Source organism: Ectopseudomonas chengduensis (genome assembly GCF_900102635.1).
Lineage (GTDB): Bacteria > Pseudomonadota > Gammaproteobacteria > Pseudomonadales > Pseudomonadaceae > Aquipseudomonas > Aquipseudomonas chengduensis.
In genome coordinates, this window is the sequence record NZ_FMZQ01000004.1 from 110,973 (window position 1) to 226,315 (window position 115,343).

At 63.0% G+C, this 115,343-nt stretch carries 102 protein-coding genes, 1 tRNA gene, 1 other RNA gene and 1 pseudogene (2 of these 105 cut by a window edge); 50 read left to right on the forward strand and 55 right to left on the reverse strand.

Annotation, left to right across the window (positions count from 1 at the left end; all coding sequences use genetic code 11):
- From BLS08_RS08815 to BLS08_RS08845, 7 genes are all read right to left on the reverse strand, one after another.
- Window positions 1-458 carry the 5' end (the start) of an OprO/OprP family phosphate-selective porin gene (locus BLS08_RS08815; protein ID WP_017677980.1) on the reverse strand. The gene continues 847 nt to the left of window position 1, outside the view, so 458 of the gene's 1,305 nt are visible here — the first part of the coding sequence; it begins with the start codon at window positions 456-458; its stop codon lies beyond the left edge, outside the window.
- A 158-nt stretch (window positions 459-616) separates the two neighbouring features.
- Complete coding sequence (locus tag BLS08_RS08820; protein WP_017677981.1) at window positions 617-949, reverse strand: YnfA family protein; 333 nt, start codon at window positions 947-949, stop codon at window positions 617-619.
- Window positions 950-958: 9 nt separating this feature from the next.
- Window positions 959-1,387: a hypothetical protein gene (locus BLS08_RS08825; protein WP_017677982.1), complete on the reverse strand. Its 429-nt coding sequence runs from the start codon at window positions 1,385-1,387 to the stop codon at window positions 959-961.
- Between the two features lie 74 nt (window positions 1,388-1,461).
- Window positions 1,462-2,625: an MFS transporter gene (locus tag BLS08_RS08830; RefSeq protein WP_026088670.1), complete on the reverse strand. Its 1,164-nt coding sequence runs from the start codon at window positions 2,623-2,625 to the stop codon at window positions 1,462-1,464.
- 100 nt (window positions 2,626-2,725) lie between these two features.
- Window positions 2,726-3,538 (reverse strand): SDR family oxidoreductase, encoded by an 813-nt coding sequence (locus BLS08_RS08835; RefSeq protein WP_017677984.1) that lies wholly within the window; start codon window positions 3,536-3,538, stop codon window positions 2,726-2,728.
- 105 nt (window positions 3,539-3,643) lie between these two features.
- Window positions 3,644-4,012, reverse strand: a complete 369-nt coding sequence (locus BLS08_RS08840) for a DUF2784 domain-containing protein (protein WP_017677985.1) — start codon at window positions 4,010-4,012, stop codon at window positions 3,644-3,646.
- 6 nt (window positions 4,013-4,018) lie between these two features.
- Window positions 4,019-4,348, reverse strand: coding sequence for a DHCW motif cupin fold protein (locus tag BLS08_RS08845; protein WP_017677986.1), 330 nt, complete (start codon window positions 4,346-4,348; stop codon window positions 4,019-4,021).
- 192 nt (window positions 4,349-4,540) lie between these two features.
- On the opposite strand from BLS08_RS08845, the gene BLS08_RS08850 reads away from it, so the two are divergent.
- The 4 genes from BLS08_RS08850 (at window position 4,541) to BLS08_RS08865 (ending at window position 7,945) form a co-directional block, all read left to right on the forward strand.
- On the forward strand, window positions 4,541-4,765 hold the full coding sequence (locus BLS08_RS08850; protein WP_017677987.1) for a DUF2061 domain-containing protein: 225 nt from the start codon (window positions 4,541-4,543) through the stop codon (window positions 4,763-4,765).
- Window positions 4,766-4,919: 154 nt separating this feature from the next.
- On the forward strand, window positions 4,920-6,218 hold the full coding sequence (locus tag BLS08_RS08855) for an alpha/beta fold hydrolase family protein (protein WP_017677988.1): 1,299 nt from the start codon (window positions 4,920-4,922) through the stop codon (window positions 6,216-6,218).
- A gap of 13 nt (window positions 6,219-6,231) precedes the next feature.
- Window positions 6,232-6,981 carry an MlaA family lipoprotein gene (locus BLS08_RS08860; protein ID WP_231976629.1) on the forward strand — a complete coding sequence of 250 codons (750 nt, stop codon included), beginning with the start codon at window positions 6,232-6,234 and terminating at the stop codon, window positions 6,979-6,981.
- 109 nt (window positions 6,982-7,090) lie between these two features.
- Window positions 7,091-7,945, forward strand: a complete 855-nt coding sequence (locus BLS08_RS08865; protein WP_017677990.1) for a pirin family protein — start codon at window positions 7,091-7,093, stop codon at window positions 7,943-7,945.
- 6 nt (window positions 7,946-7,951) lie between these two features.
- On the opposite strand, the gene BLS08_RS08870 is transcribed toward BLS08_RS08865, so the two are convergent.
- Both BLS08_RS08870 and BLS08_RS08875 read right to left on the reverse strand, forming a co-directional pair.
- Window positions 7,952-9,133, reverse strand: a complete 1,182-nt coding sequence (locus tag BLS08_RS08870; protein WP_017677991.1) for a patatin-like phospholipase family protein — start codon at window positions 9,131-9,133, stop codon at window positions 7,952-7,954.
- 35 nt (window positions 9,134-9,168) lie between these two features.
- Window positions 9,169-10,101 (reverse strand): lipid A biosynthesis lauroyl acyltransferase, encoded by a 933-nt coding sequence (locus tag BLS08_RS08875; RefSeq protein ID WP_017677992.1) that lies wholly within the window; start codon window positions 10,099-10,101, stop codon window positions 9,169-9,171.
- A gap of 215 nt (window positions 10,102-10,316) precedes the next feature.
- On the opposite strand from BLS08_RS08875, the gene minC reads away from it, so the two are divergent.
- The 12 genes from minC (at window position 10,317) to lpcA (ending at window position 22,719) form a co-directional block, all read left to right on the forward strand.
- A complete protein-coding gene (gene minC / locus BLS08_RS08880; RefSeq protein ID WP_017677993.1) occupies window positions 10,317-11,045 on the forward strand; it encodes a septum site-determining protein MinC in 729 nt (242 codons plus the stop codon).
- A 100-nt stretch (window positions 11,046-11,145) separates the two neighbouring features.
- On the forward strand, window positions 11,146-11,961 hold the full coding sequence (minD, locus tag BLS08_RS08885; protein WP_017677994.1) for a septum site-determining protein MinD: 816 nt from the start codon (window positions 11,146-11,148) through the stop codon (window positions 11,959-11,961).
- Window positions 11,958-12,212 carry a cell division topological specificity factor MinE gene (gene minE / locus BLS08_RS08890; RefSeq protein ID WP_003241592.1) on the forward strand — a complete coding sequence of 85 codons (255 nt, stop codon included), beginning with the start codon at window positions 11,958-11,960 and terminating at the stop codon, window positions 12,210-12,212. The genes minD and minE overlap by 4 nt, the downstream gene beginning before the upstream one ends.
- Before the next feature lie 149 nt (window positions 12,213-12,361).
- Window positions 12,362-12,997 (forward strand): RluA family pseudouridine synthase, encoded by a 636-nt coding sequence (locus BLS08_RS08895; RefSeq protein ID WP_017677995.1) that lies wholly within the window; start codon window positions 12,362-12,364, stop codon window positions 12,995-12,997.
- A 309-nt stretch (window positions 12,998-13,306) separates the two neighbouring features.
- A complete protein-coding gene (locus tag BLS08_RS08900; RefSeq protein WP_026088671.1) occupies window positions 13,307-14,011 on the forward strand; it encodes an ABC transporter ATP-binding protein in 705 nt (234 codons plus the stop codon).
- An 8-nt stretch (window positions 14,012-14,019) separates the two neighbouring features.
- Window positions 14,020-15,222 (forward strand): ABC transporter permease, encoded by a 1,203-nt coding sequence (locus BLS08_RS08905; protein ID WP_017677997.1) that lies wholly within the window; start codon window positions 14,020-14,022, stop codon window positions 15,220-15,222.
- Entirely contained in the window at window positions 15,215-16,702 is a 1,488-nt protein-coding gene (locus tag BLS08_RS08910) for a TolC family protein (protein ID WP_026088673.1), read from the forward strand. Before BLS08_RS08905 ends, BLS08_RS08910 begins: the two co-directional genes overlap by 8 nt.
- Window positions 16,692-17,957, forward strand: coding sequence for an efflux RND transporter periplasmic adaptor subunit (locus BLS08_RS08915; RefSeq protein WP_017677999.1), 1,266 nt, complete (start codon window positions 16,692-16,694; stop codon window positions 17,955-17,957). Before BLS08_RS08910 ends, BLS08_RS08915 begins: the two co-directional genes overlap by 11 nt.
- A 579-nt stretch (window positions 17,958-18,536) precedes the next feature.
- Entirely contained in the window at window positions 18,537-19,058 is a 522-nt protein-coding gene (gene praB / locus BLS08_RS08920; protein WP_017678000.1) for an alkane oxidation protein activator PraB, read from the forward strand.
- A gap of 158 nt (window positions 19,059-19,216) precedes the next feature.
- Complete coding sequence (locus tag BLS08_RS08925) at window positions 19,217-20,641, forward strand: outer membrane protein transport protein (RefSeq protein WP_236699033.1); 1,425 nt, start codon at window positions 19,217-19,219, stop codon at window positions 20,639-20,641.
- Window positions 20,642-20,827: 186 nt separating this feature from the next.
- Window positions 20,828-22,117, forward strand: a complete 1,290-nt coding sequence (locus tag BLS08_RS08930) for a M18 family aminopeptidase (RefSeq protein WP_017678002.1) — start codon at window positions 20,828-20,830, stop codon at window positions 22,115-22,117.
- A gap of 14 nt (window positions 22,118-22,131) precedes the next feature.
- The gene (lpcA, locus tag BLS08_RS08935) at window positions 22,132-22,719 is read left to right on the forward strand and encodes a D-sedoheptulose 7-phosphate isomerase (RefSeq protein WP_017678003.1); all 588 of its coding nucleotides are present in this window, start codon (window positions 22,132-22,134) and stop codon (window positions 22,717-22,719) included.
- Between the two features lie 9 nt (window positions 22,720-22,728).
- Here the strand turns inward: lpcA and BLS08_RS08940 are convergent, their stop codons facing one another.
- The 5 genes from BLS08_RS08940 to BLS08_RS08960 form a co-directional block, all read right to left on the reverse strand.
- Complete coding sequence (locus BLS08_RS08940; RefSeq protein WP_186351437.1) at window positions 22,729-23,136, reverse strand: group I truncated hemoglobin; 408 nt, start codon at window positions 23,134-23,136, stop codon at window positions 22,729-22,731.
- Between the two features lie 14 nt (window positions 23,137-23,150).
- Window positions 23,151-24,002 carry a DUF3034 family protein gene (locus BLS08_RS08945; protein ID WP_017678005.1) on the reverse strand — a complete coding sequence of 284 codons (852 nt, stop codon included), beginning with the start codon at window positions 24,000-24,002 and terminating at the stop codon, window positions 23,151-23,153.
- Between the two features lie 3 nt (window positions 24,003-24,005).
- On the reverse strand, window positions 24,006-26,345 hold the full coding sequence (locus BLS08_RS08950; RefSeq protein WP_017678006.1) for a putative bifunctional diguanylate cyclase/phosphodiesterase: 2,340 nt from the start codon (window positions 26,343-26,345) through the stop codon (window positions 24,006-24,008).
- Window positions 26,332-27,018 (reverse strand): methylamine utilization protein, encoded by a 687-nt coding sequence (locus BLS08_RS08955; protein WP_017678007.1) that lies wholly within the window; start codon window positions 27,016-27,018, stop codon window positions 26,332-26,334. Before BLS08_RS08955 ends, BLS08_RS08950 begins: the two co-directional genes overlap by 14 nt.
- 137 nt (window positions 27,019-27,155) lie before the next feature.
- The gene (locus tag BLS08_RS08960; protein ID WP_017678008.1) at window positions 27,156-27,905 is read right to left on the reverse strand and encodes a helix-turn-helix domain-containing protein; all 750 of its coding nucleotides are present in this window, start codon (window positions 27,903-27,905) and stop codon (window positions 27,156-27,158) included.
- Between the two features lie 245 nt (window positions 27,906-28,150).
- Here BLS08_RS08960 and BLS08_RS08965 point away from each other — a divergent pair, with 245 nt between their 5' ends.
- The 3 genes from BLS08_RS08965 (at window position 28,151) to BLS08_RS08975 (ending at window position 31,865) form a co-directional block, all read left to right on the forward strand.
- Complete coding sequence (locus BLS08_RS08965) at window positions 28,151-28,855, forward strand: hypothetical protein (protein ID WP_017678009.1); 705 nt, start codon at window positions 28,151-28,153, stop codon at window positions 28,853-28,855.
- Window positions 28,856-28,916: 61 nt separating this feature from the next.
- Window positions 28,917-31,313: an endopeptidase La gene (gene lon / locus BLS08_RS08970; protein ID WP_017678010.1), complete on the forward strand. Its 2,397-nt coding sequence runs from the start codon at window positions 28,917-28,919 to the stop codon at window positions 31,311-31,313.
- Window positions 31,314-31,472: 159 nt separating this feature from the next.
- A complete protein-coding gene (locus BLS08_RS08975; protein ID WP_017678011.1) occupies window positions 31,473-31,865 on the forward strand; it encodes a protease inhibitor I42 family protein in 393 nt (130 codons plus the stop codon).
- Between the two features lie 162 nt (window positions 31,866-32,027).
- Here the strand turns inward: BLS08_RS08975 and BLS08_RS08980 are convergent, their stop codons facing one another.
- From BLS08_RS08980 to kdgD, 8 genes are all read right to left on the reverse strand, one after another.
- Entirely contained in the window at window positions 32,028-32,789 is a 762-nt protein-coding gene (locus BLS08_RS08980; RefSeq protein WP_017678012.1) for an ABC transporter permease, read from the reverse strand.
- Between the two features lie 145 nt (window positions 32,790-32,934).
- The gene (locus BLS08_RS08985; RefSeq protein ID WP_017678013.1) at window positions 32,935-33,858 is read right to left on the reverse strand and encodes an ABC transporter ATP-binding protein; all 924 of its coding nucleotides are present in this window, start codon (window positions 33,856-33,858) and stop codon (window positions 32,935-32,937) included.
- Window positions 33,859-34,119: 261 nt separating this feature from the next.
- Window positions 34,120-35,061: a 2-hydroxyacid dehydrogenase gene (locus tag BLS08_RS08990; RefSeq protein WP_017678014.1), complete on the reverse strand. Its 942-nt coding sequence runs from the start codon at window positions 35,059-35,061 to the stop codon at window positions 34,120-34,122.
- Window positions 35,062-35,262: 201 nt separating this feature from the next.
- Window positions 35,263-36,681, reverse strand: a complete 1,419-nt coding sequence (locus BLS08_RS08995) for an FAD-binding oxidoreductase (RefSeq protein ID WP_017678015.1) — start codon at window positions 36,679-36,681, stop codon at window positions 35,263-35,265.
- Between the two features lies 1 nt (window position 36,682).
- Window positions 36,683-38,239 carry a galactarate dehydratase gene (garD, locus tag BLS08_RS09000; RefSeq protein WP_017678016.1) on the reverse strand — a complete coding sequence of 519 codons (1,557 nt, stop codon included), beginning with the start codon at window positions 38,237-38,239 and terminating at the stop codon, window positions 36,683-36,685.
- A 22-nt stretch (window positions 38,240-38,261) separates the two neighbouring features.
- Complete coding sequence (locus BLS08_RS09005; RefSeq protein WP_017678017.1) at window positions 38,262-39,587, reverse strand: MFS transporter; 1,326 nt, start codon at window positions 39,585-39,587, stop codon at window positions 38,262-38,264.
- 150 nt (window positions 39,588-39,737) lie between these two features.
- Complete coding sequence (gene gudD / locus BLS08_RS09010) at window positions 39,738-41,087, reverse strand: glucarate dehydratase (RefSeq protein ID WP_017678018.1); 1,350 nt, start codon at window positions 41,085-41,087, stop codon at window positions 39,738-39,740.
- 111 nt (window positions 41,088-41,198) lie between these two features.
- Window positions 41,199-42,110 (reverse strand): 5-dehydro-4-deoxyglucarate dehydratase, encoded by a 912-nt coding sequence (gene kdgD / locus BLS08_RS09015; RefSeq protein ID WP_017678019.1) that lies wholly within the window; start codon window positions 42,108-42,110, stop codon window positions 41,199-41,201.
- 548 nt (window positions 42,111-42,658) lie between these two features.
- Here kdgD and BLS08_RS09020 point away from each other — a divergent pair.
- The 5 genes from BLS08_RS09020 (at window position 42,659) to BLS08_RS09040 (ending at window position 48,437) form a co-directional block, all read left to right on the forward strand.
- Window positions 42,659-44,053: an enolase C-terminal domain-like protein gene (locus BLS08_RS09020; RefSeq protein WP_017678021.1), complete on the forward strand. Its 1,395-nt coding sequence runs from the start codon at window positions 42,659-42,661 to the stop codon at window positions 44,051-44,053.
- Window positions 44,054-44,088: 35 nt separating this feature from the next.
- The gene (locus BLS08_RS09025; RefSeq protein WP_017678022.1) at window positions 44,089-45,066 is read left to right on the forward strand and encodes a tripartite tricarboxylate transporter substrate binding protein; all 978 of its coding nucleotides are present in this window, start codon (window positions 44,089-44,091) and stop codon (window positions 45,064-45,066) included.
- Between the two features lie 66 nt (window positions 45,067-45,132).
- Window positions 45,133-45,639: a tripartite tricarboxylate transporter TctB family protein gene (locus BLS08_RS09030; RefSeq protein ID WP_017678023.1), complete on the forward strand. Its 507-nt coding sequence runs from the start codon at window positions 45,133-45,135 to the stop codon at window positions 45,637-45,639.
- 9 nt (window positions 45,640-45,648) lie between these two features.
- Window positions 45,649-47,169, forward strand: a complete 1,521-nt coding sequence (locus BLS08_RS09035) for a tripartite tricarboxylate transporter permease (protein ID WP_017678024.1) — start codon at window positions 45,649-45,651, stop codon at window positions 47,167-47,169.
- A gap of 362 nt (window positions 47,170-47,531) precedes the next feature.
- On the forward strand, window positions 47,532-48,437 hold the full coding sequence (locus BLS08_RS09040; RefSeq protein ID WP_017678025.1) for a LysR substrate-binding domain-containing protein: 906 nt from the start codon (window positions 47,532-47,534) through the stop codon (window positions 48,435-48,437).
- Window positions 48,438-48,441: 4 nt separating this feature from the next.
- Here the strand turns inward: BLS08_RS09040 and BLS08_RS09045 are convergent, their stop codons facing one another.
- On the reverse strand, window positions 48,442-49,596 hold the full coding sequence (locus BLS08_RS09045) for an L-talarate/galactarate dehydratase (protein WP_017678026.1): 1,155 nt from the start codon (window positions 49,594-49,596) through the stop codon (window positions 48,442-48,444).
- A 227-nt stretch (window positions 49,597-49,823) separates the two neighbouring features.
- Between BLS08_RS09045 and BLS08_RS09050 the strand changes: the two genes are divergently transcribed.
- Window positions 49,824-51,449, forward strand: coding sequence for a methyl-accepting chemotaxis protein (locus BLS08_RS09050; RefSeq protein ID WP_017678027.1), 1,626 nt, complete (start codon window positions 49,824-49,826; stop codon window positions 51,447-51,449).
- 254 nt (window positions 51,450-51,703) lie between these two features.
- Window positions 51,704-51,934: a PA4570 family protein gene (locus BLS08_RS09055; protein ID WP_004423370.1), complete on the forward strand. Its 231-nt coding sequence runs from the start codon at window positions 51,704-51,706 to the stop codon at window positions 51,932-51,934.
- Window positions 51,935-52,039: 105 nt separating this feature from the next.
- Here the strand turns inward: BLS08_RS09055 and BLS08_RS09060 are convergent, their stop codons facing one another.
- A complete protein-coding gene (locus tag BLS08_RS09060; RefSeq protein WP_017678028.1) occupies window positions 52,040-52,669 on the reverse strand; it encodes a BamJ family beta-barrel-assembly machinery protein in 630 nt (209 codons plus the stop codon).
- A gap of 213 nt (window positions 52,670-52,882) precedes the next feature.
- Here BLS08_RS09060 and BLS08_RS09065 point away from each other — a divergent pair, with 213 nt between their 5' ends.
- From BLS08_RS09065 to BLS08_RS09075, 3 genes are all read left to right on the forward strand, one after another.
- Window positions 52,883-55,372, forward strand: a complete 2,490-nt coding sequence (locus BLS08_RS09065; RefSeq protein WP_026088677.1) for a hybrid sensor histidine kinase/response regulator — start codon at window positions 52,883-52,885, stop codon at window positions 55,370-55,372.
- A complete protein-coding gene (locus BLS08_RS09070; RefSeq protein ID WP_017678030.1) occupies window positions 55,362-56,432 on the forward strand; it encodes an HD domain-containing phosphohydrolase in 1,071 nt (356 codons plus the stop codon). Before BLS08_RS09065 ends, BLS08_RS09070 begins: the two co-directional genes overlap by 11 nt.
- Before the next feature lie 69 nt (window positions 56,433-56,501).
- Window positions 56,502-58,127: a methyl-accepting chemotaxis protein gene (locus tag BLS08_RS09075; protein ID WP_055983711.1), complete on the forward strand. Its 1,626-nt coding sequence runs from the start codon at window positions 56,502-56,504 to the stop codon at window positions 58,125-58,127.
- 41 nt (window positions 58,128-58,168) lie between these two features.
- Here BLS08_RS09075 and BLS08_RS09080 read toward each other — a convergent pair whose 3' ends face one another.
- The 7 genes from BLS08_RS09080 to BLS08_RS09110 form a co-directional block, all read right to left on the reverse strand.
- Window positions 58,169-58,297, reverse strand: a complete 129-nt coding sequence (locus BLS08_RS09080) for a DUF2256 domain-containing protein (RefSeq protein ID WP_017678032.1) — start codon at window positions 58,295-58,297, stop codon at window positions 58,169-58,171.
- Window positions 58,294-59,829 (reverse strand): cryptochrome/photolyase family protein, encoded by a 1,536-nt coding sequence (locus tag BLS08_RS09085; RefSeq protein ID WP_017678033.1) that lies wholly within the window; start codon window positions 59,827-59,829, stop codon window positions 58,294-58,296. Before BLS08_RS09085 ends, BLS08_RS09080 begins: the two co-directional genes overlap by 4 nt.
- Window positions 59,826-61,166 (reverse strand): 3'-5' exonuclease family protein, encoded by a 1,341-nt coding sequence (locus BLS08_RS09090; RefSeq protein WP_244155369.1) that lies wholly within the window; start codon window positions 61,164-61,166, stop codon window positions 59,826-59,828. The genes BLS08_RS09085 and BLS08_RS09090 overlap by 4 nt, the downstream gene beginning before the upstream one ends.
- 56 nt (window positions 61,167-61,222) lie before the next feature.
- Window positions 61,223-61,525, reverse strand: coding sequence for a DUF6482 family protein (locus tag BLS08_RS09095; RefSeq protein ID WP_004423363.1), 303 nt, complete (start codon window positions 61,523-61,525; stop codon window positions 61,223-61,225).
- A 132-nt stretch (window positions 61,526-61,657) separates the two neighbouring features.
- On the reverse strand, window positions 61,658-62,149 hold the full coding sequence (locus BLS08_RS09100; RefSeq protein WP_004423362.1) for a TIGR00645 family protein: 492 nt from the start codon (window positions 62,147-62,149) through the stop codon (window positions 61,658-61,660).
- 139 nt (window positions 62,150-62,288) lie between these two features.
- A complete protein-coding gene (locus BLS08_RS09105; RefSeq protein ID WP_017678035.1) occupies window positions 62,289-62,642 on the reverse strand; it encodes a PA4575 family protein in 354 nt (117 codons plus the stop codon).
- Between the two features lie 165 nt (window positions 62,643-62,807).
- Complete coding sequence (locus BLS08_RS09110) at window positions 62,808-65,297, reverse strand: Lon protease family protein (protein ID WP_017678036.1); 2,490 nt, start codon at window positions 65,295-65,297, stop codon at window positions 62,808-62,810.
- Between the two features lie 151 nt (window positions 65,298-65,448).
- Between BLS08_RS09110 and BLS08_RS09115 the strand changes: the two genes are divergently transcribed.
- The gene (locus tag BLS08_RS09115; RefSeq protein ID WP_017678037.1) at window positions 65,449-66,429 is read left to right on the forward strand and encodes a magnesium transporter; all 981 of its coding nucleotides are present in this window, start codon (window positions 65,449-65,451) and stop codon (window positions 66,427-66,429) included.
- Here the strand turns inward: BLS08_RS09115 and BLS08_RS09120 are convergent.
- Window positions 66,399-66,743: a TraR/DksA family transcriptional regulator gene (locus BLS08_RS09120; protein WP_017678038.1), complete on the reverse strand. Its 345-nt coding sequence runs from the start codon at window positions 66,741-66,743 to the stop codon at window positions 66,399-66,401. The genes BLS08_RS09115 and BLS08_RS09120 overlap by 31 nt on opposite strands.
- 142 nt (window positions 66,744-66,885) lie before the next feature.
- Here BLS08_RS09120 and BLS08_RS09125 point away from each other — a divergent pair, with 142 nt between their 5' ends.
- Entirely contained in the window at window positions 66,886-68,739 is a 1,854-nt protein-coding gene (locus BLS08_RS09125) for an Lnb N-terminal periplasmic domain-containing protein (protein WP_090336448.1), read from the forward strand.
- 68 nt (window positions 68,740-68,807) lie between these two features.
- Here the strand turns inward: BLS08_RS09125 and BLS08_RS09130 are convergent, their stop codons facing one another.
- A complete protein-coding gene (locus tag BLS08_RS09130) occupies window positions 68,808-69,389 on the reverse strand; it encodes an NADAR family protein (RefSeq protein ID WP_026088681.1) in 582 nt (193 codons plus the stop codon).
- Between the two features lie 58 nt (window positions 69,390-69,447).
- A complete protein-coding gene (gene rtcR, locus BLS08_RS09135; protein ID WP_017678041.1) occupies window positions 69,448-71,052 on the reverse strand; it encodes an RNA repair transcriptional activator RtcR in 1,605 nt (534 codons plus the stop codon).
- A gap of 230 nt (window positions 71,053-71,282) precedes the next feature.
- Between rtcR and BLS08_RS09140 the strand changes: the two genes are divergently transcribed.
- The 8 genes from BLS08_RS09140 to BLS08_RS09170 all read left to right on the forward strand — a co-directional run bounded on the left by BLS08_RS09140 (window position 71,283) and on the right by BLS08_RS09170 (window position 78,921).
- Entirely contained in the window at window positions 71,283-72,833 is a 1,551-nt protein-coding gene (locus BLS08_RS09140; protein WP_017678042.1) for a vWA domain-containing protein, read from the forward strand.
- A gap of 228 nt (window positions 72,834-73,061) precedes the next feature.
- A tRNA-OTHER gene (locus BLS08_RS26310) sits at window positions 73,062-73,120 on the forward strand.
- A gap of 370 nt (window positions 73,121-73,490) precedes the next feature.
- Complete coding sequence (locus BLS08_RS09145; protein ID WP_026088682.1) at window positions 73,491-74,717, forward strand: RtcB family protein; 1,227 nt, start codon at window positions 73,491-73,493, stop codon at window positions 74,715-74,717.
- Window positions 74,718-74,722: 5 nt separating this feature from the next.
- Window positions 74,723-76,075: a hypothetical protein gene (locus tag BLS08_RS09150; protein ID WP_017678044.1), complete on the forward strand. Its 1,353-nt coding sequence runs from the start codon at window positions 74,723-74,725 to the stop codon at window positions 76,073-76,075.
- A 48-nt stretch (window positions 76,076-76,123) separates the two neighbouring features.
- The gene (locus tag BLS08_RS09155; protein WP_017678045.1) at window positions 76,124-76,702 is read left to right on the forward strand and encodes a hypothetical protein; all 579 of its coding nucleotides are present in this window, start codon (window positions 76,124-76,126) and stop codon (window positions 76,700-76,702) included.
- Between the two features lie 14 nt (window positions 76,703-76,716).
- On the forward strand, window positions 76,717-77,505 hold the full coding sequence (locus BLS08_RS09160) for a nucleotidyltransferase domain-containing protein (RefSeq protein WP_017678046.1): 789 nt from the start codon (window positions 76,717-76,719) through the stop codon (window positions 77,503-77,505).
- A 72-nt stretch (window positions 77,506-77,577) separates the two neighbouring features.
- Window positions 77,578-78,603, forward strand: a complete 1,026-nt coding sequence (gene rtcA / locus BLS08_RS09165) for an RNA 3'-terminal phosphate cyclase (RefSeq protein WP_017678047.1) — start codon at window positions 77,578-77,580, stop codon at window positions 78,601-78,603.
- A 72-nt stretch (window positions 78,604-78,675) separates the two neighbouring features.
- On the forward strand, window positions 78,676-78,921 hold the full coding sequence (locus BLS08_RS09170) for a hypothetical protein (protein WP_017678048.1): 246 nt from the start codon (window positions 78,676-78,678) through the stop codon (window positions 78,919-78,921).
- A gap of 16 nt (window positions 78,922-78,937) precedes the next feature.
- Here the strand turns inward: BLS08_RS09170 and BLS08_RS09175 are convergent, their stop codons facing one another.
- Window positions 78,938-81,853 (reverse strand): hybrid sensor histidine kinase/response regulator, encoded by a 2,916-nt coding sequence (locus BLS08_RS09175; RefSeq protein ID WP_017678049.1) that lies wholly within the window; start codon window positions 81,851-81,853, stop codon window positions 78,938-78,940.
- 128 nt (window positions 81,854-81,981) lie between these two features.
- Here BLS08_RS09175 and ssrA point away from each other — a divergent pair.
- The 3 genes from ssrA (at window position 81,982) to BLS08_RS09190 (ending at window position 83,111) form a co-directional block, all read left to right on the forward strand.
- Window positions 81,982-82,373: a transfer-messenger RNA gene (gene ssrA, locus BLS08_RS09180) on the forward strand.
- Between the two features lie 160 nt (window positions 82,374-82,533).
- On the forward strand, window positions 82,534-82,815 hold the full coding sequence (locus tag BLS08_RS09185) for a hypothetical protein (RefSeq protein WP_017678050.1): 282 nt from the start codon (window positions 82,534-82,536) through the stop codon (window positions 82,813-82,815).
- 20 nt (window positions 82,816-82,835) lie between these two features.
- Window positions 82,836-83,111 carry a hypothetical protein gene (locus tag BLS08_RS09190; RefSeq protein WP_017678051.1) on the forward strand — a complete coding sequence of 92 codons (276 nt, stop codon included), beginning with the start codon at window positions 82,836-82,838 and terminating at the stop codon, window positions 83,109-83,111.
- Window positions 83,112-83,887: 776 nt separating this feature from the next.
- Here the strand turns inward: BLS08_RS09190 and BLS08_RS09195 are convergent.
- Together BLS08_RS09195 and BLS08_RS26490 are read right to left on the reverse strand one after the other, a co-directional pair.
- On the reverse strand, window positions 83,888-84,562 hold the full coding sequence (locus tag BLS08_RS09195) for an NYN domain-containing protein (protein ID WP_017678052.1): 675 nt from the start codon (window positions 84,560-84,562) through the stop codon (window positions 83,888-83,890).
- Between the two features lie 149 nt (window positions 84,563-84,711).
- A pseudogene (locus tag BLS08_RS26490) lies at window positions 84,712-84,929 on the reverse strand (tyrosine-type recombinase/integrase); the annotation flags it as partial.
- Window positions 84,930-85,054: 125 nt separating this feature from the next.
- Between BLS08_RS26490 and BLS08_RS09205 the strand changes: the two are divergent.
- Window positions 85,055-86,263, forward strand: coding sequence for an MFS transporter (locus tag BLS08_RS09205; RefSeq protein ID WP_017678053.1), 1,209 nt, complete (start codon window positions 85,055-85,057; stop codon window positions 86,261-86,263).
- 41 nt (window positions 86,264-86,304) lie between these two features.
- Here the strand turns inward: BLS08_RS09205 and BLS08_RS09210 are convergent, their stop codons facing one another.
- The 7 genes from BLS08_RS09210 to BLS08_RS09240 form a co-directional block, all read right to left on the reverse strand.
- Entirely contained in the window at window positions 86,305-87,249 is a 945-nt protein-coding gene (locus BLS08_RS09210) for a LysR family transcriptional regulator (protein WP_017678054.1), read from the reverse strand.
- Between the two features lie 186 nt (window positions 87,250-87,435).
- On the reverse strand, window positions 87,436-88,365 hold the full coding sequence (locus BLS08_RS09215) for a D-2-hydroxyacid dehydrogenase family protein (RefSeq protein ID WP_090336381.1): 930 nt from the start codon (window positions 88,363-88,365) through the stop codon (window positions 87,436-87,438).
- Between the two features lie 14 nt (window positions 88,366-88,379).
- Window positions 88,380-89,894, reverse strand: a complete 1,515-nt coding sequence (locus BLS08_RS09220) for a tripartite tricarboxylate transporter permease (protein WP_024307185.1) — start codon at window positions 89,892-89,894, stop codon at window positions 88,380-88,382.
- A 4-nt stretch (window positions 89,895-89,898) separates the two neighbouring features.
- The gene (locus BLS08_RS09225) at window positions 89,899-90,351 is read right to left on the reverse strand and encodes a tripartite tricarboxylate transporter TctB family protein (RefSeq protein WP_036988643.1); all 453 of its coding nucleotides are present in this window, start codon (window positions 90,349-90,351) and stop codon (window positions 89,899-89,901) included.
- A 48-nt stretch (window positions 90,352-90,399) separates the two neighbouring features.
- Window positions 90,400-91,380, reverse strand: coding sequence for a Bug family tripartite tricarboxylate transporter substrate binding protein (locus BLS08_RS09230; protein ID WP_090336383.1), 981 nt, complete (start codon window positions 91,378-91,380; stop codon window positions 90,400-90,402).
- Window positions 91,381-91,421: 41 nt separating this feature from the next.
- Window positions 91,422-92,672 carry an OprD family porin gene (locus tag BLS08_RS09235; protein WP_090336385.1) on the reverse strand — a complete coding sequence of 417 codons (1,251 nt, stop codon included), beginning with the start codon at window positions 92,670-92,672 and terminating at the stop codon, window positions 91,422-91,424.
- A 39-nt stretch (window positions 92,673-92,711) separates the two neighbouring features.
- A complete protein-coding gene (locus BLS08_RS09240; protein WP_090336387.1) occupies window positions 92,712-93,788 on the reverse strand; it encodes a 4-oxalomesaconate tautomerase in 1,077 nt (358 codons plus the stop codon).
- Window positions 93,789-94,000: 212 nt separating this feature from the next.
- On the opposite strand from BLS08_RS09240, the gene BLS08_RS09245 reads away from it, so the two are divergent.
- From BLS08_RS09245 to BLS08_RS09255, 3 genes are all read left to right on the forward strand, one after another.
- Window positions 94,001-94,933: a LysR family transcriptional regulator gene (locus tag BLS08_RS09245; protein WP_090336389.1), complete on the forward strand. Its 933-nt coding sequence runs from the start codon at window positions 94,001-94,003 to the stop codon at window positions 94,931-94,933.
- 129 nt (window positions 94,934-95,062) lie between these two features.
- Entirely contained in the window at window positions 95,063-97,261 is a 2,199-nt protein-coding gene (locus tag BLS08_RS09250) for an OsmC domain/YcaO domain-containing protein (RefSeq protein WP_090336391.1), read from the forward strand.
- Window positions 97,262-97,263: 2 nt separating this feature from the next.
- Window positions 97,264-97,857 carry a nucleotidyltransferase family protein gene (locus BLS08_RS09255; RefSeq protein WP_026088685.1) on the forward strand — a complete coding sequence of 198 codons (594 nt, stop codon included), beginning with the start codon at window positions 97,264-97,266 and terminating at the stop codon, window positions 97,855-97,857.
- A 51-nt stretch (window positions 97,858-97,908) separates the two neighbouring features.
- On the opposite strand, the gene BLS08_RS09260 is transcribed toward BLS08_RS09255, so the two are convergent.
- Entirely contained in the window at window positions 97,909-98,793 is an 885-nt protein-coding gene (locus BLS08_RS09260; RefSeq protein ID WP_090336393.1) for a LysR family transcriptional regulator, read from the reverse strand.
- A gap of 123 nt (window positions 98,794-98,916) precedes the next feature.
- On the opposite strand from BLS08_RS09260, the gene BLS08_RS09265 reads away from it, so the two are divergent.
- The 4 genes from BLS08_RS09265 to BLS08_RS09280 all read left to right on the forward strand — a co-directional run bounded on the left by BLS08_RS09265 (window position 98,917) and on the right by BLS08_RS09280 (window position 103,130).
- The gene (locus BLS08_RS09265; protein WP_017678065.1) at window positions 98,917-99,615 is read left to right on the forward strand and encodes a CoA transferase subunit A; all 699 of its coding nucleotides are present in this window, start codon (window positions 98,917-98,919) and stop codon (window positions 99,613-99,615) included.
- 11 nt (window positions 99,616-99,626) lie between these two features.
- Window positions 99,627-100,283 carry a CoA transferase subunit B gene (locus BLS08_RS09270; RefSeq protein ID WP_021488233.1) on the forward strand — a complete coding sequence of 219 codons (657 nt, stop codon included), beginning with the start codon at window positions 99,627-99,629 and terminating at the stop codon, window positions 100,281-100,283.
- A gap of 131 nt (window positions 100,284-100,414) precedes the next feature.
- Window positions 100,415-101,596 carry an acetyl-CoA C-acetyltransferase gene (locus BLS08_RS09275; RefSeq protein WP_017678067.1) on the forward strand — a complete coding sequence of 394 codons (1,182 nt, stop codon included), beginning with the start codon at window positions 100,415-100,417 and terminating at the stop codon, window positions 101,594-101,596.
- 190 nt (window positions 101,597-101,786) lie between these two features.
- A complete protein-coding gene (locus BLS08_RS09280; protein WP_017678068.1) occupies window positions 101,787-103,130 on the forward strand; it encodes a short-chain fatty acid transporter in 1,344 nt (447 codons plus the stop codon).
- Between the two features lie 272 nt (window positions 103,131-103,402).
- Here the strand turns inward: BLS08_RS09280 and BLS08_RS09285 are convergent, their stop codons facing one another.
- The 10 genes from BLS08_RS09285 to BLS08_RS09330 form a co-directional block, all read right to left on the reverse strand.
- Window positions 103,403-106,009, reverse strand: a complete 2,607-nt coding sequence (locus BLS08_RS09285; RefSeq protein ID WP_090336395.1) for a LuxR C-terminal-related transcriptional regulator — start codon at window positions 106,007-106,009, stop codon at window positions 103,403-103,405.
- A 170-nt stretch (window positions 106,010-106,179) separates the two neighbouring features.
- Entirely contained in the window at window positions 106,180-107,547 is a 1,368-nt protein-coding gene (locus BLS08_RS09290) for a DUF1329 domain-containing protein (protein WP_031306422.1), read from the reverse strand.
- Between the two features lie 27 nt (window positions 107,548-107,574).
- Window positions 107,575-109,371: a DUF1302 domain-containing protein gene (locus BLS08_RS09295; protein WP_090336397.1), complete on the reverse strand. Its 1,797-nt coding sequence runs from the start codon at window positions 109,369-109,371 to the stop codon at window positions 107,575-107,577.
- Between the two features lie 357 nt (window positions 109,372-109,728).
- Entirely contained in the window at window positions 109,729-110,745 is a 1,017-nt protein-coding gene (locus BLS08_RS09300; protein ID WP_090336399.1) for an alpha/beta fold hydrolase, read from the reverse strand.
- Between the two features lie 164 nt (window positions 110,746-110,909).
- Entirely contained in the window at window positions 110,910-112,064 is a 1,155-nt protein-coding gene (locus BLS08_RS09305; protein ID WP_017678073.1) for a phospholipase D-like domain-containing protein, read from the reverse strand.
- A 2-nt stretch (window positions 112,065-112,066) separates the two neighbouring features.
- Window positions 112,067-112,639, reverse strand: coding sequence for a YceI family protein (locus tag BLS08_RS09310; RefSeq protein ID WP_017678074.1), 573 nt, complete (start codon window positions 112,637-112,639; stop codon window positions 112,067-112,069).
- 128 nt (window positions 112,640-112,767) lie between these two features.
- Complete coding sequence (locus BLS08_RS09315; RefSeq protein WP_017678075.1) at window positions 112,768-113,088, reverse strand: hypothetical protein; 321 nt, start codon at window positions 113,086-113,088, stop codon at window positions 112,768-112,770.
- Window positions 113,085-114,203, reverse strand: a complete 1,119-nt coding sequence (locus BLS08_RS09320) for a serine hydrolase domain-containing protein (protein ID WP_017678076.1) — start codon at window positions 114,201-114,203, stop codon at window positions 113,085-113,087. The genes BLS08_RS09315 and BLS08_RS09320 overlap by 4 nt, the downstream gene beginning before the upstream one ends.
- A gap of 83 nt (window positions 114,204-114,286) precedes the next feature.
- Window positions 114,287-115,072 (reverse strand): oxygen-binding di-iron domain-containing protein, encoded by a 786-nt coding sequence (locus BLS08_RS09325; protein WP_017678077.1) that lies wholly within the window; start codon window positions 115,070-115,072, stop codon window positions 114,287-114,289.
- A 66-nt stretch (window positions 115,073-115,138) separates the two neighbouring features.
- A protein-coding gene (locus BLS08_RS09330) for an acyl-CoA dehydrogenase family protein (protein WP_021488223.1) crosses the window boundary here: on the reverse strand, window positions 115,139-115,343 show its end. Its footprint extends 686 nt past the window's final position; 205 of the gene's 891 nt are visible here — the last part of the coding sequence; its start codon lies off the right edge, out of view — the gene reads right to left on this strand; it ends in the stop codon at window positions 115,139-115,141.

Below are 115,343 nucleotides of genomic sequence, written 5' to 3' on the forward strand. Positions count from 1 at the left end.
GTGATCCAGGAAGAGCTGGTGGTGTTTTCCAGGCCGTAGTCAACGCCGAAACGGCCGACGGTGAAGGTACCGATGTCCAGGCCGGTGTAGGCGATGAAAGCGCGGTCGACACTGGTGTCATCGGCTTCGTCGTAGCTCAGGCGAAGACCCCAGTCCCAATCGCTGTAGGCGGTGCCTTCGAGGCCGAACTCACCACGACGGATGAAGGTGTTGAAGGTATCGTCGAACGGCTTGTTCTGATCGGCAGCCATCAGACCATCGAATTGAGTAGCGTCCCACTGCAGCTTGCCGCTCAGCTTGAAGCTGAACGCCTTGTCGGTGGTAGCGACTTCCAGGCCGCCTTTGGTCTTGATCACGAGATCGGCGCCGTCAGTGGTGACGGTACCGGCGAAAGCCTGGGCGGAGACGGCCAGAGCCAGGGCGCTGGCTGCGAAACCGGCGAAGTGCTTACGGATCATCGAGGATTCCCCTGTTGGACTTTAAGTGTTGAAAACACCCGAGCAATGGGCTCGTTCGTGTTGGGGGGAATCTTGGCGAGGGGTTATTTCAGCTCAGTTGCCGATATATAAAGATTTGATGACAGCGGAACTTTTTACTTCCTATGCTTATAAGCAGATCAGGAGGAATGTAGCCGCGGTCCCAGCAGGATGATCAAAGCCCCCGCCAGACACAGCGCAGCACCCAACCAGTCGCTGAGCATTGGCCGGGTCTTTTCAATCAAGGCCAGCCACACCAGCGAAGCGACGATATAGACACCGCCATAGGCGGCATACGCGCGACCAGCGAAGGAGGCTTCGACGCGGGTCAGAATCAGTGCGAACAGCGCCAGGCTGAGCAGCCCGGGCGCGATCCACCAGGCGCTGCGATCAAGCCGCAGCCACATCCAGAAGGCATAACAGCCGGCGATCTCGAACAGGGCCGCCAACAGAAACCATAGATAGTTGATCATCCTCGCCTCCTAACCGCGCAAAGCGCCTTCGCGCTCCCAGGCGCAACGCACGCGTAGCCCACCTTCCTGCGGACTATGAAAGCCGCTATCGGACTCCCAGCGAAAGGTATGCATGCCGTTGAGTTCGGTTTCCAGATGCACCACCGCGCTGGCCCAGTACAGACGCTTGAGCAGCGCCTCGAAGGCTTCGATCCACAGGTTCCATTCGTACTCGATCGCGCCATAGCTGGCGCCGAAGTGGATCACCTGGGTCTGGTACAAGCCGGCACCGGGTAGATCGCAGAAGGAGAACATTTCACGACCAAGAAACGGCCAGAGCTCACCGGCCGGCAATTCGGCCAGCACGCCATGATTGGTTTCACGGCGCAGGCGACGTTGCTCGGGGTCATCCGAGGGCCAGTCGCGGATGCAGCCATAGACGATGGATTCGGACTCCACACCGGCACTCCTGAAAAAGCAGAACGCCTTCTAACACAGCACGCCTGGGCAAGAAAGGAACTGCTGCCAATTCTTCAGCGAGGCTGACGTCTGCTACACCCCAGCAACCACGCCACCAGCGTCATCACCAGCGCCAACGCAGTGAGCACTGCAAACGGCAGACGGTAGCTGCCGGACAGGTCGCGCGCCAAGCCGGTGAGAATGGGCGTCAGGCAACCCAGGCTGTAACCGGTGAACAGCATCATCGCCGTCCAGCGGCTGACAGCCATCGGCGAGCCGGCTTCGTAGAGCGGTAGCACCAGCGACAGGGCGAAGGAGCCGCCCAGCGAAAAACCCAGGATCACCGCCCACAGTTCCGGAACGAAACGCGGCATAAAGGTGACCATCGCCAGGCAACCGCAGGTGACCGCACCGCAAGCCAACAGTAGCGGATAACGCGCGTTGTAGCGCTGCGCCAGCCAGGGCAGCAGGAACGAGCTGGGCAGCCCCATGAGCATGGCCAGACTAAGCAGCGAGTTGCTGCGCAGCATGCTCAGCCCCGCTTCGTGATAACGCGCCACGGCCCAGGTCGCGATGGCATAGAACAAGCCCGCTTGAATGGCGAAGAAGCAACTGATCAGCCACGCGCGCGGCTGCCGCCAGGGCAGGCCACCGCTTTCCTGCTCATTGGCAGCACCCGCCTGGTTGGGCAGCCACAGCCAGAGCATGACCCCGAACAGCGCAGGTGCCGCCCATACCGCCAGGCCCAGGTGCCAGGCGTCACCGAACAACGCGGTGGCCGGCGCGGTGAGCACTGCGCCACCAGCCCCACCAATGGCCATACCCAGTGAATACCAGCCCACCACGCGCCCCATCTGGCTGGCGAAGTGACGCCTGATGAATCCCGACAACAACGGCCCGGCGACCGCGATGCCAGCGCCCAGGGCAATGGCGCTGCCGATCAACACCGCACTCTGGTGCGCGGCCAGACGTGCCAGCAGCGCCAGGCCGATCAGCCCAAGGCAGAGCACGATGGTGCGTTCGAGCCCCCAGCGCATGGCCAGGCGCGGCGCCAGCGGTGCGAGCAGGCCCATGCACAACACCGGCAAGGCCGTGGTCAGGCTGATGAAGCTGCGACTCAGCGACAGCTCTGCAGCGATGCGTTCGATCAGCGGTGCAAGGGAGGTGATGCCGGGGCGCAAATTGATCGCCGCCAGCACCAGGGCCACTAGCAGTAGGGCCCGAGGGACTGGTTTCACGAGGTATCCGAAGTCATTACGGCAGGCAGGCCGGGGCGGCCACCCTACCCCCGGAGGTCACACCAGGCAAGCCTGCCGGCGAAAATAGCTGACTCCATGGTCAGCTGATCGATTTGACCTTGCCGCGCATTTTTTCGGCCATGCTGGCCATCTCGTCGTACAGCGCCTGCGGATTCTTCTGCTTCAGTGCCCAGGCCATACGGCCCATCTCATGCGGCAGAATCAGGAAGCTGCCCTTGGCCACTTCGTCATGAATGTAAGTAGCGATATCTGCTGCGCTGATCGGCGAGCTTTCCAGCAGCTTGCCGACCTGGGCCTTCATCGCCGGAGTAGGGCCACGGAAGGAGTCCAGCAGGTTGGTCTGGAAGAAGGATGGGCAGACCACGTGCACGCCGATCTCCAGTTGACGCAGCTCTACCAGCAGACTTTCCGACAGCGCCACCACACCGGCCTTGGCGACGTTGTAGTTGCTCATGCCCGGCCCCTGCATCAGGGCCGCCATCGAGGCGATGTTGACGATCTTGCCCTTACTCTTTTCCAGCAGCGGCAGGAATGCCTTGCAACCCTTGACCACGCCCATCAGATTGATCGAGATCTGCCAGTCCCAGTCCTCCAGCGACAGCTCGCTGAAAAAGCCGCCAGAGGCGACACCGGCGTTGTTGACGATGATGTCGATACCACCGAACTGCTCCTCGCAGGCCTGCGCCAGAGCGGTCAGCTGGCTGTAGTCACGCACGTCGCAGCGTCGGGTGAAGCCATCACCGCCAGCCTCACGGACCAGTTTCAATGTTTCCGCCAGGCCGGCCTCGTTGACGTCGGCCAGCGCCAGTCGCCAGCCCTCGCGTGCCCAACGCAGGGCAATTTCGCGTCCCAGGCCGGAGCCCGCGCCAGTGATCATCATGCGGTTTTGCATAGCAGCCCTGCCTTCAATGTTTGGTTGCAATGATTGGCAGTGTAGCGAAGGCAATAAAGCACCCGCGCCTTCATCAGACTTATGAATAGGCAGGGCAAATCGCGATCAAGCCTTGTTGCGCCAGCGCCAGATCAGCCAGCCGTATACGCTCAGGTTGACCAACACCACGATCGCGCCCAGATAGAGCTGGATCTTTGGCGTGAGCCCGGCCGGATAGATCAGCGGTATCAGGTAATGCTCGATAAAGCCGCCGTCATAGCCAGCCTGCCCGGCCGCGCGGCGTAACTGGTTTTCCCAGGGCGTCAGCGGACAACCCAGATGCAAACACTCCACCACGATGCCCCAGACCACTGCAGGTATATGCAGCCAGATCAGACGCGGCCAGCGCAGCAGCAACAAGCCACCCAGTAGCACGAACAGGATGAAACCCAGGTGCACCAGCACCAGGGCATCGGCAGCCATGCGCCAAAGCATTGCGGCTCAGTCCACCACGAACAGGCGTGCGCCAGACATCGTCGATGAACGATGAGCCTCGGCCCCATCCGCCACCTGATAACTCATACCAGGCTTGAGCACGAATACCCGGCCATCCTCAAGCTCGGTGGTCAGCTCTCCCTCCAGACACAACAGCACATGCCCTTTTCGGCACCAGTGGTCGGCCAGGTAGCCCGGCGAATACTCGACCATGCGCACACGCAGCGCACCGAACTGGCAAGTACGCCAACGTGCCACGCCTCGCTCACCCGGATGCTCGGTCGCTGGTATAGCAGCCCAGTCCGTTACGCCGAAGGGAATATCACTAATCTGCATCGCCCAACTCCACCGAAAGAGAGCGCCACCTTAACGCAGACACCCCGAGGCAAAATAAATAGAAAGAGACTCTCTAAGAACAGAAATCAATTGACCAACACTATCGAGACCATGCAAAGGCCACATTTCCCGACACTGACGAACAGGACTAGCCTCTCTTACATGACGAAATGATTCTCAACGAGGTGCATCATGCTCAAGACCCTGACCTTCACCATCATGCACTTCTGCATCGCCTTCGGCGTCACCTACGCCCTGACTGGCAGTGTCGCAGCCAGCGGCATGGTGGCGGCCATCGAGCCCCTGTGCAACTCGGTGGGCTTCTACTTTCACGAGAAGGTCTGGCAGCGTTTCGAACGCCGTCGTCAGCCTGCGGCAGAGCGCCCAAAGCATGCCTGGCTGCACCACCACGCCTGATTGAAAAAGCCTGGAGTCAGTCGGCGCGCCTCTTGTTGCGGCTACGCATGTTTCCTTGAGATAAGGCAGGATAGTCTGGCACTTTGCCCCGCTTGCTGCTGTCATAAGCCAGCTGCTCAACCCAGACGTTCTCTTATTCAAAGGGACTTAATACATGCCCAGCCTTGCCCGACTCGCCGCCTTGCTCGGCGGCCTGGTCTTCTGTGCCTCCGCGATGGCCGCCGACGTGGATGCCGAAAGCTACGGCTACCCACTGGCCAACCCTTTCGAGGCGACCATCGCCACCACGCCGCCGGAGCTGCGCCCGACGCTGCCGGCCGATGGCGACATCCGGCAACGCGACTACTCGGTACGCCTGCGCCCGGATCGTGAGTTTGAATTGCTGGACAACTTCTGGCCGGTGACCAAGCTGCGTTACCGCCTGGCCCAGCAGAACGGTCGTGCGCCGCTGATTTTCATCATCTCCGGCACCGGCGCGCACTATGCCAGCGGCACCACCGAATACCTGAAGAAGCTGTTCTACGGCGCTGGCTTCCATGTCGTACAGCTGTCGTCACCGACCAGCTACGACTTCATGGCCGCTGCCTCGCGCTCGGCCACGCCAGGCTACAGCCCGGATGATGCCGACGATCTGTACCGCGCCATGCAGGCCGTGCGTGCCCAGCATCCAAAGCTGGAGGTCAGCGAGTTCCTGCTGACCGGCTACAGCCTGGGGGCGCTGCATGCCGCCTTCGTCAGCCAGTTGGACGAAACCCGGCGTGCCTTCGATTTCAAACGCGTGCTGCTGCTCAACCCGCCGGTCAACCTCTACACCTCTGTCAGCAACCTGGACAAGCTGGTGCAGACCAAGGTGCAAGGCATCGACAACAGCACCAATTTCTATGATTTGGTGCTGGGCAAGCTGACTCGCTACTTCAACGACAAGGGCTACCTCGATATCAACGAGGCCATGCTCTACGACTTCCAGCAATCCAAGGAAAAACTCTCCGACGAGCAGATGGCAATGCTGATCGGCACCTCGTTCCGCTTCTCGTCTGCCGATATCGTCTTCACTTCGGACCTGCTCAACCGCCGCGGCCTGATCACTCCGCGCGACTACCGCATCACCGAGAGCACCAGCCTCACGCCATTCTTCCAGATGGCCCTGCGCTGCGACTTCGACTGCTACATCGCCGAACAGTTGATGCCCATGTGGCGTGCGCGTTATGACGGCGGCAGCCTCAACCAGTTGATCGACAAGAGCAGCCTCTACGCCCTGGAGGACTACCTCAAAGGCAGCGACAAGGTCTCGGTGATGCACAATGCCGACGACCTGATCCTCGGCCCGGGCGACATCGGCTTCCTGCGCCGCACTTTCGGCGACCGCCTGACCCTTTACCCGCGTGGCGGGCACTGCGGCAACCTCAACTATCGCGTCAACAGTGACGCCATGCTGGAGTTCTTCCGTGGTTAAGCACAGCACTCTCATCTTTGCCCTGCTGCTGGCCAGCGGGCAGACACTGGCCGAAAGCCAGGTCGACGCAGACGGTTTCACCAACCCGCTGCAGAACCTGCAGTTCAACCCAGGACTGGATCAGCAGGAGTTCGAACGCGCCTCCAGTGACGCCCTGCAGGTCTATGACCCGCTGGAGTCGTGGAACCGCCGCGTCTACCACTTCAACTACCGCTTCGATCAATGGGTATTCCTGCCCGTGGTCGACGGCTATCGCTACGTCACACCGAACCTGGTGCAAACCGGCGTGCACAACTTCTTCAACAACCTCGGCGAGATTCCCACGCTGGCCAACAGCGTGCTGCAGCTCAAGGGCAAGCGGGCGATGAACAGCACCGCGCGGTTGCTGTTCAATACCATCCTCGGTGTCGGCGGTATCTGGGACCCGGCGACGAAGATGGGCCTACCCCGATTGAGCGAAGACTTCGGCCAAACCCTGGGCTACTACGGCGTACCCGCAGGGCCTTACCTGATGCTGCCACTGCTCGGACCATCGAACCTGCGCGACACCGGCGGGCTGGTGGCGGACTACAGCCTGGAGAACGCGGTCAATTACCTCGATGTGGCCGACGCCAGTCGCAGCAATCCCGGCATCACCGCACTGCGCATCGTCGACACCCGCGCCAATACCGGCTTCCGCTATGGCCAACTCAACTCGCCGTTCGAGTACGAGAAGATCCGCTACTTCTACAACGAGTCGCGCAAGCTGAAGATTGCCGACTGAGCCCTCGGCCATGCATCGAATTTATCGATGCATGGCCCGCAAATTTTCCACACAAACATCGATTAAATGCGACTAGCATGGCGTCATTCCTACCTTTCAAGGAGCCGCCATGACCTCGCAACGCCGCGTCATCAGCATCCAGCCTGGCCAACCCGCCTCGGACGGCGCCGGTGTGCGCCTCAACCGCGTGATCGGCGGACCGGGCCTGGAACGCTTCGACCCCTTCCTGATGCTCGACGAGTTTTCCACCGACAACCCCGACGACTACATCGCCGGCTTCCCGCCGCACCCGCATCGTGGTTTCGAAACCATCACCTACATGCTCGAAGGGCGCATGCGCCATGAAGACCATCTGGGCAACGTCGGCCTGCTCGGCAGCGGCGGCGTGCAATGGATGACGGCTGCGCGCGGCATCATCCACAGCGAGATGCCCGAGCAGGAGTCCGGCGCCATGCGCGGCTTCCAACTGTGGCTCAACCTGCCAGCCAAGGACAAGTTGGGTGAAGCGGGCTACCGCGATATTCCAGCCACCGACATCCCGCGCATCAACACGGCGTCCGGCGCCGAGGTGGTGGTGATCGCTGGTGAATTCGATGACGGCGAGATCCGCCAGGCCGGCGCCGTGCAGCGGCCACATACCCAGCCTCAGCTGTTCGACCTGAACCTGCCGGCCGGCAGTCAGGTTTCACCGCGCCTGGCCGATGGTCAGCGGGTCATGCTGTACGTTTACCAAGGCCTGCTCGAGCTGCCCGAGGCCAGTACACAACCGGTCAGCGCCGGGCGTCTGGTGCGGCTATCCGACGAGGGTGAGCTGCACCTGGCCAGCACCCATGGTGCGCGGGTATTGCTGATCGCCGGCACACCACTGAACGAACCCATCGTCCAGTACGGACCGTTCGTGATGAACAGCCGCGAGGAAATCGAGCAGGCCATGCGCGATTTTCGTGATGGTGTGCTGGCCTGACGTGCATCAAGCGGAATGGGCGACCTCGGCCAACCCGAGAAAACGGCAGAGGTCGGCCTTGCGCGTCATCGCATCCTGATAACCCAACTCGATCAGTTCACTGCAGTAGCCGGGCTCGAACAACAGGTAACTGAGCACGCCCGCTCCACCGGCCTTGGTCGCCCCCGGGCCGCGCAGAAACAGGCGCAGCGCCTTGGGCAGCTCACGCTGATGGCGCGCGGCGATCTGATCCAGCGGCTGGCTCGGCGCGATCACCAGCACGTCCACCGGGTTCAAACCCAAGCCACGCGGACGCCGCTCCGGCGGCACCAGTGCGCTCATCTGGTTGAGCCGCTCGAGCAGCTCGATGTCCGTCTCCAGATTGTCGATAAAGGTACTGTTGAGCATATGCCCGCCGATCTGCGCCAGGCTCGGCGGTCGAGTGCTGATCACGCGCGGCAGCTCGGCATTGGGTTCGAGCTGGGCATTGCCGCTGACACCGATCACCAGCACGCGGCTGGCCCCGAGATGCAGTGCCGGGCTGATCGGCGCCGCCTGGCGCACTGCGCCGTCGCCAAAATACTCACGGTTGATCTTCACCGGCGGAAAGATCAGCGGGATCGACGCGCTGGCCAGCAAATGGTCGAGCTGCAGACGCGTCGGTACACCGACGCGACGATGGCGGAACCAGGGATCGATAGTGGCGCGGCCCTGATAGAAGGTCACCGCCTGGCCACTTTCGTAGCCGAAGGCAGTCACTGCTACCGCTCGCAGCTGGCGATGGCGCACGGCCGCAGCGATGCCGGAGAAGTCCAGCTCGCGCTCCAGCAACTCACGCAACGGCGAACTGTCGAGCAAGGCCACAGGAACATCGCGCCCCAGGCCAAGCAGGCTGTGGCCAATGAAGCGCGCCGCCTGACGCAGCACGCCGGGCCAGTCGCTGCGGTACACCATATGGGTATGAAAGCCTTGCCAGACCGAGGTCAGGCGCCGTACGGCTTCGCCGAACTGCAGCGCGCCACAGGCCAGGCCAACGGCATTGATCGCCCCGGCCGAGGTCCCGACTATCACCGGAAAGGGATTGTGCGAGGCGTCCGGCAGTAGATCGGCGATGGCTGCCAACACCCCGACCTGATAGGCCGCCCGCGCCCCGCCACCAGAGAGGATCAGCCCGGTAACGGGCGCATCGGGGCGGGCAATCACGGTCATCGAGCGGTCCTGTTTTTCGTTGCAGTATAGATGCGCTACTTGCGCTTACCGTACAGCTTCGGCTCCCCCTCGGGACGCGTCTTGAAACGCCGATGCGCCCACAGGTACTGCTCCGGGCAGGCACTGACCACCTGTTCGATCCACTGGTTGAGACGCAGGCAATCGGCCTCCTCGCTCTCGCCGGGGAAGCCTTCGAGCGGCGGATGGATCACCAGACGATAACCGCTGCCATCGGCCAGACGCTGCTGGGTAAAAGGCACCACGCGCGCCTTGCCCAGGCGGGCGAACTTGGTGGTGGCGGTAACCGTGGCCGCCTGAATACCGAACAGCGGCACGAAGATGCTCTGCTTGCGGCCGTAATCCTGATCCGGCGCGTACCAGATCGCACGGCCGGCACGCAGCACCTTGAGCATGGCGCGAATGTCCTCGCGCTCGATGGCGCTGGCATCGAGGTTGTGGCGTTCGCGGCCACGACGCTGGATGTAGTCGAACAGCGGGTTGTCGTGCTCGCGGTACATGCCGTCGATGGTGTGCAACTGACCGAGCAGCGCGGCGCCGATCTCCAGGGTGGTGAAGTGCACCGCCATGAGGATCACGCCCTGCCCCTCGGTTTGCGCCTGCTGCAGATGCTCGAGGCCTTCGACATGCGCCAATCGCGCCAGACGCTCCTTGGGCCACCACCAGCTCATGGCCATCTCGAAGAAGGCGATACCGGTGGAGGCGAAATTCTCCTTGAGCAGGCGCTCGCGCTCGGCAGCGCTCTTGTCGGGGAAGCAAAGTTCCAGATTGCGCGCAGCGATCTGCCGGCGCGAGATTGCCGTGCGGTACATCAGCCAGCCCAGTGCCCGCCCCAGTTTCAGCTGCAGGCCATAAGGCAGTTGCACCACCAGCCACAGCAATCCGAAGCCCAGCCACAGCGGCCAGAAGCGCGGATGAAGAAAATAGGCGCGAAAGCGGGGGCGATCCATTAGACGTTTCCGATCACTTACAAAGCCGCGCATTCTAACGCAGTTTTCCCGACCAGCTCGCTGGCATCACTGCCGTCAGAGCAGGTCACGACAGCGAATCGACAGCCAAGCCTTGCCTCTTCCCAGCCTCGCTGACGCGCGCGGCTTGCGGCATGCGGGCTATCTCGTTATAAGTCCGGCATCTTTCGACTCGCCAGAAGGCCCATCGCACCACCATGAGCCAAGCCGACCTCCTCGCCCAAGACCCCGTATTCCAGCTCAAGGGCAGCATGCTCGCCATCACCGTGATGGAACTGGCGCACAACGATCTCGAACGCCTCGACGCGCAACTCACGGAAAAAGTCGCCCAGGCCCCGGCCTTCTTCAGCAACACGCCGCTGGTGCTGGCCCTGGACAAACTGCCGGAAGGCGAAGGTGAACTGGACCTGGCCGAGCTGATGGCCGTCTGCCGCCGCCATGGCCTGCGCACCCTGGCCATCCGCGCCTCGCGGGAAAGCGACGTCGCCGCTGCCGAAGCCATGGATCTGCCGGTACTGCCGCCGTCCGGTGCACGCGAACGCCTCCTCGATCCAGCGCCAAAGAAAATCGAAGAAAAACCGGCCGAACCCGAGCACAAACCCAGTCGCATCATCACCAGCCCGGTGCGCGGCGGCCAGCAGATCTATGCCCAGGGTGGCGATCTGATCGTGCTGGCACCGGTCAGCGCCGGGGCGGAACTTCTCGCCGATGGCAACATCCATGTTTACGCGCCCATGCGTGGCCGCGCCCTGGCGGGCATCAAGGGCAACACCAAGGCACGGATTTTCTGTCAGCAAATGGGCGCCGAAATGTTGTCGATCGCCGGCCATTACAAGGTTGCCGAAGACCTGCGCCGCGACCCGCTGTGGGGCGATGCAGTGCACGTCAGCCTGTCGGGTGACGTGTTGAACATCACCCGCCTTTAACGGATACTGCGGCCACTTTTTACGGACACAAAAAGGGCATCTGGAAGCCTTTAACGGCCTCAGATTCCCGCGTTTTATTCATTTTTTGGGGTGAATCACCTTGGCCAAGATCCTCGTAGTCACTTCCGGCAAAGGTGGCGTCGGTAAAACCACCACCAGCGCTGCCATCGGTACCGGCCTCGCCCTGCGCGGGCACAAGACCGTCATCGTCGACTTCGACGTCGGCCTGCGTAACCTCGACCTGATCATGGGCTGCGAACGCCGCGTGGTGTACGACTTCGTCAACGTCGTCAACGGCGAAGCGACCCTGACCCAGGCCCTGATCAAGGACAAGCGTCTCGAGAACCTCTATGTGCTGGCCGCCAGCCAGACCCGTGACAAGGACGCGCTGACCCAGGAAGGCGTCGAGAAGGTCATCAGCGAGCTGTCGCAGAATTTCGAGTACGTGGTCTGCGACTCGCCAGCCGGCATCGAGAAAGGCGCGCACCTGGCGATGTACTTCGCCGACGAAGCCATTGTCGTGACCAACCCGGAAGTATCCTCGGTACGTGACTCCGACCGCATGCTCGGCCTGTTGGCGAGCAAATCGCGCCGCGCCGAGAAAGGCGAAGAACCGATCAAGGAACACCTGCTGCTCACCCGCTACAACCCCGAGCGCGTCACCAAGGGCGAGATGCTTGGCGTCGAAGACGTCGAGGAAATCCTCGCCATTCGCCTGCTCGGCGTGATCCCCGAATCCCAGGCCGTGCTCAAGGCATCCAACCAGGGTATCCCGGTCATCCTCGATGACCAGAGCGATGCCGGCCAGGCCTACAGCGACGCAGTCGATCGCCTGCTCGGCAAGGACGTGGCGCACCGCTTCCTGGATGTGAAGAAGCAGGGCTTCCTGCAGCGCCTGTTTGGAGGTCGAGAATGAATATTTTTGACTTCTTGCGTTCGCGCAAGAAGGAAACCACCGCATCCATCGCCAAAGAGCGCCTGCAGATCATCGTTGCCCACGAACGTGGTCAGCGCAGCCAGCCGGACTACCTGCCTGCCCTGCAGCAGGAGCTGGTGGAAGTGATCCGCAAGTACGTCAACATCGAATCGGATCAGGTCCAGGTCGCCCTGGAAAACCAGGGCAGTTGCTCGATCCTGGAGTTGAACATTACCCTGCCGGATCGTTAATCGAGACCGGTTGCGTTCACGGCGGCTTCGGCCGCCGTGTTCGTTTGTAGCCATCGATAGCCTGTAGGAGCGAGCTCTGCTCGCGAATATCGGTAACCTGCATTTTTCGCGAGCAGAGCTCGCTCCTACCAGACCGTTGCGAACGCCCCATGCCGCTAAGCCAGATCGAAATTCTCCACCAGGACGCTGCCCTGCTGGTGATCAACAAGCCCACCCTGCTGCTGTCGGTGCCCGGCCGCGCCGATGACAACAAGGATTGCCTGGTCACCCGCCTGCAGGAAAACGGCTACCCGGAAGCGCGCATCGTGCATCGGCTGGACTGGGAAACCTCCGGCATCATCGTCCTCGCTCGCGACGCCGACAGCCACCGCGAGCTGTCCCGGCAGTTCCACGACCGTGAAACCGAGAAGGCCTATACCGCCCTGTGCTGGGGCCAGCCGCAGGCCGACAGCGGCAGCATCGATCTGCCGCTGCGCTACGACCCGCCGACCAAACCACGTCATGTGGTCGATCACGAACTGGGCAAACACGCCCTGACCCACTGGCGCGTCATCGAGCGCTGCGGCGACTGGTGCCGGGTCGAGCTCACGCCCATCACCGGGCGCTCGCACCAGTTGCGCGTGCATATGCTGTCCATCGGCCATCCACTGCTGGGCGACCGCCTCTACGCTCACGAACAGGCCCTGGCCGCCCATGAGCGCCTGTGCCTGCACGCCAGCATGCTCGCCCTCACCCACCCGCAAACCGGTGAGCGCATGCGTTTCGAGTGCCCCGCTCCGTTCTGATCTGTCGCCTGCGCCGAGGGCAGCCCGATGCCTGCCCTCATCCATCTCCCGTTTCGGCACGCTCAGCCACCCGACATGGAAGGTGTGAGCATCGGTAACACTGCCTGCGCGAACCAGAAGAAAGTTGGCTTTACAGACAAGCCAGCGCTGCCAATCCTGCTATCGGGCATGGTCCTGTTGCGACCGCTTTCAGAAAGACGACCGCCCTCTGATTTCCCGGAACAGAGCCCTATGGCGTCGGCTCCGTGAAGTGCCTGACAAGGCGATGCTCAGTGGTTCATCGACATGGACGCAGGCAGTGGCATCGGGATGCTCGAAAACAATAACGAAGAACAGCTCATCCAGTTGCAGCACATTGGCAAGCACTACCGGCTTGCCGACAAAACGCTGCATATCCTCGACGACGTCTGCCTGCGGATCGCCAGCGGGGAGAGCTGCGCCGTCCTCGGCAGCTCCGGTTCGGGCAAGAGCACCCTGCTCAACGTGCTCGGCCTGCTCGACCTGCCCGATACCGGCAACTACCACCTCAATGGTATCGACGTCGCCCAGGCCAGCCCGGACCAGTTGGCCGCCCTGCGTAACCAGCTGATCGGTTTCGTCTTCCAGAGCTTCAACCTGCTTCCCCGCCTCAGCGCACTGGACAACGTCGCCTTGCCCCTGACCTATCGCGGCATCGCGCCCGGCCAGGCGCGCGAACAGGCGCACGCCATGCTCGCCAGGGTCGGCCTGGGCGAACGCAGCGAGCATCGCCCCGCCAGCCTGTCCGGTGGGCAGCGCCAACGCGTCGCCATCGCCCGCGCGCTGGTCGGCAAGCCTGCACTGATTCTCGCCGACGAACCGACCGGCAATCTCGATGCCAGCACAGCCCAGGAGATCATGGCGTTGCTGCTCGAGCTCAACCGCGAGCAAGGCGTGACGCTGATCGTGGTCACCCATGACCCGCTGATCGCCAACCGCCTGGCGCGCCAGGTCGAGGTGCACCAGGGGCTGCTGCGCGAGGCCGGCGCAGCATGAGCCCGGCCATGCCGTTGAGTACCGGGCCGAGCGCCGCACAGATACTGGTCGAGGCGCTGAACAGCCTACGCATGCTCGGTCGGCGCTCCTTGCTGGCCCTGCTGGGCATCGTCATGGGCAGTTGCTCGGTGGTGGCCCTGCTCAACATCGGCGGCAATGCCGCCGCGCAATCGATAGCGATCTTCCGCAACCTGGGCAGCGATACCCTGGTGCTGCAGCTGCCACCACAACCCACCGGGCGCGACGGCCTGCCCCTGCGTCTGAGCGTGGAAGCGCTGGCTCGACAAACCCAGGCCATCGCCAGCCTGTCTCCGGTGATGACCTATGGCGCACCGGCGATCTTCCACGGACGGATCGGCAACGCCAACATCATCGGCGCCGACCCGGCACTGTTCGAGGCCGCGCGTCTGGATATCGCCAGCGGCCGGTCGCTGTCGGGGTTCGACCGCAAGGAAGCCTATGCGGTCATAGGCGCCTCGCTGGCACAGACCCTGAGCCTGCCGGACGATCCGCTGCAACCGGGTGATCAGTTACGCCTGCAGTCCTATCAATTCAGGGTCGTTGGCATTCTCCAGGAAGGTGCCCCCGGCATGCTCCTGCCGTTCAATGCCAACGAAACGCTGTTCATCCCCATGGAGGGCATGACGCGCATCAATCCCGTGCCACAGATCAGCCACGTTGTGGCCCGCGCCAACAGCGCCGAAGAAGTCATCCAGGCCGGCGAGCAATTGCGCCAGGCTCTCACCCAGCGCATCGCTGGGGATGCTCCGGTTACCCTGATCTTCGCGCAGCAGATCCTCGAGGGCATGCAACAGCAGACCCGAACCTTCACCTACCTGCTGGCAGCGCTCGGCGTCGTCTCGCTGATAGGTGGCGGCGTAGGCGTGATGAACGTGATGCTGATGAACGTCAGCGAACGCCGCCGGGAGATCGGCGTGCGCCTGGCCCTGGGCGCACGGCGCAGAGATATCCGCAACCTGTTCCTGGTCGAGGCCGTGGCCTTGACCAGCGTTGGCGCACTGCTGGGCGCCGTTCTCGGCATGCTGGGAGGCTGGGGCTATGCGCAGCTGTCTGGCTGGGCATTTTTTCTGGCCCCCGGCGCGCTGCCCCTGGGCATCGGCAGTACGGTGCTGGTCGGCCTGTTCTTCGGTCTGCATCCGGCCATCGCCGCGTCGCGCCTGCAACCGGTAGAGGCGCTGCGCGATGAATAGGCGACTGGCGCTCGGCGCGTTCCTCATCGTTACCCTCAGCGCACCAGCACAGGCGTGGCGGGAAGAGCCCTTGCGCCCTTCGGCACCCAGCATGCCCGACCCGGCGCCAGCTGAACTGCTCAGTGAACAGATGGCCGACCTGTCGCTGGTCGACGCGGTGTTTCTCGGGCTGCGCAACAACCGCTCGATCAAGAGCGCCTACCTCTGGCGCATCGCCGACAAGTTCGACCTGCGGGTATCGGAGGACGCGTTCAACCCCAAACTGTATCTCTCCAACAGCTACCGAGCCTCGCGGGGGCATGCCGATAGCCAGCGTGCGGGTCAGTTCGGCGCCACAGCGACCTTGCTGGGAGAATACGGCACCGTGGTCAGCCTCGGCTGGAGCAAGTACCACACGCAAGCCAACCAGGCGGGCTGGCGCCGCAACGACGGCGTCGACTTCAGCATCATCCAGCCGCTGCTGCGTGGCGGCGGGCGCGACGTCACCACCGCGCCACTGCGACTCGCGCAACTGACCGAAGAGGCCAACAGGCTCGGCCTCAAGGCCGGCATCTCGCAGACCGTCGCGGCGATCATCTTCGCTTACCGCGAGCTGCTGCGCGCCCAGGAGCAGCTGGACATCGCCAGGGCCGCCCTACAGCGTTCGCAGGAGCTGTTGAGCGTCAACCAGGCGATGATCGAGGCTGGGCGGATGGCGGAGTTCGAGGTGGTGCAGACCGAAGCCAGCCTGGCCAGCCAGGAGCTTGGCGTCGAGGAAGCGGCCAATCTGGTCGACCGCAGCCGCCTGGAGCTGCTGCGCCTGCTCGCGCTGGATCTCTCTTCGCCAGTGCGGGCAACCGATGCCCTGCACGCTGAAGCGATCGAGATCGATCCCGGCCAGGCCATCAGTCTGGCCGAGCGACAGCAACCCGACTTTCTGCGCCAGTTGATCATGCGCCAGCAAGCGGACATCAACCTGCTGGTCGCCAAGAACCAGAGCCTCTGGGATCTGTCGCTCGAAGTCGGCGCCAATCAGGCCAGAGATCGCTACGGCTCGACCTATGGCAATGGCGCAGATCGCAGCTGGGACAGCTATGCCGGCATACGGCTCGACATCCCCATCGGCGATCTGAGCAGACGCCAGGGGGAAGTACATGCCCGGATCAACGTCGAAGATCAGCAACTGCAGTTGGCCGATGCCCGGCAGGCACTGATCCGCAACGTCAAGGATGTCATACGGGATGTAAGCACCCGCTGGCGCCAGTACGAAATCGCCCAGCGTGGTGTGGAACTGTCCAAGCGCAAGCTGGCGATCGAACGGGACAAGCTGGCCGCCGGGCGCTCCAGCAACTTTCAGGTGCTGAGCTTCGAGAGCGACCTGCAGAACGCCGAGAACGCTCGTCTCAACACCGTGATCGCCTACCTCAACGCGCAGACGCAGCTGGACCTGACCCTGGGCATGACGCTGGAAAGCTGGGACATCATCCTCAATGACCACTAAGCGCAAACACTGGCGCCTACCGCGCCTGATGATCACCGGACTCGCACTGCTGGCGGGCATCGCAGCGCTGTCGTTCCAGATCCAGCCACGCGCCACTGCCGAACCGCCATCCGGGCAGTGGCTGGCCGTGCAGCCGAGCAACCTGGAGCATCGCATCGGCCTGGTCGGCCGCATCGAACCAGCGCGCACCATCAGCATCAGCGCTCCGTTTGGCGGCAACATCGCCAACAACTTCGTCGAACCCGGGCAACGGGTCATCAAGGGCGAGCGTTTGCTCAGCATGGATGCCAGCGAGCTGGAGGTGCAGGTACGTGATGCCCTCTCCACGCTGCTCAAGGCCCGTCGTACGGTGCGCGAACTTCAGGACTGGGAGGCGGGACAGGAGGTAAGCCGGGCACGGCGCGCCTTGCGCAGCGTGCAGATGGGCCTGGACGGCAACGAACAGAAACTCAAGGACACACGCTCCCTGCATGAGCGAGGCATCGTTGCCCGCAACGAACTGGAAGAGCTGGAACGACAGACGCAGCTGCAGCGCCTCGACCTGCAGGCCGCGGAGGCGGAGCTGCAAGCCGTGCTCGAACGCGGCCGCGGCGAGTACCGGCAGATCGCCGAGATGGAGCTGGCCAATGCCGAGGTCAAGCACGCGGCGCTGAGCCGACAGTTGGCCTCAGGAGATATCCTCGCGCCGTTCTCCGGCATCGTCGTGCAGGCCCCCGGCATAAGCGCCGAAGAGGCAGCCAAAGGCCCAGTGCAGACAGGCAGCCGGGTCAGCCAGGGCCAGCCCCTGTTCGGCCTCGCCAGTATCGAGGGGCTGCGCGTCATTGCCCGAGTCGCCGAACTGGACGTCAACCAGTTGAAAGAAGGCCAGCCGGTCGACGTTACCGGCGACGGTTTCGATGGCCAGCACCTGCAAGGCAAGGTCATGGTGGTGGGCGGCCAGGCCCTCGGCGGTAGCGTGCCCGGCGGCAGCTCTCAGTTCGAAGTCGTGGTGAGCATCCCGGAACTGGATGAAGCGCAGATGCGCCAGGTCAGGCTGGGCATGAGCGCCAAGCTGAGCATCCTCACCTATCACAATCCCGACGCGCTCGTGGTGCCCAGCGCCGCAATGCGTCGAGCCGGAGACAAGTGGCTGCTCGACTACCGCAGCGCCCCCGAGCATCCCGTCAGCGTGGTCGAAGTCGAGGCCGGACGCTCGATGCCTGATGGGCTGGAAGTCTTCGGGCTCGAGCCCGGTTACGTACGAGTCGCAAACTGAGCACACCGCCCCCATCCATTGGTATGGATCGGCGACAGGCGGTGTGTAGCTTCTTCCCGGTTACTCACAGCTGATCGATCGGTCAGCAGTCCTACCCATCCTTGGCTGGGGTTTTCTTTCGCCACAGAAGATTACCTTAGAGGCAGACAACGAGCCCGCCGATTGCACCGCCCGGTCTGCATATCGCTCAACTCGAATGGTCCTGCCAACACATAACGGGGAGCTTGAACCAGATGGAACTGCTCGCTAGGCAACTCTTCATCCGCTCCTGCTTTCTGTCTGGGCGCAATCACATCACGCCTCGGCATGTTGTGGCCTCCCACTCTATTTCTTCAGCCATTACACCCGGCAAGAAATAAGGACGTTTCACCGCGATTCGGCGAACTTTTGCTTCGCCTGCAAAACAGTCAACTGCATGCATATGACGACACTTGCATGAAGTTAGCTGTATCCCGAGCGCCTGCCTGAAAAAACACTCGGGACTGTTCGGGAAGTTCGGGCTGGAAGAGATAGGTCTGTGTTTTGTTGTGCATCTCGTAACAGCCATACATACAACAACAATCTGTTAGTGAGGAAACAATGAAAAACAACAAACTGGTTAGTGTCATCGGTGCCCTGGCAATCGGCCTGGGTATTTCCGGTATGGCCTCGGCGGCCACCATCACGGGTAGCTCTCCGTTCACCGCAACTGGCACCATCGGCGTTTCGGGGCCCTCGTCCTTTGGCGCAACGGTGAACTGCAGCGTCGTCTTCAACGGCACCATCAACGCCGGCGGGGCTAGCGCCAACATCAACACCGTGACCGTCAGTGGTAGCGGCCTGTGTGCGCTGCCGACCATCACCGGCCTGCCATGGACACTGACTCCAAGCACCACCACCGACAGTGGCGAAACCTGGCTCGGTACCGTATCCGGCGTCGGCTTCACCATCGCCGGTGCCCCGCCCCTGATCCCGGCCTCCAACTGCGCAGGCCCGACCACCATCAACGTGCAATGGACCAACTCCAATAGCACCCTGCGCGTTACCTCCGCACAGGCACTGGCAGGCAACTGCAACATTCGTTCTCTGAACGTTCAGGCGCCGGCCATTTCGGTCAACTGAATAGTTGCACGTAGTAATAACCCGCGTCCGCATTGAATCGTTCAATAACGACGCGGGTTATTGGAAGTAATGAAGTTCTCAGACAAAAGAGATCAGCCATGCGCAATAAAAATAATATTCTCTCTGCCAAAACACACCGAACTATCTGGATTGCCGCCATGGCAGGTTCCATGTTGGCCGCTTCTCAGGTTCAGGCGGGCGCATTCGGTGTTCCGACCTACGGCACACCAGGCTGGGGCCGTGCATTTGCTGGCGGTTCTATGTGGAAGAACGATCCCAGCGCTGCGTTCAACAACCCTGCCGCCATGGCATTCATCGACCATAACGTCGCTCAGGTGTCCGTGCACCATGCACGGGTCAGCCTGAAGTACAAAGGCAACGTCTACGACCATCAGGGCGACCCGCGCTCGGATCGCGACCTGGAATTTGACCCGGCCGGTAACCCGACCGGCAACATCATCGATAACGGTCCCATCACCAACGATGGCGGTCAGGGTGGTTTCGGCAAGGCACTGCCCACCAGCTTTCTGGTCATGCCGATCAACGACCGATTGAGCTTCGGCCTGAGCCAGGTGGTGCCCATGGGTGCGCAAACCACCTGGGATGGTGACTGGAAAGGTCAGGACTTCGCGGTGGATACCAAGATCGAGACCGTCGGCCTCACCGGCTCCCTGTCCTTCAAGGTCAACGATGCCTTTGCCGTCGGCGGTGGCGTCATCGTCCAGCACACCAAGGGCTTCATCAGCCAGAACCTCGATCTGCTGGCTGCTGCCGGCACGCCATCGTCCCAGCTACCGCTGGGCCTGCCACCAGGTATCAGCGATGCGCTGATCCGGGTGAAGGTGGACAACACCTCCTTCGGCTGGTTTGCCGGTGTCGCATGGAAACCTACCGAGCGCGACACGCTGGGCCTCAACTATCACGCCCGCATTCGCAACAAGCTCAAAGGGGACTACAACATCCATGCGGATCAATATTCCTATGATCTGATGACCAACCCGCTGTTTCCTCCGGTCTTCGGCGATGCGACCGCCATCGAACTGGCCTTCCCCGGCCTGAACCTGAACCCGGACGGCGCCGATGCCAAGTCCCGTCTGGATGTACCTGCCAGCGCCACGCTGGACTGGGTCCATGAGTTCAACGACCGCTTCTCGTTGGGTGCCAGCGTTACTTGGACGCAATGGTCATCGTTCAAGGAACTCAAGCTCGAATCCAACGGCAACACCCTGGTAGTCATTCCCTACGACTACAAGGACACCTGGATGTACTCGATCGGCGGCGATTATCGCGTCACCGAGCAGCTCACCTTGCGTGCCGGCGTGGCCTTGGATCAGACGCCAACCCGCAACTCCACCCGTGACGCGCGGATTCCCGATGGCGATCGCACCTTTGTCTCTTTCGGTGGCAGCTACCGCTTCGCCACCGAGCCGAACCTGAGCATCGACGCGGCCTACTCCCACCAGTTCGTCGACAAGGCGCGGCTGCGCACCGTCAACCAGGATCGCCTGGGCGGCGCCAGCATGGATGGTGAAGTGAAAGCCAAGGGTGACGTGTTCAGCCTCTCGGCCACCTACAAATTCTGATTTGCAGCGTACGGATACCGGCAGATCGGGGCTCTGTCGGTATCCGTTTTTTTGTTCCGGGCACTCGTCATCTGATACTGCCGTCCCTCACGCAATATTGCCGTTCTCTATCCGGGCCATGCATGCGCCGCTCTGCCAAGAACAGGCAAAACGGTTACACTGCGCCATCGCTGTCCGGAGTGATACATGCGCGAAGAACTGATTCAAGGCCTGCTCGATTTTCTCAACGCCTCGCCGACCCCTTTCCATGCCACCACCAGCCTGGCCATGCGCCTGGAAGCCGCCGGTTATCGTCACCTGGACGAGCGCGCGACCTGGCACACCGAAGCTGGCGGCCGCTATTACGTGACCCGCAACGACTCCTCGATCATCGCCTTCAAGCTGGGTAAGCGTCCGGCCGTAGATGGCGGCATTCGCCTGGTAGGCGCGCATACCGACAGCCCATGCCTGCGCGTCAAGCCAAACCCGGAGCTGCAGCGCCAGGGCTTCTTCCAGCTCGGCGTGGAAGTCTACGGCGGCGCCCTGCTCGCCCCCTGGTTCGACCGCGACCTGTCGCTGGCCGGCCGCGTGACCTACCGCCGCGACGGCAAGGTCGAGAGCCAGTTGATCGATTTCTACCAGCCCATCGCCGTGATCCCAAGCCTGGCCATTCACCTCAACCGTGAGGCCAACCAGGGCTGGGCGATCAACCCGCAGAACGAGCTGCCGCCGATCCTGGCCCAGCTCGCCAGCAGCGAAACCGCCGATTTCCGCGCCCTGCTCGCCGAGCAACTGGCCATGGAGCACGACTTCAACCCGGACGCGGTGCTGGATTACGAGCTGAGCTTCTATGATACCCAGAGCGCTGCCATCGTCGGCCTCAACCAGGACTTCATCGCCAGCGCCCGCCTGGACAATCTGCTGTCCTGCTACGCCGGCCTGCAGGCGCTGATCGACGCGGACGACGAGGAAACCTGTGTGCTGGTCTGCACCGACCATGAAGAAGTCGGCTCCTGCTCGGCCTGCGGCGCCGACGGTCCCTTCCTCGAGCAGGTGCTGCGCCGCGTGCTGCCAGACGGCGACGCCTTCGTCCGCACCATCCAGCGCTCGCTGCTGGTGTCGGCCGACAATGCCCACGGCGTACACCCGAACTATGCCGACAAGCACGATGGCAACCACGGCCCCAAGCTCAACGCCGGCCCGGTGATCAAGATCAACAGCAACCAGCGCTACGCCACCAACAGCGAGACCGCCGGTTTCTTCCGCCACCTGTGCCTGGAAAACGAAGTACCGGTGCAAAGCTTCGTGGTGCGCAGCGACATGGCCTGCGGCTCCACCATCGGCCCGATCACCGCCAGCCAGCTGGGCGTGCGCACGGTCGACATCGGCCTGCCCACCTTCGCCATGCATTCGATTCGCGAACTGGCCGGCAGCCACGACCTGGAGCACTTGGTGAAAGTGCTGACAGCCTTCTATTCCAGCCCTGAACTCCCTTGAGGTTCTGAGACGCGATGATCGAACATATCCGCAACAGCCTGCAGGAAGCCCAGCGCGCGCTGGAGGCCTTCCTCGCCAACGAACAGACCCTGAGCAATATCCAGAAGGCCGCCGAGTTGCTGGTCGAGAGCTTCGAGAACAAGGGCAAGGCCTTTTCCTGCGGCAATGGCGGCTCGATGTGCGACGCCATGCACTTTGCCGAGGAGCTGACCGGGCGCTACCGCAAGAACCGTCCCGGCATCGCCGCCGTGTCGATCAGCGACCCAAGCCACATCAGCTGTGTGGCCAACGACTTCGGCTACGACTTCATCTTCTCGCGCTACATCGAGTCGCATGGTCGCGAAGGTGACGTGCTGATCGCCATCAGCACCAGCGGCAAGAGCCCCAACGTGGTCAAGGCCGCCGAAGCCGCCAAGACGCTGGGTGTGAAGGTGATCGCCCTGACCGGCAAACCCGGCTCGCTGCTGGAAAGCCTGGCCGACGTCTGCATCTGCGCCCCGGGCGGCGACTTCGCAGACCGCGTGCAGGAACTGCACATCAAGACCCTGCACATCCTCATCGAGCTGATCGAGCGCAAGCTGAGCCCGCAGAATTACACCTGAGCCCAGGCACTAGCGGTCGATCACCTGCCCGCGCATCGGCGCCAGGCGCGCCAGCAGGCGGTTCTGCGCCGGCGTCGGCACGCCCTCGGCCTCCATCGCGTCCTGCAGGTGCTCGACCAGGGCGTTGAAATCGCTGGGGGTCAGGCGCAGGCCCTTGTGACTCTCCTCCATGCTGTCGCCGGTGTAGACGCAGGGGCCGCCGCTCTCGAAGCACAGCTGTTCGATCAGCTTCTCACGCAGGCGCTCGATATCGATGTCGAGAAAGTGCCGGGCGATGCGCGGATCGCGCGCGCTGCCCAGCAGCATGCCTTCGACGATCCGCACGATACCGGGCTCCTCGCCCAGGGCGCGGTACAGGCCGTCGTCGCGCGGCGCCTGCTGGGCGCAGGCTGCCAGCAGCAGCGGCAGGCAGAGCATGGCCAGGCGCACGTTCAGAAACTCCCCTGCACGGACAGGTAGACACCGTCCTGGTTATCCAGCGTGGCGATCTCGCCGAGTCGCGCGTAGGCCAGCACCAGGGCCAGGTTCTTGTTCGGGAAGTAGCCGACGAACAGATCGGCCCAGTCGCTCTCGCCGGCAAAGCTCAGGTTGTCGGGTTTTTCCCGGTACTCGATGCCCACCGCCCAGTGCCGATCCAGCAACACCGCAACCGAGCCTTCCTTGAGCCAGGAATGGCGGTCGCGGCGGTCGCCGCCGAAGCCCAGCAGGCCCAGTTCGTTGGCCCGGCTGTAGCGCAGGTTGGCGTTGAGCAGCAGGTTGTAGCCGAAGGCACCGCCGAGAATCAGCCGGCTGGCCGCCAGGTAGCCTTCGCTGTCCTCGCGGCGCTGCGCGCCGACCAGGCTGGGCACGAGGAAGTCGCGCTGGCGCTTGTGCTGCAGGCCGAGGGCAATCTGCGGCAGGCGGTCATAGATCAGATCGCCGGCCAGGCGCAGCTTGAGGCCGAGCACGTCCTGGCTGAGGCTGTTGTCCGGCAGGCGCAGGTCACGGGCCAGGGTGCCGAGGTCGAAGCGCTGACGTGCGTAGGACAGCTCGATGCGGTTGCCGTAGGCCGCCGCCACGCCGGCCACGTCGAGGCGGTAGTCGCCGGTCTCGACGCGGGTGGCGAACACGTCTGCGCCCCACTCGCCGCGCTCGCCGTAACCGGCCAGCACCGCCCAGGGCGTGATCCCGCCGCCGGCGGCGCCTTCCAGGCTGGTGGCGCCGCCGGTGGCCAGCAGGCGGCCTTCGCCGGCAGCAGCCAGCTCGGCGCACAGGCACAGGCCCAACAGATAAGCGAGTCGCATGCTTCAGTGCACCTTGGCCAGGGGGGAATGATAGGGTTGCGCCAGCCAGGCCTCGAAGGCCGCGGCGGCCAGCGGCCGGCTGATCAGGTAGCCCTGCGCGGTGTCGCAGTGCCAGCGCTGCAACAGGCTCAGGCTGGGCGCCAGTTCGACGCCCTCGGCCACCACCTTGAGGCCCAGGCTGTGGCTCATTTCGATGGTCGAGCGGACGATCACCGAGTCCTCGCTGTGGTCGTCCAGCTCGCGCACGAAACTCTGGTCGATCTTCAGCTCCTGCACCGGCATGCGCTTGAGCTGCGCCAGCGAGGAGTAGCCGGTGCCGAAATCGTCCACCGACAGGCCGATGCCGCAGCCGCGCAGGCCGTGCAGCACCTGCAGCGCGCGCTCGGGGTCGAGCATCACGCCGCTCTCGGTGATCTCGAAGATCAGTTGCTCCGGCGCCACCCGGTACTGCGCCAGCAGCGCGCCGACCCGTGCCGGCAGACCGACGTCGAGCAGGTCCTCGGTGGATATGTTCAGCGACAGCTGCACCCAGACGCCGCGCCCGTCCCATTCCTGCAGCTGGCGCAGGGCCTCCTCGATGACCCAGGCGGTGAGCAGCTGGATGCTGCCGGTGCGCTCGGCCAGCGGGATGAATTCGCCGGGCGAGACCATGCCCAGCTGCGGGTGCTGCCAGCGCAGCAGGGCCTCGGCCTGGCGCACGCGACCCTCGCGGATGTCCAGCTTGGGCTGGTAGTGCAGCAGCAGTTGGCCCTGCGCGGCGGCGTGGCGCAGGTCGCGGATCAGGCGGATCTGCCGCTGCTGGGCGGCGTCGCGGCCCTGCTGGTAGAGCTGCAGGCGACCAGGTTGCTGGGCAGCGTCCTGCATGGCGATGCGCGCACGGCGCAGCAGGTCGTCCGGCGTGTCGCCGTCGGCCGGGTAGGCGGCGATGCCGATGCGGCAGTCCAGGGCGACGTCCTGCGTGCCGATGCGCAGCGGCTTGAGCAGCAGTTGATGCAGACGGTCGGCGCTGGCCACTGCGCTGTCGCCGTCGCACTGCTCCAGCAGCAGAAGGAACTCGTCGCCCAGCAGGCGTGCCAGACTGTCGCCGGGGCGCAGGGTCGCTTGCAGGCGCCGGGCCAGCTGCTGCAGGGCCAGGTCGCCGCCGCCCTGGCCGCAGCTCTCGTTGATCGCGGCGAAGTTGCCCACGCCCAGGTACAGCAGCGCGGTGGGCCGCCCGGCGGTGATCGCGCTGCCCAGCCGCTCCAGCGCCAGGGTGCGATTGGGCAGACCGGTCAGCACGTCGTGCAGGGCGTTGTGCGCCAGTTGCCGCTCGCGCTCGGCGATGCCGCGCTGCATGTCGTTGACCGCCAGCGCCAGCAGGCCCAGCTCGTCGCTGCGAGCCAGGGCTACCGGCTGCTGGTAGTCGCCGCGGCCGATGCGCTGGGCAGTAGCGGCCAGTTCGCGCACCGGCCGCGACACGCTGCGTGCCAGCAACAGCGCGCCGACCAGCGAGGCGAGCATGGCCCCCAGGCTGATCAGCAGGATGCGCCGATCCAGCGGTGCGAACGCCGCCTCGGCCTCGCCGAGGGATTTGTGCAGCAGCGCCTCGACCCGGTAACCGGGGCCGCTGGCCAGCTGCAGGTGCTGGCCGAAGTAGTGCTCGACGCCGTCGTCGAGGCGCTGCGGCATCGCGCCGGCCACCTCCATCTGCGCCTCCAACAGGGCCTGGGCGCTGCCCGGCAAGGTGCTGATCCAGGTCGGCGCCGCGCCGTCGCGACTGGCCACCAGGCTCAGTTCCAGGTGGGTCAGCTCGCGCAGTTGCAGGGCGAATTCGTGGTCCACGGCAAAGCCCATCAGCACCCGGGCGATCGGCAGCGGCGCGCTCACCGTGGCATCTACCAGCAGGTAGATCTGCCTGCCGATGGGCAGCAGGAACAGCCGCGGGCCGTCGCGCCGCGGCAACTGCAGCTGGCCGTCGAGACGGGCCAGCGCCTTGGCATCGATGCCCGGGTCGGTACTCACCTGCAGGCTGCCGTCCAGCCCCAGCAGGAACACCGCGTCGGCGTTGATGCGCGCGCCCTGGTTGGCCAGTGCCGAGCGGATGGTCGGCGCATCGCCGCTGGCCACCGCGTCCTTGAAGCCGAAATCGGCCGCCAGTACCTGGGCGGCCTGCTGCAGCTGGTCACTGCGCAGCGCCAGCAGTTGCTCGAAAACGAGGCTGCCGACGTTCAACTGCTCCTGCGCCTGGGCGCGCACTGCGGCATCGGTGGCGGCCTTCACCGCGACATAGAGAGCGCCGATCACCACCAGCAAAAGCAGGATGAGGACGCCGGCGATACGCGCCTGGAAGCTACTGCGCAGCATCTTCGGCGGCTTTCCTGAAGGCCTCGCCGAACGCGCTCGGCGCCGGCGGCGCGGGTGACTCGGCAGGACCGCTGCTGGCCAGGACGAAACGCTGGCGCGGCGCCTGGGCGTCGAACTGCAGCTCGCCGGCGGCCTGCGGCAGCAGCTGCGGGTTGCCCGGGTGCCACAGGGTCACGGCGTAGCGCCCGGCCGGCAACTCGGCGATGGCCGCACGGCCGTGCTCGTCGCTGACGGCGAACCAGGGGTCGTCGGTGACGTAGATATAGCCGAGCATCCAGTCGTGGATATTGCAGCCGAGCACCACCAGCCCGGGCTTGTCGAACAGCACCGGTTCGCTCGGCGTGCCCTGGTACAGGCGCAGCTCGAAACGCTTGGCCGGCGAGAAGGAATAGACCTGGTGGCGGATGTCGTCGCTGTTGGGGAAGGACACCGAGGTGCCGGTGCGCACCGCCAGCACATGGGGCTGGAACTGCTTGTTGCGCTGATCCATGCGCGCCGGCGGCGATGCCTGTGGCGCGTGCAGCGGGCCGCGCAGGCTGATCACCGCATCGGCCAGCGGCTGGCCGGCGGCATCCACCAGCTCGGCCTGCAGCGCCGCGGCATGCGCCAGGCAGGGCAGGACCACGGCGGCGAACAGAACGAGGGGGAGCAGGCGGGAATTGCAACCAGTCATGCGCGTACCTTGGCCCGAGCCGAAGGCCGGACGTTCATAGGATTACATGCCGTCCTGGCAACCGAGTTTGGCGTACTGAGGTGATAGCCTAGCTGGCCGGCGGCAAACCGGCCAGCGGCAATTGGCCAGCAGCGGCGCTATTCTCGGCGCAGACGTTTCGGGGTCAGGCCCATATAGCGGCGCATGGCTGTGGTCAGCGCACTCTGGCTGGAGAAACCGCATTCCTCGGCGATACGCACCAGCGGCAGATTGCTCTCGCGCAGCATGCGCGCGGCGCGGTCGAGGCGAGTCTGAAGCAGGTACTGGTGTGGCGTGAGTCCAACGCTGTCCTTGAACTGGGCATGGAAGTGGCTGGGGCTCAGGCACATTTCGTGCGCCAGCTCGGCGACGCTGATACGCCGCGCCAGGTGCTCACCGATGTAATCGTCCAGGCGCTGCAGATCCAGCGCCCCTTGCGGCTGCCGGCGCTGTTCGCCAAACAGGCGCAGATGCAGGGCTCGGAGCAATACGCCGCCAAGAGAGCGTGCCAGAATCGAGTCGCTGCCGTAGCGCTCCAGCTCTGCGCCGGCATAGCTCAGCAGGTGCTGGAAATCGACATCGAGGGCGGGATAACGCGGTGTTTCGAACAGACGGTGGAGCAGCTCCAGGTCTTCGCTGGGGGTATCCTGTTCGTCCAGGTCGAGAATCAGCATGCGGTTGTCGCCCATGCCGGCGAACTGGTGGGCGGCATCGCCCGGCACCAGGCAGGCGCGCATACGGCAGACTTCCCCACCGCGGCCGCCGACTTCGAATTCGGCGCGGCCGACCAGGGACATCACCAATTGGTGATGATCATGGGCATGTTCATGGGCCTGTTCATCCAGGCGGATCACACGGGCTTGCAGCATCGCAAAAGACTGGCGGCACGAAACAAGGGTTGCACTTTACTCCTTTCCCAGGGAAAACGCCGCAACCACCCATCAGCGAAATGGTTGCACCTATAGCAACCAGCGCACCAAATCACAGCTCCGGACAGCCTCAGGCCCTATTACCGTGCACCCGATCAATCCCGCTGAACCGCATTACACAGCCTCCGGCAAATGGCAGGAGAGTTGCTTCGCTCCTTTCGACCGTCCCTGACAAGCGAACCCCGATGAGCGATGCCGCCCTCATTTTTCTGACCCTGCTGGTCGTGCTGCTCACACTGAGCTACTGGCTCACCCACCGCGCGGAAAATCGCCAGTTGAAAGCCAGCAAGCGGGCGGACACCGAGATCGTGCAGCGCTGCCTCGACCTGCTTCAGGCCCTGCAGAAACATCGTGGGCTGGGCGCGCAGCAGGATGCCGCGAGCGTCACGCAGCGCAATGCGCAGGCGCAGCAGCTGGATCAGCTCTGGCTGAACTGGCCCGGCGCCAGCATGCAACTACCTCCCCTGCAGCAACACTGGCCGCAGTTGCGCCGCAAACCCGCTGACTTCGATGCCCACTGCCGACTGATCGAAACACTGCTGACGGTGATCGAACAACTCGAAGATCGCCTCTACCGTCAACATCACCCCAGAATTCGCGGGCTCGGCGAGGCCTGCCGCTCGCTCGAAGACCTTGCCAGGCTGCGCGGCCTGGCGGTACGCGCGGCCAATTACGAGCGCTGCCCGCCTGGGCTACAGATGCAACTGCGCTTTCTCTGCAACCGCATGCTCGATCAGGAACAGGACTCGCATCTGCTCGCGCTGATCGAGCGCCTGCAGAGTGACCTGATCGAGTCGGCACAGATTCGCCTGGCGCCCGGTGAGTGCTTCGCCCTGCTCACCCCACTGATTGAGCAGCGCCTGCAAGGCATTCGCCTGAGCCTCGACTGAAACGTTGAAAAAATCCTGCACTCGCCCCATGTAGCAACCAACGTACACGCAAAGGTGCTCCATGAACGATCAGGACAACACCCCCGAAGCTGTCGAAGTTCACGTCAAGGCCGATAGCACCGGCCTGGTACTGCCCGCACAGCAGTTGCCGGACAAGCTCTACATCATCCCCATCCACAACCGCCCGTTCTTTCCGGCGCAGGTGCTGCCGGTCATGGTCAACCAGCAGCCCTGGGGCCGCACGCTGACGCGCGTCGGCAATACCGAGCATAAATGCCTGGCGGTATTCTTCGTCGACACCCCGCCGGACGAACATGGCGAGTTCGACCTCGATACCCTGCCAGAGCACGGCACACTGGTGCGTGTACATCACGTCAGCGAGGAAGGCGGCAAACTGCAGTTCGTCGCCCAGGGACTGACCCGCGTGCGTATTCGCGGCTGGCTCAGCCGCCGCGGTCCGTACCTGGCCGAAGTGGAATATCCACAGCCACCGAACGATCCGCGTGACGAGGTCAAGGCCTACGGCATGGCGCTGATCAATGCGATCAAGGAGCTGCTGCCGCTCAACCCGCTATACAGCGAGGAGCTGAAGAATTACCTCAATCGCTTCAGCCCCAACGACCCGTCGCCACTCACCGATTTCGCCGCCGCTCTGACCACCGCCTCCGGCCAGGAGCTGCAGGAAGTGCTGGATACCGTGCCCATGCTCAAGCGCATGGAAAAGGTGCTGCCGCTGCTGCGCAAGGAAGTGGAGGTCGGCCGCCTGCAGAAAGAGCTGTCGGCTGAGGTCAACAAGCAGATCGGCGAACGCCAGCGCGAATTCTTCCTCAAGGAGCAGCTCAAGCTGATCCAGCAGGAACTGGGCATCAGCAAGGATGACAAGAGTGCCGACCGTGAGGAATTTCTCGCCCGCCTCGAAGGCAAGACCCTGCCCGCACCGGCGCAGAAGCGCATCGACGAGGAGCTGAACAAGCTGTCGATCCTGGAAACCGGCTCGCCAGAATACGCCGTCACGCGCAATTACCTGGACTGGGCCACCGCCCTGCCCTGGGGCATTCACGGCGAGGACAAGCTCGACCTGGGCCGCGCGCGCAAGGTGCTGGACAAGCACCACGCCGGCATGGACGACATCAAGCAGCGCATCACCGAGTTCTTGGCCGTCGGCGCCTTCAAGGGTGAGATCGCCGGCTCCATCGTGCTGCTGGTCGGCCCGCCCGGCGTGGGCAAGACCAGCATCGGCAAGTCCATCGCCGAATCCCTCGGCCGGCCGTTCTATCGCTTCTCGGTAGGCGGCATGCGTGACGAAGCGGAGATCAAGGGCCATCGCCGCACCTACATCGGCGCCATGCCCGGCAAGCTGGTGCAGGCGCTGAAGGAAGCCGAGGTGATGAACCCGGTGATCATGCTCGACGAGATCGACAAGATGGGCACCAGCTACCAGGGCGACCCCGCCTCGGCGCTGCTGGAAACGCTGGACCCGGAGCAGAACGTCGAATTCCTCGACCACTACCTGGACCTGCGCCTGGACCTGTCCAAGGTGCTGTTCGTCTGCACCGCCAATACCCTCGATTCCATCCCCGGGCCGCTGCTCGACCGCATGGAGGTGATCCGCCTGTCCGGCTACATCACCGAGGAAAAACTGGCCATCGCCAAGCGCCACCTGTGGCCCAAGCAGTTGGAGAAAGCTGGCGTGCCGAAAGCGCGCCTGTCCATCAGCGATGCGGCGCTGCGCACGGTGATCGAGGGCTATGCCCGCGAGGCCGGCGTACGCCAGTTGGAGAAACAGCTGGGCAAGCTGGTGCGCAAGTCGGTGGTGAAACTGCTGGACGATCCCGAGACGAAGATCCGCATCGGCGCCAAGGATCTCGAGGAAGCCCTGGGCATGCCGGTGTTCCGCAACGAGCGGGTGCTGGCCGGCACCGGGGTCATCACCGGTCTGGCCTGGACCAGCATGGGCGGCGCTACCCTGCCGATCGAGGCGACGCGCATCCATACGCTCAATCGCGGCTTCAAGCTTACCGGCCAGCTCGGTGACGTCATGAAGGAGTCGGCGGAGATCGCCTACAGCTACGTCAGCTCGCATCTGAAACAGTTCGGTGGTGACCCGACCTTCTTCGACCAGGCCTTCGTCCACCTGCACGTACCGGAAGGCGCCACGCCCAAGGACGGCCCCAGCGCCGGCATCACCATGGCCAGCGCCCTGCTCTCCCTGGCGCGCAACCAGGCGCCGAAGAAGGGCGTGGCCATGACCGGCGAGCTGACCCTGACCGGCCAGGTGCTGCCCATCGGCGGCGTACGCGAGAAGGTGATCGCGGCGCGGCGGCAGAAGATCTTCGAACTGATCCTGCCGGAGGCCAACCGCGGCAGTTACGAGGAGTTGCCGGACTACCTCAAGGAAGGCCTGACCGTGCACTTCGCCAAGCGCTACGGCGATGTGGCGAAAGTGCTGTTCGACTAAAGAGGCGTATGTAGGAGCAAGCTCTGCTGGCGAAGCTTTTCAGGCCCGCCGACATTCGCGAGCAGAGCTCGCTCCTACAGCAAACCGCGCACCTCTACGGTCGCCACCGACAGGTCTATGCCGCTATGCTGGGCCAGGTTTCGTCGACTGGAGTTCGTCATGCATGCCACCTTGCGCCTGCTCACCCTGCCCGCCCTGGCCCTGCTTACGGCCTGCGCCCATCAATCCGGCACGCTGGAATTGAAGAAGGACCGGCAGTGCCCGCTGACGCTGAACAAGGGCCAGCAACTGATTCTCAGCCTGCCCAGCAACCCCACCACCGGCTTTCGCTGGGAAGTCCGTGATGGCGCGGCGAACGTGCTGCAAAGCCTCGGCCCCGAGGTATACAGCAATCCCGAAGACGCCGGACTGGTGGGCGCTGGCGGTATTTCCACCTGGCGCTTCACCGCGCGCGAGCCAGGCGAAGGTCGCCTGCTGCTGACCTACCAGCAACCGTGGGAGCAGAACGTGCCACCGGCAGAAACCTTCGAGTGCGAACTGCGGGTGAAGTGACGAAGGCTGATTCTGTGGGAGGGGCTTTAGCCGCGACGACTCGAAATCAGTCGCCGCTGAAGCGCCTCCCGTAGGGCGGGTGCAACCCGCCACCTATTCATGGCGGGTTGCACCCGCCCTACAGGCTTAGACGAGGAGCGGCTTCAGCCGCGAATGCCAAGCTCAGCTCTTGAGCCGGTAACCGGTCTTGAAGATCCAGCCCACCAGCAGGATGCACAGCGCCAGGAAACCCAGCACCATGGCCAGGCTGACACCGACGTTGACGTCCGACACGCCGTAGAAGCTCCAGCGGAAGGCGCTGATCAGGTACACCACCGGGTTGAACAAGGTCACCGTCTGCCAGGCTGGCGGTAGCATGCTGATGGAGTAGAAGGCGCCGCCGAGGAAGGTCAGCGGCGTGACGATCAGCGCCGGAACGATCTGCAGCTTCTCCCAGCCATCGGCCCATACGCCGATGATGAAACCGAACAGGCTGAAGGTCAGCGCGGTCAGCACCAGGAACGCCGCCATCCAGATGGGATGCTGAATCTCGAAATCGACGAACAGCCTGGCGGTGAGCAGGATAATCAGGCCGAGGATCACCGACTTGGTCGCCGCCGCGCCGACATAGCCGATCAGAATCTCCAGATAGGACACTGGTGCCGACAGCAGCTCGTAGATGCTCCCCGAGTACTTGGGCATGTAGATGCCGAACGAGGCGTTGGAAATGCTCTCGGTCAGCAGTGCCAGCATGATCAGACCCGGAATGATGAAGGCACCATAACTGACGCCCTGCACCTGGGTCATGCTCGAACCGATGGCCGAGCCGAACACCACGAAATACAGCGAGGTGCTGATCACCGGCGTGGCGATGCTCTGCAGCAGGGTGCGCCAGGTGCGCGCCAGCTCGAACAGGTAGATGGCCTTGATGGCGTACAGGTTCATGCGCAAATCTCCATTTCAGGGCGCTGAGAGGCGTAGCGAGCGAAGGTCAGGCAAGGCGAAGTCAGGCGAGGCCGCGGAGTGTACGCGTTGTACATGAGCAGGCCGAGCCTGACTTCAACGCAGCCTGGGCGAGCGCAGTAGCGTCTCATCGGCCTGAGACCAGTGACACGAAAATCTCCTCCAGCGAACTCTGGCTCGACTGCAGATCCTTGAAGTCGATGCCGTGCTGAGCCAGGTCGCGCAGCAGTTCGGCGATGCCGGTGTTCTCGTGCTGGGCATCGAAAGTGAACACCAGGGCATGGCCCTGATCGGCCAGCTCCAGGCCATAGCGCGCCAGCTCGGCCGGCACGCAGGACAGCGGCTGCTGCAGGTGCAGGGTCAGCTGCTTCTTGCCCAGCTTGTGCATCAGTACCTGCTTGTCTTCCACCAAGATGATGCGGCCTTTGCTGATTACCCCGATGCGATCGGCCATCTCCTCGGCCTCCTCGATGTAGTGGGTGGTCAGAATGATGGTCACGCCACGCTCGCGCAGGCGCCTGACCATGTTCCACATGTCGCGGCGCAGTTCCACGTCGACGCCAGCGGTAGGCTCGTCAAGGAAGAGAATCTGCGGCTCGTGGGAGAGCGCCTTGGCGATCATCACCCGGCGCTTCATGCCGCCGGACAGCTCCATGATCTTGGCGTTGCGCTTGTCCCACAGCGACAGGTCCTTGAGCAGTTGCTCCAGGTAGGCCGGGTCGGGCTTCTTGCCGAACAGGCCACGACTGAACTTGACCGTCGCCCAGACGGTTTCGAACACATCGCTGACCAGTTCCTGTGGTACCAGGCCGATCTGCGAGCGGGCAGCACGGTAGTCACGGACGATGTCCTTGCCACCGACCAGCACCCTGCCCTCACCCGGATTGACGATGCCGCAGATGATGCTGATCAGGGTGGTCTTGCCGGCGCCGTTGGGGCCGAGCAAGGCGAATATCTCGCCCTGGCGAATGTCCAGGTCGATGCCTTGCAGGGCCGGATGCCCGGACGCATAGATCTTGTTCAGTTGCGAAATGGAGATGACCGACTGCACGGTGAGAGTCCTTGCCTGCGGAAAACATCACAGTTTACAGGGCATGAGGCACCGACATCAGCGCACAGGAGAAAAAACGGCGCACTTGTGGTGCGCCGGGGATGCTGCAGGTGAGGTAAGAAGCGATCACGGCGCTTGTGACGTCGTGACGATAGGCCAGGCTGCAGATGCCGCACGGCGTATTCAGCGGCCTTTCATGAATGCACACGAAGCCGTAGGGCGGGTGAAACCCGCCGCCTTGGTTGGCGGGTTGCACCCGCCCTACAACGGAGTCACTAACCTGCCGGTGGCGATGAAGGCGCGCAGGTTGTCCAGCACCAGATCGGCCATCTGCTGGCGCGTCTCGACACTGGCGCTACCGACGTGCGGCAGCAGCACCACGTTGTCCAGTTCACGCAACGCTGCCGGTACCTGGGGTTCGCGCTCGAAAACATCCAGCCCAGCACCACCGATTACCTTCTGCTGCAGTGCAGCGATCAGCGCCGCTTCATCGACCACCGAACCGCGCGCCACATTGATCAGAAAACCATCCGGACCAAGTGCTTCGAGCACCTCGGCGTTGATCAGATGATGGGTGGCCTTGCCGCCCGGGCAGGTCAGCACCAGGAAATCCGCCCAGCGCGCCAACGCCAGCAGATCCGGCTCGTGCTGGTAAGGACTGCCCTCGACCGCACGGCGATTGTGGTAACGCACCGGCATGGAGAAACCCGAGGCACGCAGTGCCACCGCCTCGCCGATGCGGCCGAGACCGACGATACCCAGGCGCTTGCCGCTGACCCGTCGCGCCAGCGGGAAACCCGTGGTGCTGTTCCAGGCGCCGCTGCGCACGAAGCGATCCGCCTCGGACAGGCGCCGAGCGCTGTCGATCATCAGGCCCATTGCCAGGTCGGCCACGCAGTCGTTGAGCACGTCCGGCGTGGTGCTGAGCACGATGCCGCGATCCCGCAGCAGCTCCAACGGATAGGGATCGTAGCCGACACCGAAACTGCAGATGGCGCGCAGATTCGGCAGCAGCGCCAACTGCTCAGCCGTGCAGCCGAAGCGTGCCGAGGACACCATGTAGATGAACTGCTCGCCCTGTTCCCGCAGGAACGTCAGCGGCTCGGCCTGTTGCCACAGCGCACTGACCTCGTATTGCTCAGCCAGCTCGCGGTTGAAACGCTCGCTCAGCGGGCCGATCTGCAGCACCTTGGGTTTGCTCATTGTTCCTCCTGTCTCGACTGTACGACTTACCAGGCTGTTGAAAAACTACCTGCGTTGCCATTGCTGCGTTAAATACAGGCTCGTGCGCGAGTCCGATCAAAATGCTCATTTACAGCTCGTAAACTCCGCTTTTTCGCCTGTATTTGCGGGGCCGCCATCGGTATTGCACTGGCTGCCTCGCCTACGTTTATCAACGGCCTGTTACAGCAATTTGCCCGGATTCATCAGCCCGGCCGGATCCAGCACCTGCTTGACGCGGGCCATCAACTCCAGTTCCAACGGCGCCTTGTAGTGCTGCGCGGCCAAACGCTTGGACTGGCCCAGGCCATGTTCGGCGCTGATGCTACCGGCATAGTGCAAGGTCTGGTCGTAGATCACGTGCATGATCGCTTCGGCCTGCGCCTTGAACGCGGCATCCTCGGCGCCGATGGGCTTGCTGATGTTGTAGTGCAGGTTGCCGTCGCCGACGTGCCCGTAGGCCACGATGCGCACACCGGGAAACGCCTGCTGCAATGCGGCATCGGTACGCGCGATGAAGTCGGGAATACGGCTGACCGGCACACTGATGTCGTGCTTGAGGCTCGGCCCCTCATGATTCTGCGCCTCCGAGATGCCCTCGCGCAGTGCCCACAAGGCGCGCACCTGGGCGTCGCTGGCGGCGACCACGGCATCCAGCGCCACGCCCTGCTCGAAGGCGGTGCCGAGGCCCTGCTCGAGCAGTTCGTTCAAGGGCGCGTTGGGCTGGGTATCGCTCAGCTCGATCAGTACGTACCAGGGGTGCGCGTCGGCGAAGGGATCGCTGACGCCGGTGACATGGCGCAGGACGAACTCGACGCTCTGTCGCGACATCAGCTCGAAGCCGGTCAGGCGGTCGCCGCACAGGCTGCGCATCTGCCCGATCAACTCGACGGCTGCCTGCGGGCTGGGCAGAGCCACCCAGGCGGTGGTCAGGCTGCGCACGGCGGGAAACAACTTGAGCACGGCGGCGGTGATGATGCCCAGCGTACCCTCACTGCCGATGAACAGGTGCTTCAGATCGTAGCCGGTATTGTCCTTGCGCAGCCCGCGCAGGCCATCCCAGATGCGCCCATCGGGCATCACCACTTCCAGGCCCAGGGCCAGGTCGCGCATGTTGCCGTAGCGCAGTACCGCGGTGCCGCCGGCATTGGTCGCCAGGTTGCCGCCGACCGTGCAGCTACCCTCGGCGCCCAGCGACAGCGGGAACAGCCTGCCGACCTCGGCGGCGGCCTCCTGCAACTGCTGCAGGATCACCCCCGCTTCGACGGTGATGGTTTCATTTCCCACGTCCACTGCGCGGATGCGCTTCATACGTGTCAGCGACAGCACGATCTGCGCTCCGCTGTCGTCCGGGATCGAGCCGCCGCACAGGCCGGTATTGCCACCTTGCGGCACCAGCGCGACGCCGGCCTGCGCGCACAGACGCACCACCGCAGCAACCTCCTCGGTCGAAGCCGGACGCAGCACTGCGGCCGCCTGACCACGGTAGGCGCCGCGCCAGTCGCTCAGGTAGCTCTGCATGCGCTCGGCGTCAGTGATCAGGCCAGCCTCGCCGACCACCTCGCGCAGCGCCTGGAGCAGATCATCGGACAGGCCACTCATCTCAGGTCACCGGCGCCGGGTTGAACAGCACCAGATCGTTGTGCAGGCGCAGGTGCTCGGCGCAGGTCTGCTTGCGACCGCTGGCCACGTCCAGGTAGAGCTGGAAGATGTGCCAGCCCATTTCTTCCAGCGTCATGCGCCCGGAGACGATCTGCCCGGCGTCGACGTCGATCAGATCCGGCCAACGTTCGGCCAATTGAGTGCGTGTGGCCACCTTGATCACCGGCACCATGGACAGACCATAGGGCGTGCCACGACCGGTGGTGAAGATGTGCAGGTTCATGCCCGCCGCCAATTGCAGGGTGCCGCAGATGAAGTCGCTGGCTGGCGTGGCGCAGAACCACAGGCCCTTGCCACGAATGCGCTCGCCCGGCGCAACGACGCCGGCAATCGGGCTGTTGCCGGACTTGGCGATGGAACCCATGGCCTTTTCGACGATGTTGTTCAGCCCGCCCTTCTTGTTGCCCGGCGTGGTGTTGGCACTGCGGTCGGCCATGCCGCGCGCCAGGTAGCGGTCGTACCAGTCCATCTCGCGGATCAGCGCATCGGCCACCTCGACCGTGGCCGCACGCGGCGTGAGCAGGTGGATGCCGTCACGCACTTCGGTGTTCTCGGAGAACATCACGGTGGCGCCGGCACGCACCAGCAGGTCGGCGGCCACGCCGAGCGCCGGGTTGGCGGTGATCCCGGAGAAGGCATCACTGCCGCCGCACTGCATGCCAACCACCAGCTCGGAAGCCGGTACGGTCTCGCGACGACGCAGATCGAGCACCTTCAGGCGCTCCTCGATCATGCCCATGATCTGCTCGACCATGCCGGTGAAGCCGGTGCCGGAATCCTGCAGGCGGAACAGCCAGTCTTCCTCGTCCATGCCGTTGGTGAGCACATCGCCATCCATCAACTGGCTGGCCTGCAGCTTCTCGCAGCCGAGGCTGATCACCAGCGCCTGGCCACCGAGGTTGGGGTTGCGGCTGATGTTATAGAGGGTGCGGATCGGCACCACGGCGTCCAGCGCGTTGATCGCCACGCCGCAGCCGTAGCTGTGCGACAGCGCCACTACGTCGTCGACGTTAGGGTATTTGGGCAGCACTTCCTTGCGCACGCGCTCGACCACATGATCGAGCACGCCGACCACGCACTGCACGGTGGTGGTCACGCCGAGGATATTGCGCGTGCCGACGCTGCCGTCCGGGTTGCGAAAGCCCTCGAAGGTGTAGCCTTCCAGCGGCTCGCCGGGTGCGGCCTTGAGGGTCGCCTTGGGCAGGTTGTCCAGCAGCGGCGGTTCGGGCATGCGCAGCACCTGCTCGGTGACCCAACTGCCGGCGGCGATGGATTTGAGCGCATAGCCGATGACCTCGCCATAACGCACCACCTCGCCGCCTTCGGCGATATCCACCAGCGCCACCTTGTGGCTCTGTGGAATGCCTTCGATAGCCGTCAGGCCATCGTCGAACTGGCCACCCGCGGCGACACCCTGATCATTGACCACCACGCCGACGTTGTCGCTCGGGTGCAGGCGGATGTAACGGGGCGAATCCTGATGGGGAATCAACTGCATGACGCTTGCTCCTGTTGTGCGTTCAGGAAACCGAGCCAGACGTGGCGCCCAGCTCGATCCTGTGAATACGGCCGACGATCAGGCCGAAGCTCACGACCGCCAGCAGGGCATTGAGGCCGACATAGGCCAATGCCCCATCGAATGATCCGGTACGGCTGACCAAGTAGCCGATGACGATGGGCGTGGTGATCGCCGCCAGGTTGCCAAAGGTGTTGAACAGGCCGCCAGACAGGCCAAGGATCTGCCGTGGCGAGGTGTCGGCCACCAGCGTCCAGCCCAGCGAGCCGAGGCCCTTGCCAAAGAAGGCCAGGGCCATCAACGCCACCACTGCCGTGTCGCTGTCGACGTAGATGCACAGCACCACGGCGCTCGACAGCAGCAGGCCGAACACCATCGGCAGCTTGCGCGCCAGAGTCAGCGAGTGGCCGCGACGCAGCATGCCGTCGGACAGCAGCCCGCCGAGCACACCACCGACGCACCCGCTGATGGCCGGCAAGGCGGCGGCGAAACCGGCGCCAAGGATGCTCATGCCACGCGCTTGCACCAGGTAAACCGGAAACCAGGTGAGAAAGAAGTAAGTAATGGCGTTGTTGCAGTACTGACCAAGGTAGATGCCGATCATCGTGCGTTGGCGCAGCAGCAGGCCCAGGTAGCCCCACTGCGAACCGCCACTGCCACCACGCAGCCCTTCCAGATCGATCAGCGCCCCGCCCTGTTCCAGATGGGCCAGCTCGGCTGCACCAATACGCGGGTGCTGACGCGGGCCGTGCAGTTGCTTGAGCCAGACGAACGACAGCGCCAGACCGAGGCAACCGAGCACGATGAACACCGACTGCCAACCCAGGGTTTGCACCACCCAGCCCATCAACGGTGCGAACAACGCGGTGGCGGCGTACTGCGCCGAACTGGAGATGGCCGTGGCGGTAGCGCGCTCGGCGGTGGGAAACCAGGAAGCGGTGATCCGCGCATTACCGGGAAAGCACGGCGCGCTGGCAAAGCCCACCAGCAGCCGCAGCAGAAACATCGAGGTTACCGCCCAGGTTGTCGGCAGCCAGCCGACGAAGCCTTGCAGCAGGGTCAGCACCGACCAGACGAACAGCGCCAGGGTATACACCGGCTTGGTACCGAAGCGGTCGAACAGCCAACCGCCCGGTATCTGCCCGATCACATAGGCCCAGCCAAATGCCGAGAAGATATAGCCAAGCGTCACCGCGTCGATGCCCAGGCCAGCCTGCATCGCCGAACCGGCGACCGACAGACTGGAGCGATCGGCGAAGGTGATGGTGGTGACCAGAAACAGCATCAGCAGAATGCTGTAGCGCACACGACCCGGTTTGGCATCTGGCATCGGCAAGGCTCGTGAGACAGAAGGAAAGGCTGAGCCCGTAGGCCGCGGCGAACACCCCGTAGGGTGGGCTTCAGCCCACCGGTTGTAGTCAAGGTGGGCTAAAGCCCACCCTACGGGACCGCAAGATCACGGAACGGCGTCAGGCCAGGCTCAACGCACCAGGCAGGGCTTCTTGTTATTGAAGGTCCAGCCCGGAATCAGGTACTGCATGGCCACCGCGTCGTCGCGCGCGCCCAGGCCCTTGGCCTGGTACAGCTCGTGCGCCTTGGCCAGCGCATCCCAGTCCAACTCGACGCCGAGGCCCGGCGTTTTCGGCACCTGCACCAGACCACCTTCGATACGCAGCGGGTTACGCGTCAGGTACTGGCCGTCCTGCCAGATCCAGTGGGTATCGATGGCGGTCACGCGCCCCGGCGCCGCAGCGGCGACGTGGGTGAACATGGCCAGGGAGATGTCGAAGTGGTTGTTCGAATGCGAGCCCCAGGTCAGGCCCCAGTCGTTGCACATCTGCGCCACACGCACGGAACCGGCCATGGTCCAGAAATGCGGGTCGGCCAGCGGGATATCCACCGATTGCAGGGAGATGGTGTGGCCCATCTGCCGCCAGTCGGTCGCGATCATGTTGGTCGCGGTGGGCAGACCGGTGGCACGGCGGAACTCGGCCATCACTTCACGACCGGAGTAGCCGTTCTCGGCGCCGCAGGGGTCTTCGGCATAGGCCAGCACGCCATGCAGGTCGCGGCACAAGGCGATGGCCTGGTCCAGCGACCAGCCGCCATTGGGGTCGAGCGTCACACGAGCGTTCGGGAAGCGCGCGGCCAGGGCACGAATCGCCTCGACTTCGGCCTCGCCATGCAGCACACCGCCCTTGAGCTTGAAGTCATTGAAGCCGTAGCGCGCATGCGCGGCCTCGGCCTGGCGGACGATGGTTTCCGGAGTCAGCGCAGTCTGGTTGCGCACACGCTCCCAGGTGTCATCGGCATCGCGCTCATCGCGGTAGCCGAGATCGGTCTTGTCCTTGTCACCGACGAAGAACAGATAACCGAGCATTTCCACCGCATCGCGCTGCTGGCCTTCGCCAAGCAGTGCAGCCACCGGCACACCGAGGTGCTGGCCGAGCAGGTCGAGCAACGCCGACTCCAACGCAGTGACGGCATGGATGGTGATGCGCAGGTCGAAGGTCTGCAGGCCACGACCGCCGGAATCGCGATCAGCGAAGGCGCGGCGTACCTGATTGAGCAATGCGTTGTAGTTGCCGACCGGCTGGCCGACAAGGATCGAGCGAGCGTCTTCGAGGGTCTTGCGAATGCCCTCGCCGCCGGGGACTTCGCCGACACCGACATGGCCGGCGCTGTCCTTGAGAATGAGGATGTTGCGGGTGAAATACGGGCCGTGGGCTCCGCTCAGGTTGAGCAGCATGCTGTCTTGACCGGCGACCGGTACGACTTGCAGCTCGGTGATCAGCGGAGTGCCGACAGCGGCAGGAATCTGTGAAGTCATGAGCGTTACCCTGTTGTTCTTATGCGGGTTCGACAATGGTTCAACGCGGTCGCGCCCGGCCTGCCGGAGCGCGACTGGGCCGCTCGCCGAAGCGAGCGGCCACCTGCGGTGTTACTGCGCGCCTTGCGCTTCGATCAGCTTGGCCAGGGCTTCGTACTCGTCCGGCAGCAGATCGGTCAGTGGCGCACGTACCGGGCCGGCATCGTAACCGACGATCTTGGCACCGGCCTTGACGATGCTCACGGCATAACCGGCCTTGCGGTTGCGGATGTCCAGGTACGGCAGGAAGAAATCGTCGATCAGTTTGCCAACGGTGGCGTGATCTTCCGCGGCGATGGCGCGGTAAAAGGCCATGGCGGTTTTCGGGATGAAGTTGAACACGGCCGAGGAGTAGACCGGTACACCCAGGGCCCTGTAGGCCGCAGCGTAGACTTCAGCGGTCGGCAGGCCGCCGAGGTAGGTCAGACGCTCGCCCAGGCGGCGACGGATCGACACCATCAGCTCGATGTCGCCCAGGCCGTCCTTGTAGCCGATCAGGTTCGGGCAGCGCTCGGCCAGTTGCTCCAGCAGGGTGGCATTGAGGCGGCAGACGTTGCGGTTGTAGATCACCACGCCGATCTTCACCGACTTGCACACCTGCTCGACATGGGCGGCGACGCCGTCCTGAGAGGCTTCGGTCAGGTAGTGCGGCAGCAGCAGCAGGCCCTTGGCGCCCAGGCGCTCGGCTTCCTGCGCCATCTGGATGGCCACGCGGGTCGGGCCGCCGACACCAGCCAGGATAGGCACGGACTTCTCGCAGGTATCTACGGCAGTCTTGATCACGGCGCTGTATTCGTCCGGCGCCAGGGAGAAGAACTCGCCAGTACCGCCGGCAGCGAACAGAGCGGAAGCACCGTAAGGCGCCAGCCACTCGAGGCGGCGTACGTAGCCAGCCGGGTTGAAATCACCGGCAGCATCGAAGTCGGTCACCGGGAAAGACAGCAGACCAGAGGAGAGGATGGACTTAAGTTCTTGTGGATTCATTATGCGAACACCCTAGTAAAGCGAGTTGTGAGGAATAGCGTCAGCCGCAGCTGTAGAGATACGTTATCGTACAACAACAAAAAAAACACCAGTTTTTATATCGTCCGTTCGTCGAAGATTTACCCGCCCTCGCCCGCCTCGCCGGAAAACCGCAACACAAGCGCAAAGCTCAGACTAGAGCAGGCTCCATGATCACGCCAGAAGAAATGGCAGCGCAATCATCATTAGCCATGAGCAGCGTTGACAGGTCAGGAACAGGCTGGTACTAATTTCACCAAGTCATACGACAACCTATGACATTCCAATAAAAACAAACGAGGCCAGGTCATGTCACAGACCTTCACTGCCGCTACCTGCTGCCAACGTGCGCATCGCCACATCGCTGTGCGCACTCGCCAGAACAGCACAGCCTGCACTGGCTTCGTTGCCATCTTTGCTCACGCTCTCATCCATTGCAGCGCGGATCGCCTGATGATCCCGGTGCACGACTGAACCGTACCTTCGCCATTGCGGCCGAGGGCCGCACCAAGTCTGGAGCCCCTGCCAAGATGTACGAAGCCTCCCGCAACAGCACACCTCAGATAGTCGAGATGCAGGTCATCCCGGTAGCCGGCCATGACAGCATGTTGTTCAACCTGTGTGGCGCCCACGCCCCCTACTTCACCCGCAATCTGGTGCTGCTCAAGGACAATGCCGGGCGCATCGGCTGTGGCGAGGTTCCCGGTGGCGAAGGCATCCGCCAGGCACTGGAACGCTGCCGCGAGCTGGTGATCGGCCAACCGGTCGGCCGCTACAACCGCGTGCTCAATAGCCTGCGCCAGGCCATCGCCGGGCCGGCCAAAGGGCCTCAGACCACCCAGCATCAGGTCACATCCGAATCCGAAGCACGCGTGCTCAAGCAGCCCCACGAGATCAACCTGCGCCTGGACAACGTGATCACCGCGGTCGAGGCTGCCCTGCTCGATCTGCTCGGCCAGCACCTCGACGTGCCAGTGGCCGAACTGCTCGGTAGCGGCCAGCAACGCGATCATGTGCCGATGCTCGCCTACCTCTTCTATATAGGTGAGCGCCAGCGCACCGACCTGCCTTACCTCGCCGGCAAAGGTTCGGCGGACGACTGGTATCACCTGCGCCATCAGGCCGCGATGACACCGCAGGCCATCGCCCGCCTGGCCGAGGCCGCCCATGCACGCTACGGCTTCAGCGACTTCAAGCTCAAGGGCGGCGTGATGCATGGCGCCGAGGAGATGGACGCGATCCGCGCGATCAAGGCGCGCTTCCCCGATGCGCGCGTCACCCTCGACCCCAACGGCGCCTGGTCGCTGGATGAAGCCATCGCCCTGTGCCAGGGCCAGAACCATGTGCTGGCCTACGCCGAAGACCCTTGCGGCCCGGAGAACGGCTATTCCGGCCGCGAGATCATGGCCGAGTTCAAGCGTGCCACCGGCATTCCTACCGCCACCAACATGGTCGCCACCGACTGGCGGCAAATGGGTCACTCGCTGCGCCTCGAGGCGGTGGACATTCCACTGGCCGACCCGCACTTCTGGACCATGCAGGGCGCCGTACGTCTCGGTCAGGTGTGCGAGGAATTCGGCCTGACCTGGGGCTCGCATTCGAACAACCACTTCGACATTTCCCTGGCCATGTTCACCCATGCCGCCGCGGCCGTACCAGGCCGCGTCACCGCCATCGACACCCACTGGATTTGGCAGGAAGGCGAAGAGCGCCTGACTCGCGAGCCGCTGCAGATCATCGGCGGCCAGGTAGAGGTCCCCAACAAGCCCGGCCTCGGCATCGAGCCGGACATGCAGCGGATCATGGCCGCTCACGAGCTTTACAAGAAGGTGGCCAACGGCGCGCGTGACGACGCCATGGCCATGCAGTACCTGGTTCCGGGTTGGCAGTACGACCCGAAACGTCCCAGCCTCGGCCGCGACTGACTCACGCGGCTTTTATCCAACCCCGGAGTATTCCAATGAAAAAAACATTCCGCGCCTCCCTCCTTTCTGCCCTGGTCGGCATGGGTGCCCTGGCCACTCATTCCGCCACCTTCGCCGATGAGGTCAAATGGCCGACTCGTCCGGTGCAGGTCGTGGTGATCGCCAACCCCGGCGGCGACACCGATTTCAACGCCCGCATGATGGCCAAGTACTTCAACGAGATCACCGGCAAGACCATGGTGGTGACCAACGTCGCTGGCGGCGGTGGCACCCTGGCGGCCGAACAGGTCAAGGGCGCGGCGGCGGATGGCAACACCATCCTCTTCACCCATCCGGGCCAGTTGATCGTCAACGAAGTGGCTGGTTTGACCGAAGATAGCTACGAGACCTTCGATGTCGCCTGCATCGCTGGCGTCGACAAGAGCACCGTATTCGTCGCTTCCAAGCAGTCCGGCGTGACCAGCATGCAGGACTTGGTGGACAAGTCGAAAGCCAATCCCGGCAGCATAACCTACGGCACCGAGATGGGCAGCTTCTCGCACATCCAGGGCCTGATGCTGGAGAAACTCACCGGCGCCAAACTGAAGATGGTTGACGGTGGCACCGTATCCGATCGCGTGGTCGGCATGCTCGGTGGTCGTCTGGACATGGGCGCCATCACCTATGGTTCCGTACAGGACTATGTGCAGGGCGGGCAAATGGTCGCCCTGGGCCAGCCCAACGACGAACGCAACACCATGCTCGGCGAGGTCCCGACCCTCAAGGAGCAAGGCCTCGACATCACCATGGACAAGCCCTACGTAGTGGCCTTCCCGAAAGGCACCGACCCGGCGATCGTGAAGAAGATGTCTGACATCATGCAGCAGATCACTGAGAAACCTGCTTACGCCGAAGACCTGAAGAAATTCAAGCAACCGGTCGCGTTCTACGGCACCGAAGAGGCCAAGCAGATTCTGGCCAAGACCCGCGAAGACTTCATGCAGTTCAAGGATGAGCTGCGTAAGGCCAAGTAAGCCATAACGCAGCGCCGGCCCAAGCGATTCGGGCCGGCGCTGCGCCTCAGAACATCGAGGTACACGATGAACACCCTGAACAAGAAAGAACTGATCATCGGCATTGCCATGCTCGGCGCCAGCCTTACCTACCTGGTCCTGGCACAACAACTACCTGGGCATGACGGTGTCGATGCGGCCACGGTGCCGAAACTGCTGGCCGGATTTCTGTCTCTGCTTGGCCTGATGCAACTGGTCAGCGCCTTTGCCAAACCCAAGGTTGCCGCCGAACCCGCAAGTCCGGTGCCGACAGAAGCTGAAGACCGACCGGCTGAAGTCATAGAACCCAAGACCGTCCTCAAGACTCTCGGCCTGATCCTCGGCTACATGGCCCTGCTCGGCCCTGTGGGCTTCCCGATCATGACCGTGGTTTACCTCTATCTGCAGTTCCTCGTGCTGACGCCGGTAAACCAGAAAGCCAGACATCTGACCTATCTGCTGATCGCCGTTATCTGCTCTGCGCTCATTTTCCTGCTGTTCCGCGAGGCCTTCGACCTGTTGCTGCCCGCTGGCCTGCTGAACAACTACATCTGAGGATCGACCATGCTCGAATTACTGCAGCAAGGCTTCGGTGCCGTCTTTTCACTGAACATCATGATGCTGATGGCCGTCGGTGTGGCCATGGGCATCGTCTTCGGCGCGGTACCCGGCCTGTCCGCGACCATGGCTGTAGCACTATGCCTGCCGCTGACCTTCACCATGGGCCCGCAGGCAGGGCTGTCGCTGTTGGTCGCACTGTTCATCGGTGCGACCTCGGGCGGGCTGATTTCAGCGATTCTGCTGAAGATTCCAGGAACGCCGTCATCAATCGCCACCGTGTTCGATGGTGGCCCGCTGATGGAACAGGGCCACGGCGTCAAGGCGCTGGGCGTCGGCATCGTGTTTTCCTTTCTGGGCACCATCTTCAGTATCGTCGCGTTGATGTTCATCGCCCCGCAGCTGGCCAAGGTGGCCCTGAGCTTCGGCCCGCATGAATACTTCGCCATCGCGGTGTTCTCCCTGACCCTGATCGCCACCCTGTCGGCCGGTTCCATGGTCAAGGGGCTGTTCGCCGGTGCGCTGGGTATCGCCGTGTCCACTGTCGGTATCGCCCCGGTCGAGGCAGTGCGCCGCTTTACCTTCGGCGTCAGTGAGCTCAACGGCGGCTTCTCGATGCTGGCAGTGATGATCGGCATGTTCGCCGTCGCCGAGATCATCAAACTCGCCGAAACCGGCCGCCATGCCGTGCAGGGCAAGGCCAAGTCGGTGAGCATGAAGAACATCAAGGGCTTCGGCTTCTCGCTCAAGGAATTCCGCGAGCAACTACCCAATGCCGGTCGCTCCGGCCTGATCGGCCTGGGCATCGGTATCCTGCCGGGCATCGGCGCCGGTACCTCGAACCTGGTGTCCTACATCATCGCCAAGAAGCGCGCGAAAGACGGGCACACTTACGGCAAGGGCAACATAGGCGGCGTGGTCGCCAGCGAGACGGCCAACAACGCCGGTATCGGCGGCGCCATGATGCCGCTGATGACCCTGGGCATTCCCGGCGACACCGTCACCGCGATCATGCTCGGCGGCTTCCTGATCCACGGCATCCAGCCCGGCCCGCTGCTGTTCATCAGCCAAGGTCCACTGGTGTACACCATCTTCGCCGCGCTGATCGTCGCCACGGTGATGATGCTGTTCATGGAGTTCTACGGCCTGCGCCTGTTCATCAAGCTGCTCGACGTGCCCAAGCACATCCTGCTGCCGATCATTCTGGTGCTGTGCGTGGTCGGTGCCTTCGGCCTGTCCAGCCGCCTGTTCGACGTCTGGTCGATCCTGCTGTTCGGTCTGCTCGGATACGCCTTCGTCAAGGCCGGCATGCCAGCGGCGCCGTTCATCATCGGCTTCATCCTCGGGCCGATGGCGGAAACCAACCTGCGCCGAGGCCTGATGCTGTCGGACGGCAGCTTCGCCGAGTTCTTCACCAATCCGATTGCCGGTACCTTCCTCGGCCTGGCCCTGGCGTTCGTGCTTTGGCAGGTGTTCAGCGCGCTACGTCCCAAACCCAGCGCGATCAACGAGATCCTGCGTACCTGATACCCCGCAACTTGCCGCCCCCTCTGCTCAGGGGGCGGTTCTTTCCTGACTCCCACCTCTGTGCCTCTAGCAGGCGGTTGAAAAACTACCTGCGTTGCCATTGCTGCGTTAAAAACAGGCTCGTGCGCGAGTCCGATCAAAATGCTCATTTACAGCTCGTAAAGTCGACCGCGACTCCGACCGTTTTTCGCCTGTTTTTGCGGGGCCGACATCGGTATTGCACTGGCTGCCTCGCCTACGTTTTTCAACGACCTGCTAGCCCTCTACAGCGCCAACTGCAGCGGCTTGAGCACGATAATGGACGCGCTCATTGATCCAGGTCTAATCTAATCAATCACTAGATTGATACCCGGAATGAATCAATGTTCGACCTGGCCCAACTGCGCTGCTTCACCACCTTGGCCGCCGAACTGAATTTCCGGCGCGCTGCCGAGCGCCTGAACATGACCCAGCCGCCGCTGAGCCGGCAGATACAGTTGCTCGAACATCAGTTGGGCGTGACGCTGTTCACCCGCAGCACTCGCTCGGTTGCCTTGACGGCGGCTGGCCGTGCCTTCTTCGTCGAAGCCCAGGCGCTGCTCGATCAGGCCCACCGCGCCGCGCAAAGCGCCCGACTGGCCGCCATTGGCGAAAGTGGCGCACTCACTATCAGCTTCGTCGCCAGCGCGGTGTATGACGTGCTGCCGCGTGCGATCACCACTGCCAAGCGCGAACGCCCTGGGGTGGATATCGCCTTGCTGGAGATGAGCACCTTCGAACAGGTGCAGGCACTGCGTGCCCGGCGTGTGGACCTGGCCATCGTGCGCGCGCCCTTGCAGCAACCCGGACTGGTCAGCGAATGCCTGCTACGCGAACCCTTCGTGCTGGCCGCGCCCGCCGCGCATCCGCTGGCGCAGCACGAAAGGCCGACCCTGGAAATGCTCCATGGTCAGCCTTTCATTCTTTACGCGCATACCGCCTGGCAGCCCTTCAACGAGCTGCACACCGGCCTGTTTCGCGTCAGCGGCATCCAGCCTGAATTCGTTCAGGCGCTGGGCTCGACCCTGACCATCCTGTCGCTGGTCAATGCCGGCATGGGGCTGGCACTGGTGCCGCGCAGCGCCAGTGCCATCCGCTTCGAGCAGGTACGTTTCCGCGAGCTGCCGCTACCGTCAGGCGTATGCGGGGAGTTGCATCTGGTCTGGCGCGACGACAACGACAACCCGGCCTTGCCGTCGATGATCGCAGCTGTGCGCCAGGCCGCTCGCGACATCTATCCGCAGAACTGACGCTCTAAGCGCGTTTGCCGACCTCTGCCTGCTGCACCGTCCAGCCGGCAACCTGCTCGCTCAGGCTCAGGCCCAGGCCCGGACGAGTCGGCACCAACATGCGCCCGTCGCGAATTTCCAGGCGCTCGTTGAACAGCGGCTCCAGCCATTCGAAATGCTCGACCCAGGGCTCGCGCGTGTGGCTGGCGGCCAGGTGCACGTGCAGCTCCATGGCGAAGTGCGGTGCCAGGGTCATGCCGGCCTGCTCGGCCAGCGTCTGCACGCGCAGGTAAGGTGTGATACCGCCAACGCGCGGCGCATCGGGCATAAGGAAGTCGGCGCCGCGCTGGCGAATGAACTCCCAGTGCTCGGCGGGGCTGGTGAGCATCTCACCGGTGGCAATCGGCGTATCGAACAGGCGCACCAGCTCGGCATGGCCTTCGGCGTCGTAGCAGTCCAGCGGCTCCTCGATCCAGATCAGGTCGAAGGGCTCCAGACGACGGCACATGCGCCGTGCGGTAGGGCGGTCCCATTGCTGGTTGGCGTCGACCATCAGCGGGAAGCTCTCGCCCAGGTGCTCACGCACCGTGCTGACGCGATGGATATCCAGCGCCCAGTCGGGCTGGCCGACCTTGAGTTTGATCCCGCCGATGCCCTTTTCGCGGGAAATGTCGGTGTTCTTCAGCAACTGATCGAGCGGCGTATGCAGAAAGCCGCCGGAGGTGTTGTAGCAACGTACCGAATCGCGATGGCTGCCGAGCAAGCGTGCCAGTGACAGGCCGCTGCGGCGCGCCTTGAGATCCCACAGGGCAACGTCGAAGGCGCCGATGGCCTGGCTCGCCAGGCCGCTGCGCCCCACCGAGGCGCCAGCCCAGCACAGTTTGTCCCAGAGTTTGGCGATATCGCTGGGGTTCTCGCCGATCAGATTAGGCGCCACTTCCAGGGCGTGGGCGAACTGACCGGGGCCACCGGCGCGCTTGGAGTAGCTGAAGCCCAGGCCACGATGACCGTCGCGGGTTTCGATCTCGGCGATCAGGATGGCGATCTCGGTCATCGGCTTCTGCCGACCTGTGAGCACCTTGGCATCGCTGATCGGGTTGGCCAGCGGCAGCGCTACCGAGCGCAGGCTGAGCCAGGTGATACGGTCATCGTCGGCGTGTGGGGTGGCGTTATCGGTCATGACATCTTCCTCGTGATGAAACTCGACGCCCCCGTTGGGCCGCCGAAAATGGACAACCCGAGTCAGATTAAGATGATTGCGCAATCATTCAAGTATCAGGATTACCCCCCGACGCCAGGCTTGCTCATGGCCATTTGCCGGACTCGTCTAGACATTTCACAAATCTGCAACATTCACCAACTACGCTGAATATGTCCCGCTCCGCCTGACCTCCGAGGCATCCCATCATGTTCCTGCAAAAATCCCTGCGCGCGCAGATTCTCGCCCTGCTCGGCGGCAGTCTGGCGCTGATCCTGATCACCGCCCTGGCCTGCTTCAGCTTCCTCTCCAGCGGCATTCAGTCCTACCGCGGCCTGCTCGATGGGCCGCTGGAATCTTCACGCCTGATCGACGCGGCCAACGTCGAATTCAAGATCCAGGTGCAGGAGTGGAAGAACGTCCTGCTGCGCGGCCAGGACAGCGCCAACCTGCAACGCTACTGGAGCCAGTTCGAAGCGCAGGAACGCAAAGTGCAGGACATTCTCGGCCAGTTGACCCAGGTCGCCACTGCCGACCCGGCCTTGAAGACGCAGGTCGAACGCCTGCGCAGCGAACATCAGGCGCTCGGCGGTAATTACCGCAAGGGCCGCGACGCCTTCGTGGCCGCCGGAGCCGATGCCAGGGCAGGCGATGAAGCCGTCAAAGGCATCGACCGCGCCGCCAGTGAGCAGATGACTGCACTGGTCGAGCAGTTGCGCCAGAACAGCCTGAGCCAGGCCGAGCAGATCAACGCCAGCGCCGCACGCACCATTCTCAGCGGCACCATCGTGATGCTGGCCGCCGCCCTGGTCATCGCCGTATTCAGCCTGTGGCTGGTCAATCGCAATCTGATCATTCCCATCCGCCACTTGATCGGCCATGTCGACCAGCTCAGCCAAGGTCGCTTCGGTCAACGCGTGGAAAGCACTCGGCAGGATGAGCTGGGCCTGCTGGCGCGCGCCGCGAACACCCTGCGCGACTTTCTCGCCAGCACCAGCGAGCGTCTGCACCAGAGCACGCAGAACCTCGATAGCGCCAGCAGCGAGTTGAACGCCATCGCCTCACGCATGACCGAGGGCGTCAGCGAGCAGTTCGAGCGTACCGATCAGGTCGCCACCGCCATGCACGAGATGTCCGCCACCGCTCAGGAAGTCGCACGGCATGCCGCTGATGCCGCGCACGCGGCCAACGATGCCGACGACTCAGCCCGCCAGGGCAGCACGGTGATGCAGTCGACCATCGCCACCATCACCGACATTCGCGGCGAGATCGCCAACACCGCCGAGGTGATCCGTCGCCTGGAAAGCGACAGCGGGCGTATCGGCAAGGTGCTGGAAGTGATCCGCGGCATCGCCGAGCAGACCAACCTGCTGGCGCTCAACGCCGCCATTGAGGCCGCGCGCGCCGGCGAACAGGGCCGTGGTTTCGCCGTGGTCGCCGACGAGGTGCGCACCCTGGCCCAGCGCACAGCCGAATCCACCGCCGAGATCAACCAGATCATCGATACCGTGCAGAACGGCGCACTGAATGCCGTGCGCGCCATCGAGAGCGGCCAGCAGCGCAGCGAACAGGGCGTGACCCAGGTCACCGAGGCGGGCGCCATGCTGCAGCGCATCACCGAGGCGGTAGAGGCCATCCGCGACATGAACCAGCAGATCGCCACCGCCGCCGAAGAGCAGACCTCGGTGGCCGAGGACATCTCACGCAACCTCACCGAGCTGACCGCCATCGCCAGCGCCAACCAGGACAACGTCGAGCGCACGCAGAAGGCCAGCCGCAACCTGCATGACATGTCCGGCCAACTGGGCGAAGTGACTCGCCGCCTGGGCTCCTGAGCCAACCTGCGAACCGGCGTGGCACGCAGCACGCGGCTCGCCCCAGCATCTTCGGCCTGCGCGGCAGAATGGACGCCGTGACGCAGGCTGCGGCCCTCCAGCTCACAGGCGGGGAAGGTACGCAGGGCGGACAAGCATTCGACCTGTCCGCCCCCACTGAAAACAGGCAAACGACAAAAGGTCGCAATTAACCCTTGCTATTTATGTAATAGGAATTATTCTCAGTTACGTAATGACGGCCAAGGAGACCTGCCATGACCTACCTGATCGATGCCTGGCTGGACCGCCCGCATCCCTACCTGCGCATCCTCAACCGCGAAACCGGGGAAGTCTGCGCCATGCTGGAAGAAGAAGCGCTGGACGAGCTGCGCGACCAGGGCGACCTGGACCTGCACGAGCTCAGCTCCAGCGAACCCATCGTGCTCAAAGAGCTGGTGCGCAGCCTGTTTCTGTACTGCTACGCACGGGCCCTGCGCCCATCCTGAAAGACAAAACGGGGCACCCTGTCAGCAGGGTGCCCCGTTTCGTTGGATCAGGCTGCCATGTAGGGTGCGCTGTGCGCACCGAAGCGACAGCTTGCGTCCCAAGACTTACAGAATATCCAGCAGCTCTACATCGAATACCAGCACACTGTGCGGCGGGATGCTGCCGACACCCTGGGCGCCGTAGGCCAGCTCGCTCGGCACGTGCAGGCGCCATTTGCTACCGGTGCCCATCAGTTGCAGCGCCTCGACCCAACCCGGAATCACACCACCAACCGGGAATTCAGCCGGCTGGCCACGCTCGTAGGAGCTGTCGAACACGGTGCCGTCGATCAACGTGCCGTGGTAGTGGGTACGCACCTGATCCTCGGCGGACGGCTTGGCGCCCTCGCCAGCGACCAGCACTTCGTACTGCAGGCCGGAGGCCAATACGGTCACCCCTTCGCGCTTGGCGTTTTCGGCCAGGTAGGCACGACCTTGGCCAGCAGCGGCTTCGGCCTTGGCGGCCGCTTCAGCCTGCATGACTTCGCGGATGACCTTGAAGCTGGCGCCCAGCTCGGCTTCGGAAACACGACTGGCCTGGCCGCTGAACGCGTCGGTCAGACCGGCGAGGATGGCAGTCAGGTCCACGCCGGGCGGCGGGTTGTCGCGCAACTGACCACCGAGTTGACGACCGATGCCATAGCTGACGCGACCTTCATCGGAGGACAGATCGGGGCTGAAGTTGAATTCGGACATGAAAGGCTCCGCTTGGGGCTGTGAAAAAGGCCGGCCAGACTAGCACAGAACCCAAAGTTACCCGACACCTGCCATACCTTTCATCCACTGAATTCAGCGCCTGCACAAGAGCATTGATCTGGCGCAATAGCTACTACCTTTAGCTAAGCCTTACTTAAGAAAAGCCCAGATATCATATCGACATCATTCGTTCGCCCCGCAGGAGCGTGCGTCATGCAAAACGGCTCTCGAGTCAGTCTTCGGACATGGATATGGCGTGCATTCGTGCAAACGGCTCTGATTCCACTGATCCTGGTGGAGACAGTACTGATCAGCGTCTATCTGCTCACCAACGTCTCCATCCGTGACGCACAGATATCCCACTTGCGCTCGACCGCGTTGAGCGACCTGCAGGCTGCAGCGGGTCAGGAAGCTCACCTGGTCGAGAGCGAGCTGGGCCATATTGCTCGTCTGACCAGCACCTACGCCTCCCTGACCCAGAGCACGCTAAACGACAACCAACCGGTCGCGCCGGCAGAGTTGGCAGTGACGCCCAGCGGGGTGCGCTACAGCCCCAGCGATGAAGGTGGCGCGGCATCTTTCTACTCCAACGCCACACCGCTGGAGCAGCAGGACCTGCAAAAAGTCGCGCGCCTGGCCAATCTTGATCCGCTGATGCGCGAAATCGTGCAGCAGAACCCGCTGGTGGCCAGCATCTATTTCAACAGCTGGGACAGCTACAACCGCATCTATCCCTGGTTCGACACACCCGCGCAGTATCCCCACGACATGGTGATACCCGATTACAACTTCTATTACCTCGCTGACGCCAAGCACAACCCCGAACGCAAGGTCGCCTGGACCGATGTCTACCTCGACCCAGCAGGCCAGGGCTGGATGCTCTCGGCCGTTGCCCCCGTGCTACGCGGGGACTTTCTCGAAGGCGTAGTCGGCCTGGACATCACAGTCGGCAAGTTGCTCGAACATATCCAGAGCCTCGAGGTGCCATGGAACGGATATGGAGTGATCGTCAGCAACGAAATGAACATCATGGCCTTGCCTCCAGCCGGAGAGGACGACTTCGGCCTGGATGAACTGACCACCCACTCCTACGACGAAGCCATCAGTTCGGAACTGTTCAAACCCGAGGACTTCAATCTGCTCAAACGTGCCGATACCGAAGGCCTCGCCAACGCCATTGCGCAGCGGGACAAAGGCGTGCTTTCCGTGAATCTCAACGACCGTCCACACCTGGTTGCCTGGGCAACGATCCCATCCACCGACTGGCATCTGCTGGCGGTGGTCGATGAGATGGAGGTATTCAGCCAGACCAATGAACTCGCCAGCCATTACCGAAACATCGGCTACCTGCTGATCGGCGGTCTGGTGCTGTTCTATCTGGTGTTCTTTGCCTTCATGTGGGGGCGCGCCCGCGAGCTGACCGAGCGTCTGCGCAAACCCATCGGTGGCATAGTCACCATGCTCCGTGAGATTGGCCAGGGCAACTGGAAGCCGAAACGCCCGGCGACCACCATCGACGAACTAGAAGCCATCATCGATGACGTCGAATCCATGGGCCAGCGCCTTGAGCGCAGTGCCACGCAGCTGCAACGTGCCAGCCACGAAGCCCAGGAAGCTAGCCGCGCCAAGAGCCAGTTCATCTCCAGCATGAGTCATGAGTTGCGTACACCGCTGAACGCGATACAGGGTTTCGCCCAGCTGATGCGCATGCAGCAAGGGCAACAGGGGCAGCAGGACACCGACTACCTCGAAGAAATTCTGCTCGCCAGCCGCCACCTCAACCAGTTGGTGGGCGACATTCTCGACTGGTCGAGCCTGCAGAGTGACCTGCCGCGCCTGGAAATGGCCAAAGTAGACGCAGTGGCCCTGATGAACGAGTGTGCCGACCTGGTAGCACCCGAGGTCGAAGCCCGCGGTTTGAGGCTAAAGCTGTCCTTGCCGCCTAGTCAGGTGCCGGTACTGGCAGACGCACGTCGCCTGCGCCAGGTGCTGCTCAACCTGCTATCGAACGCCATCAAGTACACACCAGCAGGCAGCGTCAGCCTCAGCTGCATGGAACACGACGGTCGAGTGCGCTTGATGGTCAGCGATACCGGCATGGGCATCACCAGCGAGCTGCAGCCTCTCCTGTTCGAACCCTTCCAGCGTCTCGGCCAGGAAAACAGCGCCATCCAGGGCACCGGAATTGGCCTATCGTTGTGCAAGGAATATGCAGCGCTGATGAATGGAGAGATGGGCCTGCACAGCGAGCCGAACAAGGGCAGCAGTTTCTGGATCGACCTGCCCCGCTACGTCGAACTCAGCCGACCTGTAACCACCTCACAGGCGCAACACCCGGCCTGCGTGTATCACGGCGACCTCGATACTGCGAATCGAGAGGTCGTCAGCACGGCCCTGGCGAACATCGACCTGCTGCAGTTCGACGATGGCAACCAGCTGCTGGCTGCTCTGCTGGCCAGACGCCCTGATCTGTTGCTACTCAGCGTAGAGCTCAATGGCATGGACGGACGCGACCTGCTACGCACCTTGCACCAGAATGCTGAACTGGCCGACCTGCCAATAGTACTGTTGAGCCGTGAAGATCAACTGCAGGAACTGGTCGGCCTGGGCGCCAGTGCCCTGCTGGGTGTGCCCATCGACGCCAATGAGCTGCGCCAATTGGTCAGCGACCTTACCAGCAAGGAGGCGACTTATGCTGTCTAAGGACTTCACTCAATCGCGGGTAGTCATCGTCGACGACGTCATCGCCAACAGTCGCTTGCTGGAATCCAGTCTCAAGGCTTTCGGCATGCGCAACACCATCAGTTTTTCCGACTCTGCCGCAGCGCTGGAGTGGTTGCAGCACAACCCCTGGAACCTGCTGCTGCTGGATCTGGACATGCCGGCACCGAATGGCTTCGACATCCTCCGCGCCCTGGCCGACCGTGATCGCAGCAGCAATCCGATCATCATCATCACCGCGCTGAACGACAGCGTCAGCCGCCGCACGGGCCTGGAACTGGGCGCCAACGACTATCTGAGCAAACCGGTCGACCTGCCCGAGGTTATCCTGCGCGTACGCAGCAATCTGCAACTGAGCCAGGCCAGCCTGGCACTGCTTGAAGCCAACCGCACCCTCGAACAACGCGTACGCGAACGCACGACGCAGCTGACTCAAAGCTATGGCGCCGTGGTGCGCACCCTGGCGCGTGCGGCTGCCTACCGTGACAGCGAGACCGGCAACCATATCGTACGTATCGGTGAGTCCGCCGCGTTGATTGCCGAAGCTCACGGCATGAGCGCCGAGTGGATCGAGCTGATTCGTCAGGCCGCCCCGATGCACGATGTCGGCAAGATCGGTATCGCCGACCACATCCTGCTCAAGGCTGGCCCACTGAGCGATGATGAGCGCCGGCAGATGCAGGAGCACCCCGCCATCGGCCACTCCATTCTCACCGACCAGCACGCCTCTGAGCTCACCGCTCTGGCCGCAGAAATTTCCCTGACCCATCACGAGAAATGGGATGGCAGTGGCTATCCCAATGGACTGAGCGGCAAACAGATTCCCTTGTCTGGACGCATCGTCGCCATCTGCGATGTCTACGACGCACTGCGCATGCCACGCCCCTACAAGGAGCCGTGGCCCCTCGAAAAGGCACAGGCCTACATACGCGAACAAGCCGGCAAGCATTTTGACCCGGACCTGGTCGCGCTGGTCGAAGGCCTCTACGAGAAGATCGAAACACTTCAGCACGACCTCAGCGACTGTGCGCAAGGAGACTGATCGATCTTGAAAACGATAAGAAAAACCTCAGCCCGTTAATCGCCTTCTCAATTTCCGAGTACTGCCACCATGAACTTCAGATCCATCTCCATAGCCCCACGCGCTGCAATAGGATTTGGCTTGATCGCCCTACTGGTCTTCGCTCTCGGCGGTTTTGCCCTGCTGCAGATGAACAGCATGCATGACCGCTCCAGCGAGGTCGAAAACAACTGGATCCCCAGCCTCAATACCCTAGGCGACGTCACGCAAGACATCCTGCGTCTGCGCGCCGTGACCCTGCGCATGCTGCTCAGCGAGACCCCACAGCAGTTGCAGGAAAACATGGCTCTGGCGCAGAAGCTGCTGGATGACCTGAAGGATGTGCAGTCACGCTACGAGACCTTGATCAGCTCACCCGAGGAACGTAGCACCTACGAAGAGTTCAAGAGTGCCGAGGCAGCCTATCTGAGACTGCGTGGCCAACTCGCTCAGCATCTGCAAAACGGTGACCGTCAGGCCGCGCAGGAATTGCTTACAGGGGCCATGAACCAGCAGGCAGACACCATGGTCAAGGCGCTCAATACACTGATAGCCCTCAATCGCCAGGGCGCCTCAGGCGCAGCAAAAGCCGCCGACTCCGTTTATACCCAAGCGAGCCGCGGCACCTTGCTGGTCATGGTCCTATCTGCCATTGCCACGGTCATGCTGGCCGCGCTTCTTACTCGCAGCATCGTCAAGCCGCTGGCGGAAGCGGTGCAGGTCGCGGACTCGGTGGCCAGAGGCAATCTGACCATGAGCATCGACACCCAGGGCAACGACGAACCCGCGAAGCTGTTGCAGGCATTGAAGAGCATGCAAGGCAATCTACGTGGCACCATCGAGCAGATTGCCGATGCATCCAACCAGCTGGCGTCGGCCGCTGAACAACTGAGTGCAGTGACCGATGGCACCGCGCGCAACCTGCACCAGCAAAGCCTGGAGATCGACCAGGCGGCCACGGCAGTCACCGAAATGAGCAGCGCCGTGGACGAAGTGGCGCGCAACGCTGCCAGTGCCTCGGAAAGCTCCAGCGAATCCGGGCGCATCGCCCGCCAGGGCAGCGAGCGCATCACCCAGACGCTGTCGTCGATCAACCAGTTGGCGGCCGACGTCGATTCGACCTCGAGCAACTTTGGCCAACTGGCCGGCAAGATCCGAGGCATCAGCCAGGTACTCGACGTGATTCGCAGCATCGCCGAACAGACCAACCTGCTCGCCCTCAACGCCGCCATCGAGGCGGCGCGAGCTGGTGAGGCGGGTCGCGGCTTCGCCGTGGTCGCCGATGAGGTGCGCGCCCTGGCGCACAAGACCGGGCAATCAACCCGTGAGATCGAGACCATGATCAGCACCGTACAGAACGATACTGAACAGGCGGTGCGCGCCATGGAGTCGAGCAATGGTCTGGCCAAGCAGACACTGGATATCGCCGAAGGCGCGGGGGTCGCACTGGATCAGATCATCCAGTCGATTGCCGAGATCGGCGACCGCAACCTGGTGATCGCCAGCGCCACCGAACAGCAGGCCCATGTGGCCCGCGAAGTGGACCGCAACCTAATCAACATTCGCGACCTGTCGTTGCAGAACTCGGCCGGTTCGGAGCAGACCAGCACCGCCAGCCGCGCGCTATCGAGCCTGGCCGCCAACATGCAAGGCATGGTTGCGCGCTTTCAGGTCTGAACCTTTATGGTGGATGACTGGCGCAAATGCCAGTCATCCGCTCAGCGCCCACGTCGGCAGCGCTCGGAGCAGTAGCGCACCTCGTCCCAGCAGCGCGCCCACTTCTTGCGCCAGGTGAAAGGCAGGCCGCAGACCGCACAGGTCTTCACCGGCAGCTCGCTCTTCTTCACAACATTTCTCCAGCGTCGAGTTTCGCCAACAGGCGCTCACCCCAGTCCCACAACGCCTGCTGCTTTGCCTCGGTCATGCGCACCAGGTTGCGGTAGACCATGCCGATACGCGGGTTACGCTCCAGCGGCTCACGGTGGCGCATGAGGAAATGCCAGTACAGCGCGTTGAACGGACAAGCCGACTCGCCAGTGCTCTCGCTCACCTTGTAGCTGCAGCCTTGGCAATGGTTGGACATGCGCTTGATGTACTGGCCGCTGGCGCAATACGGCTTGGAACCTAAGTAGCCACCGTCGGCATGCATCACCATGCCCAGGGTGTTGGGTAGCTCGACCCAATCAAAGGCATCCATGTACACGGCCAGGTACCAGTCGCAGATATCCTTGGGTGCGATGCCCGCGAGCAAGGCGAAATTACCGGTCACCATCAGTCGCTGGATATGGTGCGCATAGGCATGTTCCAGGGTCTGGCCGATGGCCTGACGCATGCAGTTCATCCGCGTCTTGCCGGTCCAGTAGAACTCTGGAAGTGCGCGTGAATTGCCGAAGCGGTTGCCTTCGGCGTACTCCGGCATGCGCAGCCAGTAGATGCCGCGCACGTACTCGCGCCAGCCGATCAGTTGACGGATGAAGCCTTCGGCGGCGTTCAGCGGCACGTCGCCGGCGCGATAGGCTGCTTCGACCTCGGCGCAGATCCGCCGTAGGTCGAGCAGGCCGATATTCAGCGCAGCACTGATGCGCGAGTGAAAGAGAAAGGGTTCGCCATCGGCCATGGCGTCCTGATAGTCACCAAAGTCGGCCAGGCCGTTGTCGAGAAAATGCTGCCAGAGGCGCTCGGCCTGCTCAGCCGTTACCGGGTAATCGAAACCCTCCAGGCTGCCGTAATGGCTGGCGAAACGCTGCCCGACCAAGATCAGCACGTCACGCGTGATGGCGTCAGGCTCGACGCGCAGTGGCGCGGGTGGGCACACGCCTTTGGGCAAAGGTTTGCGGTTGTCGGCGTCGAAGTTCCAGGCACCACCTTCAGGTGTGCCGTCAGGGTTGAGCAGCAGCCCGCTGTCACGACGCATCTCGCGATAGAAGAACTCCATGCGCAGCTGCTTGCGCCCCTTGGCCCAAGCGGCGAACGCATCGCGGCTGCAGAGAAAGCGGCTGTCCTGATGCCAGTGAAGCGGCACGCCACAGTGACGCAGCGCCTGCTCTAGGCGCCAGTCGCCGCACTCGGTCAGATGCACCTCGGCCGGATCGAGCCGTTGCGTCCAGCGCAGCAGCTCGCCCGGCAACGAACCACTGTTATCAGGATCATCCAGAGCCACGTAGTGCACCTGCAGGCCCTGCTCACGCAAGGCTTCGGCGAAATGACGCATGGCGCTGAAGATCAGCGCGATCTTCTTCGGGTGGTGCGGCACATGGCTAGCCTCTTCCATCACCTCGGCCAGCAGCACGTGATCACGGGCTGGGTCTATGTCCTCCAACGCACCAAGGCCGTGGGTGAGCTGGTCGCCCAGAATGAGAATCAGACGACGAACAGTCACAGCAGCACGATCTCCATGTTCGGGTGGCGGCGCAGGTGGCCGAGCAGGATGTGATAGGTGTCGAGGTTGAAGCCGCCACGGCGCTTGGTCAGTAATGGCTCGACCCGCTCGAAACGATCTACCGTGCCAAGGTGGCGCCATTGATCGAGCACGTGCCACTGGGTCAGGCCGTGCCGGTCATCGCGCTCGACCAGCGCGACCGGCCCGCCCCATGGCCAAGCCTGGGTTTGCAGGCGCTCGGCGCTGGCGAGCAACCGCGTATCGTGCACCTGGCGCGGCTCCTCGCCACAGCAGGCACCCGCACAGCGCCCAAGCTGATAGGCGAAGCAGGCACCCTCGCCCTCCTCCAGACCGAGTACACGCAGGCACAAGCGTCGTTGCCGCGCCTGCTCCAGCAGCCACTGACGCGCGTGATGGCGCGAGCGGAACAAACCGGCATGCCGGAGCCCTGGCGCCAACGCCTGGTGCTGGAGCAGTTCGATGTGCAGATCGCCAGGCTCGCCCGCCAGCGCCCAGGTCAACAGCTCGCGCTGCTTGCGCAGACGACGGTTGTACAAGGGTTGCAGACGCTTGATCTCGGCGGACTCGAACAGCAGAGCGCCCAGCTCACCGGCCGTGATAGCCACCTGCACATCGCGGATCTGCTGAACCATCTGCAGGCTGCGGCGGTCGCGATGATCGTTCTGAAAGTGCGACATCACCCGGCGGCGCAGATTGCGGCTCTTGCCCACATACAGTTGCGCACCACCGTCGCCCAGGAAGTAATAAACACCCGGACGTTCCGGCAACTGGGCGAAACGCTCCGCGGCCAGCAACGGGGGCCGCGCCGCGCTGCGCAGCTGATGCCCCAGAGCCGTCGGCGCGACCTGCTGCAGCAAGTGCCGAGCCAGCGTCAACACGGCCTCGGCATCCGGCACGGCGCGATCGCGGAAGAAACGCATGATGCCAAAATGTGCGCAAAGCGCATCGAAGCCGGCGCTCGCCAACTCCGGCAGCGCCGCTCTGGCCAGGCGCAGGGTGCACAGCTGCGCAGAGCGCAGCGTCTTCCAGTCAGGCAGCACTCGGCGCAAGAACGCCAGGCTGAAGCGCAGGTTATGGCCCACTAGCACGCGGCCGCAAATAGCGTCAGCTATCGCCTGTGCTTCGCTATCGATGCGTGGCTGGCCGCGTAATTCCAGGGGGTGTAATCCACTCAGGCTGAGCAACTGCGAGGGCAGCGCGACATCAGGCTCGAACAGCCAGTGCAAGCGCTCTGCGACACAACCCTCAGCATCGACCTGAATGATCGCCAGCTCCCAGATGGCATCACGTGCCGGGTGGGCTCCAGTGGTCTTCACCTCCACGACTGCCAGGGCCCTGCCCTGCAACGTGGCGGCCGGTGCGAAGGCAGCCGTCACCAGCCAGAACGGAAGGCGATGGGCACGCGCAGGCTGTTGTCAGCCGATGGCATGCCGCACATCTCGTCATGTACCGAGCTGTGCACCAGGAAGAATGGCAGCGCCGGCATTTCCTGCAGCACGTCACGCGCATGCTCTATCGAACGCAGGTTAAGCGTACTGCCCTGGTCGGTAAGAATTGGGTGGGCACGCCCTTCCATCCGCGCCTCGAGCAGATAAATGCCACCCTCCAGGGAGATCAGATTGAGTTCGTCGACGCGTCCGGCTTGAGCGTGAGCGGACAGATCATGCAGATTCATCGGGCTTGCCTCCTGCCTTTAACTATACAAGAACTTATACAAAATTAATTCTTGTACAACAAAGAAAAAGCTCAAGCCCAAAAAGCAAAACGCCCGTCACGTTCGGACGGGCGGTTGTGAAGCGGTCTCGGGTCAGTCGTGCTTGGTGACCTTGTCCAGATAGCCCATGGCGAAGGCCGAGCCAACGAACGTCAGGTGAATGATCACGTACCATTTCAGGTACTCCAGATCGTAGTTCTTCGCATCCATGAACACCTTGAGCAGGTGGATGGACGAAATCGCCACGATGGACGCCGCCACTTTCATCTTCAGCGAACTGGAGTCCATCTTGCCAAGCCAGCTGAGCTTCTCGGTGCCCTCGTGAATATCCAGACGCGAAACGAAGTTCTCGTAGCCGGACAGCATCACCATCACCAGCAGCCCGCCGACCAGCGCCATGTCGATCAGCGACAGGAGCTTCAGGATCACATCGGCTTCGGCCAGGGAAAAGATCTGCGGCAGGATGTGATAAAGCTCCTGGAAGAACTTGACCGACAATGCCAGCACGGCGAGAGAAAGACCGAAGTAGATCGGCGCCAGCAACCAGCGCGATGCGTACATGGTGTTTTCGATGAAGCGTTCCATGGAGAACTCACTGAGGGAGGGAAAATCGCGGCGAGTATACCCATCGCCCAGCATCAGCAGAAGATGCCCAACGCACTGTGGATAACCACAGCCCTGCTGTCTCGCCCAACTGGCCCTGGCGCGCCTTGTTTCAGGCGTTTCAGCTCTGCCCGTCAGTCTCGGGCTGCGGCTGAAATACACCGCCATGGCTGTGGCGTTCGCCGTTGACACGACGCAACTCGGCCTGCAGGTGCAGACACCAGATCGGCGGTTCGCAGCATTCTACGTAGCCTTGCAGGACCAGGCTCTCGGCAATCGCCGTAAGCGCCCCTTCAGCGACAGAGGGCCCATAGAACGGGCCCTGCGCCTTGATAGCCGAAGGCTGTGCTCCCGACATACCGGCAGCGCAAAGCAGTGTCCAACGTCCGTTGTCTCCTGCCAGTGGCTTAATCACGCACTCGATTCGGGTGACCAGGCCCAGGCATTGGCGGGTGAGACAGAGGCTGCGCGGCATGGCGGCGACCCTCGCGGAATCCAGGCTCCAGCCTACACCCCGAGCGGTCGCACTGTGAAGGCCAAAGTTATCCACGCAATCTGTGGATAACTCTGTGCATGAGGCGTGAGCAAGAACGCCTGCGCGCCTGTCCCGGGCAATCCGGGACAATCGTGCAAGATATGATCAGCTCGCTGCGCCTTCGCCCTCACCTTTCTTGCGCCGTGGCGCCTTGGCCGGTTTCGCCGCTGCCGCCTCGGCTTCGGCTTTCGCCTTGTCCGCGTCGGCCGGTTTGAGCTCTTCTTCCAGCCCGATCTCGGCGATATCGCGCAAACGCTCGACCACACGAGCGTTGACGCTGCCTTTGGGGAAGCGACCCTTTTCGTCCGGGTGCCCGGCCGCCTCGCCGACCAGCAAGCTCAATGCCTCGTCGACATGGCGCACAGCATAGACGTTGAACTGGCCGGCACGCACCGCCTGCAGCACACGGTCATCGAGCATCAGGTTGGCGACGTTGGAGTGCGGGATGATCACCCCCTGCTCGCCAGTCAGGCCGCGCGCCTCGCACAGGCGGAAGAAGCCCTCGATCTTCTCGTTGACGCCGCCGACCGCCTGCACCTCGCCGAACTGGTTGATCGACCCGGTGATGGCGAAGCACTGCTTGAGCGGCGTGCGCGACAACGCCGAGATCAGCGTGCACACCTCGCCGAGCGAGGCGCTATCGCCGTCGACGTAACCGTAGGACTGTTCCAGAGCGATACTGGCGGAAATCTCCAGCGGGAATTCCTGTGCATAGCGGCTGCCGAGGAAGCCGGTGAGGATCATCACGCCCTTGGAGTGAATTGGCTGACCAAGGCTGACTTCACGCTCGATGTCGACGATGCCGCTGCCGCCCGGATAGACGGTGGCGGAAATCCGCGCCGGCACACCGAAGGCCGAGTCACCCACCTCCAGCACGGTCAGGCCGTTGCACTTGCCGACGGCGGCGCCGCAGGTGTCGATGAGAATGATGCCGGCCAGCATGTCGTCGATGATCCGCGCCGATACGCGCCCGGTACGCGTGGCCTTGGCCTTGAGCGCGCGCTCGATATGGCCGACGTCGGTGATGCTTTCCCCGGCAAGCTGGCGAATGAAGTCGGCCTCGCTGACCAGCTGGAACAGGTCACCGATACGCGCTGACAGGCGACCCTGGTGCTCGGCCAGACGCGCGCTGTGAGTAGCCAGGCGCGCCACCGCGGCACCGGTCAACGGCGCCATGCCCTCTTCCGAGGTACGCGTTTTCATCAGTTGCGCGAATTGCTCAAGACTTTCTTCGGCGAGCGGGATGTCCTCGTCGAAATCGACCAGTACGCGGAACATCTCCTGGAAGTCCGGATCGGCGTCCTGCAGCGCGTAGTACAGCTGACGTGAGCCGATGATGATGACTTTCAGCTGCAGCGGAATGACCTGCGGGTTGAGGGTGACGGTCGCGATGCGGCCAAGGTCGCCCAGCGGCGACTCCATCTTCAACTGGCGCGAATGCAGGGCGCGCTTGAGCGCTTCCCAGACGAAGGGCTCACTGAGCAGTTTTTCCGCCTCGACCACCAGGTAGCCACCGTTGGCGCGGTGCAACGCCCCGGGGCGCAGCTGACGGTAGCTGGTGTACAGCGCGCCCTGATCGGAGCTGTACTCGATGCGGCCGAACAGATTGTCGTAAGTCGGGTGCGACTCGAACACCACCGGTGCGCCGCCGTTGGCGTGGTGACCAACCACCAGGCTCGGGCAGTACATTTCCTCCAGCAGCTTGCGCAGTTGCGGGTCGGCCTTGTCGACATCCACCAGTTGCTCGACGGCGGTTTTCAGCAGGTTGATCTGCATGGCCTGCAGATAGGCACAGACGCCGGCGTTTTCCGCGTACTTCTCCGACAATGGCGCCAGCAACGGCTGCAACGCGACGGTGATGGTCTCTTCATTGAGTTGACGCAGCAGGTTGCTCGACTCGCGCTTCCACTGCGGCAGGCTGGCCAACTCCTCATTCAGGCGCTCTTCCAGCGCAGCGATATCCGCATGGAAACGCTCGCGCTCGGCTTCCGGCAACTGAGCGAACTCGGCTTCATCCAGCGCCTTGCCGTCGGCCATCGGGGTAAAGGCGATATTGGTGCTGTCGCGGTACAGGGCCACGCCCTTCTCCAGCGACAGCTTCTCGATCACGTCCAGCGCCTGGTCGTAGCGCTTGTTGAAGCTGCGATCGATGGCGCTCTTCTTCTGCTGATAGGTCGGCGTTTCGAACACCGCCGGGAAGGTGGCCAGCAGATTGTCGATCAACTGGTTGATATCGGCGATGAAAGCACTCGCGGTGCCGGCTGGCAGCTCCAGCGCGCGCGGCTCGCGCGGCTCGTCGAAATGATTGACGTAAACCCGGTCAGCCGGAGTCTCCATGCGCTTGGCTTCGGCCTTGAGGTAGCGCTGCACGAAGGAAAAACGTCCGGTACCGGGCTCGCCCATGACGAACACGTTGTAGCCAGGGCGCGGCATGGCCACGCCGAACTGCAGGGCCTCGACCGCGCGGGCCTGACCCAGTACGCCGCGGAAGGGTTCGAGATCATCGGTACTGCTGAAGTTGAACTGCTCGGGGGCGAAGGGGCGGGTCAGTGAGTCGGGGGCAAGGCGCAAAGCATCGAGGCTACGCTTGGACATTGGCGATCCTTATAGCGGGCGGAAGTTTCCGCAAAACATGGGGTGATTCTGGGCCTGTGGCGCGAAAGGGATCAAGGCTTGATTCAGCTCAGGATGAAAAATCCGAGCGAGTAATAAGCTGCCCACCACCGTCCTTCACGCGAAAGCCGCCATGCCCAGAGCCGATCACCTGCATCTACCCGTCCTGCATGTCGCTCGCCATGACTATGCCGCACTCAATCATCAGCTCAGCGTGCGCGAGGCGCTGGAGGACATACGGGTCCAAGGCCTGGGCGAGCGCATCATCTATTTCTATGTGGTTGACGATGAGCAGCGTCTGATCGGAGTGCTACCCAGCCGTCGTCTGCTCACCGCTGCGCTGGACACCAAGCTGGTCGAACTGATGGATACGGCCATCATCGCGCTGCCCAATCGCGCAACCATCCTCGATGCCTGCCAGATGCTGATCCGTCACCGTTTCCTGGCGCTGCCAGTGGTGGACGAGCAGCAGCGCCTGTGCGGCCTGGTGGATATCGCCCTGCTCAATGAGGAAAGCCACGACCTGCGTCAGCGCAACCAAGCCGATGCGCTGTTCGAAACCCTGGGTTTTCACGTCGCCCAGGTTGGCAACGCCTCGCCATTCTGGGCCTTTCGCCTGCGCGTACCTTGGCTGCTGGCGACCATAGCCAGCGGCACCCTCTGCGCCCTGCTGGCCAGCCTGTACGAGCTCACACTGGCCAAGAGCATCGTCCTGGCGTTCTTTCTCACCCTGGTGCTGGGCCTGGGCGAAAGCGTGAGCATGCAATCGATGTCGGTGACCATCCAGGCCCTGCGCAGCGTGCGGCCCGATCTCGCCTGGTACCTGCGCAGCCTGCGCCATGAACTGCCGACCGCGCTGATGCTCGGCGCCACCTGCGGCAGCCTGGTGGCATTGATCGTCTGGCTCTGGCGCGGCGAAGCCTGGACCGGCCTGATCATCGGCGCCAGCATTCTGCTGTCGCTCGGCGCTGCCTGCCTGCTCGGCCTCAGCGTACCGACGCTGCTGCACGCACTGAGACTTGACCCCAAAATCGCCGCAGGGCCGGTGACCCTGGCAGTCACCGACCTGTGCACACTTTTGTTCTACTTCAGCCTGGCCGCCTGGCTGCTGTAATCGCCAAGATCCTCGGCGCAGCGCAAGCAGTATTCGGCAACCGGCAGGGCGGCCAGGCGCGCCGCTTCGATCGGCTCGCCACAACACAGGCACTCGCCATAACGCCCTTCGGCCAGGCGCCGCTGCGCCTGGCGCACCAGCAATACACCATGTTCGGCCTCGGCCAGCAGGGCTTCGAGCACTTCGTCGTTCTGCCGCTGCTGCGCCTGTTCGGCGAAATCCGCCGAGTGGCTGCGCCCCAGATCGCGGCGAATCGCCTCGGCGCGGGTGGTGTAGTCATGCAGCAGAGCGTCCAGCACATCACGGTGAGCCATGAGCAGTCTCCTTGCGTTGAAGAGCGCTCAGTGTGATGCGCAGCACGAAGCTCGTGACTGACGCCGGTCAGCACTTGCGCAAAATGTCTTGTTCGACTGCCTTGACACCAATCGACAGCCTGGCCAAAGCTCGGCCATCGCCATGACCAGAAGAAGAGCGATCTTGAAACGGATATTCGCCGTCCTTGCCCTGAGCCTCAGTCCTCCCCTGCATGCCGCCACGCTCGAACAACTGGCCAACGACCCCTACTGGATCGCCCTAGGCCACTACGAGACCGGCAAGCTCGGCGGCTGGCGCAGCTATGTCGACGACGACGATTTCTTTCTCGCAGAAGATGGCGACAGTGATCCGGCAGCCGAACTGCAGGCGACCCTGAAGGCCCTGTACCAACCCGCTGAACTGGGCGACCGTCACCCGCAATGCGTCTACCCGGCGCGTACCCGCTGGCTCAAGGCGCAATTGCAGCTCGATGACCTGCCCAGCCCGGACTGCGCCGAATACCGAAACTGGATCGCCGACGTCAATCCGCACAGCACGGTGCTGGTGTTCCCGGCGGCCTACCTGAACAGCCCCTCGTCGATGTTCGGCCATACCCTGCTGCGCATCGATCAACCGGATATCGACAGCCACAACACCGCGCTGCTGAGCTACGCGCTGAACTTCGGCGCCTTCATCGAAGGTGACGACAACAGTATTCTCTATGCCTGGCGTGGCCTGATGGGCGGCTACCCCGGCCTGTTCGCCCTGGTGCCGTATCGCGAGAAACTCAGCGAGTACAACCGCCTGGAAAACCGCGATCTGTGGGAATACCGGCTGAACCTGACGGCGGAAGAAACCGCGCGCATGGTCGAACACGTCTGGGAGCTCAAGCAGATTCGCTTCGACTACTTCTTCTTCGACGAGAACTGCTCCTACCGCCTGCTGGAGCTACTGGAAATCGCCCGCCCCGGCATCGAGCTGACCGAGCACTTCCCGCTCACCGCCATCCCCACCGATACCGTGCGTGCGGTCAAGGAGGCCGGGCTGATCGAACGCATCGACTATCGCCCCTCGCGCGAGCGCGAACTGCTGGCGCGCGCCGAACCGCTTAATAGCGACGAGCAGGCGTGGGTCCTGCGCCTGAGCCAGGATCCAACGCAGCTCGACGACAGCGACTTTCTCGCCCTGCCCACCGAACGCCGCGCGCTGATCCAGGACGCCGCCTTCCGCCTGGTGCGCTACCACGCCAACGATGAAGAACGTAGCAGCAACGCCCAGCGTAGCTTCCAGTTGCTCGGTGCGATCAATCGCAACCCGCCACCGCCTTTGCAGGTCGAGCGTCCGCCGCTACCAGAGGAAGGCCATGAGTCGCGCACCTGGCAACTGGCTGGCGGCAACCGCGACGATCGCGCCTTTGCCGAGTACGGCTTGCGCATGGCCTACCACGACCTCAACGACAACCTAGACGGCTTCCCGCTCGGCGCACAGATCGAGATCTTCCAGCTCAAGCTGCGCCAGTACGAGAACAACCACTGGCAACTGCAACGCCTGGACCTGGCCAACATTCGCTCACTGACACCGCGCAATGCCCTGCTGCAGCCGCTGTCCTGGCAGGTTGGCGGCGGCCTGGAGCGGGTGCTCGGCGAAGATGGCGACACCCCACTGGTCAGCCATATCAGCGGCGGCGCCGGTGCCACCTGGCAGTTGCACGATTACCTGCTCGGCTTCGCTCTCGGCACCGCGCGCCTGGAATACAACGAGGATTTCGCTGCCGTGATCGCCCCGGCGCTGGGCTTCAACAGCGGGCTGCTGTGGCGCAACCCGTTGGGTAACCTGACCTTGGAGGCGGCCGGCGACTACTTCCACAACGGCGAAGTGCGCCGGCGCCTGTCGCTCAACCAACAGTGGGAAATGTCACGCAACCTCGGCCTGCACCTGAGCGCCCAGCGCGAGTTCAGCCAACTGGCCAGCCCGGTTAACGAAGTGAGGCTGGAGCTGCGCTGGTATCACTACTGATCGAGCCCGTGCTCAGCGACCACTCGCCAGCCCAAAAGGAGGCTCGACGCTGATGGCAGGCAGCTCGCTCAAGCCTCGCTGTGCAAGCGTCCGGGCTCGTTCAACAAGCATTCACGCACCTGCATCAGGGCGAAGCCCAGCAGGTTAAGGCCACGCCAGGTCGCGGGCGAATGAGCATTGGCATCCCCCTCTGCCAGGCCGATACCCCAGACGGGATCGACCGGGCTGGCCTCCACCAGCAAACGAGGTGCGGTTCCCATCAGGTAACGTGCCAGCTCCGGGTCTTGGGAGAACTTGCCGAGATTGCCCTCGAAGACGATGGCTTGACGGTTTTCACGCCAAAGCGCCTCGTCGAAACCACGGATTTCACGGCCTATCGCCTTGACCTCATTCGGTATGCGCGCTGCCAGGATGCGCTGCAGCGCATCGGCATCATCGAACAGACGTGCCTTGCCAGCCATCATGTAGTGCTCGGCCGTTGCGTAGCGGATGCCTCCGAGGGTAAAGGCCGAGGGATACCACTGACTCAGACAACTCTTGCCAACCGGCGTCCCCGCCGCACGGCTGTGCCCCCAGAAATACAGATAGTCGAAACGATGCCCAGCTGTGCAGGCCTGCTGCAACTGCTCGACGGTCATAGGGTGGCGCATGGGCATTCCTTGCATGGAGTGAATCAGGCGCACAGCATACCGGAGCAAAGCACAGCCATCAGTTACCGAGCAGATCCTTCCACTCCAGGCCGAAACGCGCCAGGTACTTGCGCAGCCGGTCGGCATCGTTGGGCTGCGCCTTGCTCAGGCGCGACACCTGGTACAGCCGGCGCCCGGCATCGGACAAACTATCGGCCTGACGACAGACCTCGAGCACCGCCCGTAACTGCAGGCGGTCGAACAGATCCAGCTCGTCCGCCGCCTCGCCCAGCCAGGCCTTCAGCCCATCGTCCTGCTCCACCTGGCCCCAGGCTCTGCGCAGGCGCTCGATCTCCTCACGCACCTGCTCTTCATCGATACGCCCGCTGTCGGCCAGGGTCGCCATGCGCGTGATCGAGGCCGACAGCTCACGGAAGTTGCCCTGCCAAGCGGCCTCGCTGGAGCTGGCGAAGGCCAGATAGCGCCGCCGCGCCTCCAGATTGAAACGCACCAGCCGTCCCTGCTCGCGGGCATGGCGCTGCAGCTCGAAATCGATGTTCGGCTCGATATCCTCGCGGCGCCCGGCAAGGCCTGGCAAATCGAAGGTCCAAAGGTTGATCCGCGCGTAAAGGTCTTCGCGAAACAGACCTTCAGCCACCCGCGCGCGCAAGTCGCGGTGGGTGCCGGCGATCAGCAGGAAGTCGCTGCTCACCTCCTTGTCTGAGCCCATGGGAAAGAAGCGTTTCTCCTCGACAGCCTTGAGCAGCATGGCCTGCTCGTCCAGGCCCAGCTCACCAATCTCGTCGAGGAACAACATGCCACCATCGGCAGCGCGCAGCAGGCCATCACGAGCGTTCTGCGCGCCAGTGAAAGCGCCCTTGATATGGCCGAACAGCGCCGACATCGCGCCATCGCCGCGCAAGGTGGCGCAGTTGACCTCGACGAAGCGACCATCGACCAGATGGCGGCTGCGCTTGAGCTCGTACACCCGCCGCGCCAGAAACGACTTACCCGCGCCGGTCGGGCCGATCAGCAGCATGGGCGCCGAGGAGCGCACGGCGACTCGCTCGATCTGCTCGATGGAGCGGTTGAAGGCGGCATTGCGCGTGGCGATGCCCGACTTGAGGAAGGCCAGCCCCTCCAGGCGTGTGTTCTGAAAGCGCGAGGCGATGCGGTCATAGCGCGACAGATCCAGGTCGATCAGCGTGTAGGTGCCCGTGACCGGATCGACCTCGGCGCGCCTGCGTGTGGGTGAAGTTTGTATCAGCCTTGCCGGTAGATAGCGCGCCTCGGTCAGCAGGAACCAGCAGATCTGCGCGACGTGCGTACCGGTAGTGATATGCACGAGATAGTCCTCGTGTTCGGTATCGAAGACATAGGCATTGGTGAAGTCGTGCAGCGCGCCATAGACCTCCTCGAAATCCCAAGGGTTGCGCAACTGCATTTGTTGCAGGCGCACCTCGGTTTCCGGGGAGATCTGCTCGATGTCCGCGCGAATGCGCTCGGCAAGGCCGATATCACGTGCGTCGGAGCCGTGGATCAGCTCCAGACGGTCGATCAGCAGATCCGGCTGCTGACACAGGCCGATACTCGGCCGCCATTTGTTCCAGCGATTGGCACCCTTGCCGACCCGATCCAGGGTGGTGCCGATAAAGCCGATGGCGACGGTACGCTTGCGAATCATGTTCAATCCTCGTAGACCCTCCAGCATCTTATCCAAAAAGATAAATTACGATCTATATAGATATCATGCTGCTGAAGCCGACCACCTCAAGATCCAGCAAAAATCATCTCGAACAAAAATAAAATACTTTTAAATCAATACTTTAAATAAAAATAAGAACTCGAAAGATAAACCTGGCACAGCCGCTGCAATAGTCCTGGCAACAACGGACAACACTGCGAGACGCCAAGATGGCCAACTTCAACCTGTTCAACACCCGCCAAGCCCAACTGCCGGCCAGCGACACGCTGAACAAACAGCAGGCGCCGGCTTATGCCTACAAGCCCAAGCACAAGCTGGCCCAGCTGGCGGTCACCGGTTGCCTGAACCAGACCGTCTATGCCGATGCGCAAACCCAGTTGGACGAAGTGCTCAAGCTGGTCGGCGAGCTGGACGCCCGCTATGTGGCCAAAGCCGCGCTCTATGCCCGCAAGAAGGGCCACATGAAGGACATGCCGGCCCTGCTGCTGGCAGCCCTGGCCGCACAACGCTCGAGCCTGGTGCCGGCCTTGTTCGAGCAGGTAGTGGATAACGGCAAGATGCTGCGCACCTTCGTGCAGATCCTGCGTAGCTGCGTGACCGGACGCAAGTCGCTCGGTTCGCAGCCCAAGCGTCTGGTGCAGAACTGGCTGAACACCGCCAGCGAACGCCAACTGCTGCAGGCCGCAGTCGGCAACCAGCCGTCGCTGGCCGACGTGGTGAAGATGGTTCACCCCAAGCCGAGCGAGGCCTGGCGTGAAGCCTTCTTCGCCTGGTTGATCGGCAAGCCGGCCGATGCTGCTGCCCTGCCGCCGTTGACCCACGCCCTGCTGGCGTTTCGCAGCGGCGCGAGCAGCGAGTTGCCGGACGTGCCGTTCCAACTGCTCGGCAACGAGACGCTGAGCGCGGCGCAATGGGCCGAACTGGCCGGTCGCATGGGTTGGCAGGCGCTGCGCATGAACCTCAATACGCTGGTGCGCCATGGCGCATTCGCGGTCGAGGGCTGTGCCGAAATGGCGGCGCGGCGTCTGGCCGATGGCGAGGCAATCGGCAAGGCGCGGGTCTACCCGTACCAGTTGCTGGCGGCCTACCGCATGACCGGCGACGGCGTGCCAACGACGGTGCGCGAGGCGCTGCAGGATGCTCTGGAGCTGTCGCTGAGCAATGTACCGGCGCTGAGCGGTCAGGTGGTGGTATGCCCGGACGTATCCGGCTCGATGGCGAGCCCGGTGACCGGCTACCGCCAGGGCGCGACCACTGCGGTGCGCTGCATCGACGTGGCGGCGCTGGTGGCCGCAGCGATCCTGCGCAAGCAGCCGCAGGCCCAGTTGCTGCCGTTCGAGAACAAAGTGGTGAAGATGACGCTCAACCCGCGTGACAGCGTGATGAGCAACGCTTCGAGGCTGGCGGCGATCTGCGGCGGCGGCACCAGTTGCTCCGCCCCGCTGAAGCAGTTGGCCGATGCCAAGGCGAAAGTGGATACGCTGATTCTGGTTTCCGACAACGAATCCTGGATCGACGCCCGCCGCCATGGCGCCACCGAGACGCTGCGGCAGTGGGAGCGAATCAAGCAGTTCAACCCGCAAGCGCGGCTGATCTGCATCGACCTGCAACCCCATGGCACCACCCAGGCGCCGGATCGTGCGGATATCCTGAATGTCGGCGGCTTCAGCGACGCGGTGTTCGACGTGGTGGCGCAGTTCGCCAGCGGTACCTTCGGCGCCGGCCACTGGGTCGACGCCATCGAGCAGATGGAGATATGAGAACGCGCCCGGCCGACTGGGGCCGGGCGCACAGATCAACGATTCAAGCGTATTCGAATGCTGATGGGACTACATCCAAGACGTCTCATCACGAACTTGTCGACTACGAGCGAAGGCACGAATGCCAGTGGCTGTACATCGGTTATGCCGGTTTCGATACCGGCCCGTGGCAACACGGAACAGTCACTTATCTTGTCGTGCCACCTGATTCACGGTTTTGCGACGAATGCCGGTGGAACTACATCCTTTTAAGATCGAGGTTGCGGGTTCGAATCCCGTCGGCTCCATCACTGGGGGGCCGTAGCTCAATGGGAGAGCGCGAGTTTCACCACTCGTTGTCGTCGCATCTTTTTCAGGCAGCGAATGCCTTGGGTACTACATTGTGTCGCGGGTTCGAGCCCCGTCAGCCGCAAGGCTGTAGCTCAGTCGGTAGAGCAAATGTGCCCATCACCTCGTCGCTGCACGGAGGCCCGCATCCACCATTTTTATTGACCCGGCGAATGCCGGTGGAACTACAGGACGTGAAGGTTGCGGGTTCGAATCCCGCCCCGGCAACGGGTAGCTCAACAGGATAGAGCGACGCGCATGTTTCACCAACGATTGTCGCCGCACTGCAAGCACGCTGGCCCAGCCAGCCCGAATTACGAGTGAATGATGATGCAGAGCAAAACTTACAACCTGCTGGAAGTCGCAAACGGCAAGCCAATCAAACTGTGGACGCAAGGCGTTCCGGTGGAGGAAGACGCCAAGCAGCAGTTGATGAACACCGCGAAGATGCCCTTCATCTTCAAGCACCTGGCCGTGATGCCGGACGTGCACCTGGGTAAGGGCTCGACCATCGGCAGCGTGATCCCCACGGTCGGCGCGATCATCCCGGCTGCGGTCGGGGTGGATATCGGTTGCGGCATGATCGCCGCGCGCACCTCGCTGATGGCGCACGACCTCCCGGATAACCTGGCCGGGCTGCGCGCCGCCATCGAGAAAGCCGTGCCGCACGGGCGCAGCAACACGCGCGCCGGTCGTGATCGGGGAGCCTGGGAAAACGTGCCGGAGATGGCCGACCACGCCTGGTCGGCGCTGAGCGAGCGCTTCAAGGCGATCACCGACAAGTACCCGCGTTTGGAGAAAACCAACAATCGTAAGCACCTGGGAACCCTGGGTACCGGCAACCATTTCATCGAAGTCTGCCTGGATGAAGCAGGCCGCGTCTGGTTCATGCTGCACAGCGGTTCGCGCGGTGTGGGTAACGCCATCGGCAACCTGTTCATCGAACTGGCCCAGGCCGATATGCGCCAGCACATCGCCAACCTGCCGGATCGTGACCTGGCCTACTTCGAGGAAGGCAGCCAGCACTTCGATGACTATGTGGAAGCTGTGGGCTGGGCGCAGGACTTCGCCAAGCAGAACCGCGCGCTGATGATGCATGCGGTGATCGCGGCGGCACGCGGCGTGATCGTCAAACCGTTCGAGGTGGCCCTGGAGGCAGTGAACTGCCACCACAACTACGTGCAGAAGGAACGTCACTTCGGTGAAGAGGTGCTGGTAACCCGTAAAGGCGCGGTGTCAGCGAAGAAGGGCGAACTGGGCATCATCCCCGGCTCCATGGGCGCCAAGAGCTACATCGTGCGCGGCCTGGGTAACGAGGAGGCGTTCTGCTCCTGCAGCCACGGCGCCGGGCGCACCATGAGCCGAACCAAGGCGAAGAAGGTCTTCACCATCGAAGATCAGATCCGCGCCACGGCTCATGTGGAATGCCGCAAGGACGCCGACGTGATCGACGAAATACCGATGGCCTACAAGGACATCGATCAGGTAATGGACGCCCAGCGCGAGTTGGTGGAAGTGGTGCACACCCTGCGTCAGGTGGTGTGCGTGAAAGGATAGAGACTATGAAGCACCTGAAAGACTGGCTGCAGCGGCTAAATAGTCGCCCAGCGCCCGACAACTATTGGGAAAGCTATCGTCACCACGAGGCATTGGAGGTCCTAGCCGACTGCAAGGGCGAAGGCGACTGGCTCACGCTGAGCAGTCACCACAACGGTTTCGTGCGCGAGGTGGCGGTGCGTAAACTGAGCGAGTTGCCTTCACCAGAAGCCCTGGCCGCCCTGCTCGAACGGGTCAACGACTGGGTGCCGCAGGTACGCCAGTTGGCCAATGCGGGCGTGCAGCGCTATCTCGTACCCGAGCATACGCCAGCGTTGCTACATGCCCTGCAACCGCTGATGGCGCTTGCAGAACGCCAGCGTGCCGACCACAGAGAGACACTGGCGGCAGCACGCACGGTGTTGCAGGGTGCCGAAGTACGCGATGCAGTGCAGGCAGCGTTCCTCGTTCAACACGGCAAAAGCGCTCGGTTTCTGTTCGACCTGCTGCTGGAGGCAAGCGACGAGCCCGTCAGCCTGCTCGGCAAGGCACTGGCACACCGCGAGATGACGGTACGCCAGATGGCGGTTTCAGCCTGCCAGAGCCTGCCTGCGGAACAGGCAGTGCCGCTGCTGCAATTGGCACTGGCTACACCCGGTGCCAGCGTGCGGGTCAAGGCCATGCATGCGCTGCTGAGCCGGCTCGACGAGCCACGCGAGATGCTGCGTGATGCTCTGCTGGACGCCTCGCCGGCGGTCCGCAACCTGGCCCGCTGGGCGGCGCCACGCTGGCAACTCGATGCCGGCGAAGTGCTCGCAAAGCGACTGGACGCAGCCCTGCCCAAGTCCAAACGCGAATGGCTGGGCGTACTAGGCCTGGCCAGCGAACTGGAGGTCAGCCTGGATGAGTGCTGGCGTGCTGCGGCGCTACGTTCGCCCATGGCCAGCGTGCGCCTAGCGGCGTTAGTGAGCCTAAGCGACGAGCACCTGAGCGAGCAGTTGGCGATGCAGGATGATCCAGCCGACAAGGTCTTCGCCAAAGCCTGCGAATGTCTGGGCCGCCAACCCTGGGATGCACTGGAAGCGGAACTCGACAGGCGCCTGGATCGTGATTGGCAGCATCTACCGGACCACCGCCGCGCCGCACTGATGGCGCTGCGGCCGCGCTGGCAACAGCTGGCCTACCTGCTGCGTCGCCTGGATAGCGAAGTGCAGCAGCGCGACTACTGGCTGGCCTGGATCGCCAACTGGTGCCAGCAGCAATACCTGATGGTCGACCCGACCACAGCGCCAGCCGAGCGCCGTAAGTTGCTTGCCCAGGTTGCCGAGCTGCAGGACAACGGTGCCCTGCCGCCAGATTGCGTGACACGCCTGGCGTGAGAGAACCGCCAGCTCGAGGCAATGCGAATAGCAGAATGAGGTGAAGCCATGCTGCAACCGATGCAAAGCCAGCGACTCGATGAACTGCGCACCCGCCTGGAAGAGGCGGGCTGCGTGTTCGACTTCGTGGTGTCCACGCTCGATCCGACCGCCACACCCGGCGAAGCGGAGCATCGGCAGGTGCTGCAGATACTGTTCGAGCTCATCGAGGAGCTCGCTCGCCTTGGCCGACTTGAGCTGATTGCACAGGACTCGCGCTTTGCTAAACAACGCTGGCCTGACCTGACACCCGATTTTGCGCAAGCACGCCCGACGGCTTTCAACCTTATAGAGCTACATGAGCTGGCCAGTGAGGACGGCCTGCTGTGCCGCAATTTCCGCGACCCGCCCTACGGCACTCCGTTGCACGTGGCGGACTTTCGCGAATGGCTGCAAATGCTGCGGCTGTATCCAGAAGAAGGCATGCAGGTGCTCGATTGGGTCGGCAATGCAGATACAGAGCCGCAGCGCAGCACCTGGCGCAGCTACTTTGACGACGGCAAGGAATTGTGGGGCATTTGGTGCCTCACCCTATACAACCCGCGACGCCGGACATTGTCGGCGCTGGCCGCCAGCGCGACAGACTGAACAAGGATAGAGAAATGAACATGCAACAACGCCACCCGCTCAGCGACGCCATGCGCGCCCGGGTGTTGGTCGAACTCGAACGGCTAGAGCGCGAGCGCAACGTCAAAGTGCTCTATGCCTGCGAATCGGGCAGCCGCGCCTGGGGCTTTGCCTCGCCGGACAGCGATTACGACGCGCGCTTCGTATACGTGGAAAAACCGGACTGGTTCGTCCAGGTGGATGCGCCGCGTGACGTGATCGAACGCCCACTGGACGACGAGCTGGACGTCAGCGGCTGGGAACTGCGCAAGACCCTCGGCCTGCTGCGCAAGTCCAACCCGACGCTGCTGGAGTGGCTCGACTCGCCGCTGGTGTATCGCCAGGAAGATCAGGCAACCGCGCGCCTGCGCGAGCTGGCCGAGCACTTCTACAGCCCGCCGGCAGCGCGCAACCACTACCTGTCGATGGCCAGGAAGAACTTTCGCGGCTACCTGCAGGGCGACTCGGTGCGCTTGAAAAAATACTTCTACGTACTGCGCCCGCTGCTCGCCGTGCGCTGGATCGACCAGGGTCGCGGCCGGCCGCCGATGACCTTCGCCGACCTGCTGCAGACGGTGGACGACTCTGCGCTGCTGGCCGAGGTGGAGGAGTTGCTGGTTCTCAAGCGCAGCGCCGACGAGTCCGCCTATGGCCCGCGCCGCGCCGCTCTGCATGCGTTCATCGAAACGCAACTGCAGCAGCCGGTGCCGAGCCTGCCGCGTACCCGCGCGGACAGCAGCCTGCTCGACGCCTACCTGCGCGAGACAGTGAAACGCTACGCCTGAGCCGAGTACAGTTCGCAGCCGATCCGATATCCACCGTGCGGATAGTGTGGCAACGATCACCAAGGATTACAGATGAACAAGGACCTTATCGAGCTGGACGGCGCCATCGGCGGCGGCCAGATACTGCGCAGCGCGCTGAGCCTGTCGATGATCACCGGCAAGCCGTTTCGCATTCACAACATCCGCGCCAAGCGCAGCCGCCCCGGCCTGCTACGTCAGCATCTCACGGCTGTAACAGCGGCCGCGCAGATCAGCTCGGCCCGCGTGGAAGGCGCGCAGCTCGGCTCGCAGAGTCTGAGCTTTGCGCCCGGCGCGATCCAGGGCGGCGACTATGACTTCGCCATCGGCACCGCTGGTAGCTGCAGCCTGGTGATGCAGACACTGCTACCCGCCCTGCTGCAAGCCGACCAGCCCAGCCGGGTGCACATCAGCGGCGGTACGCACAACCCGCTGGCGCCACCCTTCGAGTTTCTCGAGCGGGCCTGGCTGCCGCTGCTCCGGCGCATGGGCGCACAGGTGGAGATCGAACTGCTGCGCCATGGCTTCGCACCGGCTGGTGGCGGCGCAATCGCCCTGCAGGTCGCACCGTCGGTGCTAAGCCCGCTGCACCTGAAGGCGCCCGGCGCCGTTCACCATCAGCTGGCAACCGCCATAGTGGCGGACGTGCCAGGCCATGTGGCCGAGCGCGAACTGGCGCGTGTCGGCAAGCGCCTGAAGTGGCCGGAACAGGCACTGAAAGGCATCTGGCTGGACAAGCAGATCGGCCCAGGCAACGTGTTGCTGCTGGAAATCGCCTGCGAGCACCTTACCGAGGTGTTCAGCAGCGTCGGCCAAAGCAGCGTGCGCGCCGAGCAGGTCGCTGACCGGGCCGTGGGTCAAGCGCGGCAATGGCTGCACAGCGGCGCCGCCGTGGCCGAGCACCTGGCCGATCAGTTGCTGCTGCCACTGGCCATGGCTGGCGGCGGCAGCTTCAGCACAACGCACATGAGCGAGCATCTGAGCAGCAACATGCAGGTAATCCAGCACTTCCTGAATGTAGCCATCATCTGCACTCAGACCGATGAACACGCCCTGCAGGTGGAGCTTCGGCGTCGCTGAAACCCGCCAGGCGCCGATGGCTCTGAGCTCTCCTATACTGAGATTCCCCTAACCCGTTTCAGGAGAGTCATCATGCGTCGCACGCTCATGTTTCTCGCCGCAACCCTGATCAGCCTGCCACTGTGGGCCATGCATTGCCCGCAGGATATGGCCAAGATCGATGCATTGTTGCAAAGCGATCCGCCTGCCGACCCAGAGGTGCTGGCCAAGGTGCAGGAGCTGCGCGCCGAAGGTGAAGCCCTGCACAAGGCCGGTGATCATGTCGAGTCGGTCAAGGTGCTGGGCGAAGCCCTCGACCTGCTGGCCGCCAGCGAATGAATCACGCTGGGCTTGCTCAATAACCGCTGTACAGCAAGCCCAGCGCGACCTGACGCACCTCCTGCAGATCCACCGGTTTGCTCAGGCAGGCCGAAGCGCCGCGCGCTTTGGCATCCTCGAACAACCGTGCATCGGCCACCGCGCTGATCACCATCACCGGCACATCACGCAAACGCGGCTCAGCGCGCATGGCGTCGAGAATATCCAGCCCATTGCCGTCAGGCAGGTCGATATCCAGCAACACCAGTGCCGGCTCACTTTCCTGCAATTCGGCCAATGCCCGCTGGCATGAACTCACGCCCCTGACTTCGGCAAACTCACGCAACGATGCCTGCAGGATCTTCATGCAGGCGGGATGATCCTCCACGCACAGTACCTGCACCAGACTTTTCACGGCCTGCGCCGGCACCTCGGCAGTCTCGTCGCCGAACACATCAGGGCTGGCCGCACTGGGGATGTCGAGCCAAAAACGACTACCGACACCAGGCTCGCTACGCACGCCGATTTCGCCGTCCATCAGCGTGGCCAGCTCACGACAGAGCACCAGCCCGATGCCGGTACCGGGAATATTCGAGCTCTCCCGGCCGAGACGCTGAAAAGGCTGGAACAGCTGCGCCTGCTGCTCGCTGGAAAGCCCCGGTCCAGTGTCATCAACCCACAACCGCACACAATCGGCACGCACCTCGTAGCCCATGCGGATCATGCCGCGCGGGCTGTTGTACTTGATCGCATTGGACAGCAGGTTGAGCAGAATCTGCCGTACCCGGCGCGGGTCGCCCTGTACGAACAAGGGCGGATTGGCTGCCTCCATCACCTGCAGTTGCAACTGTTTCTGCTGCACTTCGGGCTGCACCAGCTCGGCACAACCGTTGAGTAGCGCACCGATTTCGATCGGCTGGAACTGCAGCTGCTGACGCCGGCTCTCGATGCTCGACAGATCGAGAATGTCGTCGACCAATGAAGTGAGATGGCGACTGGCGGTGACAATTTCGCGCGCGTAATCGGTCTCCAGTTTGGCGCCCTGCTTGTCCTGCACCTCCATCTCGATCAACTGGGCGAAGCCATGGATGGCGTTGAGCGGCGTGCGCAGTTCGTGGCTCATGCTCGACAGAAAGCGACTCTTGGCCTGGCTGGCCGCAAGCGCTTCAAGGCTGGCGTGGCGCAGTTCTTCCTGCACCTGTTTGAGCCGAGTGATGTCGACGTGCGTGCCGGCAATGCGCAGCGGCCAGCCGCTCGCGTCACGTGCCAGGACCTTGCCACGGCTGAGCAGCCAGAGGTAATCACCGCGGCAATCGAGATAGCGGTACTCGGCGTCGAAGTACTCCTCGCCACTGTCAGCGAATAGCTTGCGCAGGTGACGCAGACGTTCCAGATCATCGGGGTGTACGCGCTGGTTGAACTCGCTCAGCGTCAAGTGATTCGCACCCAGGCCAAATCGCCGAACGAAGCGCTCGCTGAGATCGATGGTCAGATCAGTAGTGTCGATCTGCCAGAGACTTTCAGTTGTACTCTCCAGCACCAGTTGCAGAATGCTTTGCGCCTCCTGCCGCTCATGCTCGCTGGCCTTGAGCTGCTTGCCGGCCTGCTGCACGGCGTCAGCCAGGCGACTGACCTCGGCGATATGACTGTCCGGCACTGCTGGCAAATATTTGCCCTGCCCCAGGCTGGTCGCCATGTCGACGATGCCATCGATGGGCTCGGCCAGCTGCTTGCTCAGCTTGCGCGAACGCAGCCACATCAGGGCGAAAAACAGCAGATAGAACGCTGCCAGACCGGCGATCAGCAGGTAGCCGATCTGCATGTAACGCTCGGCCAACTGGTTGGTTTCCTGGAAAATCTGCTCCTCGTCCACCACCAGCAGCAAGCGCCAGCCGGTTTGCGGTATTTCGCTCCAGGCCACCAGTTGCTTGCGGCCGCCGAGCAGCACCTCCTGCACGTTGCCATTGCCCGCGTTCATCGCCTGCAGCAATGGCTCCATGCCCTCACGCTTGGCCAGGTTGAAGTCCTCGGGCTTGAGTACCTCACGGCGCACAGCCTCTTCGTAGGAGTACTGGGTCAGCTCACGCAGACCGAAATCCAGCTCCCCTGCCTTCGGCAACGCCATGATGTTGTGGTCATGACTGACCAGCATCGCGTAGCCCTGCCAGGGCACGTTGAGTTCGGCAATCTCGCCCAGTATCTGGCCCACGGTCACGTCGAGACCGACCACGCCTTCGAGAAAGTCCTCGCGATACACCGGGGCGATGGCCGACATCATCCAGCCCAGGCCAGCGGGGTCGAGGTAAACCTCGGTCCACATCACCTTGCGCTGCGGGTTGTGCTTGGCGTCGGCGAGGTAATAGAAGTTGTAATCGGGTATCACCATGTCGTGGGGATACTGCGCGGGCGTATCGAACCAGGGATAGATGCGGTTGTAGCTGTCCCAGGTATTGAAATACAGCGCCGCTACCAGCGGGCTCGCCTGCTTGATCGAACGCATCAGCGGATCGAGTTGCGACAGGCGCATGACCTTGGCGTGATCCTGCTGAGCAAGTGGCGTGCTGTTGGCATAGAAGGATGCTGCGCGCCCGTCATCGCTGCGGGTATAGAACACGCCACTGTCAGTGACCGCATGGCGTTGGCGCTCAAGCTCATCGGCCTGGAAACGGGTATCGAGCAGCGCTTTGAGAGCACCGTCGCGGTACACCTGCACCAGCGACTCGATAGAGCGCAGCCGCCCGTCGATGATCTGCGCTTCGCGCAACGCGGCGCTGGCCAGATCTTTCACGGCTGTTTCCTGCAGATGCTCGATCTGCGCGTCACGAATCGCCTGATTGCTCAACAGATACACCGCGATCAGCACCGACTCCACCAGAATCAGCGGGATCAGCGCGCTTTGCACGAACGCTCGCCAGATCCACTGACGTAGAGGGTAGCGGCTAGAACTCGGCATTACAGCTCCTTTGCAGAGGACGCAGGCAGATGCGAGGCGCCATCATAGCTTCCCGCGATGGAATCCGCAGTCGACGCTGAGGAACCTTTGCCGTACACTCGACGTCCTATCTGTAACCGAAAAGTTTTGGGGCCGATTAGGATTCGACGCCGGTAGCGAAGCTCGAGGTGCATGCCGACTTGGTAACAGAAGTCGTAAATCAACTGTTGCAACTTTCTATAGTTGCCAATGACGAAAACTACGAGGGCTACGCTCTCGCTGCGTAAGCGGCGCGACTAGTCCTTCTGGTAGCTTCGGCTCCAGCGATCACTAGGGGATGCCTGTAAACCTGAAGTGATTGTCATGCAGAACAGGATCGCCGCGTAGTACGTTGTGGACGAAGTGGCTAAAACTTACACAACTCGCCCAATGCACCCTGCCCGTCGGGCGGCTGAGGGTTAACTCAATAGACACGGCTAAGCATGTAGTACCGACAGTGGAGAACTGGCGGACGGGGGTTCAAATCCCCCCGGCTCCACCAATTGAAGCAAGCATAAACCCCTGATTTTCCTAGAGAATTTCAGGGGTTTTGTGTTTTCAGGGGCAGCGAATGCCCCGAAAGTGTCACCCTTCAATCAAGAGCTGCTGATTGAACGATCACCAGTGAGTGAGCAGAACGCGATGTCAGGAGGTGATTATTTATGTTCAGTGTTCTGATTCTCGGCTTTTTCTTCCTGCTGCTAGGCATCGGTGTTGGCGTTTCCGTCTTTCTGGATATATCAAGCGGCTCCGTCTATATCGCCGGGCACCGCGGCTCACCTTCGGCTTGGTACAACGCGGAGCACAATCCCGAAGAGTTTGCATCAGCTATCCAGCTCAGCATTGGATTCGCCAGTGTTTCGGCCATCATTGGTCTGGTGCTGATCGCGGTCGCGGTCAGAATGGCATTCCCTAAGCGCAAGCAGTACCGCTGGCTGATTTGACCATCGCAAGGAGGCACAACATGGAATACTTAACGTTCAGCCGCGTACTTTCTTTGAGCTGCCTTATGGCGGCGCAAGGCCCGGTGCTCGCAAGCTTTGAACAAGGCAACCGAGCAGTGGCCTACAACGGCGGCATACTTCTCGCTCAGTTTGTTGGTGCGTTCGTTCTGCTGACAGTCATTGGTGCGATATGCATGATTGTTCGAGACATCCGCAACTGGCTTTGCCGGCGTCGGGAACGAAAGGCTCAGTCAATTTCAGAGGATTCTGCAACACAACCTTTATGCGACGATTAACAGAAGTGGTACCGGGACATTGTGGAGGAGTAGGCTATCTGGACTGTATAAAATACCAGCCTTGAATCGAACTCACTTCGTAGGCTCTGCAAAAAGCCAGAAGTAGTCCTGAATGAAGGGCTGCCTTGGGCTGATACCTACCGTTGACGAGCGACAGCGTTGGGTCGTTCGCTGACAGCCAGAGCTACAAAGCATGAAGCCCAAGCTAGAAATGAAGGGCATGGCAATCTAGTGAGAACGAAGGATGTGCCCTGCCAACGGACTCAACCTCACCGCCTCGGCCAGATGTTCCGGGGCGAGGTGCGAGTAGCGCATCGACATTCATCTCCAGCAACCTGCTCAAGCGGACAAGGGATCATTACGAAACCACCATCCTTGCAGGCCAGCGAAAGGAATGACTAAAGCCCATAAGGCCCGAGTCATTCCACTAGCAACCCTCGCCAAAAACCTTATGGACGCCCAACAAGGTAGTCCAGAAGCCCGGCGGTTATTCTGATCCTGGCAGCTGCATCATCCAGCGCTTTATCAAGAGCTGAGCTCAGTGGGTAGCCGTTGAATCGCTGGCTATTAATAACCTCCCGATGGCCTGCCCCGGTTTCAACCAGAATGGAAACGGCGCAATCGGAGACATAGTGCCCACCACAATCGATCTGGTTGATCGATACGCTTAGCTTCTTCTCACCCTCTCCCGACACCGGTAGAAACGCTACAGCTCCGGCAACCTTGTAGCGGGTGTAGTGGTCAACCCATCCCGAAAGTGTCACAGCAGGATCAGGCTACCAATAATCCGGTTTGACGATGGCTGGCTTCCTGGGAAGTGGCACCTTTAGCGGGAGCTGGAAAGCCGCAAGTTCAGACTCGGGAATGTGCCGGCGGATCCAGTGGGCATGCTCTTTCAGTGATCCCGGCGGATCCCGCTGTTCGTGACGGTGCGGAAGAATCACGCCAATGCGGATGTGCGGGAAGTCCGAGCGAATGGCAGCGAGAGCAGGCGCCAGGTCAGTGTCGCCCGATACCAGCACGATCTGATCCAGCTGCAGATCCGCAGACCGGCATGCTGCCCGATACATGCCTAGAGCCAGGTTAACGTCCGTCTCTTTCTCTTCGAGCTGCCAAATCGCTACCTGATCTTGCCTGGAAGGCTTCTGACCATCGAGGTACCTGGGCGCATAGCCCTTCGCCAGCCGGTGTGTACCGAGCGTGACCGAGACACCTCTCGCTTGCAAAGCGCGGATATAGCGATTCTGCGCATCGTTGGAGACCTGGCCACGAGTCGCAAGCCTGGCGATGACAGGAGAGGTGAAGTAATCGACGGAGACCAGTTCGGCCGACGGTTCCTGGATCCGTAAGATCTCGGCAAGCAGCGCAGTCAGATCCAACCACTTGTGGTCGGAGCCATGCAGGACGCCGTAATAGAGGTTGTAGCCGTCTACGAAGAAAGCTGTACGCACAATGCCCTATCCCTAGAAACGAAAAAACCGGCTTTATGGGCCGGTTTCTTCACCCGAGGCTAAGGCTGAACTGAATCGGCCCGCCAAGGGTTGAGTCGTGAAAGTATTATCCCGCAAATATGCGTTTCCGGCAACACGAACCAACACAATCAAACACCAACCAACTCAAGCCCTGAAAGCGGGCTCAACCTCAAAGCCTCAGCCAAATGCTCGGGTGCAAGGTGAGCATAACGCATGGTCATGGCCAAGCTGGAGTGGCCCAGGATTTCTGTAGCGTGAGGATGTTCCCGCCCTTCTGCATGAAGTGGCTGGCGAAGGTGTGTCACATAGCATGGGCGGCCTGGCCTTTCGGCAGGTGGATGGTCGTCCTGGCAGCGCTCAGGTTGCCACCACCAATTAACGAATTTTATTCATTAATAAATTGAATAAATGCCAAAAATAAGAACAAAAATAATCAATAGACTCGCGGCCGTTCTTACCGGAGCTCCGCCCATGTCTGTTTATGAATCAGCCTCTCAATCTGTCCGCTCGCAACGAGGCGCCGGCCTTAGCGTCGCCATCCTGGCATTTTCCGCCTTTCTCATCGTCACCACTGAGTTCCTGATCATCGGCCTTCTGCCTGCTCTTGCCCGAGACTTGGACATTTCCATCTCGATGGCAGGCCAACTGGTGACTCTGTTTGCCTTCACGGTGATGATTTTTGGGCCACCGCTGACAGCAATGCTTTCTCATCTTGATCGAAAGAAGCTGTTCGTGGCCATTCTGCTGATTTTCGCCGCATCAAACGCTCTTGCGGCGGTGTCGGACAGCTTTTGGCTTCTTGCCGTAGCGCGCCTGGTGCCTGCATTGGCCCTGCCCGTTTTCTGGGGTACCGCCAGTGAAACCGCGGGGCAACTGGCCGGCCCCGAGAAAGCGGGTCAGGCGATAGCGAATGTTTACCTGGGCATCTCTGCCGCGATGCTACTGGGCATTCCGCTGGGCACCCTGGTGTCGAATGCGCTTGGCTGGAGGGGCGCATTCTGGTTGCTCGCCGGCTTATCGCTGATCATGGCGCTGGCAATCCTGGCCTTCATGCCTGCCGTATCCCGCACTGCCAAGGTGGACTTTCTGCAGCAAGCGAAGATTTTCAAGGAACCCTATTTCCTTTCGAATGTGCTGCTTTCCATCGTCGTGTTCAGCGCCATGTTCACCGCCTACACCTACCTCGCCGACATCCTGGAGCGCGTGGCGGGCGTGCATCCGGAAAATATCGGCTGGTGGCTGATGGCATTCGGCGCAGTCGGCCTGATAGGCAACTGGATTGGCGGCAAGGCGATCGATAGATCGCCGATCAAGGCCAGCGTGCTCTTTTTGCTTCTGCTGGCGATTGGCATGACTGCGGTTGTTCCATTCGCGCATATGGGTCTGATTTTCTGCGCTGCGCTGGGCCTGTGGGGCATTGCCAATACCGCTCTTTATCCGGTCAGCCAGGTCCGTGTCATGAGTTCGGTCTCCCATTCCAAGGCACTGGCGGGCACCACCAACGTGTCGGCAGCGAATGCAGGCATCGGTATTGGCGCCATTGTCGGCGGCATGACCATAGCCAATCAGGGGATCGAGTATCTTGGCTATGCTGCTGCGGCTATCGCCGTCATGGCTCTGATGTTGGTGCCGCTGGTACATAAGTTGGCGTCCCGGCAGGAGCGGGCACCTGCGACCTGAAGGCGTCGGTTCTGGTCAATGCGGAGCATGGTTCGGCGTAATCAGTGCTCCGCCTTATCTGCCGAGGTTCGCATGCCATGCGGTGTAAGCCGGGGACGCAGGTAATCCAGAAGAGCTTTGACCTTGGCTGCGTTTTCGCGATTTTTCAGCCAGATCAAATGCATGGGCAAGCCATCCGTAGCCAGGTCCGGCAACACTTCGACGAGCGTTCCCTGTTCGATGTGGCGCTGCGTAAGCCAGGTCGGTAACTGCCCGATACCGTGCCCTGCAAGCACCGCCGCCACCTCCCCCTCACCGTCCCCCACGGCAATTCGCGTTTGTACCGCTCGGCGCTCCATCTCTCCCGGCCGCGCCCCCCTGAAAAACCAGGAGCTGACCAAGCCATCACTCTGCAGGTAACCGATGCACTGGTGGTTATCCAGATCATGTTGGTTTTCAGGATAGCCATAGCGCTGCACGTAGTCCGGTGAGGCGCAGAAGATCAGGCGCTGCGCACCAAAGTACTCATGACCCAGATTGGCCGGCCAGGTATCCGGGCCACCGATTCGTACGACGATATCGATGCTCTCGTAAGCAGGATCGATAAACCGATCAGTGAACGATATATGCGGCTGAAGCATGGGGTGCAGGCGTACAAAATCCATGATCAATGGCAGTACATGGAGACGACCATAGGAGGCCGGCAGGTCTATACGGACTTTGCCATGGAGCTCGTGCTCCTGACTGACCAGCGCATGTTCGACCTCTTCGAGCTCGGACAGAACCGATGTGCACGTCCTGTAGAACAGGACTCCTGCATCGGTCAGCGCCAGCGAGCGGGTGGTGCGATTGAATAGCCGCGCGCCCAGACGCTCCTCCAGCCGTGCCACGCTTTTGCTGACGGCAGAGCCGGTGAGATTGAGGCGTTCGGCAGCAGCACTGAAGCTGCCAAAATCAGCGACGGCAACAAAGACATCGATCCCCTTCAGCCGCTCGGATGAATGCATCCCTATCTCCATTTCTGAACCCAGGTACGATCCTACCGAAATACCTGGCAGAGGCCTGCATCTCAATCGGTGCTTCGCTCGAAAAGCACACTGCAGACACAGTAGAAATTGGTCCGTCGTACTCGAGAGAACATCAAGGCGGGCCAGGCAGCTGCGCTGATGCTCCTTACCCCAGTGGTCAGAACATTATCCTTGCGCAAATTCCCTGACATTGGCGAAGGCCTCGCCGAAGTAGGCTTCGTAGCTGTGCTTTTCGACGTAGCCCAGATGCGGCGTACAGAGAATGCGCGGATGAGTCAGCAGCGGATGATCGGCCTGCAGGATCGGCTCCTGCTCGAAAACATCCAGCGCCGCCTGACTAGGACGGCCAAGATCCAGCGCGTCAAGCAGCGCCCCCGGAGCGATCAGCTCGGCGCGACTTGTGTTGACCAGCAGGGCGTCAGGCTTCATCCGCGCCAGATCGGCTGCGCTTACGCAATGCCGGGTGGCGGGCACCAGTCGCAGGTGCAGGCTGAGCACGTCGGCCTGCTCGAAGAAGGCTTCGCGCGTCGGCGCAGCCTCGTATCCATCAGCAATGGCGGCCTGGCGCGAGGCCTCGCTGCCCCATACCAGCACCTGCATGTCGAAGGCTCGTGCATAACGTGCCAGGCGCTGGCCGATCTTGCCGTAGCCCCAGATGCCCAGCGTCTGGCCATACAGACGCTGGCCCAGGTTGACCTGCCAGTGCCCGGCGTACAGGCCGTTCATGGCCTCGCGCAGCTGACGCCGGGCATTGAGGATCAGCGCCCAGGTCAGCTCGGCCGCCGCGATAGGCGAGCCGGTGCCCTCGGCGACGGTCACGCCGCGCTCGCGGCAGGCCTCCACATCCAGATGCGGACCGGCTCGCCCGGTCTGGCTGATCAGCTTCAGCTTGGGCAAGCGTGCCAGCAACGCAGCGTCGATACGCGTGCGCTCGCGGGTCAGCACCAGCGCGTCGGCATCGGCGAAACGCTCGGCCAGTACGTCCGGATCGCTGACGGCATCGTGATACACGCGAACATCGAAGCCCTCCAACAGCCCGAAGCAATCGAGCTGTTGCACGACGTGCTGATAGTCATCCGGTATCACGATACGCATGCCAAGTCTCCGAATCAGGCCTCGCTGGCCACGGGGCTCTGCTGACGGCGCGCACGCCAGGCGCGCCAGAATGGCAGCACGATCATCACCGCCACCAGCGCCCAGACCACCCAGGTGATCGGGCTGGCGTAGAGGATACCGAGATCACCGCTGGACAGGGACAGTGCGCGACGCAGGTTCTGCTCCATCATGCCGCCGAGGATGAAGCCGAGCAGGATCGCCGACAGCGGGAAATCCAGCTTGCGCATGACGTAGCCGAAGATGCCGATGGCGATCATCAGGTACAGGTCGAAGGTGGTCGCGTGCACCGCATACACGCCGATGGCAGTGATGATCGCCACTGCCGGCACCAGCGCCCAGTAAGGCACGGCCAGCACCTTGGTGAAGACCTTGATCATCGGCACGTTCATGATGATCAGCATGACGTTGGCGACGAACAGCGAGGCGATCAGCCCCCAGACGATATCCGGCTGGTTCTGGAACAGCAGCGGCCCCGGCGTGATGTTGTACAGCGTCAGGGCGCCGAGCATCACTGCTGTAGTGCCCGACCCCGGCACGCCGAGAGTCAGCATCGGCACCATGGAGCCGCAGGCAGCTGCGCTGTTGGCGGTTTCCGGTGCGGCCAGGCCGCGCAGGTCGCCGTTGCCAAATTTGTTGTCCTTCACCGCCATGCGCTTCTCGCTCATGTACGACACCGCGCTGGCCAGGGTCGCACCGGCACCCGGCAGCACGCCGAGGACGAAGCCGACCACGCCGCTGCGCAGGTTGGTGGCCAGGACGAAGCCGCCCTCCTTCAGGCTGAACAGCATGCGCCCGCTGGCCTTGATCGCCTTCTGCCCGTGGTGGGTGCGTTCCAGCAGCACCAGCAGTTCGCTGACCGAGAACAGCCCCAGCACCAGGACCACGAACTGAATGCCATCGGCCAGCCCCAGGCTGCCGAAGGTGAAGCGATATACGCCGCTGTTGGCGTCGATACCCACGCAGGAAAGCAGCAGGCCGATCAGCGCGGCGACGGCGGTTTTCAGGGGTTTGTTGCCGGCCATCCCGGCCAGACAGGTGATGGCGAAGACCATCAGCACAAAATATTCGGCGGGGCCGAACGCCACCGCCCACTTGGCCAGCAGCGGCGCGAACAGTACGACGCCAGCGGTAGCGATCAGGCCGCCGATGAACGAACTCCAGGCCGACAGGGAAAGCGCGACACCGGCCTGGCCTTGACGAGCCAGCGGGTAGCCATCGAGGGTGGTCATCACGGCGGATGCCTCACCCGGAATGTTCAGCAGGATCGAGGAAATACGGCCGCCGTATTCGCAGCCCAGGTACACCGCCGCCAGCAGGATCAGCGCGGTTTCCGGTGGCAGCCCCAACGCGAAGGCAACGGGAATCAGCAGGGCCACGCCGTTGATCGGACCAAGACCCGGCAGCAGGCCAACGACGGTGCCGATCAGGGTCCCGCACAGGGCCGTGACCAGGTTGTAGGGGCTCAGCGCCACGCCGAAGCCATGGCTGAGATAACCGAGAGTATCCATGGGTTCAGCTCTCCAGGGACAAAAGGATGCCAAGCGGCAGCGGTACGGCCAGCGCCTTGTCGAACAGCAGATAGAGGCCGATGGCCAATACCACGCCACTGATCAGGCTGTGCAGCCAGCTGCCGCCATACAGACGCGCCATGCCGATGCCGAACAGCACGCTGGCGGGGATGAAGCCGATGCTCTCGAAAAGCACGGCGTAGCCGATCATCAGGCCGAGAAAAACCAGCGCCTTGACCATCACTTCGCGGTTCAGGGGCGGCTCTTCGCCTTGCACGTCACCAGCCGGCTGCAGCAGCAGTTGCAGGCAGCCGAAGGCGATCAGCAGTAACAGCAGCAGCGGGAAGGCCTTGGGCCCGACCGGCTCGTAGGAAAACGGGGCGCTGTAACTCCAGGCGAAAAAACCCAGGATGCAGCAAAGCAGCAGGGTCACCCCCGCAAAGATACGATCATGCATGATGTTGCTCCGCAGCGATGCGCCGCGCAAAGACGGCGCATGGGTCTATCACTCAACCAGGCCGAACTCTTCGCCCAGCTTGCGGTATTCCTGCACCTGCGCCTTGACCAGTTGTTCCAGCTTCGGGCCGGTGACGTAGTCAGGCAGCACATCACGGTCAGCCAGGTAGGTCTGGAAGTCCTTGGAGGCATTCAGCTTGTCGAACTGCGCATGCCACCAGGCCACGTCTTGCTCTTTCACGTCAGGACCGAGGAAGTAGCCGCGAATCAGCGGCCACTGGATCTCGTAGCCCTGCTCGCGTGCGGTGGGGATCGAGGCCAGATCGCCGCCGAGACGCTCTTCGCTGAAGACCGCCAGGGTGCGGATCTTGTTGCCCTGCTGCGCACGGATCTCACTGGCGCTGCCGGTGACCAGGTCCACATGGCCGCCCATCAGCGCCATGTAGTGCTCGGCGCCGCCCTCGAAAGCCGCGTAACGCAGCTCGCGCGGATCGACACCCGCAGCGCGGGCCAACAGAGCGATTTTCACCCAGCCCTGGCCGCCGACACTGCCGCCGCCACCAACCACGATGCTTTTCGGGTCTTTCTTCAGCGCCTGCACCACATCATCGAGGTTCTTGTAGGGAGAATCCTCACGTACCGCCAAAGTGCCGTAATCGTTACCAACGGTGGCCAGCCACTTCACCGCGGTCTCGTCGAAACGACCGTATTTGCCCAGCGCCAGGTTGAGCAGCGAGGCGCCGGAGAAGGCCACCAGGGTGCCGGGTTCGGCACGGCGGTTGGCGGCAATGGAGTTGTAGGCCACGGCGCCGATGCCGCCCGGCATGTAGGTAACACGCATCGGCGATTTGAGCAGGCCTTCATCCTTGAAACCAGCCTGAGCCAGCTTGCAGGTCAGGTCGAAACCGCCGCCTGGTTTGCTTGGGGCGATGCACTCCGGACGGGAGGGTTCGCCAGCCAGTACCGAGCCACTGGCAAGCAATACGGCGAAAGACAGCGGCAGAATGTGGCGCAGAGAGCAGGTGATCATGATGGGTTCCTCTTATTGGTCTTGTATGTACAGCCGATGCATTACCAGAGCGGCACGATATAACTCAGGATCAGGCGATTCTCGTCCAGATCACGGACGAAGCTCGATCGGTAGGTGGCATTTCTCCAGGTCACCTTGAGATTCTTCAGCGGGCCATCGCCAAAGGCGTAGGCGATATCGGTGTTGCGCTCCCACTCACGCCCTTCGCCTGCCGCCAGGTCGACCTGGTCACCGCGCACGTAGCGGGTCATGAAGGTCAGGCCCGGTACGCCGACGCTGGCGAAGTCGAAGTCGTAGCGCAATTGCCAGGAACGCTGGTCAGGGCCGGCAAAGTCGTTGATCTGCAGGAAGTTGGTCAGGTAAGGCGTGGCCCCGTCGACATAGGTGAAGCCATCGTCGCCAAGCATCTTTTGATAAGCCAGGCCCAGTGCATGGCCTGCGACGCTGTAGGTGAACATGGCGTTGATGACCTGGTTGTCGATGTCGCCCACCAGTTTCCGTCCGGCCTCGGTGTTGTTGAAGTAGCGCAGGTCGCTTTTCAGCTTGCCGGCGCCCAGCGCCAGATTGTGCTGCACGCCGAGGAAGTGCTGGCGATAGACGTCGCTCAGTTCTGAGTAGTGATAACTGCCGAGCAACTGCGGGTTGATCGCATAGTCGACACCGCCGAAACGCAATTCATCACTTTCCGGGCTGCCGCCGAAACGGCCGTTCTTGTTGTTCAGCGTCAGCTTGTCGGAGCCGGAGACATTACGCTGCACCACGCGGTCGATCTCACCCAGGGTGAAGGTGGCGCGTTCGAGATCCTTGCTCTGCAGCTGCCAGCCTTCGAACACCTGTGGCAGCAGACGTGAATTGCTGTACTGCAGGTAAGGCATCTTCGGCAGCAGCGTACCCACGCGCAGCTGGCTCTCGGCAAAACGCACCTTGCCGGTCACACCGAGCTTGCTGTAGTCATCCTCGGGGCGATTCTTGCTGTCGCGCGGCAGCAGGTCGGTACCGCTGCGATCAGGCGAGGAGTCGAGTTTCAGACCCAGCATGCCGATGGCATCGACACCAAAACCGACGGTGCCCTGGGTGTAGCCGGACTCCAGGTTGAGGATGAAGCCTTGCGCCCATTCTTCGCGCTTGTTCTGCCCGGCATTCTCGCGAAAGTCGCGGTTGAGGTAGAAGTTGCGCAGCTCCAGGCTGGCCTTGCTGTCCTCGATGAAACCGGCAGCGCTGGCACCGACAGCAGGCAGCGCCATGACCGTCATACCGACGACGGAGCAACTGAGGGATCTTGTTCTTATCATTGTGACTGGCCCTACGGGTGTGGTTGTGGTGAAGCGAAATCAGCTGCCGGTGCGCCTCAGGCTGGGGATGTACACCTCACCCGAGAACAGGCGACGGGCCGTGCGCACCAGCGAGGCGCGCAGTTTTTCGGGGTTGCCATCCGCGGCAGGCTGCAGGGAAACCTCGATCTGCCCGCCCGGATGCTCCAGACGCACCAGCGCCTCGCCTTCGATGGGCTTTATGTCCTGGGCAACGCTGCCGGGCAGTGCACAGGCGGTGGCCAGACCAATGGCGCCGGTGGCGGCGACCGAGCGGTGGCAGGTATGCGGCATGAAATAGCGCACGCTCAGCGTGCCGCCGTGGCGTGCAGGTGCCAGCAGCACCGGCTTGGGGATGACCATCTGCGACACGTCGCCAAGCCCCATGGCCAGGCCGGCCTGCAGGCGAATGCGTTCCAGGCGCTGGAGAAACGCGCTGTCAGCATCCAGCTCGGCAGGCGACTCGTAGCCGGTTTTGCCCAACGCCTCGGCATGCATCAGCACCATCGGCATGGCCATGTCGATACAGGTGGCGACGACGCCATCGAACTCGTCACGCATGCGGCCGGTGGGCAGCAGGCGACCAGTCTTGGCACCAGCGGCATTGAGGAAGGTCAGCTTGATCGGCGCGGCAGTGCCAGGTACGCCGTCGATGGCGGTGTCGCCGTCATAGCGCACGCGGCCATTGGGGGTCATCACGTCGGAATCGACGAAGGTGTTGGTATTGAGGTTGCGAATGCGCACCCGCGTCATCGGCGAGCCGGCATTGACCAGGCCGTGCTCGATGGCGAAAGGACCTATGGCACAGAGCATGTTGCCGCAGTTGGGCGCGGTGTCGACGCGGCGCTGGGTGACCATGACCTGCACGAACAGGTAGTCGACATCCGCATCCGGATGCGGCGAACGACTGACGATCGCCACCTTGCTGGTCTGCGGGCTGCCGCCGCCGATACCATCGATTTCCAGCTCATGGCCCGATCCCATCAGGCTGAGCAATACCTCGTCGCGCTGTTGCGGGTCCGTGGGCAGGTGATTGGCCAGAAAGACCGGCCCTTTCGAAGTACCGCCTCGCATGAGTACACAAGGTACCGTCCGCATGATGCCTCCAACGCAATAAAACCAGTGATTGTTGCTTTGCGTCGATTATGGGGAGCGGATATTTATTCTGTAAAATGCATATATTTTGATATTTATTCCATTTAACGCATTAATGCATGTGAGTATTTCCTCGCTTGCCAGTCCTAAGCCGAAAGACTAGGGTTCATTGGTAAATTTCAAACAAAAATACGCACGACTGATAACCCAAGCGCATGAATTACGAACTGCAAGACATCCGCGCTTTCGTGAAAATCGCCGAGTTCGGCAACTTTCACGAGGCCGCCAACGCCATCCACCTGTCCCAGCCGGCCCTGACCCGGCGCATGCAGAAACTGGAAGAAAGCCTCGGCATCCAGTTGCTGGATCGCACCACGCGTCGGGTCAGCCTGACTGCCGTGGGCCGGGATTTCCTGCCCAAGGCGCAGCGCCTGCTGGACGACTTCGAGCGCTCGATCCTCGGTATCCGCGAACTGGCCGAGCGCCAGTCCGGCCAGGTCACCCTCGCCTGCATCCCGACGGCGGCCTTCTACTTCCTGCCGACGGTGATCCGCGCCTTCAACCTGCAGTACCCGAAGATCCGCATCCGTATCCTCGACCTCAGCGCCCATGAAGGGCTAGAAGCGGTTATTCGCGGCGAAGCGGATTTCGGCATCAACATGCAGAGTGGGCAGAGCGCAGAGATCGACTTCACGCCGCTGGTCAACGAGCCTTTCGTGCTCGCCTGCCGGCGCGATCATCCCCTGGCCAAGCAAGCGGAAGTGGCCTGGCGCGAGCTCAGCGACTACCGTCTGATCGGCGTCGGCCGCCTCAGTGGCAACCGCGTGCTGCTCGATCACGGCCTGGCCCATCTCGACTGGCGCCCGAGCTGGTTCTATGAGGTGCAGCATCTGTCGACATCACTCGGCATGGTCGAGGCCGGCCTGGGCATCGCCGCCCTCCCCAGCTTGGCGATGCCGGCCGAGGATCATCCGATTCTGGTCAGCCGGCCACTGGTCGATCCGGTGATCAGTCGTACGCTGGGCCTGGTACGCCGCCGCGGCTCTTCGCTGTCGCCGGCAGCCGAACAGTTCGTCGAAACCCTGCTGCGGCAATGGCCGAGCTACACCTCCATCGGCACCAGTAACCCTGCCGAACTCGAAAGCTGAGCTATCTCTTGGGCCGGCGTCGCACTCGCCGCCGGTCCGACGCGCTTTCATCAGCAACCACCGAGCAAGACAGGCCGCCGAAAACCCGGATAATGGCCGCCATTTTGTTTCGCTCGCTGGTATTGCCCCATGGAAATCAAGGTCAACTTTCTCGACAACCTTCGCCTCGAAGCCAAGTTCGATGACTTCACGGTGATTGCCGATCAGCCGATTCGCTACAAGGGCGATGGCTCGGCGCCGGGGCCGTTCGACTATTTCCTGGCCTCCTCGGCGCTGTGCGCGGCGTACTTCGTCAAGCTGTACTGCCAGACGCGCGACATTCCCACCGAGAACATTCGCCTGTCGCAGAACAACATCGTCGACCCGGAGAACCGCTACGCGCAGATCTTCAAGATCCAGGTCGAGCTGCCGGCGGACATTTCCGAGAAGGATCGCTTAGGCATCCTGCGCTCCATCGACCGCTGCACCGTGAAGAAGGTGGTGCAGCAGGGCCCCGAATTCATCATCGAGGAAGTCGACAACCTCGACGCCGATGCCCAGGCGCTGCTGATGCCGGTGAGTGACACCACCACCTACATCCCGGGCAAGGATCTGCCGCTGGAGCAGACCATCGCCAACATGTCGGGCATCCTCGCGGACCTCGGCATGAAGATCGAGATCGCCTCTTGGCGCAACATCGTGCCCAACGTCTGGTCGCTGCACATTCGCGACGCGCAGTCGAACCTGTGCTTCACCAACGGCAAAGGATCGACCAAGGAAAGCGCACTGGCCTCGGCCCTGGGCGAGTTCATCGAGAGGCTGAACTGCAATTTCTTCTACAACGACCAGTTCTGGGGCGAGGACATCGCCAGCGCCGAGTTCGTCCACTACCCCAACGAGCGCTGGTTCAAGCCGGGCCCGAAGGATGCGCTGCCCGAGGAAATCCTCGACGAGCATTGCCTGGCTATCTACAACCCGGATGGCGAACTGCGCGGCTCGCACCTGTATGACACCAACTCGGGCAACACCCTGCGCGGCATCTGTTCGCTGCCATTCGTGCGCAGGAGCGACGGCGAGACGGTGTACTTCCCGTCCAACCTGATCGAGAACCTGTATCTGTCCAACGGCATGAGCGCCGGCAACACCCTGGCCGAAGCCCAGGTACAGTGCCTGTCGGAGATATTCGAGCGGGCGGTGAAACGCGAGATCCTCGAAGGCGAGCTGTGCCTGCCGGACGTGCCGCAGGAAGTGCTGGCCAAGTACCCGGGCATCGTCGCCGGCATTAAGGGCTTGGAGGAACAAGGCTTCCCGGTGCTGGTGAAGGATGCTTCCCTCGGCGGTGAATTCCCGGTGATGTGCGTAACCCTGATGAACCCGCGCACCGGCGGCGTATTCGCCTCCTTCGGAGCGCACCCGAGCCTGGAAGTGGCGCTGGAGCGCAGCCTCACCGAACTGCTGCAGGGCCGCAGCTTCGAAGGCCTCAACGACCTGCCGCAGCCGACCTTCGACAGCCTGGCGCTGACCGAGCCGAACAACTTCGTCGAGCACTTCATCGACTCCAGCGGCGTGGTGTCCTGGCGCTTCTTCGGCGCCACGCCGGACTTCGAATTCGTCGAATGGGATTTCTCCGGCGAAGGCAGCGACTCGAATGAGCAGGAAGCCGCGACCCTGTTCGGCATCCTCGAGGACATGGGCAAGGAGGTTTACGTGGCCACCTATGACGATCTCGGCGCCAACGCCTGCCGCATCCTGGTGCCGGGCTACTCGGAAATCTATCCGGTCGAGGATCTGATCTGGGACAACACCAACAAGGCGCTGCTGTTCCGCAAGGACATCCTCAACCTGCACAGCCTGAGCGACCGCGAACTGAAGTCGCTGCTGCGCAACCTCAACAACACCGAGGTCGACGACTACACCGATATCACCACGCTGATCGGCATCGAGTTCGACGACAACACGGTGTGGGGCCAGCTGACCATCCTCGAGCTGAAGCTGCTGATCAACCTGGCGCTGAAGAAATACGACGATGCCAAGGAGCTGGTCGAGGCCTTCCTGCAGTACAACGACAACACCGTCGAGCGCGGCCTGTTCTACCAGGCGGTCAACGCCGTGCTGGAGATCCAGCTGGACGACGAGCTGGAGCTGGCCAACTACGAGCACAACCTGCGCCGTATGTTCGGCAACGAGCGCATGGATGCAGTGATCGGCTCGGTGGACGGCAGCGTGCGCTTCCATGGCCTGACGCCGACCAGCATGAAACTCGAAGGCCTGGACAAGCACCTGCGCCTGATCGACAGCTACAAGAAACTGCACGCTGCGCGCGCCAAAGCAGCCGGGCTGGCCGGCTGAACATGGTCAGCGAGCGCCCAACCCACAGAGTCGCAGCGCTGATGCTGGCGGCCGGTTATAGCCGCCGCTTCGGTGCCGACAAGCGCCGGCTGGAACTCGCCGACGGCCGCTCGTTGCTCAGCGCCAGCCTGGCACTGCCCTGCTCGATGCTGGAAGAGGTCTGGCTGGTGCTACGCCCGGACGAAGCGCCAGCAGCGCTGGATCTGCCGACGGGTGTGCGTATCGTGCAGAACCCGGCCACCGCCCAGGGCATGGGCCACAGCCTGGCGGTAGGCGCCGAGCGACTACTGGCCGAATCCGGCGCCGAGGCAGTGGCGATCTTTCTCGCCGATATGCCGGCGATTCGCCGCGACAGCCTGGAAACCCTGTTCGCTCACGCCAGCGCGAACGCCATCGTGCTGCCCAGCTACCAGGGCAAACGCGGCCACCCGGTGCTGTTCGGCCGCGCTTTCTGGCCGCAGCTCGCGACGCTGAACGGCGATGCCGGCGCCAAGCCGGTGCTGCAGCAGCACCCCGAGGCTGTGCGCATCGTCGAGCTGAACGATCCTGGCGTACTGCAGGACATCGACACCCCGGCAGACCTGTCTCAGTTATAGGTCCGCCAAGGGGTTCACTCGCCACAACGCAGGCGGCGGGTTTCACCCGCCCTACTGCCCGGCCTGATGCAGCAGCACCTCACTCAACGCCTGCGCCGCGCTGGATAGCTGATGCCCGGCCTGGTGCAGCAGGCCGACGCGACGCGACACCTGTGGCTCGCTCAGCGGTAGGCAGCGGGCGCCCAGCTCTTCCATCTGCTGCCGGCACAGTTGCGGCACGGCGCTGACGCCGAGGCCTTCGGCAACCATGCGCCCGACCGTGACCAACTGATGACTTTCGAACGCTACCGGCAGCTTGCCGTGGCTGGAGGTCACGCTGTCTTCCAGCAGCAGGCGTACCGCCGAAGGCCGTTGCAGGGTGATGAAGGGTTGTTCCAGCAGTTGCGCCCAGGTCAGCGCTTCGTGGTCGGCAAGATTGCTGGCTGCCGGCACCACGGCAACGAAACGGTCCTCGTACAACGGGGTGAACTGCAGGCCGTCGAGGGTCGCCGGCTCGAAGGCGATACCCAGCTCGACGCGACCGTCGCGCACCATCTCCATCACCTGCTCGTTGATCACGTCGTGCACCGCCACGTTGACCCGTGGGTAGGCGTCGCGAAAGGCGCGCAACGCCGCCGGCAGGCGGTTACCGGCGAACGAGGGCATGGCTGCTACCGCCACCTTGCCCATCTGCAAAGTGAAGTGCTGGCGCAGCAGGTCCTCGGCATTGTCCCAGTCGGCCAGCAGGCGCACGGCAATCGGCAGCAACGTCTCGCCCTCGGGCGTCAGCGCCACGCTACGGGTGGTGCGCACCAGCAACTGGCCACCGAGCGATTGCTCCAGATTCTTGATCGCCAGGCTCAGCGCCGGCTGCGACAGATGCAGGCGTTCGCAGGCCTGGGCGAAGCTCAGGCTTTGCGCCACGGCGAGAAAGGCGCGTAGCTGCTTGACGGTCATTGATTTATTTACCTGATCAATCAAGAGGAAAAACAAACTTAACAAATAAGCTCGCAGCACTGAAGCTTGACCGCAGCCTGGCAGTGCTCCTGCCCCATAACGACAAAAGAGAGGCAGCCTCGAATGAGCGGACTCGACAAACGCGTCGGCAGCTATGCAGAAGCCCTGGACGGCCTACAGGACGGCATGACCGTACTGGCCGGCGGTTTCGGCCTGTGCGGCATCCCCGAGAACCTGATCGCCGAGATCCGCCGTCGTGGCGTGCGCGATCTGACCGTGGTGTCCAACAACTGCGGCGTCGATGGCTTCGGCCTCGGCGTGCTGCTGGAAGACCGGCAGATCCGCAAGATGATCGCCTCCTACGTCGGCGAGAACGCCCTGTTCGAACAGCAACTGCTCTCCGGCGAGCTGGAAGTCGAACTCACCCCGCAAGGCACCCTGGCCGAGAAGCTGCGCGCTGGCGGCGCCGGCATCCCCGCTTTCTTCACCGCTACCGGCTATGGCACCCCGGTCGCCGAAGGCAAGGAAGCGCGCGAAATCAACGGCCGCCACTACATCCTCGAGCCGGCCATCACCGGCGACTTCGCCATCGTCAAGGGCTGGAAAGCCGACCACTTCGGCAATGTGGTCTACCGCCACACCGCGCAGAACTTCAACCCGGTGGTCGCCACTGCCGGGCGCATCACCGTGGTCGAGGTCGAGGAGATCGTCGAACCCGGTGAACTCGACCCGACGCAGATTCACACCCCCGGCATCTACGTCGACCGGCTGATCTGCGGCAACTTCGAGAAACGCATCGAAAAACGCACGCTGCGCGCCTGAGGAGAAAGACCATGGCTCTTACCCGTGAACAAATGGCCCAGCGCGTCGCCCGCGAGCTGCAGGACGGCTTCTACGTCAACCTCGGCATCGGCATTCCCACCCTGGTGGCCAACTACGTACCCGAAGGCATGCAGGTGATGCTGCAGTCAGAGAACGGCCTGCTCGGCATGGGCGCCTTCCCCACCGAAGAAGAAGTGGACGCCGACATGATCAACGCCGGCAAGCAGACCGTCACCGCGATCAAGGGCGCGGCGATCTTCGACTCGTCGCAGTCCTTCGCCATGATCCGTGGCGGCCACGTCGACCTCACCGTGCTCGGCGCCTTTGAGGTAGACGTGCGCGGCAATATCGCCTCGTGGATGATCCCCGGCAAGCTGGTCAAGGGCATGGGCGGCGCCATGGACCTGGTGGCCGGCGCCGACAACATCATCGTTACCATGACCCACGCGTCCAAGGACGGCGAATCCAAGCTGCTGGAGCATTGCAGTCTGCCGCTGACCGGCTGCGGCTGCATTCGCAAGGTGCTGACCGATCTGGCCTACCTGGAGATCGAGGACAACGCCTTCATCCTGCGCGAGCGCGCACCGGGCGTGAGCGTCGAGGAAATCGTCGCCAAGACCGCCGGCAAGCTGATCGTCCCCGAACACGTACCGGAAATGAGCTTCTAAGTTGTCTACCGTTCTGTAGGCGCCACCACGCACGGCGCCTACAGAGCGTTTTTTTGGCTATGTCCTACACCCTGTAGGAGCGGATTCATCCGCGAAGCTTTTTCCGCCCTACCGCGCCAAGAGGATTTCCCATGCAAGACGTCGTCATCGTTGCCGCCACCCGCACCGCCATCGGCAGCTTCCAGGGCAGCCTGGCCGAGATTCCTGCGCCGGAACTCGGCGCCATCGTCATCAAGCGCCTGCTGGAGCAGACCGGTCTCGACGCAGCCCAGGTCGATGAAGTGATCCTTGGCCAGGTGCTTACCGCAGGCAGTGGCCAGAACCCCGCGCGCCAGGCCGCCATTCGTGCCGGCCTGCCCCATGCCGTACCGGCCATGACCCTGAACAAGGTTTGTGGCTCGGGCTTGAAAGCCCTGCACCTGGCTGCCCAGGCCATTCGCTGCGGTGACGCCGAGGTGATCATCGCCGGCGGTATGGAGAACATGAGCCTGGCGCCCTACGTGCTGCCCAAGGCCCGCACCGGCCTGCGCATGGGCCACGCGCAGATGCTCGACAGCATGATCGTCGACGGCCTGTGGGACGCCTTCAACGACTACCACATGGGCATCACCGCCGAGAATCTGGTGGAGAAATACGGTATCAGCCGTGAAGCCCAGGACGCCTTCGCCGCTGCATCGCAACAAAAGGCCGTGGCCGCCATCGAGGCCGGTCGCTTCGATGCCGAGATCACTCCAGTGCTGATCCCGCAGCGCAAGGGCGACCCTATCGCCTTCGCCCGTGACGAGCAGCCGCGCGCCGGCACCACAGCCGAATCCCTGGCCAAGCTCAAACCCGCATTCAAGAAAGACGGCAGCGTTACAGCCGGCAACGCCTCCAGCCTCAACGACGGCGCCGCTGCCGTGCTGCTGATGAGCGCGGCCAAGGCGCAGGCGCTGGGTCTGCCGGTACTGGCGAAGATCAAAGGCTATGCCAATGCCGGTGTCGACCCGGCGATCATGGGCATCGCCCCGGTGTCGGCCACCCGTCGCTGCCTGGACAAGGCCGGCTGGAGCCTGGCCGACCTGGACCTGATCGAAGCCAACGAAGCCTTCGCGGCCCAGGCGCTGTCGGTCGGCCAAGAGCTGGGCTGGGATGCCGACAAGGTCAACGTTAACGGCGGCGCCATCGCCCTCGGCCATCCCATCGGCGCCTCGGGCTGCCGCGTGCTGGTCAGCCTACTGCACGAGATGATCCGCCGCGATGTCAAGAAAGGCCTTGCCACGCTGTGCATCGGTGGCGGCCAGGGCGTGGCACTGGCCATCGAGCGCGCCTGAGCAGCTAGAAAACGTAGGGCGGGTGCAACCCGCCACTACAGGGATGGCGGGTTGCACCCGCCCTACGGTTCAACACAACCACCCGCTCGGCCTCGGCCGAGCGTTGTCATATCCACTGCAACCCGCAGGCATAGCCAACCCTGAATGCCTGGTAAAGCCCTTACACAACCATAAGAAAGAGGCGTCATCCATGTTCAACACCCTCACCCGCATGAGCGTGAGCCTGGTACAAAAGTACCTGCCCTCACCGTTCGTTTTCTCCGCCTTGCTAACTCTGGGCGTGCTGCTCGCTGGTATCTTTTCCACTGGCCAATCGCTACCGGCCATGGTGCAGCACTGGAGCAGCGGTTTCTGGACGCTGCTCGGCTTCGCCATGCAGATGTCGCTGATCTTCGTCACCGGCCACGCTCTGGCCAGCGCACCGATCATCAATCGCCAACTCGACCGCCTGGCCGGCCTGGCACGCACACCCGGTCAGGCGATCATCATGGTCACCCTGGTGGCGCTGGTCGGTTGCTGGGTCAACTGGGGCTTCGGCCTGGTGATCGGCGCGGTGTTCGCCCGCGCCCTGGCACGCAAGGTCGATGGCGTCGATTACCCGCTGCTGGTGGCCTCGGCCTACTCGGGCTTCCTGGTCTGGCACGGCGGCCTGGCCGGCTCGATTCCGCTGTCCATGGCCACCGGCGGCCCGGATCTGGCGCGCATCACCGCAGGCGTGCTGACCGATCCAGTGAGCATCACCGAAACCCTGTTCAGCCCGTTGAACCTGACCATCGTGGTCCTGCTGTTCATCGGCCTGCCGCTGCTCAACCGCGCCATGCACCCGCGTCAGGGCGCCAAGATCGCCGACCCAGCCAAACTGGTGGAATCGCGTGCGGAACTGCCGGCTCGTGAAACCCCGGCGCAGCGCCTGGACGACAGCCGCATCCTCGGTCTGGCACTGGTGGCCATGGCCGGTATCTACCTGTTCAACCACTTCGCCACCAAGGGCTTCGTGCTTGGCCTGGACGTGGTCATCGCCATCTTCCTGTTCAGCGGCCTGCTGATGCACGGCACCCCAGAGCGCTACATGCGCGCGGTGGACGAGAGCGTGCGTGGCATCGGCGGCATCGTCCTGCTGTTCCCCTTCTATGCCGGGATCATGGGCATGATGATGGGCGCCAACGCCGACGGTATTTCCCTCGGCCGGCAGATCACCGAAGCGTTCATCTCCTGGTCCTCGGCTGACACCTTCCCGCTGCTGGCCTTCCTCAGCGCTGGCGTGGTCAACGTGTTCGTGCCGTCTGGTGGCGGCCAGTGGGCCGTGCAAGGCCCGATCATGCTGCCGGCTGCTCAGGCACTGGGCGTCTCGCCGACCGTCACCGCCATGGCGATTGCCTGGGGCGACGCCTGGACCAACATGATCCAGCCGTTCTGGGCACTGCCGCTGCTCGGCATCGTCGGTCTCGGCGCCCGCGACATCATGGGCTACTGCCTGATCATGCTGCTGTACTCGGGCGTGGTGATCTGCGGCGCATTCTACTTCCTCGGCTGACCAGGCAGCGAGGCCTTGCAGGGTGGGCTGGGCGGCGATCCGCTTCGGCCCACGCTGACCAACCCAGGTGGGCTAAAGCCCACCCTACGAGCTGACTATTTGCTCGGTTGAATCCCCGCTCGCGATCACCGCACTGTGAGGCCTCGCGAGCTAGAGCGATGCAAGGCAGAGGCAGGCGAGCAACGGTCGGAGTCGCGGGCGACTGTACTTTTGTACATGAGCATTGTGAGCCTGCCTCTAACGCAGCAGCGCCGACGCGCAGCAGGCCGAACTCAATCCCCCATCAGCCCCTGCGCCTTGGCCATCGCCACGGCCTGGGTGCGTCTTTGCACGCCGAGCTTGACGTTGATCCGCCGCGCATGAGTCTTGACCGTGTGCAGCGAGATGAACAGACGATCGGCGATTTCCTGATTGGAACAGCCCTGCGCGATCAACTGCAGCACTGCCAACTCCCGCGAGCTGAGCAGCGCAGTACCGGCACTGGCCGGCTCATCCAAGCACGGCGCCGGATCGAACAGGCGCTGATGCAGGTTCTGCCCAGCCTCACCCGGCAACAGGCGATCGAGCCATTGCGCCTGACGCTGCTGCAGCTCCTGTAACGGCCGCAGCAGGCGCAGCTGTCGCGCCTCACCAAGCGCCTGCTGCAACAGGTTATCTGCCTGCTCCAACTCGTCCTGCATGAGCAGCGCCTCGGCCAGGCTGACCCGACATTCGCAGGCCAGACTGCGATGCCCGGCGAGCTGGCATTCCTCCAGCAGCAGGCGCAGTGCATGCTCAGCGGCAGCGTGGTGGCCGAGCAGCAGATCGCTCAGCGCCAGGTAACGACGCAAGCGCGGCAACAAATCGTAGAACTCGGAAGGCGCCAGCTGCTGGCGTTGCTGCAGCTGCTGCAGCGTCTGGGCGAACAGTTCCCGCGCCCGCCCGGTCTGCCCCTGACGCAGCAGCAGCCGCCCAGCCTGCAACTGCAGCACACAGCGGTAACGCACTTCCGGCACATGCGACCACTGCATCACTCGCTCGGCCCGCTGCAACCACTGATGGGCCTCGTCGAGATCGCCACGACTTTCCGCCAGCTCCAGCATGCCGAGGTAGCCGGAAATGATGTAGGCATCCTCGCAGTGCTCGGCTTCCTGCAGCCCCAGCCGATACGCCTGCTGCGCCGCCTCGTCGAGACCCTGACGAGCCAGCAGGCTGGCCCGTACCAGCAGCAGGCGAGCGACCACCGGGCTATGGTTGAAGCGTTCGCGCAGCAGCGCCAGGGACTGTTCGGCGAGCTCCGCAGCGCGCCCGGCCTCGCCACGCATCTGCAGCAGCAGGCAGTGATCGGTATTGAGCAAAGCCTCGAAAATCAGGCTGCCATTGAGCCGCGCCAGGCGTAGGCCCTGATCCAGCGCCTGCTTGGCCTGGTCCAGCGCATGTTCGGCCATATGCTGCTGGGCCAGCGCCTGGTAACAGAGCACGCGCTGCGACCAACTGCCCTCGTCCAGCATCTGCAGGGCCTGTTCGCAGTGCATCCGGGCATCACGGCGTCCGCACTGACGCGCCAATACGCCCGTCAATGCCTGCCAATGGGCGATCAGTTTGCGCTGGCGGCGCTCATCCGGTTGCGGCATGAAATGCGCCAACCCCTGGATGCAGTCGGCAGCTTCATCGAAACGGGCACAGATGATCAGGGCCCAGGCCTGCAGCACGATCAGTCGCGGCGAGCTGGCGAACAGCCAGGCCGGCAGCTCTTCGCGCCATTGCAGGAACTGCGCGACAGAGTGCCCCTGCAGCAATTGCTCCTGGCTGAACCGCTGCAGGTAATTGACCGCGACCTCGACCTGCCCTGCCAGCAGGGCGTGTTCGACGGCCTCGCGAATATCACCGTGCTGAGCGAACCACTGGCAGGCGCGCACATGGATCGGGGCCGGCGCCGGCGCACCCGGCAGAAGACGTAATACCTCGGCCAGCGGTCGCCACAGTCGGAACCAGGTGCCGCTGCTGTCGAGACTACGCACGAACAGCTGTCGTCGTTGCAGTTCGCCGAGCAGCTCACTGCCACGGCCCTCCAGCAGATGCTCGCAGAGCGACCGGGAAAAACGCGGCAGCAAGGCCAGTGCATGCAGATCGCTGCGCAGCTCTTCGTCCAGATCGGCCAGCACCTCGCGCTGTACGTAATCGCGTAGCAGCGGGCAACCAGCCTGCAAACGCTGACGCAGCGCATCCTCGTCGACGTCGAGCAGCAGCAGGCGAATCGCCGCCAGCCAGCCTTCGCTGCTGTCCAGCAGAGCCTGCCGCACGTCTTGCGCCAGCGTCACCTGCAGCGCCGCCAACAGTTCATTCAGCGCCGCGTCATCCAGCGCCAGCTCTTCGCCCTTGAGTTCCAGCAGATCGCCCTGCAGCAGCAGGCGCGGCAGGTTCCAGGCCGGTATGCGGCGGCTGGCGACCCACCAGGTGACCTGCTGCGGCGCCACGGCGAACAACCGGTCGAGGCAGGCATCGAGCTCATCGTCAGCCTGTCGCGGGTAGTCGTCGATAAAGATCCACAAACGCCCCGCACGCTCATGCAGCCGATCGATCAGCCCCGCTTCACCGCCATCGTCGAACGGTAACTGCATGGCTGCGGCCAGTCGCTTGCACAGCTGCGTCGGTGTCAGGCTGCGGCCACCGAGATCGAGCCATACACGCTCGACGGCGGCTGGTGTGTGGCGTGCGCACTGGCCGAGCAGTACGCTCTTGCCGGTACCAGCAGGCGCGCACAGCAAGCGCAGTCGCGACTCGCTGGCGAGCAGGCGCTGCAGCAGGGCTGGGCGGGAAACCACACAGGGCGGCAATCGCGGTAGATTGGCAGGTTGCACCTGCAACGCACTTGGACGGGCGATGGCAAGGGTAGGCATGGCAGCGGTTCTCTCTGCTTGTCATTGTTGAACCACCAGACGATGGTACCCCGCTTACCGCGTGCGACCACCCCTTGGCGCTTATGGCGCGAGATTCACGTGAGAGAGGCGCACAGAAAAAAGCCGGCGACGCACAAGGCGACACCGGCTTGCTTCGAGTTGCTTAGTGGTCAGCGCACGCCGGCGTTACGCAGCGCTGCAGGGGTGAAGTCCTTGGCCGAGGCCTGGGTGCCGTACTGGATCGACATCTTCTCCTCGTTGGCCATGCCGACGGCGACGTAGCGACCGGCGATGACGTCGTACAGCGCTTCCAGGGCGTAGACCGGGATCTTCTGCGCGTAGTGCTGCAGCAGCATGGCCTCGCCGACACGCCAGAGCTGGCCGCGACCGTCATAGTGCTCGGACAGGGCGATCTGCCAGGAGTCCTCGTCGACATAGAAGCGGCGCTTGGCGTAGATGTTGCGCTCACCGGACTTCAGCGTCGCCTCCACTTCCCACACACGGTGCAGCTCGTAGCGGGTCAGGTCCTGGTTGATGTGCCCGGCCTTGAGGATGTCGGCGTACTTCACGCTCGGCAGCGCCAGGCGGTAGTTGTTGTAGGGAATGAACAGCTCGCGCTTGCCCACCAGCTTCCAGTCGTAGCGATCCGGGGCGCCATTGAACATGTCGAAGTTGTCCGAGGTACGCAGACCGTCCGACGCAGTGCCCGGGCCGTCATAGGCCACCTGCGGCGCACGCCGTACGCGACGCTGACCAGCGTTGTACAGCCAGGCCATGCGCGGCTCGGCCACCTGGTCGAGCGAGTCGTGCACCAGCAGCACGTTACCGGCCAGACGCGCCGGAGCGGTGACCCGCTGCTTGAAGAACAGCAGCGCGTTTTCCGCCTTGCTCGGATCGATATCGGGGATGTTGTCCGGGAAGGCCACTTCGTCCTCGAAGTTCACCAGGGTGTAGGCGCCGTTGGTCTGCGGCGAGGCCTGCACGATGCTGCGCTTGAGGTTGCCACCGCGGTAACGGGTGATGTGGTTCCACACCACCTCCAGGCCGTTCTGCGGAATCGGGAAGGCGTAATAGCGGCTGTCGGTGAAGCCGGTCAGGCCGTTGCCGCCATCACGCAGGCCGGTCTTCAGCGCGCTGGTTTTGGCCGCAGCGTTGATCGCATCCGGTACCGCCGTACTGCGGTGCGTCGGGTACACCGGCATGCGATAGCTTTCCGGATAGCGCGCGAACATCGCCAGTTGCCCGGCCGACAACTGGTCGCGGTACTGCTCCAGGTTCTGCGCGGTGATGGTGAACAGCGGCTGCTCACCGGCGAAGGGGTCACTGAGAAAACCGCGTGCATCGACCTGCCCGGCATTGCTGGCCAGGCCGCCCGTCCAGGCGGGGATGGTGCCAGCTGCGTTGCCGGCCATCTCGCCGCCCAGCGGGGTCAAACTGGTACCGAGCTTGGCTGCTTCCTGCTCGCTGACCGCGGCCAGAACACCGCTGGCCAGCAGGCTCAGGGACAGCGCGCCGAGCATCTTCAGGGTTGTATTCATCTGCATTCCTCAACTGATCCTGTTGGCCTAGAAGCTCACGCCGAAGCTGAGCGCCAGGAAGTCGCGGTCGACCGCGGTGTTGTACTCGCCACCGAAGAAGTCGGTGTACGAGAGGCTGGCTGTATAGGTGTTGCGGTAGTCGGCATCGACCCCGAAACTCACCGCCTTGGCACCCTCGTTGAACAGGCCGTTGGGGCCATAGCCGTCGACGTCATGCGACCAGGAGACGTTCGGCCGCAGGTTCACCCCGGCGAACACGTTGCTGTACTCCCAGATGCCACGCACCCGGTAGCCCCAGGAAGTGCTGGTGACGAAGCCGTGAGTGTCGCCACGGAATCCGTAGGCACCGAACAGCGAATCGCGGCCGTAGCGCAGGTCTTCACGGCTCTCCAGCCCACCGACATGGGCCATGCCGATTTCGCCCACCAGGGTGAAGCGCCCGGCGCCCATCACCTGATCGAAGAAATGGGTCAAGGTGGTCTGCACCTGGGTGACTTCCTTGCGCCGGTAGCCGACGTTGTCCTGACCGGGGCCGGCCACGACAGGGGCAGTTGCTCCATTGGTGATGGGGTTGAGCAGGCTCAGGGTCATGTCGGTGGTGTTGATCTGCAGCGGCAGGTTCGGCCGGTAGCTGACCTCGCCGGCCCAGGCGGTGCCAGTAGGCAAGGTGGTGGAGAAGCTCAGTCCGTAGAGACGGATGTCCTCGGGGTATTCCAGGTAGTAGCGGCCATTGCCGAGCATTACGCTCTGCGCCAGGCCGGCGCCGCTGCCGGGTACGATGCCATTGGCGGTGCCGATGATCCCCGGCAGCGCATTCAAGGTCGCCTGCCCGGCGTTCTGCGTGCTGACGATGGGCGTGCGGCTGTGGTAGTTCATGAAGTAAGCGCCGTACTCGGTCTCGTCACCGAGCCAGCGCAGGGCCAGGCCCCACTGGCCGCTATCACGCGCATCACGATCACCGGCACGCGGCAGGATCACCCCTTCGCTGTCGACGCGGAAGCCCTGCCCGAACGCGGCGGCAATCGGCTGCAACGGCGCGATGGCCGGCGAGCCGATGTGGTAGCCGTTGTCGCAGCCATCGGCGGCCACATCGGCGGTGGAGAAGAAGGTGCCGCAGTTGTCGAGGATGGTTTGGTCCCACTCCAACTGATAGAAGGCCTCCATGCTCAGGCGGTCGGTGAGGCTCTGCGACAGGTAGAGCATGTTCACCGGGATCAGGCCTTCCTTGATCTCCGCGCCGGGGCGGCGGAAGGCGGCCACGTCGATCGGGTTGATGGCGTTGATGCTGTTGCCGATGAAAGTGCTCTCGCCCCAGCTCACCACCTGCTTGCCGACCCGCACCGTGCCCGGCAGATCGCCAATGGCGTAGTTGTGGTAGAGGAAGGCATCGAGAATTTCCGCCCCCGAAGACTTGGCGCCCTCCTTGCGATTGCTGTCGTCGATATCCTTGAACAGGCGGCTTTCGTCCTTGAGCTCGAAGTCGTACCAGTACTTGCCGCGCACGAATACGCCGGTATCGCGGTACTTCAGTTCGAGGTCGTGGATGCCCTTGAAGATCTTCGAGAAGGTCTCGCCCTTCTTGAAATTCAAGCGCCCATCGTCACCAGTCTGCGCCTGGCCCTGGCCGCCGTTGTTGGGGCCGATCAGATCGCGATCCGGACTGCGCATCGACCAGCTGGCGCCGACCGACAGCGAGCTGTCGAACTGCCCTTCGATCTCACCGATGTTGAAGTTGACGGCCTGTGCCGGTGCGACAAAACCGACGGCGACGGCCAAAGCCAAGGTGTGCGGCTGGAATAGTCCGGGCCCTGTTGTTCTTGTCATGCGGGTCTCCTGAAGTGGGGTGCAACTGCAGGGAACCCTACGCAGCGACCACACCTCGGATAAGCGCACCAAGGAGGGATTTCATCTGTCGCCCGAAAGGATGAATGGCGCCCTGGCGCGGGCGCAGGCCGCGACACTCAGCGTGCTGAATGACGAGGTATCAGGAAGGTGGGGAACTATTTGTTGGCAGGCCATGCTGCCCAATGCGCCACGGCTCTGAACTGTAGGAGCGGCGCCCCGCCGCGAACAGGGGCCGCGAAGCCAGGACAGCTCCGCCACCAGGCTGGGCTGTAACGAAAGCCGCCGGGAGCGCCTAATCCCATCGGCAGAGCCCGGAATCGGGCTCTGCCTGGTCGATCAGTTGCTGCTGGCCGCCAGTTCGCGCAACAGGACCTCGTGGAACAGCACCGGCGCCTCGACCTGCGGCGAATGGCCCAGCTCCGGCCACTCCACGAGTTTTGCCTCGGGAATCGCCTCGGCGGTCTTGCGGCCCAGTTCTGGGTAGTTACCAAGGCGCTGCGCGATTTCTTCCGGCGCGCGGTTGGCGCCTGGGGCGGTGCGATCCTTGCCACCGATCAGCAACAGGGTCGGTACCTTGATATTGGCGAACTCGTGCACCACAGGCTGAGTGAACAGCATCTCCGCCGTCTGCGCCTGGTTCCAGGCGACGATCTCTTTGTCAGGGCCGCTATACATGCCGTTGAGCATGTCGACCCAGCGGTCGTACTCGGGCTTCCACACACCGTTGTAGTAGAACTTCAGCTGGTAGTTCTTGATGCCGTCATAGGAGGTCTTCAACTCGCCCTGATAGAGCTGGTCGACCGTCACGTAGGGAACACCCTCCGCCTGCCAGTCCTCCAGACCGATAGGGTTGACCAGCACCAGCTTCTCGACGCGCAGGGCATGGTTCAGGGTATAGCGCGCGGCCAGCATGCCGCCCATGGAATGACCGATCATTGTGGCCTTCTCCACCCCCAACGACTCGAGCAGTGCGTCAGTATTGCTGGCCAGTTGGCCGAAGCTGAACTGATAGCCACGCGGTTTGCTTGAGCTGCAAAAACCGATCTGATCCGGTGCGATCACGCGGTAGCCGGCATCGCTCAGCGCCTTGATGGTCGCCTCCCAGGTAGCGCCGCAGAAATTCTTACCATGCAGCAGCACAGCTGTGCGGCCATTGGCCTGGCCGGTTGGCTTCACGTCCATGTAGCCCATCGACAGATCCTGCTGCTGCGAACTGAACTCAAAGCGCTGGATCGGGTGGGGATACTCGAAACCTTCCAGCTGCGGGCCATAACCAGCCTGCGGCGAGGCCTGGAGCACAGAGAGGGGAAGGAGGCTGGCGGAAAGTGTCGCGATAAGCAGGGTTTTCGTCACGGGCGCATTCCTCTGACTGAGTCGCTACTGCATGCCTGCCACGGCCAAGCTCAGGCGTAAAAAGGCTGTCGACTATAGCAACCACTCTCCGCTACCAAGGCGGCAAAACTTTTCTGGATGTGAACGAAACGCCTGAGATAGAGCCTTCAGGATATCGACATGGATTACCGCCAGCGATCCAGCAGATTCACCGCCAGCCGGTCCAGCCAGCCCCACAGGCGCTGTTGCGCGCGGCGCCACCAGGGGCGCTGGTGCCAATCATCGAGGGTGATCTCGCGGCTGACGCCGAAGTCCTCGATGAAGCTGGCCGTCACTGCCCGGGTGAAATCCGGGTCCAGCGCCTCGACATTGGCGTCGAGGTTGAAGCGCAGGTTCCAGTGGTCGAAGTTGCACGAGCCGACGCTGACCCAGTCGTCCACCAGCACCATCTTCAGGTGCAGGAAGCGTGGCTGGTATTCGAAGATGCGCACCCCGGCCCTGAGCAACTTGGGGTAGTAGCGCTGCCCGGCAAAACGCACCGGCGGGTGATCGGTGTTGCGCCCGGCCAGCAGCAGGCGCACCTCGACACCGCGCGCTGCGGCGCGGCGCAGGGCGCGGCGGATTTTCCAGGTCGGCAGGAAGTAAGGTGTGGCCAGCCAGACGCGCTGCTTGGCGCCCTTCAGTGCGCGCAACAGCGACAGCAGAATGTCGCGGTGCTGCGCAGCATCGGCATAGGCCACGCGCCCCAGACCAACGCCGGCCGGCGGGCATTCAGGCAGGCTCAGCGGTATCGGCTGATAACTCGGGCGCCAGGAAAAGCGCGCCAGCCACAGTTGCTCGAACAGCTGCTGCCAGTCGCCCACCAGCGGCCCTTCGATTTCCACCATGGCTTCGTGCCAGGGACTCCGAGGCTCGTCTGGCAGCCAGAACTCATCGGTGGAGCCAGTGCCGCCAACATAGGCCAGGCGCTGGTCCACCAGCAGCAGCTTGCGGTGATCGCGATGAAAGTTGCGGATACCCCGCCGCCAGCGCACCGGGTTGTACCAGCGCAGCTGCACACCGGCGGTCTGCATGCGCTCACGTAATGCGATGCCCAGGCCTGCCGCACCGTAGGCATCGAACAGACCACGTACCCTCACCCCACGCTCAGCCGCTCGGCACAGCGCCTCGACCAGACGCTCGCTGCAACTGCCGTCCTCGATCAGGTAAAGCTCGATTTCTACCTGCTGCTGGGCGCCCTCGATGGCTGCCAGCATACGCGGGAAAAATACCGACCCGTCCAGCAGCAATTCGAAGCGATTGCCGCCTCGCCAGGGGAAGATGCTGCCGCGCGCATGCACGCTCAACGCGCCGTAAAGATCAGCACGGCGCCCACCGGCACCGACAGGCTGATGGCCGGCAGTTCGGCGATTTTACGCAGCGCTTCGATGCCGCTGGCCAGGGCGAAATCTTCGGCGTGCAGCACCAGCGGCGCCAGGGTCACCACCTGGAAGCGGCGATCATCCAGCCGCGTCACCAACAGTTCGCTATGCAGCTCGCGCGTGCGCTCGTTGAGGGTCAGTTGCAGGGGCAAGCGCAATTCCAGCTGCGCCCCGGGTGCCAGGTCGGTGAGTTGCGGCAGGTTGACCTGCGCGCTGATGCGCGCCTCGGGCAGACGCGAAGTGTCGAACAGCATGGCGCGCAGGCGCTCGTCACGCAGCGGGATACCGGTGCTCAGCGAGTCAAGATCCACGCGCAGGCGCGCGCGACCATCGGCCGCGATCTGCCCGTGCAGGGTAAGAAAGCGATGCACCTCCGACTGACTGCCGGAATGGGTGGAGATGAACGACAGCCGCGAGGACTCGTTGTCCAGGTACCAGTCGGCGTGAACGGGCAAGGCAGCGGCAAGCAACAGGGCGAGAAGCGAACGGCGCATGAGAACTCGAAAACGGCATGACCAGGCGGCAACGATAGTCGCCAGCGCGAGCCTTGCAAAGCCCGGCGCCCACAGCACCGTAGAGCGGGTGCAACCCGCCGCTTCCAAGGTGGCGGGTTTCACCCGCCCTACTTGCTCGGCAACAACTGACAACCCTGCCGCTCGCCCAGCCAGACCGCGCTGTGAGTACGGCCCAGCCCGGTGGCGGTAACGCGCTTGGCGCTGTCGTCATCGAGCAGGCTGCTGATCGGCACGTACTGCTTCACATAGCCTTCACAGTAAGCCGCCGGGTTGCCGCTGACGTAGCGACAGGAGCAGTACTCCTTGGCCGTGTAGGCGCCGATGATGTCGGGGAAGGCGGCCAGATGGGCGCGATTAGGCCAGGCCCAGGCCAGCAGCAGGACCATCAGCAGCGCCAGCGCGCTGCGGATCGGATGGCGACGGATCATGGCTGCACCTCTTCGGCGAAGGCCGCACGCACGCGTTTGAGCAGCTCGTTGTGGTTGAAGCTGCCGTCGCGGTCATCGGCGTAACGCACCACCAGCAGGTTGTCTTGTGGCATCACGTACAGCCCCTGCCCCCAATGCCCGAGCGCGGCGATGGTATCGGCCGGTGCATCCGGCCAGGGCCGCGTGCTGCCTGGCAGTTCGGCGTTGAGCCACCAATGCCCGCCTGGCACGGCATCCCCCGGCTTGGCCAACTGCGGCTGGTAGTCAGCGAAAGGCGTGGATACGAAATCGACCCAGGCAGCCGGCAGCAACTGGCGCTCGCCCCAGCGACCGCCGCGCTGCATCAGCAGGCCGACACGGGCCAGGTCGCGCGCGCTCAGGTAGGCATAGGACGACGCAACGAAGGTGCCGCTGGCATCGCGCTCCCAGGTCGCTCTGGTGATGCCCAGCGGCTCGAACAACGCTGTCCAGGGATAGTCAGCGTAAGCCTGCTCGCCGACCATGCCACGCAACGCGGCGGCCAGCACGTTGCTGTCGCCACTGGAATAACGAAAGCGCGTGCCCGGCGCGGCGTCCGCCGCATGCGCAGCGGTGAAGGCCGCCATGTCGGTGCGGCCGCGGGTGTAGAGCATGGCCACCACCGAGGATTTCAGCGGCGCATACTCGTAGTCCTCTTCCCAGGCCAGGCCCGAGGCCCAGTTGAGCAAGTGACCGATCTTGATCTGCGGGTGCTCGGCCATCGCCGGGTAGTACTGCGCGGCCGGTGCATCGAGCTTGAAGCGCCCCTCGCCGTAAGCGACGCCGAGGGTGGTAGCGAGCAGGCTCTTGGCCATCGACCAGGTCAGGTGCGCGGTCCGCGCCGTGGTCGGTTCGGCGTAGCGCTCGTAAACGATCTGCCCGTCGCGTATCACCAGCAGCGCATCGGTACGCACGCCCGTGCGTTCGACGTCATCGCGTTCCGGGAAGGCGTACTGTTCGAGCTCGGCCAGCGCGGTGCTCTCGACACGGGGTTGACTCTGCCAGTCGGGTTGCGGCCAGTTTTCCGCCAAGGCGGTACTGGCAGCCAGGCTGAAACCGAGCGCCAGGCTCAGTCGACGAAGCAAGGAGATGGACATGGGCGGCCTCGATCAGAAATCGTGGCGCACCCTAGCATGGCCATGATGACGGCTTGAAGCGACGGAACCGCCATCTGCGCCCCTCATTTGGGCAGTTGGTAATCCTCCGGGCCCATCAGGTCGAGACCGCATTCGAGGTTCTCGATCCAGTAGAGAAAGGCGCTGATCATTTCCGGGCCGACGAAGGGCCGGCCGTGCTGCGGCACGATCATTTCCACATCCATCTGCCGCACCATCGCCGCCCACAGGCGACAGGCCTTGTTGCCGGCCATATAGCGGCGGTGGAAGCCTTCCATATTCGGCACGTGGTTGACGAAGTCGCGCACCGGCGAAGCGTCGTCGACCAGCGAAGCGCCCATGTCACCGGAGAAAAGGATCTTGCTCACCGGGTCATAGACCTGGAAGTTTCCCACCGAGTGCAGGAAGTGCGCCGGCACGGCCTTGAGCGAGCATTTGCCGAGCGGGATGCTCTGGCCACGATCCGGCAACGCGATGATGCGATCGAAGGTGTTGATGCCACGGCTCAACACCAGGTAGTTGGCGGTCAGGTGCGGCAGAAAACGCGCCCACAGCTTGGAGCAGATCACCCGCGCACGGGTGTGCAGCAGCCACTTGTCGAGCGAGGCGATGATGTCCGGGTCCTGGTGCGAGGCGAAGATGTAGGTCAGGTCCTGCACCGGAATGTGCTTGGACAGTTCCAGCGACAGCGGCGTATAGGTCAGATCACCGCCCGGATCGAGCAGCAGGTACTGCTCGTTGTCGGTGATCAGAAACTGGTTGGATTGCACGCCTTCGCCGCTGACCAGGTCATCGAACATCAGGCATTGGTGGCTGCCGTTATCGAACAGCACGATGGGCTCGCGGCGCATGGAAACCTCGTAGAAGAAACGCGAGGCAACCTTAGGCGCACGACCGCAGGACGGTACTGATATGGATCAACGGCCGGCGACAATCCGCCGCGCTTTCTCCAGACGCTTGCTGCGCGCCGCCTCGGCGATGCGCAGCAAGCCCTTGTCGCGCTGCCACAGCTCGGCCCAATGCGCAGGACCGCCGGCAAAGGCCACCTTCAGCTCATCGGCCAACGCCTGCTGCTCGGCGAACAACCCGGCCAGCAGCAGATGGGTGGTGGGCGCATCGGGC

Bases quoted from the DNA above. Each gene is read 5' to 3' on its own strand.
- BLS08_RS08820 (WP_017677981.1), bottom strand. From the start codon at position 949: ATGATCAACTATCTATGGTTTCTGTTGGCGGCCCTGTTCGAGATCGCC.
- BLS08_RS08835 (WP_017677984.1), bottom strand. From the start codon at position 3,538: ATGCAAAACCGCATGATGATCACTGGCGCGGGCTCCGGCCTGGGACGC.
- BLS08_RS08840 (WP_017677985.1), bottom strand. From the start codon at position 4,012: ATGCTTTGGCGCATGGCTGCCGATGCCCTGGTGCTGGTGCACCTGGGT.
- BLS08_RS08845 (WP_017677986.1), bottom strand. From the start codon at position 4,348: ATGCAGATTAGTGATATTCCCTTCGGCGTAACGGACTGGGCTGCTATA.
- BLS08_RS08850 (WP_017677987.1), top strand. From the start codon at position 4,541: ATGCTCAAGACCCTGACCTTCACCATCATGCACTTCTGCATCGCCTTC.
- BLS08_RS08855 (WP_017677988.1), top strand. From the start codon at position 4,920: ATGCCCAGCCTTGCCCGACTCGCCGCCTTGCTCGGCGGCCTGGTCTTC.
- BLS08_RS08865 (WP_017677990.1), top strand. From the start codon at position 7,091: ATGACCTCGCAACGCCGCGTCATCAGCATCCAGCCTGGCCAACCCGCC.
- BLS08_RS08870 (WP_017677991.1), bottom strand. From the start codon at position 9,133: ATGACCGTGATTGCCCGCCCCGATGCGCCCGTTACCGGGCTGATCCTC.
- BLS08_RS08875 (WP_017677992.1), bottom strand. From the start codon at position 10,101: ATGGATCGCCCCCGCTTTCGCGCCTATTTTCTTCATCCGCGCTTCTGG.
- minC (WP_017677993.1), top strand. From the start codon at position 10,317: ATGAGCCAAGCCGACCTCCTCGCCCAAGACCCCGTATTCCAGCTCAAG.
- minE (WP_003241592.1), top strand. From the start codon at position 11,958: ATGAATATTTTTGACTTCTTGCGTTCGCGCAAGAAGGAAACCACCGCA.
- BLS08_RS08895 (WP_017677995.1), top strand. From the start codon at position 12,362: ATGCCGCTAAGCCAGATCGAAATTCTCCACCAGGACGCTGCCCTGCTG.
- BLS08_RS08900 (WP_026088671.1), top strand. From the start codon at position 13,307: ATGCTCGAAAACAATAACGAAGAACAGCTCATCCAGTTGCAGCACATT.
- BLS08_RS08905 (WP_017677997.1), top strand. From the start codon at position 14,020: ATGCCGTTGAGTACCGGGCCGAGCGCCGCACAGATACTGGTCGAGGCG.
- BLS08_RS08910 (WP_026088673.1), top strand. From the start codon at position 15,215: ATGAATAGGCGACTGGCGCTCGGCGCGTTCCTCATCGTTACCCTCAGC.
- BLS08_RS08915 (WP_017677999.1), top strand. From the start codon at position 16,692: ATGACCACTAAGCGCAAACACTGGCGCCTACCGCGCCTGATGATCACC.
- praB (WP_017678000.1), top strand. From the start codon at position 18,537: ATGAAAAACAACAAACTGGTTAGTGTCATCGGTGCCCTGGCAATCGGC.
- BLS08_RS08925 (WP_236699033.1), top strand. From the start codon at position 19,217: ATGGCAGGTTCCATGTTGGCCGCTTCTCAGGTTCAGGCGGGCGCATTC.
- BLS08_RS08930 (WP_017678002.1), top strand. From the start codon at position 20,828: ATGCGCGAAGAACTGATTCAAGGCCTGCTCGATTTTCTCAACGCCTCG.
- lpcA (WP_017678003.1), top strand. From the start codon at position 22,132: ATGATCGAACATATCCGCAACAGCCTGCAGGAAGCCCAGCGCGCGCTG.
- BLS08_RS08940 (WP_186351437.1), bottom strand. From the start codon at position 23,136: ATGCTCTGCCTGCCGCTGCTGCTGGCAGCCTGCGCCCAGCAGGCGCCG.
- BLS08_RS08945 (WP_017678005.1), bottom strand. From the start codon at position 24,002: ATGCGACTCGCTTATCTGTTGGGCCTGTGCCTGTGCGCCGAGCTGGCT.
- BLS08_RS08950 (WP_017678006.1), bottom strand. From the start codon at position 26,345: ATGCTGCGCAGTAGCTTCCAGGCGCGTATCGCCGGCGTCCTCATCCTG.
- BLS08_RS08955 (WP_017678007.1), bottom strand. From the start codon at position 27,018: ATGACTGGTTGCAATTCCCGCCTGCTCCCCCTCGTTCTGTTCGCCGCC.
- BLS08_RS08960 (WP_017678008.1), bottom strand. From the start codon at position 27,905: ATGCTGCAAGCCCGTGTGATCCGCCTGGATGAACAGGCCCATGAACAT.
- BLS08_RS08965 (WP_017678009.1), top strand. From the start codon at position 28,151: ATGAGCGATGCCGCCCTCATTTTTCTGACCCTGCTGGTCGTGCTGCTC.
- lon (WP_017678010.1), top strand. From the start codon at position 28,917: ATGAACGATCAGGACAACACCCCCGAAGCTGTCGAAGTTCACGTCAAG.
- BLS08_RS08975 (WP_017678011.1), top strand. From the start codon at position 31,473: ATGCATGCCACCTTGCGCCTGCTCACCCTGCCCGCCCTGGCCCTGCTT.
- BLS08_RS08980 (WP_017678012.1), bottom strand. From the start codon at position 32,789: ATGAACCTGTACGCCATCAAGGCCATCTACCTGTTCGAGCTGGCGCGC.
- BLS08_RS08990 (WP_017678014.1), bottom strand. From the start codon at position 35,061: ATGAGCAAACCCAAGGTGCTGCAGATCGGCCCGCTGAGCGAGCGTTTC.
- BLS08_RS08995 (WP_017678015.1), bottom strand. From the start codon at position 36,681: ATGAGTGGCCTGTCCGATGATCTGCTCCAGGCGCTGCGCGAGGTGGTC.
- garD (WP_017678016.1), bottom strand. From the start codon at position 38,239: ATGCAGTTGATTCCCCATCAGGATTCGCCCCGTTACATCCGCCTGCAC.
- BLS08_RS09005 (WP_017678017.1), bottom strand. From the start codon at position 39,587: ATGCCAGATGCCAAACCGGGTCGTGTGCGCTACAGCATTCTGCTGATG.
- gudD (WP_017678018.1), bottom strand. From the start codon at position 41,087: ATGACTTCACAGATTCCTGCCGCTGTCGGCACTCCGCTGATCACCGAG.
- kdgD (WP_017678019.1), bottom strand. From the start codon at position 42,110: ATGAATCCACAAGAACTTAAGTCCATCCTCTCCTCTGGTCTGCTGTCT.
- BLS08_RS09020 (WP_017678021.1), top strand. From the start codon at position 42,659: ATGTACGAAGCCTCCCGCAACAGCACACCTCAGATAGTCGAGATGCAG.
- BLS08_RS09025 (WP_017678022.1), top strand. From the start codon at position 44,089: ATGAAAAAAACATTCCGCGCCTCCCTCCTTTCTGCCCTGGTCGGCATG.
- BLS08_RS09030 (WP_017678023.1), top strand. From the start codon at position 45,133: ATGAACACCCTGAACAAGAAAGAACTGATCATCGGCATTGCCATGCTC.
- BLS08_RS09035 (WP_017678024.1), top strand. From the start codon at position 45,649: ATGCTCGAATTACTGCAGCAAGGCTTCGGTGCCGTCTTTTCACTGAAC.
- BLS08_RS09040 (WP_017678025.1), top strand. From the start codon at position 47,532: ATGTTCGACCTGGCCCAACTGCGCTGCTTCACCACCTTGGCCGCCGAA.
- BLS08_RS09045 (WP_017678026.1), bottom strand. From the start codon at position 49,596: ATGACCGATAACGCCACCCCACACGCCGACGATGACCGTATCACCTGG.
- BLS08_RS09050 (WP_017678027.1), top strand. From the start codon at position 49,824: ATGTTCCTGCAAAAATCCCTGCGCGCGCAGATTCTCGCCCTGCTCGGC.
- BLS08_RS09055 (WP_004423370.1), top strand. From the start codon at position 51,704: ATGACCTACCTGATCGATGCCTGGCTGGACCGCCCGCATCCCTACCTG.
- BLS08_RS09060 (WP_017678028.1), bottom strand. From the start codon at position 52,669: ATGTCCGAATTCAACTTCAGCCCCGATCTGTCCTCCGATGAAGGTCGC.
- BLS08_RS09065 (WP_026088677.1), top strand. From the start codon at position 52,883: ATGCAAAACGGCTCTCGAGTCAGTCTTCGGACATGGATATGGCGTGCA.
- BLS08_RS09070 (WP_017678030.1), top strand. From the start codon at position 55,362: ATGCTGTCTAAGGACTTCACTCAATCGCGGGTAGTCATCGTCGACGAC.
- BLS08_RS09075 (WP_055983711.1), top strand. From the start codon at position 56,502: ATGAACTTCAGATCCATCTCCATAGCCCCACGCGCTGCAATAGGATTT.
- BLS08_RS09095 (WP_004423363.1), bottom strand. From the start codon at position 61,525: ATGAATCTGCATGATCTGTCCGCTCACGCTCAAGCCGGACGCGTCGAC.
- BLS08_RS09100 (WP_004423362.1), bottom strand. From the start codon at position 62,149: ATGGAACGCTTCATCGAAAACACCATGTACGCATCGCGCTGGTTGCTG.
- BLS08_RS09105 (WP_017678035.1), bottom strand. From the start codon at position 62,642: ATGCCGCGCAGCCTCTGTCTCACCCGCCAATGCCTGGGCCTGGTCACC.
- BLS08_RS09110 (WP_017678036.1), bottom strand. From the start codon at position 65,297: ATGTCCAAGCGTAGCCTCGATGCTTTGCGCCTTGCCCCCGACTCACTG.
- BLS08_RS09115 (WP_017678037.1), top strand. From the start codon at position 65,449: ATGCCCAGAGCCGATCACCTGCATCTACCCGTCCTGCATGTCGCTCGC.
- BLS08_RS09120 (WP_017678038.1), bottom strand. From the start codon at position 66,743: ATGGCTCACCGTGATGTGCTGGACGCTCTGCTGCATGACTACACCACC.
- BLS08_RS09125 (WP_090336448.1), top strand. From the start codon at position 66,886: ATGACCAGAAGAAGAGCGATCTTGAAACGGATATTCGCCGTCCTTGCC.
- BLS08_RS09130 (WP_026088681.1), bottom strand. From the start codon at position 69,389: ATGCGCCACCCTATGACCGTCGAGCAGTTGCAGCAGGCCTGCACAGCT.
- rtcR (WP_017678041.1), bottom strand. From the start codon at position 71,052: ATGATTCGCAAGCGTACCGTCGCCATCGGCTTTATCGGCACCACCCTG.
- BLS08_RS09140 (WP_017678042.1), top strand. From the start codon at position 71,283: ATGGCCAACTTCAACCTGTTCAACACCCGCCAAGCCCAACTGCCGGCC.
- BLS08_RS09145 (WP_026088682.1), top strand. From the start codon at position 73,491: ATGCAGAGCAAAACTTACAACCTGCTGGAAGTCGCAAACGGCAAGCCA.
- BLS08_RS09150 (WP_017678044.1), top strand. From the start codon at position 74,723: ATGAAGCACCTGAAAGACTGGCTGCAGCGGCTAAATAGTCGCCCAGCG.
- BLS08_RS09155 (WP_017678045.1), top strand. From the start codon at position 76,124: ATGCTGCAACCGATGCAAAGCCAGCGACTCGATGAACTGCGCACCCGC.
- BLS08_RS09160 (WP_017678046.1), top strand. From the start codon at position 76,717: ATGAACATGCAACAACGCCACCCGCTCAGCGACGCCATGCGCGCCCGG.
- rtcA (WP_017678047.1), top strand. From the start codon at position 77,578: ATGAACAAGGACCTTATCGAGCTGGACGGCGCCATCGGCGGCGGCCAG.
- BLS08_RS09170 (WP_017678048.1), top strand. From the start codon at position 78,676: ATGCGTCGCACGCTCATGTTTCTCGCCGCAACCCTGATCAGCCTGCCA.
- BLS08_RS09175 (WP_017678049.1), bottom strand. From the start codon at position 81,853: ATGCCGAGTTCTAGCCGCTACCCTCTACGTCAGTGGATCTGGCGAGCG.
- BLS08_RS09185 (WP_017678050.1), top strand. From the start codon at position 82,534: ATGTTCAGTGTTCTGATTCTCGGCTTTTTCTTCCTGCTGCTAGGCATC.
- BLS08_RS09190 (WP_017678051.1), top strand. From the start codon at position 82,836: ATGGAATACTTAACGTTCAGCCGCGTACTTTCTTTGAGCTGCCTTATG.
- BLS08_RS09205 (WP_017678053.1), top strand. From the start codon at position 85,055: ATGTCTGTTTATGAATCAGCCTCTCAATCTGTCCGCTCGCAACGAGGC.
- BLS08_RS09210 (WP_017678054.1), bottom strand. From the start codon at position 87,249: ATGCATTCATCCGAGCGGCTGAAGGGGATCGATGTCTTTGTTGCCGTC.
- BLS08_RS09215 (WP_090336381.1), bottom strand. From the start codon at position 88,365: ATGCGTATCGTGATACCGGATGACTATCAGCACGTCGTGCAACAGCTC.
- BLS08_RS09220 (WP_024307185.1), bottom strand. From the start codon at position 89,894: ATGGATACTCTCGGTTATCTCAGCCATGGCTTCGGCGTGGCGCTGAGC.
- BLS08_RS09225 (WP_036988643.1), bottom strand. From the start codon at position 90,351: ATGCATGATCGTATCTTTGCGGGGGTGACCCTGCTGCTTTGCTGCATC.
- BLS08_RS09230 (WP_090336383.1), bottom strand. From the start codon at position 91,380: ATGATCACCTGCTCTCTGCGCCACATTCTGCCGCTGTCTTTCGCCGTA.
- BLS08_RS09235 (WP_090336385.1), bottom strand. From the start codon at position 92,672: ATGATAAGAACAAGATCCCTCAGTTGCTCCGTCGTCGGTATGACGGTC.
- BLS08_RS09240 (WP_090336387.1), bottom strand. From the start codon at position 93,788: ATGCGGACGGTACCTTGTGTACTCATGCGAGGCGGTACTTCGAAAGGG.
- BLS08_RS09245 (WP_090336389.1), top strand. From the start codon at position 94,001: ATGAATTACGAACTGCAAGACATCCGCGCTTTCGTGAAAATCGCCGAG.
- BLS08_RS09250 (WP_090336391.1), top strand. From the start codon at position 95,063: ATGGAAATCAAGGTCAACTTTCTCGACAACCTTCGCCTCGAAGCCAAG.
- BLS08_RS09255 (WP_026088685.1), top strand. From the start codon at position 97,264: ATGGTCAGCGAGCGCCCAACCCACAGAGTCGCAGCGCTGATGCTGGCG.
- BLS08_RS09260 (WP_090336393.1), bottom strand. From the start codon at position 98,793: ATGACCGTCAAGCAGCTACGCGCCTTTCTCGCCGTGGCGCAAAGCCTG.
- BLS08_RS09265 (WP_017678065.1), top strand. From the start codon at position 98,917: ATGAGCGGACTCGACAAACGCGTCGGCAGCTATGCAGAAGCCCTGGAC.
- BLS08_RS09270 (WP_021488233.1), top strand. From the start codon at position 99,627: ATGGCTCTTACCCGTGAACAAATGGCCCAGCGCGTCGCCCGCGAGCTG.
- BLS08_RS09275 (WP_017678067.1), top strand. From the start codon at position 100,415: ATGCAAGACGTCGTCATCGTTGCCGCCACCCGCACCGCCATCGGCAGC.
- BLS08_RS09280 (WP_017678068.1), top strand. From the start codon at position 101,787: ATGTTCAACACCCTCACCCGCATGAGCGTGAGCCTGGTACAAAAGTAC.
- BLS08_RS09285 (WP_090336395.1), bottom strand. From the start codon at position 106,009: ATGCCTACCCTTGCCATCGCCCGTCCAAGTGCGTTGCAGGTGCAACCT.
- BLS08_RS09290 (WP_031306422.1), bottom strand. From the start codon at position 107,547: ATGAATACAACCCTGAAGATGCTCGGCGCGCTGTCCCTGAGCCTGCTG.
- BLS08_RS09295 (WP_090336397.1), bottom strand. From the start codon at position 109,371: ATGACAAGAACAACAGGGCCCGGACTATTCCAGCCGCACACCTTGGCT.
- BLS08_RS09310 (WP_017678074.1), bottom strand. From the start codon at position 112,639: ATGCGCCGTTCGCTTCTCGCCCTGTTGCTTGCCGCTGCCTTGCCCGTT.
- BLS08_RS09315 (WP_017678075.1), bottom strand. From the start codon at position 113,088: ATGATCCGTCGCCATCCGATCCGCAGCGCGCTGGCGCTGCTGATGGTC.
- BLS08_RS09320 (WP_017678076.1), bottom strand. From the start codon at position 114,203: ATGTCCATCTCCTTGCTTCGTCGACTGAGCCTGGCGCTCGGTTTCAGC.
- BLS08_RS09325 (WP_017678077.1), bottom strand. From the start codon at position 115,072: ATGCGCCGCGAGCCCATCGTGCTGTTCGATAACGGCAGCCACCAATGC.